The sequence below is a fragment of the Lelliottia sp. AC1 genome (assembly GCF_023278595.1).
Lineage (GTDB): Bacteria > Pseudomonadota > Gammaproteobacteria > Enterobacterales > Enterobacteriaceae > Enterobacter > Enterobacter nimipressuralis.
In genome coordinates this window covers 3028217-3143205 of the sequence record NZ_CP025699.1, presented here as the reverse complement: position 1 = coordinate 3143205, position 114989 = coordinate 3028217, and the positions used below count along the sequence as shown (strand labels likewise).

Genomic DNA, 114989 nt, shown 5'->3' with positions numbered 1-114989 from the left:
ATCGATGTCGTTTGTGCATACGCGTTGCCTGGCTCACTGTGTTTTCCTGGGTATACCCTTTTGGGCGATGGGACTATTAAGTCACAGCGGGAAGCAAGGGTCAATTCGGAGTGTGTAAAAAATCGTCAATGCAATGATTCGTTGATGTTATCGATATTAATTCAATAATTTACCAAGCTGATAGAAAACAGAAAACGGCCCGAGAAAATTGTAATAATTGGTTTTTTGAATCCATATTCTTGCGTTAGGTCAATTCTTGCGCGGCATTGATCACTAAAATCCTCCCTCCACGGTGTTTTCTCATGAAAATACTGTGCGTCAAAATGTCAGGTTGGATGCCTGTCTGAAATTACCCTATGGATGAAGGGGCTTAACCAGGCGCCTATGAACATTCTCTCTTTTTTACAGCAAAGCAAAGATCGCTGGTGGGCGCTCCCCCTTCTTTTGCCTGTTATTTTTCTGCCCCTGCTGAACGTTGCGAGCACTTATACCCAGTTAAACGGCGGAAGCATCGTACTCTATTACATGCCGTTGTCGTTTCTGCTCTCCGCAATGCTGTTTTTCGGCCTCGCAGCACTGCCGGGCATCATTCTTGCGCTGTTTTTACGTTATTACGACACGGTCAGCCTCTATGAGACCGTGGCGCTCATCTGCCATTTTATCGTTCCGCTCACCCTGAGCTGGGGCGGATATCGGGTTTTTGCTCCCCGGCGAAATATGGTGGCATACGGCAATACAAAGCTGATGGCGCAACGTATTTTCTGGCAGGTTTTGTGCCCGTCGACGCTATTTTTAGTGTTGTTCCAGTTTGCCGTTTACCTCGGCGTCTATGAAACCCGACAGAGCGTGGCCGGGCTAAATCCGCTGACCATTCGCACCCTGATCAATTTTCAGGGGCTGCTGGTCGGCGGATTGACGGGAGTGCCGTTCAGCTATCTGATGATTCGCGTGTTCCGCCATCCTCGTTATCTCAAAGCGCTCGTTTCACAGATCCGAACGCAGATTGATAAGAAAGTCACTGCGGCGGAGTTTGTTCTCTGGCTTGCCGCGCTGGCAGGCCTGCTTTCACTGCTGCTGGTACCCATGAGCGACAGCAGCTCAATTTTTAGCACTAACTACACGCTGTCGCTGATGATGCCGGTGATGCTGTGGGGCTCAATGCGGTTTGGCTATAAGCTGATGTCGATCATCTGGACGCCGGTGCTGATGGTCTCAATTCACTATTTTTACCACTATATTCCGCTCGGCCAGGGCTACGACATTCACCTGGCGATCACGTCGTCGAGTTATCTGGTCTTCTCTTTTGTGGTGATTTACATGGCAATGCTGGCTACGCGCCAGCGGGTGATCACGCGCCACGCCAGACGCCTGGCTTTTCTCGATCCGGTTGTGCACATGCCGAATCTGCGGGCGTTATCGCGTGCGTTGTCTAAATCACCCTGGTCAACGCTCTGTATGCTGCGCGTACCGGAACTTGAAGTTCTGAGCCGCAACTACGGTGTGCTGCTTCGAATTCAGTACAAACAGAAGCTGGCGGAGTGGCTTAAGAGTTTCCTGCAGCCCAATGAGTGCGTTTATCAGCTGTCCGGTTGCGATCTGGCGATACGGCTGAACACCGAGTCACACGTAGCGCGTATCGAAGCGCTCGACGAACTCATTAAACAGTTTCGTTTTATCTGGGACGGGGTGCCGCTGCAACCGCAGGTGGGTATCAGCTATTGTTGTGTCCGTTCGCCAGTGACCCATCTCTATTTGCTGCTGGGCGAGCTGAGCATCATTGCGGATTTCTCGCTCTTCACCAACCATCCTGAGAACCTAAAACAGCGCGGCGCGGCTAATCTACAGCGTAGCCTGCGGGATAAAGTGGCGATGATGAACCGTCTGCAACGGGCGCTTGAGCACAACGAATTTCAGCTCATGGCGCAACGGGTGCAGGGCGTTCGCGGCGATCACTACCACGAAATCCTGTTACGCATGACCGATGAAAATGGCGTACTCATTACGCCGGATAAATTCCTGCCCGTGGCGCAGGAGTTTGGCTTGTCATCGCGCGTCGATCTCTGGGTGCTGGAAAGTACTCTGAAGTTTATGTCGGCGCATCGCGGCAGGCTACCCGGCAAGCGTTTTGCCATTAATCTCATGTCCTCAACCATCTGCCGATCGCAATTCCCCATTGAGGTTCACCGTTTGCTGGAGAAATACGGCATCGAAGCCTGGCAGCTGATCTTTGAAATTACCGAGTGCAGCGGCTTTGGCAATGCGGATCTGGCGGATCAGATGGTCAAACAGCTGCAGAAGTTAGGGTGTCTGATTGCCATCGACGATTTTGGAACGGGCTACGCCAGCTATGCCCGGTTGAAAAGCGTTGATGCCGATATCCTGAAAATTGACGGCAGTTTTATTCGTAACATCGCTGACAACAGCCTGGACTATCAGATTGTGGCGTCGATTTGCCATCTGGCGCGGATGAAGAAAATGCTGGTGGTGGCCGAATATGTGGAAAGTGAAGCGATACGCAGCGCACTGAGCGCGCTAGGGATAGATTTTCTGCAGGGATATTTAATCGGTAAACCTGAGCCGCTGGAACAGCTGCTCGATTCTCAGGCGTCACCACTGGACGCCTGAGAACACAGGGTTACGCCGCCACGTCTGGCGACTGCTCTTCTTCGATTTTAAGCAACCAGCCGGTCACACCTTCCCAGTACTGCTGCTCTTTTTCCAGATCTAAAAGCACCAGCGCATTCTGGCTAAACCAGTCGTGCGGGAAACTCAGCGTCCAGTGATGGTCGTCGGTTTTCAGGGTAAGCGTTGGCGGCGTCGTCGTCGCCTGACGCTGGTTATTCAGCAAAACGCCTAAACGCAAAAGCTGAATGAGGGGCAGGAACTGCTTTTTCTTGAACAGCGTAAAGCGCGGCAGATCGTCCAGTTTGATTGCCTTACGGTGATAGCGCACCAGCGTCGCCATCATCGTTTGTTGCTCCTGATTGAAGCCCGGCAGATCGCTGTTTTGCAGAATATAAGCTGAGTGGCGATGCATGCCGCTGTGGTTAATATTCAGGCCTACTTCGTGCAGCATCGTCGCCCATTTCAACAGGGCAGCCAGCTGCGGATGCGCCAGCTTCGGGTTCTGCTCTTCCCACTGTTCGTAAATGTGGGTGGTGGTTTCCAGAACGCGCTTCGCTTGTTCACGGTCGATATTGTACTGATTCGCCAGGCTTTGCGCGGTACGGCTGCGAATATCCTGATGACGGAAGCGACCTTCCATTTCGTAAAGCACGCCTTCACGCAACGCCCCGTCGGACAGGCGCAGCTCGCGGATCGCCAGCGCATCGAAGACACCGCACAGAATCGCCAGCCCAGGGACGAAGACCGCCTTACGTTCGTCGGACAAGCCCGGCAGGCTCAGGGAGTCAAAACTTTTGTGTTTGAGCACTTCTTCCCGGAGTTTCTCCAGCCGTTCCGGAGTGATAATCCCGTCTTTTTCACCCATCGCCAGCAGCACTTCGTGTGCCGCTTTGATGCTACCGGACGCGCCGAGGGCAACATTCCAGCCCTGAATACGATACTGCCAGGCAAGCGATTCCAGTTTCTGAACGGCCGCCATGCGCGCGCGCTGGAAATTTTCACGGGTAATGGTGCCGCCAGGGAAATACATCTGCGCAAAGCTGACACAGCCCATACGGCGGCTTTCAACCAGTTTGGGTTCGAAGTCTTCGCCGATGACCAGCTCAGTCGACCCGCCGCCGATATCGATTACCAGTTTGCGGCCTTTTTCCGGTTGGGTATGTTCCACCCCCATAAAAATCAGACGCGCTTCCTCGTTACCCGAAATGATTTCAATCGGGTAGGGGATCACTTTTTCCGCGCGTTTGAGAAACTCTGGCGCATTCAATGCCTGACGCAGCGTGTGTGTTCCGACAATACACACGCTTGATGCGGAGAACCCTTGCAGGCGTTCGGCGAACAGCGACAGGCAGGCTAAACCGCGCTCCATCGCCTCTTCGCTGAGCATGTTTTTGTCGTCAAGACCATCGGCGAGATGAACGCGCTGCTTAAGGCGCCCGATGATCTGCATGGCGCCGTCGACCTCGCGGGCGATGACCATATGAAAGCTGTTAGAACCTAAATCGACCGCAGCAAATTCCTGCGGGCGTGGGGTCTTATCATTTATCGGCATAGGTTAATCAGGTTGCTCGAGTGATTTGATATAGTCGTAAATCGCCAGCTGTGAGCGCACTTTACGGCGATTGCCGCGCTGCACGTAGCGGTTACTCAGTTCTTTATCGATATAGCGAGCCTTAACGGTGTCACTCAGTTGCAGCTCAATAATATCGAGGATCCGCTGCTTCAGACGTGGGTCCAGCAGCGGCGTCGCGACTTCAATTCGGTAATCAATATTACGCGTCATCCAGTCCGCGGAAGAGAGATACACCTGTTTGTCGCCACCATTTTCAAAAATATAGATGCGATCGTGTTCCAGATAACGGTCAACGATGCTGGTCACGCGAATATTTTCGCTGATGCCTTCCAGTTCTGGAATCAGCGAGCACATGCCGCGAATCAGTAGATTCACCGGCACACCGGTGCTGGAGGCCGCATACAGCCGATCCACCAGGCCTTTGTCGACCAGGTTATTGAGTTTGAGGGTAATGCCCGACGGCTCGCCTTTTTGCGCGGCGGCAATCTCTTTGTCGATCATCGCGTAGAGCAGGCGGCGCGAGTTCTGCGGGGAGACCAGCAGATAGTCGAAGCTCACCGGACGATACGGGTTCTCGATAAAGTTAAACACCCGGCGCACTTCGTTGGTGATGCGCGCGTCGGCGGTCAGCAACGAGTAGTCCGTATACAGTCGCGCGGTTTTCTCGTTGAAGTTACCGGTCCCGATGTGGGCGTAGCGCACCACGTCATCACCTTCTTTACGGGAGATCAGGAACAGTTTGGCGTGAATTTTCAGCCCCGGCGCCGAGAAGATAACGTGCACACCGGCTTCCGTCAGACGGCGCGCCCAGTGAATGTTTGCCTCTTCGTCGAAACGCGCCTGCAGCTCAACGACCACCGTCACTTTTTTGCCGTTGTGCGCGGCGTGAATCATCGCATCGATAATGCGCGAGTCTTTTGCCACACGGTAGATGTTGATTTTAATCGCCAGCACGTTCGGATCGAACGATGCCTGACGCAATAGTTCCAGTACGTGTTCAAAGGTGTGGTACGGATAGTAAAGCAGCACGTCGCGCTCGCGAATGGCGTCGAATCCGTTACGGAACTTATCGAACCAGAGATGGCGCAGGCGCGGCAGCGGTTTGTTGACCAGATTGGCTTTGCCGACGTTCGGGAAGCTAATAAAGTCTTTAAAGTTGTGATAGCGTCCGCCTGGTACGATGGAGTCGTAGCGGGAGATGGTCAGCTTGTCGCGCAGCATTTCCACCATGGCGTCCGGCATATCGCGCTGATAAACAAAGCGCACCGGCTCGGCCGTCAAACGTTGCTTCAGACTGGAGGACATCAGCTCCATGAGGCTGGCTTCCATCTCGTGCACCAGATCGTACTCGGCATCACGGGTCATTTTCATGGAATAGGCGTTCAGCGCATCGTAATCGAAGAAGCCTTTGAAAATGTCGTCGAGGCAGTAGCGCAGGATGTTATCCAGCAGGATCATCGGCTTGCGTCTGCGCGGGGTTTCCGGCGGCAGGTTCACAAAGCGCGGCACTTTATCCGATGGGATCTCCAGCAGCGCGTAGCGAATGGAGTCGCCGCGAATAATCTCAACCGCCAGATAGGTGTAATCATCCTTCAGGAACTGCACCAAATCCGTTTCGCGATTGATAAGAATAGGGGTGATGTGCTGGCGCAGATAATGTTTGAAGTAGTGGCGCAGCCAGGTCTGTTGGTTGGCGGAGAGCTGACGTTCGTTAATCAGGAAGATTTGGTTACGCGCCATCTCCAGCAGCAGCTCGTTATACAAGCCGTCAAATTCCTGGTCGGCTTTCAGAACACGAGCCTGGATTTTACCCAGCAGATGGCGTGAATGGGAGTTCAGGCCTTGCTCTTCGCTGATGATGATCCGCCGCTTCAGTTCGGCAAAACGGACCTTATAAAATTCATCCAGGTTATTGGAATAAATACCCAGAAAACGCATCCGCTCAATCAGCGGATTACTTTTATCAGCCGCTTCCTGAAGCACGCGTTCATTGAATGCTAACCAGCTTAGCTCTTTTTCGATGTATAACTTTTCCTGACCCATTACAACTTACACTCCGTTTCAATCACGGGACGCAGCAAATCCGTCTCGATTCTATTATGGCGAGCTTTGACACGAGATGTCCAACTGTGCCAGAAAAGTATGACAGTTAATTTTTTTTCTGGGGGATTTTAAGGGGTTGGTGCGGATGAAGATGTGTCGGGCGGCGCGGCGCGTACCCGACTGACAAAAACGTCGGCCCTGCAAGCGCAGCGCCGCCGGGAAAAACAGATTACTCGTCGGCCGCATAGCCCTGAGAGGGCAGCTTAACGCCATCCAGCCAGGCGGCGTTGTCGCGCATCTCAAGGCGTCCATCGACAAACCAGCTCACCACTAACGGGTAAATGGCGTGCTCCTGCGACTGAACGCGTTCGGTGATGTCGTCTTCATCGTCGCCGTCAAACACCGGGATTTTTGCCTGCAGAATGACCGGCCCGCCGTCCAGCTCGTCGGTGACGAAATGTACGGAAGTCCCATGCTCCTCATCGCCATTTTCCAGCACCTGACGGTGGGTATGCAGGCCTGAATATTTCGGCAGAAGAGAAGGGTGGATGTTCAGCAGACGGCCAGAGTAGTGGGAAACAAACCCCGGGCTGAGGATACGCATATAGCCGGCCAGCACCACGACATCCGGCGCGTAGGCGTCGATCTCCTGCACCAGCTCCCGGTCGAAGGCTTCTCGACTGGCAAACTGAGAGGCTTCCAGCGCGTGCGCCGGGATATGGGCATCCCGCGCACGCTCAAGGCCGAACGCATCGGCCTTGTTGCTGAATACTGCGCGAATGGTGCCATTGATCTGTTTCTGTTTGCAGGCGTCGATAATGGCCTGCAAATTACTTCCGTTACCGGAAATGAGCACCACAATATTTTTCATTCAATGACCACGCGCTGTTCGGAATCAGAAGCTTTGATGATACCGATTTTCCACGCGTTTTCACCCTTCGCCTTCATCAGCTCAATGGCGTTGTCTGCTTCGCTGGCTGGCAGAGCAATCAGCATGCCGACGCCGCAGTTGAAGGTGCGATACATTTCGTGCTGGCTGACGTTACCTGCAGTTTGCAGCCAGTTGAACACGGCGGGCCACTGCCAGGAGGACGCGTCGATCACAGCCTGAGTATTGTCGGGCAGAACGCGCGGGATGTTTTCCCAGAAGCCGCCGCCGGTCAGGTGTGCAATGGCGTGCACGTCAACGTTCTCAATCAGCTCAAGAATGTTTTTCACGTAGATGCGGGTCGGAGCCAGCAGGTGATCGGCCAGCGGTTTGCCGTCGAGTTCCGTGGTTTCTGGATCGCAGCCGCTCACTTCGAGGATCTTACGCACCAGGGAATAACCGTTGGAGTGCGGGCCGCTGGAGCCGAGTGCAATCAGCACATCGCCATCGGTCACTTTGCTGCCGTCGATAATTTCTGATTTTTCTACCACGCCGACGCAGAAGCCTGCGACGTCGTAATCTTCACCGTGATACATCCCCGGCATTTCTGCCGTTTCGCCGCCGACCAGCGCACAGCCTGACTGCAAACAGCCTTCAGCGATACCGGTAATCACGCTGGATGCGGTATCCACGTCAAGTTTTCCGGTGGCGTAATAGTCGAGGAAGAAGAGGGGTTCAGCACCCTGCACCACAAGGTCGTTCACACACATGGCCACCAGGTCGATGCCGATGGTGTCGTGGCGTTTGAGATCCATCGCCAGACGCAGTTTTGTTCCCACGCCGTCAGTGCCAGAAACCAGAACAGGCTCACGATATTTTTGCGGCAGTGCGCACAGTGCGCCAAATCCACCCAGACCACCCATCACTTCAGGGCGGCGAGTCTTTTTGACCACACCTTTGATTCGGTCAACCAGCGCATTACCTGCGTCAATATCAACACCGGCATCTTTATAGCTGAGAGAAGTTTTGTTGGTCACGGCTTAAGTCCCCACGCGATTGCATTGCATAGTAAGAAAAATCGGCGCAATTCTAACAGTCCAGGCAAACGTTTGCGAGCCTATTCTGCGGTCATGAAAAGTCGCTGAAAATTTACACATTTATACATCGGGCGGCGACAAACTTGATACCGTTCACGAAAATGAAACCGGTTTCGGTAATGTGCTTGCAACCGCCAGGAGCATTGCACATGATTTCACTGAAACCGGTTTCTGTAATTGTTTTTGCAGAAAATAACGCAGAATGAGGGAAAAGGCATGCCAGGATTCAAAGAAGGTTTTCTGTGGGGCGGCGCGGTGGCGGCGCATCAGCTGGAAGGTGGCTGGAAAGAGGGCGGTAAAGGAATCAGCGTTGCGGACGTAATGACGGTCGGCGCGCACGGTGTCCCGCGTGAAATCACCCAGGGCGTGATTCAGGGTAAAAACTATCCGAACCACGAAGCCATCGATTTCTACCATCGCTACAAAGAAGACATCAAACTTTTCGCTGAACTGGGCTTTAAATGCTTCCGCACATCGATTGCCTGGACGCGTATTTTCCCCAAAGGCGATGAGCTGGAGCCGAACGAAGCCGGTCTGAAATTCTACGACGACCTGTTCGACGAGTGCCTGAAATATGGCATTGAGCCGGTGATTACTCTTTCGCACTTCGAAATGCCTTTCCATCTGGTGACCGAATACGGTGGCTGGCGCAATCGCAAGCTGATCGACATGTTTGTGCGTTTCGCGACCGTGGTATTCAAGCGTTACCAGCACAAAGTGAAGTACTGGATGACCTTCAACGAGATCAACAACCAGGCTAACTTCCACGAAGATTTTGCGCCATTTACCAACTCCGGCCTGAAGTACGAGCCGGGCGAAGATCGCGAGCCGGTGATGTTCCAGGCTGCGCACTATGAGCTGGTGGCCAGCGCTCTGGCGGTGAAAGCCGGGCGTGAGATCAATCCGTCTCTGCAAATTGGCTGCATGATTGCCATGTGCCCAATCTATCCGCTGAGCTGTGCGCCAAACGACATCATGATGGCGATGAACGCTATGCATCGTCGCTACTGGTTCACCGACGTGCACGTGCGCGGAAAATATCCGCAGCACCTGCTCAACTACTTTGAGCGTCGCGGTTTTGAACTGGATATTACCAAAGAAGATATTGCGGCACTGAAGCAGGGCTGTGTTGATTACATCGGTTTCAGCTATTACATGTCCTTCGCCACCAAAGCAACGCCGGACAACCCGCAGCTGGATTATGACGAAAGTAAAAGCCTGGTCTCCAACCCGTACGTTCAAAAATCCGACTGGGGCTGGCAGATTGACCCGGTGGGCCTGCGCTACTCCCTGAACTGGTTCTGGGATCACTATCAACTGCCACTGTTTATCGTCGAGAACGGCTTTGGCGCCATCGACGTGCAGGAGAGCGACGGCACGGTGAACGACCAGTACCGCATCGATTATCTCGATGCGCACATCCGTGAGATGAAAAAAGCGGTCGTTGAAGATGGCGTGGATCTGATGGGTTACACCCCGTGGGGCTGTATCGATCTGGTGTCGGCGGGCACGGGCGAAATGAAAAAACGCTACGGGTTTATCTTTGTCGATAAAGATAACGAAGGTAATGGCACCCTGAACCGCAGCAAGAAAAAATCATTCGACTGGTATCAGAAGGTTATCGCTACTAACGGCGCAGACCTGTAAGCGCAGTACCGCACGGTAACTATCCCCCGAAAAAGCCGGAGTCCCCTCCGGCTTTTTTTTCCTGTTTTATACTCTCTAACGCTCCCTAATCCACTTTGATTGATCAACGTCAAGCAAGATGGGTATGGCGAACCTGGAAAAAAGCGGTATAATCCGGCGATTTTTTTTGCGGTAGCCACCTCAGAGGAGAATGAGAATGAAGATTGTGGAAGTGAAACACCCACTCGTTAAACACAAGCTGGGCCTGATGCGTGAGCATGACATCAGCACGAAGCGTTTTCGCGAACTGGCCTCTGAAGTTGGAAGCTTACTGACTTACGAAGCAACGTCTGACCTGGAAACTGAAAAAGTGACCATCGAAGGCTGGAACGGCCCGGTCCAGGTTGAGCAGATCAAAGGCAAAAAAATTACCGTGGTGCCAATCCTGCGCGCAGGTCTGGGCATGATGGAAGGCGTGCTGGAGCACGTACCGAGCGCGCGCATCAGCGTTGTCGGTATCTACCGTAATGAAGAGACTCTCGAGCCGGTTCCGTATTTCCAGAAGCTGGTTTCCAATATCGACGAGCGTATGGCGCTGGTCGTTGACCCGATGCTCGCCACCGGCGGCTCGATGATCGCCACTATCGACCTGCTGAAAAACGCCGGCTGCAACAGCATTAAAGTGCTGGTGCTGGTTGCGGCACCAGAAGGTATCGCGGCGCTGGAAAAAGCGCATCCGGACGTAGAGCTGTATACCGCATCCATCGACCAGGGGCTGAACGAGCACGGGTACATCATCCCGGGGCTGGGCGATGCCGGCGATAAGATTTTTGGTACGAAATAATCGAATAACGAAAAAGAAGCCGACTTTGATAGTCGGCTTTTTTTTGAATAAAACACAAACAACTCACAATACTTAGAGGAAAACACTATGACGCGCCGTACTATCGGGGTGAGTGAAAGACCGCCGCTTTTGCAGACGATCCCGCTTAGTTTGCAGCATCTGTTTGCCATGTTTGGTGCGACCGTGCTGGTGCCAATCCTGTTTCACATTAACCCGGCTACCGTGCTGCTGTTCAACGGTGTCGGCACGCTGCTTTACCTTTTCATCTGTAAAGGCAAAATCCCGGCGTATCTGGGTTCCAGCTTTGCGTTTATCTCCCCGGTCCTGTTGCTGCTGCCATTAGGCTACGAAGTGGCGCTGGGCGGCTTTATCATGTGCGGTGCGCTGTTCTGCCTGGTGGCCTTCATTGTGAAGAAAGCCGGGACAGGCTGGCTGGATGTGATGTTCCCGCCTGCGGCGATGGGCGCAATCGTTGCCGTCATCGGTCTGGAGCTGGCGGGCGTGGCGGCCAATATGGCCGGGCTGCTGCCTGCGGACGGACAATCGCCTGAGTCTAAAACCATTATTATTTCGCTGGTGACCTTGGGCGTGACGGTGTTCGGCTCGGTGCTGTTCCGTGGTTTCCTGGCGATTATCCCGATTCTGATCGGGGTGCTGGCGGGCTATGCGCTCTCCTTTGCGATGGGAGTAGTGGACACCACTCCGATTGCCCAGGCGCATTGGTTTGCACTGCCAACCTTCTACACGCCGCGCTTTGAGTGGTTTGCGATCTTCACCATTTTGCCAGCGGCGCTGGTGGTGATTGCCGAACACGTTGGTCACCTGGTGGTGACGGCGAATATCGTCAAAAAAGATCTGATCCGCGACCCCGGTCTGCACCGTTCGATGTTTGCTAACGGCCTGTCGACCATGATTTCCGGCTTCTTCGGCTCCACGCCAAACACCACTTACGGCGAGAACATCGGCGTAATGGCGATCACACGCGTCTACAGCACCTGGGTGATCGGCGGGGCGGCGATCTTTGCGATTCTGCTCTCCTGCGTCGGAAAACTGGCGGCGGCGATCCAGATTATCCCGGTCCCGGTCATCGGCGGTGTCTCACTGCTGCTCTACGGCGTGATCGGCGCATCCGGTATTCGCGTGCTGATTGAATCCAAAGTGGATTACAACAAAACGCAGAACCTGATCCTGACCTCGGTGATCCTGATTATCGGCGTGAGCGGCGCGAAAGTGCACATCGGTGCCGCTGAGCTGAAAGGCATGGCGCTGGCCACCATCGTCGGCGTAGGCCTGAGCCTGATCTTCAAACTGATCTCTGTGCTGCGCCCGGAAGAAGAAGTTCTCGACGTCGCTGACAGCGAAAAAGCGTCTCATTGATCGTTAAACCGGGCGGGCGATCCGCCCGGTTCTCTCATTGCAGGTTCCGTGATAAACTCCCTCCCGATTTTATGTGAGACCTTGATCGAGGTATTTCTGAACGGACCGGCACAGCTCTCTCTGCCACTTTATCTTCCTGACGACGAAACTTTCGCGAGTTTCTGGCCGGGCGATAACCCCTCTTTACTGGCTGCACTGCAAAACGTGTTGCGCCAGGAGCACAGCGGATACATTTATATCTGGTCACGCGAAGGCGCGGGACGCAGCCATCTGCTGCACGCCGCCTGTGCGGAGCTTTCCCAGCGCGGTGACGCGGTAGGCTACGTGCCGCTGGATAAACGCACCTGGTTTGTCCCGGAAGTGCTCGACGGTATGGAACATCTTTCACTGGTTTGCATCGACAATATTGAATGCATTGCCGGAGATGAGCCGTGGGAAATGGCGATGTTTAATCTCTACAACCGCATTCTGGAATCGGGGAAAACCCGGTTGCTGATCACCGGCGATCGTCCTCCTCGCCAGCTGAATCTGGGATTGCCGGATCTGGCGTCTCGTCTCGACTGGGGACAAATCTACAAGCTGCAACCCTTGTCTGATGAAGACAAACTTCAGGCGCTACAGTTACGCTCGCGGCTACGTGGGTTTGAGCTGCCGGAAGACGTGGGGCGTTTCCTGCTAAAGCGGCTGGATCGGGAAATGCGCACTCTGTTTGATACGCTGGATCAGCTCGATCACGCCTCCATAACGGCCCAGCGCAAACTGACCATTCCGTTTGTGAAAGAGACGCTGAAACTCTAATTCGCCACCAGGCCTGCTGGCCCGGCGGCGCGTCGCCTGTACGGGCTTACAGTTCTATCTCTGCTAATAAATGCTCCACCAATAACGGAATCGGTCTTCCCGACGCCACGCTTCTTCCGCCTTCACGCCATAACGCCGTTCCGCTGATATCCAGATGCGCCCACGGAATCGTTGGCGGGCAAAAATGGTGTAATAACCATGCGGCTGACGCACTGATCGCCGCGTTATTAGTCGGCGTATTGCACAGATCGGCAATCGTGCTTTCGGTCTGTTTTTTCAGCCGCGCATCCAGCGGCAGAGACCACACCTCATCGCCGCTGCTGATCCCGGCGCGGGTCAGCTGCTCCCGCAGCGTTTCGTTTTGCGTCATCAATCCGCTCAGCTCATACCCCAGCGCTTTCACAACCGCACCCGTCAGCGTCGCCATATCGATAATGTAGTGCGCCTGCGGATGGCGCTGACTTGCCCAGGCGATAGCGTCGGCCAGTACCAGTCGTCCTTCGGCGTCGGTATTATTGATCTCCACCGTCAGGCCGTTACAGGCCCGCGCTACCGTCCCCGGCTGCATTGCGTCCGGGCCGATGGCGTTTTCCGCCAGCGCCAGCACGCCCATGATCCGCACGGGCAGGTTCAGCTCCGCCACCGTCAGCATCAGGCCCAGCACGTTGGCCGCGCCGCACATGTCGTACTTCATGGTGTACATGCCCGCGCCTTCCTTCAGCCACAGACCGCCCGTGTCAAAGGTAATGCCTTTGCCCACATAGCAGCGAACCGGACCGTCGCTGATGCCGTCGTAATGAATCGCCAGCAGGCGTGGCGGGCAGGTGGCGCCTTTTCCTACGGCATGGAGCAGCCCAAGACCTTGCCCGACGATCTGTTGTTCATCAAGCACCTCGCAGCGCAGGGCAGGGAAGGCGGCACACAGGGTCTGCGCCTCGTCGACCACGTACTGTGGCGTGCAGCGGTCGGATGGCGTGTCTGCCAGACGCCGTGCAGCCATCATCCCGTTGGCAACCGCCTGCTGTTGTTCGATGATGCTGGCTAACCGCTCTCGTTGCTCGGGCAGGCACAGGGCGGCAATGTGGCGAATCCGCACGGCGGAACCGTCCGTTTTCTTGAGCTGCAAATCGCTGAGGTTATGCGCCTGATTGAACAGGAAACGCAGCAACTGGCCCAGAACGGTGTCGTGAATATCGCAGAGATCAATCACCAGGCTTTCGCTGACGGGCGCGGCAAAAAGCGGGCGTAGCGCAGCCACTAAACCGTCGGTCAGGGAATCCTGCCACAGCGCTTCTGGCAGCAGAGTGATACGGGCAAAAGGGGCACAGCCGAAGCGTGTGTCTGCTACGCCTGTCTGTGCACGCATCTCATTGATCAGCGCCGTCTCCGGCAGCTGCGCACAGGCGTGGCGCGCCAGAAGATGGCTGTGTGGGCGGGCTTCGGCAAGGGAGGTAATCAGCTGGCAGGTAATCATGGTTGTTCCTCAATCGGCGCGCGAATGCGGGTGGCATAGGCCTGCATCCAGTCGTCATCCACGGCCTGATAGTGGGTTTTCTCACGCAGGCGTTCGGTGCGAAAAACGGTCAGGGGCTGCCGGGCGGTGGCGACCACAAAGGAGAAGGTTTTGATGTTGGTCGCCGCGCCAAATTCGCCTCGGTTATTCATACACACCACGGAAAGATCGCCCACGCGGCCAAAGCGTGACATTAGCTTGTCTTCGAGTTCAAAGACGACGGAATCTGCCGCCTGCTGGGGCGTCATGCCCTGCGCCATGCGGCGCACGATTTCGTAGCTGGTGCAGCCTTTCATCAGATCCTCGCCCACGCCCGTGGCGGTGGCGGCCCCCGTTTCGCTGTCGCAATAAAAACCGGAACCGATAATCGGCGAATCCCCGATGCGCCCGCGTTTTTTCATAAACAGGCCGCTGGTGGAGGTCGCGACACTCATGGAGCCTTGCTTATCCAGCCCGATAATGCCGACAGTATCGTGACCGTCGTACGGGCTGAGCCCCTTATCCAGCGTTTCACGACAGCGCTTGCGATAGTGCTGCATTGCCCGGTCGGTGAGCATGGTTTTGTCAGTAAAGCCCTGGCTTAACGCCCACTCGCGCGCTCCCTGGCCGACCAGCAGGCTGTTATAGCGCTGACGGCTCAAGGCCTGAGCCACCCGCACCGGGTTGGCAATATCCACCAGATTACCCACTGCGCCAAAGGCCAGCGTGTCGCCGTCCATATAGGCGGCGTCGAGTTCCACTTCGCCATTCTCCGTGGGCAGCCCGCCGTAGCCGACGGACTTGTAATACGGAAAGTCTTCAACGGCGGCAACGGCATCCACGACTGCCGATGCGACAGGCTTCCCCGCAGCCAGCGCAGACGCAGACTCCGTCACACCTTCCAGCGCCATTCGCCAGGTTGCGATAATTCCCCACATGGTTTACTCCTGTTTTGCCAGCGTGGTTTCGGTTGGCGTCGCGGTAGCGATTTCCGCAGCGCGGTACTGTTTGTCCAGAATGCGCATAAACGGCAGATAGAGCATCGCGCCGATCAGCAGGTTGAGCAGCTGCATCACGCTGCCGCTGAGATGCCCGGTGACGATAAAGCCGCTGATGACCGGCGGCAACGTCCAGGGAATAAACACCCCGGTGGTCACGGCGACCGCGCCGATTTTCATGGCCGCGTACTGCACGGTGACTAACACCAGCGGCACCAGGTTGAAGGGAATCAGCATGATCGGGTTCATGATCACCGGCAGTCCGAACAGAATCGGTTCGTTGATGTTGAACACCGATGCGCCCGCGCCGAGCCGCGCCACTTCCCGCATATTTTTACTGCGGGCAAAAATCAGCATCGCGATGACCAGCGACAGCGTGGCACCCGCGCCGCCCATCCAGATCATGTCGAAAAACTGCTCGGTAATAATGTGCGGCGGCGTCACGCCCGCCTGAATTGCGGCGATATTGTCGGTCTGATTCTCCATCCACAGCGGACGGATAATGCCGTTAATCATCGAACCGGAGTTAATGCCCACTGACCACAAAATGGTGATACTGAACACCGTCATCAGCGCGCCGAAATAGGAGGTGCCGTAGTGACGCACCGGCGTTGCGACCACGTCATAGATGAACTGATGGATGGTCTGATAGTGCGTGTTTTCAAACGCAATGCGGATTATCAGCACCAGAATCATCACCACCAGGGCGGGGATCAGCGCGGCGAACGACTCCTGCACTGCAGGCGGAACGCCCTCCGGCATTTTAATCACCAGATTTTTACGCTTCAGCCAGCAGAACAGCTCCGTCCATAACAGCGAGCCAATCATCGCCACGAACAGCCCTTTACTGCCAATCCACTCCACCGGTATCACGGTAATTCCGCCGTTTTCCGCTACTTTGATAAACGGCGTGAGGATCAGGAAACTGACCAGCGCCAGGATCCCACACGAGATGCGGTCTTCGTCGTAGTGCTCCGCCAGACGGAAGGCGACCAGGAAGCTGATAAACAGAGACATCGTCGAGAAAACAGCGTTAAACGGGATCTCGATAATAGCGCTCCAGCTTTCGCCAAAGGCCGACGACATAAACTGCTGATAGGTTTGATTCGGGAACGAGGAGATAACCAGCAGGATCGAGCCGACGATAATAAACGGCATGAATGAAACGTATGCACCACGAATGGCACCCAGATGACGCTGCTGAGCCGTTTTGGCTGCCAGCGGCATCAGTTTTGCTTCCATAAATCCCAGAACATTGTTCATTGTGAACTCCGTACAAGATCGCGTGACGTTGTTTATGTTATGTCTGAGGATTATCAGTGAAGCGTTGCGACCGAAAGGTGAATCAGGTCACAATGTAATCGCTTTATTAACATAAATCTCACAAGATTGGTTGTAAGAAATTTGACTGAGGCCTCGCGATGGAAATCAAACTGCACGCCAATGCCACCACGACACCGCGCACCCGTCGCTATCTTCAGCAGTCGGATAAGAGCGACAGGGAGCTGGCCCTGGAGCTGGGAATTTCAGTCACCACCGTCCGGCGCTGGCGCAAGCGTGAGCAGATATCCGACAACCACACGACGCCAAAGGTGATACACAAAGCAATGAGACAAGAGCAAGTTTCATTGATTAACGCCCTGCGTGACGCCACCGGTGCGCCGCTGGACGAACTGTTGCTGCTGGTGAATGAAGGGCTGGGGATTAGCGTTTCGCGAGCGACGCTGAACCGCTATCTGAAACCTGCTGCATCCTCACGTCAGGGCGCGCCACTGCAGGGCAAAAAAGCGCTGAAAGCCGGTCACCTACCGCAGCGGCTTGAACTGCACCATCTGCCGCTCTCATTGCATATGGACGACGGCGGGGAACAGCATCTGCTGTGGGCGCGGGAGCCGGTCAGCGGCTGGTGTTTTGCCAGGCTTTATGCGGGGATTTCACCGCAGCTGGTGGCAAACTGGGCAAGAGAGCTGCTGGAAGCCTGTCCGGCTGATATTCAATCTGTTGAGACTTTTGGCTTCGCCACATCGTTGAGCCTGGAGGGGATAGTGATAAAACACAGCCCGGCACAGCACAGCGCCGTACAGGTGGCGATCCCGCTGGGTGAAATCATTCCCCGGGTGAATGAGGAACCGGCAGGAGAGTTATTGATGCGAATCTGTGAATTCTATAATCAGGGCAAAGCGCAGAAGAAACTGGGGGACAGTACGCCGCAGGCCTTTCTTGAAGCGCTGCGGCGCACCCTTTAGTTGAGGATTTCGAGCACATCTTCCGGTGGGCGGCCAATGCGCGCTTCACCGTTAGCGACCACAATCGGGCGCTCAATCAGCTTTGGATTTTCAACCATCGCCTGAATCAGCGCATCTTCCGTGAGGTGGCTATCGTCCAGGTTTAAGGATTTATAGAGATCTTCTTTCCGGCGCATCAGCTCACGTGCGCTCGCCATGCCCAGCATGCTCAGAAGCTGGCGAAGAGTGGCGGCGTCCGGCGGCGTCTCCAGATAGAGCACCACGTCGGGATCAATGCCGTTCGCTTTCAGCAGGCTCAGGGTGTCGCGACTCTTGGAGCAGCGAGGGTTGTGATAAATTTTAACCTTGTCTGACATGACTTCTCCTTATTACATCTTTTCGTACGGCTTGAACCGTTGCTGCAGCGCGCGCAGCTGATCGATTCGGGCGTCGTAGCGCGCCTGCTGCAGACTGCCCAGTTTGACCTGAGAACTGGCGCTGCTTAACAGGGAAATCGACTGGTCCAGGCGCCCAACCAGGGCAAAGCCCTCGGCGCGCGCGGCTAACTCCTGGTCGCGGTTACCAAGCTGTCCTTCGGTTTGCGCCAGTAAATCCCAGCCGTTTTGATCGTCTTTATGGTCAAAGGTATAGCGATTCAGAATCGTTGCCGCCTCTTTCGGCTGACCGCCCTGTAAGTAAGCATTCGCCAGGTTGAGCTGCAACACCGGATTGGTGCGCAAATCTTTGGCGTTTTTCAGGCGATTAATCGCATCGGCGGTTTTCTTCTGGCCCAAATCGATGTCGGTTGAGAGATCCAGATACCACGCATTGTTAGGATCGGCCGCAAGCAGCGGCTGGAGCGCTTTGCGCGCCTCATCGTATTTGCTGGCCTCCATCGCCTGCAGGGCACGACCGTACTGGGCTGCATTCTGCTCACGCACGTTGCCTTTCGTCAGCGTATCGAGCAGGTCGCTCGTCAGCTGGTTGCGGCCAGAATTATACATGCCGAGGGTTCTGACCTTCGCCATGTAGAAATCCTGCGACGACTGAACGACGACCGGACGCATCTGATTGGCACGGTTACGCGCGTCTGAAAGACGGCTTTCTGGCAGGGGGTGGGTCAGCAGAATTTCCGGTGGGCGAGTGGAGTAGCGCGCCTGATCGAGCAATTTTTCGAGGAAGGTCGGCATCGCCTGCGGATCAAAACCAGAGCGCTGGAGCACCTGAATGCCGATGCGATCTGCTTCCTGTTCGTTCTGCTGGGTAAAGCTGATCATCCCCTGACGCGTCCCGGCGAGCGTCCCGGTCAGGGCGGCCATGCCGGCCTGCGGGCTGGCCATCGCCAGCAGGATCGAACCTAACGCGCCGACCCAGGTCAGCGGTGCATTTTTTTTCTGATCTTCCATGGCACGCGCCAGATGGCGCTGAGTGACGTGGGAGATTTCGTGCGCCATTACCGAGGCGAGCTGGCTTTCGTTGTCGGAATAACGGAATAACGCCGAATGCAGCACCACGTTACCGCCGAAGAAGGCGAAGGCGTTGATTTCGTCGTTATTAATTAAATAGAAGTGGAAGGGGGTTTTGACGGAGTCGGCGTGGGCCACAAGGCGCATGCCGAGGCCGTTGATATATTGCACCAGCAGCGGGTCATTAATCAGCGGCGCGCTGCCGCGAAGCTGACGCACGTAGTAATCACCCATCTGCATTTCTTGTCCGATGGAGAGCGTGCTTCCTGCTGAGGTACCCATATCCGGCAATGTATCGGACGTGTCAGCGAAAGCTGGCACCATTTTACCGACAGTCAGCGCGGCAATAAGCGTTGCAACCAGAGTTTTTTTCAACTGCCTGAACATAACCTCTGCCCTGTATTTTGGATGTACCCATTTGACCGAAGAACGTGCATATCGTTCACCTTCTGCTGCTCTGCGAGTGTAGCCGTGTTACGGCCTGAAGAAAATCCCAAACGCCCGCCTTTTGCGTTTCGTGACGCAGCGTCAAAAATGGAAAGTCTTTTGTGTGACAGTTAGATACAATTCGCCTCTCGCTCCAGCCATCAGATTCAGGGAAGGGTTGTATGCTCGAAATGTTAATGCAGTGGTATCGGCGCCGTTTCAGCGACCCCGAAGCTATTGCTTTGCTGGTTATTCTGGTCGCCGGGTTCGGTATTTTGTTCTTCTTCAGCGGGCTGCTGGCGCCGCTGCTCGTTGCCCTGGTACTGGCCTATCTTCTCGAATGGCCGACAGTGCGCCTTGAAAAAATCGGCTGCTCCCGCCGCTGGGCAACCAGCATTGTGCTGATCCTGTTCGTCGGCATTCTGTTGCTGATGTCGTTTGTGGTGATGCCGGTTGCCTGGCAGCAGGGGATCTACCTGATCCGCGATATGCCGGGGATGCTCAATAAACTTTCCGATTTTGCCGCCACGCTGCCACGCCGTTATCCGGCGCTGATGGATGCGGGCATTATTGATGCGATGGCGGAAAATATGCGCGCCCGCATCATGACGATGGGCGATTCGGTGGTGAAATATTCCCTCGCCTCGCTGGTGGGCCTGCTAACGCTGGCGGTCTATCTGGTGCTGGTGCCGCTGATGGTCTTCTTCCTCGTGAAGGACAAAGAGCAGATGCTCAACGCCGTGCGCCGTATTTTGCCGCGCAATCGCGGGCTGGCGGGGCAGGTGTGGAAAGAGATGAACCAGCAGATCACCAACTACATCCGCGGCAAAGTGCTGGAGATGATTGTAGTCGGCGTCGCAACCTGGATTGGGTTTGTGATCTTTGGTCTGAATTATTCGCTGCTGCTGGCGGTGCTGGTGGGCTTCTCGGTGCTGATCCCGTATATCGGCGCATTCGTGGTGACGATTCCGGTGGTCGGCGTGGCCCTGTTCCAGTTTGGTCTGGGTACAGAATTCTGGAGCTGTTTCGCAGTCTACCTGATTATTCAGGGGCTGGACGGCAACCTGCTGGTACCGGTGTTGTTCTCGGAGGCGGTGAATTTGCACCCGCTGGTGATCATCCTGTCGGTGGTGATTTTTGGGGGGCTGTGGGGCTTCTGGGGGGTGTTCTTTGCCATCCCTCTGGCGACGCTGATTAAAGCGGTCGTGCATGCGTGGCCGGATGTGCCTGCGGTGGAAGAATAAAAAAATCCCGGTTCATTGAACCGGGATTTTTCGTTTAATCAGGCGTTCGCTTTCAGCCAGTCGAGCACCACGTCGTGGTGGTTGCTGGTTTTGAAATCATCAAACACATGTTCAACTTTGCCATCGGCATCAATCAGGAAGCTGATGCGATGAATGCCGTCGTAGGTTTTGCCCATAAAGGTCTTCTCACCCCAGACGCCAAATTGCTCGCAAACCTGATGGTCTTCATCGGAGAGCAGCGTAAAGTTCAGCAGCTCTTTTTCAGCGAAGCGTGACAGTTTTTCTGACTTGTCGGTGCTGATTCCCAGCACGTCTACGCCGGCCTTTTTCAAATCATCCATGTTATCGCGTAAACCGCACGCCTGTACGGTACACCCTGGCGTCATGGCTTTCGGGTAGAAATAGACCAGAACACGCTGTCCCTGGAAGTCGGTCAAATTTACTTGCTCGCCGTCTTGATCGGGCAGGCTAAATTTCGGTGCGATGTCACCGGCTTTCAGTGGATTCATTACTCAACTCCATCCTGTTCGTGCTGCGAATAATTGACGACGTTTATACTGCCTTGTGCATTGAGTTCTGTACAGAGTGCTTTGAACGCTTGCTCAATATTTGACGCATCGTGCGAGGCAGGGCTGTGTGCCGTGATCTGAATAAATAATTTTGGCAGCGGTCCGGGCTGTGTGCGGGACACAAGCTCAGCGATGTTCATCTGGTGGCTGTCAAACAGTGCGGTGAAACGTTCGATTAAATGCGGGGAATCGGTGACTTCAACCTGCACCCAGACGGTCGCCGGCATGGCCGGGCGCGGGCGCGCAGTTGTGCGTTTCATCACGATCAGCAAATCCAGCTCCGCGCCTTTCAGCGGCAACGTGGATTCAATGAGCGTAATCGCGTTCCATGTCCCGGACAACAGCATGATAAACGTGAACTCGTCACCCAGCATCGCAAGGCGGCTGTCTTCGATATTACAGCCGCAACTGCTGACGTGGCGGGTGATGGTGTTCACAATACCGGCTCTGTCGGCACCCAGCGCAGTGATAACCAGGTAATGTTGTGATGAGGTTGTCAAACCTGTTCTTCCTTTGCGTGGTTAAGTCATCCTAAGGAAAGCATAAAAAAAACATGCATACAACAGCCTGGACGCCTTACGTCGCTTGCTTTTATTACAGTTCCAAACGTACCATTGAGAATCTTGTTTGCACAGAGGATGGCCCATGTTCACGGGAAGTATTGTTGCGCTTGTTACGCCGATGGATGAGAAAGGTAATGTCTGCCGGTCAAGCCTGAAAAAACTGATTGATTACCATGTCGCCAACGGGACGTCGGCGATCGTTTCCGTAGGGACTACCGGTGAATCTGCCACCCTGAGCCATGAAGAACACGGCGATGTGGTGATGATGACCGTCGAACTGGCTGACGGGCGTATCCCGGTTATCGCCGGAACGGGTGCAAATGCAACCGCCGAGGCCATCAGCCTGACCCAGCGTTTCAACAACAGCGGCATTGTCGGCTGCCTGACGGTGACCCCGTACTACAACCGCCCAACGCAGGAAGGTCTGTTCCAGCATTTCAAAGCCATCGCTGAACATACTGACTTGCCACAAATTCTGTATAATGTGCCGTCGCGTACTGGCTGCGATATGCTGCCGGAAACCGTAGGCCGTCTCTCGAAAGTTAAAAATATTATCGCAATTAAAGAGGCGACCGGGAACTTAAGCCGCGTTCACCAGATCAAAGAGCTGGTTTCAGACGACTTTATCCTGCTCAGTGGTGATGACGCGACCGCGCTGGACTTCATGCAGCTCGGTGGTCATGGCGTGATTTCCGTGACGTCTAACGTAGCCGCGCGCGATATGGCCGAAATGTGCAAACTGGCTGCGGCGGGTCATTTCGACGAAGCTCGCTTGATTAACCAGCGTCTGATGCCGCTGCACACAAAATTATTTGTCGAACCCAATCCGATCCCAGTGAAATGGGCATGTAAGGAGTTGGGACTTGTAGCGACCGACACGCTGCGTCTGCCGATGACCCCCATTACCGACCACGGTCGCGAAGTGGTCACCGGGGCGCTGAAGCATGCCGGTTTGCTGTAGAGTTTAGGGAGATTTGATGGCTTACTCAGTACAGAAGTCGCGCCTGGCGAAGGTTGCGGGTGTTTCGCTTGTTATGCTCCTCGCAGCCTGTAGTTCAGACTCGCGCTACAAGCGCCAGGTGAGCGGTGATGAATCCTATCTGGATGCAACGCCGCTTGCTGAACTTCATGCGCCAGCGGGTATGATCCTGCCGATTCAAAACGGCGATTACAACATTCCTGTCACTAACAGCAGTGGTGCAGTAGGCAAAGCGCTGGACATTCGTCCACCGGCACAGCCACTGGCGCTGGTGAGCGGTGCCCGCACCCAGTTTACGGGTGACACGGCTACGCTTCTGGTCGAAAACGGTCGTGGCAACACCCTGTGGCCGCAGGTGGTCAGCGTGATTCAGTCGAAGAACTACGCGATTGATAAGCGTGACGACGCCAGTCAGAGTCTGACGACCGACTGGATCGAATGGAACCGTCTGGATGAAGATCAGCAGTACCGTGGTCGTTATCAAGTCTCTGTCAAACCGCAGGGTTATCAGCAGGCCGTCACGGTCAAACTGCTGAACCTTGAGCAGGCTGGCAAGCCAGTGGCGGATGCGGCCTCGCTGCAGCGCTACAGCACTGAAATGCTGAACGTGATTGCTTCTGGTCTCGATAAAAACGCGACCGATGCAGCGAACTCCGCGCAGAGCCGCAATGGCGTGACCTTCGATGTGCAGAGCGCAGCGGATGACACCGGTCTGCCAATGCTGGTAGTGCGTGCACCGTTCCAGCAAACCTGGCAGCGTCTGCCAGCCGTGCTTGAAAAAGCCGGTATGAAAGTGACTGACAGCACCCGTTCAACGGGCAGCATCACGGCCACTTACAAACCGCTTTCTGATAGCGCATGGCAGGAACTGGGTGCCAGCGATCCTGGCCTCGCGTCCGGCGATTACAAAATTCAGGTCGGTGACCTCGATAACCGCAGCAGCTTGCAGTTCATCGATCCGAAAGGTCACACGCTGACTCAGTCGCAAAACGATGCGCTGGTCGCAGTCTTCCAGGCTGCATTCAGCAAATAAAAAAACAGGGCTGGTTAATCCAGCCCTTTTTATTTTCGTGCTACGCAAACGTGTGCGTGGCATAATATCCCGAGATTTTTGTACATATCATCACACCAGGAGTAATGAAGATGCAGAAGCAAGCTGAGTTGTATCGTGGCAAAGCGAAGACCGTATACAGCACCGAAAACCCGGATCTGTTGGTGCTCGAGTTCCGCAATGATACGTCAGCAGGGGATGGCGCACGCATTGAGCAGTTCGATCGTAAGGGCATGGTAAACAACAAGTTCAACCATTTCATTATGAGCAAACTCGCCGAAGCCGGTATCCCGACTCAGATGGAAGCGTTGCTGTCCGATACGGAGTGTCTGGTGAAAAAACTGGATATGGTCCCGGTCGAATGTGTGGTGCGTAACCGCGCGGCAGGCTCCCTGGTGAAACGTCTGGGTATTGAAGAAGGCATCGAACTGAACCCGCCATTGTTCGACCTGTTCCTGAAAAATGACGAAATGCACGATCCCATGGTCAATGAATCCTACTGCGAAACCTTCGGTTGGGTGAGCAAAGAGAACCTGGCGCGCATGCAGGAGCTGACTTACAAAGCCAACGACGTGCTGAAAAAGCTGTTTGATGACGCGGGCCTGATCCTGGTCGACTTCAAACTGGAGTTCGGTCTGTACAAAGGTGAAGTGGTGCTGGGTGATGAGTTCTCCCCGGACGGCAGTCGTCTGTGGGACAAAGAGACCCTGGATAAAATGGACAAAGACCGTTTCCGTCAGAGCCTGGGTGGCCTGATTGAAGCGTACGAAGCCGTCGCGCATCGTCTGGGCGTTAAACTCGATTAATTCCCTTACGGGCCAAAGGGTGGAAACATCCTTTGGCTTGTTACCATTGTTTCCTATGGTAATCCGTCCGTTAACCGCCTACGATCACTCTATTCATATTGAGAAAGTTTCGAGGTGGTTATGCGCTGGCAAGGGCGTCGTGAAAGTGACAATGTAGAAGACAGGCGCAGCAGTGGCGGCATGGGGCCGTCGATGGGCGGTGGCGGGATGCGACTTCCCGGCGGTAAAGGCGGCATTGTTCTGCTGATTATCGTGCTGGTGGCGGGCTACTACGGTGTCGATTTGACCGGTTTAATGACCGGAGAACCGGTTCCACAACAACAGCAATCTCAGCGCTCCATCAGTCCGAACGAAGATGAAGCCGCAAAATTCACCTCTGTCATTCTGGCGACCACTGAAGATACGTGGAGCCAGCAGTTTGAAAAAATGGGCCGCACCTACCAGCAGCCAAAACTGGTGATGTACCGTGGCGCGACGCGCACGGGATGCGGCACCGGTCAGTCTGTAATGGGGCCGTTCTATTGCCCGGCAGACAGCACCGTCTATATCGATCTCTCCTTCTATGACGACATGAAACGCAAACTTGGCGCTGACGGCGATTTTGCCCAGGGCTACGTGATTGCGCATGAAGTCGGTCACCACGTACAAAAACTGCTCGGCATCGAACCGAAAGTGCGTCAGCTGCAGCAAAACGCCTCCCAGACTGAAATCAACCGCTTGTCCGTGCGTATGGAACTGCAGGCCGACTGCTTCGCAGGCGTCTGGGGCCATAGCATGCAGCAGCAGGGCGTGCTGGAGTCGGGCGATCTGGAAGAGGCGCTCAACGCCGCACAGGCTATCGGCGACGACCGTCTGCAACAGCAAAGTCAGGGGCGCGTGGTGCCAGACAGCTTCACCCACGGCACTTCTGAAGAACGCTACACCTGGTTTAAACGTGGTTTTGCGAGTGGCGATCCGGCTCAGTGCAATACCTTTGGTAAAGCCATGTGATGTCGCGCGGCAGGGAAGAGGCGGTCTCCTGGTTTGAACAACTGGCCGCACAGCTACAGCAGGAAGGTCATCGCCGGTTGCTGGTGCTAAGCGGTAGCGATACGTGGTCGCAGACACACGCATTGATGCTTCGCGACGCGCTTTCCGGCGACTGGCTGTGGGTCGGAAACGACGCGCCCATTGAGCCGCACTGCGCGCGGCAGGCGTTAAAAAATCTGCTCGGGCGCGAGTATCGTCACGCGATTTTCGATGCCCGTTGCGGTTTTGATGTCGCAGCCTTTGCGGCGCTGAGCGGCACATTACGCGCGGGCAGCCTGCTGGTGTTACTTACGCCTCCCTTCGCCGTCTGGCCCGGTCAAACCGACAGTGATTCGCTTCGCTGGAGCGACAGCGAAACCCCCATCGCGACGCCGCATTTTGTTCACCATTTTTGTCGGGTGGTGAGCGCCGATCCCGATGCGCTGATCTGGCATGAACACCAGCCCTTACCTGATTTCCCCTTGCCTTCGGCACCCGACTGGCAGCCTGCCAGCGGCGAGCCGCAGCGCGAACAGGCTGACATTCTGGCGGCACTAACTGAGATGGAAACCGGCGTAGCGGTGGTGACGGCACCGCGCGGGCGGGGGAAATCCGCGCTCGCAGGGATGCTGTTACGCCGCATTTCGGGGCGGGCTATCGTCACTGCGCCTGCGAAAGGGGCAACAGACGTCATCGCCCGCTTCGCGGAAAATCACTATCACTTTATGGCACCGGATGCGTTGCTTGCCTCAGACCAGCAGGCCGACTGGCTGGTGGTTGATGAAGCCGCCGCCATTCCCGGGCCGCTGCTGGAACAGCTGGTGTCGCGTTTCCCGCGTGTATTACTCACGACGACCGTGCAGGGTTACGAAGGTACGGGACGCGGCTTTTTACTCAAATTCTGCGCGCGTTTTAGCGGCCTGCTCTCTTTCACGCTCTCGGCCCCCATTCGCTGGGCGGCTGGCTGCCCCCTTGAGCGCGTGATAGCGGATGCGTTGTTATTTGATGACGACGTTGTGGACGCGATACCCGGCGGCACACCCGAGATCATCTCCCTGGAACAAAACGCCTGGGAGAGCCAGCCGCAGCTTGCCGCTGATATCTACCGGCTCTTGTGCTCAGCGCACTACCGCACCTCACCCCTGGATTTGCGCCGGATGATGGACGCGCCGGGCCAGCATTTTGCCGTCGCCCGCGCCGGGAAAGCGCTGGCAGGGGCGCTATGGCTGGTAGACGAGGGTGGGTTAACGCCAGCGTTGAGCCAGGCCGTGTGGGCAGGCTACCGACGTCCGCGCGGCAATCTGGTGGCGCAATCTCTTGCAGCACACGGCGGATCACCGCTGGCGGCGACGCTTGTCGGGCGGCGCGTCACCCGCGTAGCGGTCCATCCGGCGCGTCAGCGCGAGGGCATCGGCCAGGCGCTGACGGGCAGCGCAGGTGCGCACCGACAGCAGGATTATCACTCCGTCAGCTTTGGCTATACCGATGAGCTGTGGCGCTTCTGGCAGCGCTGCGGCTTTGTGCTGGTGCGTATGGGCAGTCATCGCGAGGCCAGCAGCGGCTGCTTCACGGCGATGGCGCTGCGGCCCATCAGCGAGGCGGGGCAGGCGCTGTGCGCACAGGAACATCAGCGCCTGTGCCGCGATGCGCGGATTATTGAACGCTGGAACGGCGAAAAGATCCCGGTAGACGATCGCTGGGAGACTACCCTTAATGATGATGACTGGCTGGAGTTAAGCGGTTTCGCCTTTGCCCATCGTCCTCTCTCGACGTCTGCAGCAGCGCTCACGCGCCTGTTGCTGGCGGTACCTTTACCGCTGGAGGCCCTGCGCGGCAGGCTGGGAGAGGGCAAAGAGGACGCGCAGCTGTGCGCCGAGCTGGCACTTCACGGACGTAAGACGTTACTCATACGACAGCGCCAGGAGGCCGCGCAGGCCCTTGAATCGCTTGATCGCTGCCGCTGCGAGCGGCTCAAAAGTGACGTTTTGCAATGGCAATTTTTTCAATGACTTCTTCAATGAAGGGGCATGGTCATTACCCCGCAGAGGCGTAAAATCCTGACTATCAATTAAGGAGACTGCCATGAAACATGACCATTTTGTTGTCCAAAGTCCTTCTGCCCCAGCGCAACAACTGCTGCTGCTGTTTCATGGCGTCGGTGATAATGCCATGAATATGGGGCAAATCGGCAGCTGGTTTGCGCCGATTTTCCCCGACGCACTCATCGTCAGCATTGGCGGCGTAGAGCCTTGTGGCCCACAGGGGCGTCAGTGGTTTTCCGTGCAGGGCGTGACGGAAGAGAATCGTCAGGCACGCATCGATGCCATCATGCCGACCTTTATCGACACCGTACGCTACTGGCAACAGCAGAGCGGTGTAAGTGCCGGAGCAACCGCGCTGATTGGTTTCTCGCAGGGGGCGATTATGTCGCTGGAGAGCGTGAAAGCACAGCCCGGACTGGTCTCGCGTGTGATTGCCTTTAACGGCCGCTTTGCGACTTTGCCACAGAGCGCCACGACAGCAACCACCATCCACCTGATTCACGGCGGTGAAGACCGCGTGATTGAGTTGTCCCATGCGGTGGCGGCTCAGGAAGCGCTGATTCGTGAAGGGGGAGATGTGACGCTGGATATTGTTGATGAACTGGGTCACGCCATTGACGATCGCAGTATGCAGTTCGCGCTGGATCACCTGCGCTTTACCGTGCCGAAGCACTATTTCGACGAAGCGTTAAGCGGCAGCAAGCCAAACGACGACGATATTGTCGAGTTTATGTAAGTTCAAACCCCTCTCCCGTGGGAGAGGGGTTTTTGAAGCTATTTCTTCTGGTCTTTCTTCGGCCAGTTGTCGTCATCGTCCCACTTATCGTTAAAATCACGATGCGGGGGAAGCTCAGGTTTGTTGGCGAGGAACTTCTTATGGTCCACGCGCTTCAGATCTTTGATTACGTTCAGCAGCACGCCTACCAGAAACACCAACACCAGAATCCACCAATATTTAGCCAGCCAGTCCATTCGCTATTCCTTCTCAGAGCAGTCGTCAGGCGACGAGTTGCTCCATAATACGTTGATACATACGAGCCAGTAGCTGCAAATCAGCCGCGTTCACGCATTCATTGATTTTATGAATGGTGGCGTTTACTGGGCCCAGTTCGACAACCTGCGCACCCATGCGGGCGATAAAGCGTCCGTCTGAAGTGCCACCGGTCGTCAGGAGCTGCGGTTTGATCTCATTATAGTGCGCGATAGCGTTTACCACCGCATCCACCAGCTTGCCGCGCTGGGTCAGGAACGGTTGGCCGGAAAGCCACCAGTCCAGGGTGTAGCGCAGTTCGTATTTATCCAGCAGAGCAATCACGCGGGATTTGATCATCTCGTCGGTCAGTTCCGTGCTAAAGCGGAAGTTGAACTGCACGAAAAGATCGCCCGGAATAACGTTGTTGCTGCCGGTGCCCGCCTGAACGTTGGCGATCTGCATGCTGGTCGGCGGGAAGAATTCATTGCCTTTATCCCACTCGATCCCCACCAGCTCGCTCAGCATTGGCGCCGCGCGATGTACCGGGTTATCAGCGAGATGCGGGTAGGCCACGTGGCCCTGCACGCCGTGGATGGTCAGGTTGCAGGTCAGTGAGCCGCGACGGCCATTTTTCACCACGTCACCGACCACTTCCGTGCTCGACGGCTCGCCCACCAGGCAATAATCCAGGCGTTCGCGGCGTTCCATCAGCGCTTCGACCACTTTCACCGTGCCATTTTTGGCGCTGGCTTCTTCGTCGGAGGTGATCAGAAACGCGAGACGATTTTTGTGGTTCGGGTGCTGGGCGACAAAGCGTTCGGCGGCCACGACCATCGCAGCCAGCGAGCCTTTCATGTCAGCAGCGCCGCGGCCAAACAGCATGCCATCGCGGATGGTGGGTTCGAAAGGAGGATTGATCCAGCGATCGGCGTCACCCGCAGGGACGATATCGGTGTGTCCGGCAAAAGCCAGCGTTTCGCCCTGGCCGCGCCATGCCCAGAAGTTCTGAGTGTCGCCAAAATCCATACGCTCAACGGTAAAACCAATGGCGCGCAGGCGCTCAATCATTAATGCCTGACAACCTGCATCGTCCGGGCTAAGGGAGGGACGGCGAATAAGCTGCTGAGTCAGCTCAATGACCGGGCATGACATAGACTACACCTCAAATATAAGTCTGATAACTGGATTCACTAAAACCCAGCAGCATAGGCTGCCCAGGCGCACAGAGCAATGGGCGTTTGATGATCGCAGGCATTTCGAGCATTAATTTCGCTGCGCTGTCGGCGTCAGTGATGGTATTGCGTACTGATTCATCGAGTTTTCGCCAGGTGGTCCCGCGGGTATTCAGCAGCGCTTCCCAGCCCAGTTCAGCGATGGCGCTATGCAGAAATTCCGCATCCAGGCCATCTGCGCGATAGTCATGAAAGCGATAATCAACGTGGTTTGCCTCGAGGAAGCGGCGTGCTTTTTTGATGGTGTCGCAATTTTTAATGCCGTACATCACAATCATCGTGAATCCTTTTGTCTTTATTAATAACAAATGTTCAATTTTTTCGACTTTAAATTGTTCAGAGAAATATAACACATTCAGCTTATCGTTAATTCTGCTATGCCGATTAATTCAACGTACAACTGTTCGCTGAATAGTGTTTCATTTTTTACGCATAAAAGTCCAGCCGCGTAAAATTTCTTTTAAAGTCAGTCCAGAATAAGATTATCACCCGCTCGTATGGTTGTTTCTAAATATTGCTATTGGTCACATAAAATTAAAGTTAATCGCGCCATATTTGTCTCAGGGCCAGCACAGGAGCGGGGGACACAATCGTAACCATTGATTAAATTATCTTCACAATGACGATATATTCTCATAGAATACGCATAATAATAAGAGAGGTTGTTATGATTGAACGTGAACTGGGGAACTGGAAAGATTTTATCGAAGACATGCTTCGTAAATGATCTTCAGGAAGAACTGCAAGAGCACTTAATTTAGTTATAAAAATGATGTGATAGGTATCAAACAAATCACACGTTAAAAAGGCGGCTATCAAAGCCGCCTTTTTTATTGCCTGATTACTCCGGCTTTTCTTTTAACGGGAAGCGCTGGCGCACCAGCACAAAGAACAGCGGCACGAAGTAAATGGCGAGAATAGTCGCGGAGATCATACCCCCCATTACGCCGGTCCCGACCGCGTGCTGGCTGCTCGAACCTGCGCCGGAACTGGTGGCCATCGGCAGGACGCCAAACACGAACGCCAGCGAGGTCATCAGGATTGGGCGCAGACGCTGACGGCAGGCGTGCAGCGTGGACGACAGCAGATCGTGGCCCTTCGAATTCATCTCATTGGCAAACTCAACGATCAGAATGGCGTTCTTCGCCGACAAGCCGATCACCGTCAACAGCCCCACCTGGAAGTAGACATCGTTCTCAAGCCCTCGCATCCAGGTGGCGAGCAGCGCGCCAATCACACCCAACGGTACCACCAGCATCACTGAGAACGGCACCGACCAGCTCTCATACAGAGCGGCCAGACACAGGAAGACGACCAGCAGTGAGACGGCATACAGGGCAGGGGCCTGTGCGCCAGACAGCCGTTCCTGATAGGACATGGCCGTCCACTCCAGGCCAAAACCAGCCGGTAGCTGCTGCACCAGTTTTTCCATGGTGTCCATTGCGGTACCGGTACTGACGCCCGGCGCGGCTTCGCCGACGATTTCGAGCGCCGAATAGCCGTTGTAACGCTCCAGTCGTGGAGAGCCGCTCTCCCAGTGAGAGGTGGCAAAGGCGGAGAAGGGCACCATGCCGCCGGAATTGTTACGCACATACCAGAGATTAATGTCGTCCGGCAGCATACGATAGGGCGCGGCGGCCTGAACGTAGACCTTCTTCACGCGGCCCCGGTCCATAAAGTCGTTCACATAGCTGGAGCCCCACGCGGTTTGCAGCGTGTCGTTGATATCATCAATAGATACGCCCAGCGCCTGCGCCTTGCGCTGATCGATATCAATCTGCAGCTGCGGGCTGTCATCCAGACCGTTGTGACGCACGCGGGTAAGCGATTTATCTTTCCCCGCCAGTTCGAGCAGCTGGTCGCGCGCGGCCATCAGCGCATCGTGTCCGACTCCGGCGTGATCCTGTAATTCCATATCAAAGCCAGCCGAACTGCCGAGGCCGCTGATTGCCGCCGGACTGCTGGCGAAAACGCGCGCTTCTTTGATGTGGCTAAAGGCTTTGGTGGCGCGCTCGATAATGGCGAAAGAGGAGCCGGTCGTGCTGTCGCGTTCGTCCCAGTTTTTCAGGCGCACGAACATACGGGCGACGTTCTGCCCGTTCCCGCCGGGGCCGGAACCGACCGTGGAGAACACCGACACAATATTGTCTTTCTCTTTGGTGAAGAAATAGGATTCGACGTTCTCAACCACCTTCAGCGTCTGCTGCTGGGTGGCCCCGCTCGGGAGCTGCACGGAGGTGATAAACATTCCCCGATCTTCCAGCGGCAGGAACGAAGTTGGCAGGCGCAGGAATAAGAAGACCATCCCGCCGAGCAGCAGAACGTAAATCAGCATCCAGCGCAGGCTGCGGTGCAGGATTTTCCCCACGCCCGCTTCGTATCGCGCTGCATTGCGGTTGAACATCCGGTTAAACCAGCCGAAGAACCCTTTTTGCCCGTGCTGTTCTCCCTTGTGTAACGGTTTGAGCAAGGTTGCGCAGAGGGCAGGGGTCAGGATCATCGCCACCAGCACCGACAGCACCATCGCCGAGACGATTGTTATCGAGAACTGGCGGTAAATTGCGCCAGTGGTGCCGCCAAAGAAGGCCATCGGCACAAAGACAGCGGAGAGCACCATCGCGATGCCGACCAGTGCCCCCTGTATTTGTCCCATCGATTTGCGCGTCGCTTCCCGCGGCGACAGCCCCTCTTCGCTCATGATGCGCTCGACGTTCTCCACCACCACGATGGCATCGTCCACCAGCAGGCCGATCGCCAGCACCATCGCAAACATGGTCAGGGTGTTGATGCTGTAACCAAAGGCATAGAGCACGGCAAAGGTGCCGAGCAGCACGACGGGAACGGCGATGGTCGGGATGAGCGTGGCGCGGAAGTTTTGCAGGAACAGGTACATCACGAGGAACACCAGCGCGATAGCTTCGAGCAGCGTTTTCACCACGTCCTCAATCGAGGCTTTCACGAAAGAGGTGGTTTCATAGGCAACTTTGTATTCCAGCCCATGCGGGAAATACTGGGACAGCTCATCCAGGCGGTCGATGACCAGCTTCGCGGTCGCCATTTCGTTCGCGCCGGAGGCCAGTTTTACCCCGATACCCGACGCCTGATTGCCGTTAAACCGGCTCAGGTAGTCGTACTTTTCGGCGCCCATTTCGACGGTGGCGACGTCGCCGAGCCGCACTTCGGAACCGTCCTGATTCACGCGCAGGGTGATATCGCGGAACTGCTGCGGCGTCTGGAGCAGGGATTGCGAGTTGATGGTGGCGTTCAGCGCCTGTTTATCCACCGACGGCGTACCGCCCAGTTGCCCGACGGCGATTTGCGCGTTCTGGGATTTGATGGCGTTAGTCACATCGGTGGCGGTCATCTGCACGCTGTTCAGCTTCGCCGGGTCCAGCCAGATGCGCATGGAATACTGTGAGCCATAGGCGTCGATATCGCCGACGCCGTTGATACGGCTTAAGGGGTCCTGAATATTACTGGCAACGTAGTCCGAGATATCCTGCTTATCCATCGAGCCGTCGGTCGACACGAAGGCGATGGTCAGGATGTTGGAATCCCCGGTTTTACGCACCGTCACGCCCTGGTTCTGCACCGCCTGCGGCAGCTTACGCATCGCCGACTGCAGCTGGTTTTGCACCTGCTGCACCGCTTCATCGGGATCGGAACCGGCGGTAAAGCTTAACGTCACCGTCGCCTGGCCAGTCGCGCTGCTCTGGGACGACATGTACATCAGGTTATCCAGCCCGGTCATGTTCTGTTCAATCACCTGAGTGACCGTATTTTCCAGCGTTTGCGCCGATGCGCCCGGGTAGTTCGCGGTAATACGCACGTTCGGCGGAGCCAGGTCGGGGTATTGCTCCACAGGTAAAGACAAAATAGCGAGAGTGCCCGTCAGACATAAAATAATTGCCAGCACCCAGGCAAAAATGGGGCGATCAATGAAAAAATTCGCCATTAAAGTAAGACCTCGTAAGCTTGCATCGTTATTGTTTATTGCCCGCTTAACTCTAGCGGCAAGGCGGATGCCAAACGTGGAGAAAAAAAGGAGATAGTGTAAATTATCATGCGCATTTACAGCGCCTTGTTAACTTTCCGCCCTGTCGATTATTACCTGGTGGCGTCGCATCGGCATGACGGTTTCCGGCAATTTACCGTTATTTACCCGCTTCAGGTTCCGGCGTGCGAAAACGAATACACACCTGCGTCCCGCCATTTTGCGGCTGCGAGAAGCCGAGCGTGCCGCCCAGTCGCTCCGCACGTTCGCGCATAATGTTCAGGCCGTAATGCCCAGGCGGTTCGCTGGCGTCGCCGATCCCAATGCCATTATCCCGAATATAGACCGTGTGCTCGCCATCCGGTGCGGTCACGCAACTGACCGTAATCACCGTCGCGTCGGCATGTTTGATGGCGTTCAGCACCGCTTCACGCACGATCTGCAGCAGATGAACCTGCTTTTGCGCATCCAGCGCCAGGGACGAGAGACGACAGTCCAGCTCCAGTTTCGCACTGGTCTGGCTTTGCAGCCCTTCGAGTGCCTCTTGCAAAGCCGCGGGAAGATTGGAGTGGTTCAGCGTCAGGCGGAAGGTGGTCAACAGCTCGCGGAGCTGGCGCCAGGCGTTATTCAGCTCGCGCGAGAAGTCGGTGATGATGGTTTGCGCCGGGACGTTATCGTCCGGCACCGCACGCTTGAGCAGCGCCAGCTGAATGCGCAGGTAGGAGAGCACCTGCGCCAGCGAGTCGTGCAATTCGCGGGCAATGGTGGCGCGCTCTTCCATCAGCAGCAACTGCTGGAAATGCTTTTGCGCCTGATTGAAATAGAGCCCGCGCCCAAGCATCGTCGCCACGTTTTTCATCAGCGGCTCAGGCACGATGTTCTCGCTCTGCCAGCGCAGCTCACCGAAGCGCGTCTCCTGCATAACTACCGGCAGGGTGAAGGTCTGCAGTTCCGCTTTTTTCACCCCTTCACACAGCTGCCAGTTGTCGCTGGCCTGCAGTTCCAGATAGCTCATTCCCGTATATTCCTGAACCATCTGGATGATATGGCGGAAACTATGGGGGTCTATCTGGCTGGTATTCAGCGCCTGAGAGCACTTGAACAGCATTTCGAGCTGCTGATGGGCTTCGTTCAGGTGCCGGGTCTTCTCTTCGACGGTAATTTCCAGCGAGCGATAGTGTTTATGTAGCTCGGCGGACATATGGTTGAAGGTGCGCGAGAGCAGCCCCAGCTCGTTGGGCAGGTGCGTGTCCTCGGCCTGAATGTCGAAATTCCCCTGTTCCATTTTCTGGCTGGCGAACACCAGATGATTGAGCGGTGCGACCACCTCCCGGCGGATCCCGCGCAGGGTCATTACCACCAGCAGCAAAATCCCCACGCCGCCCGCCAGGGAAATGGCGACCACCAGCTGCATTTTATGTTCTGCATAGTGCTGAAGAGCCAGCACGAAGGTGTCTATACGCTCCACATATTGCTGAATATGGTCCTGATACCAGGTTTTATCTCCCGCTTCGAGATGGCTGTCCATCTCGGCCCACGCCAGCTGCAGCTGCTGATATCCCGTTTTCACTGACGCCGGTACAAACCAGCGATCGAGTTCTTGCAGGACGGGCAAGTTCAGGGTGTTTTGCCAGTGGAGACGGTGGGCGGAAAAATCAGCGCTGTTGCGCTCCAGATCGTAGCCGAGCCGGTAACTCTGCATGCGTAAAGAGCCTGCAATATTAATGGCTTCGGCATCGCGCAGACTGCTGGCAAGCGTCATCAACGCAATGCCGCTGGTCAGAACGGAGAGCAAAATAATGGAGATGAAAGCCCGGGCCAGGCTTCCTGATACAGGACGTTTAACGATCACAACTCGGCTTCCTGAATGTAACTGAAACGCAATTTCACCTGCGATGAAATAAATTGATCTGCCGCAGGGATGTCGTCATTAGTCCCATAACTTGGGCAAATGACCATTGCCTGGGACTATCGGGGTCGTCAATATTCTTATAAAAAATAGGGTTAATGCTACCAGAACAGGTGCCTTTATGAATCGTTTTATTATGGCCGATAACCTGCAATGTATTGGCTGTCACGCCTGCGAAGTCGCCTGCGTGATGGCGCACAATCATGAACAACATGTTTTAAGCCAGCGCCAGTTTATCCCGCGCATTACGGTGCTGAAAGAGGGTAAACGGCGCAGCGCGGTCACTTGTCATCACTGCGAAAACGCCCCCTGCGCGCAAAGCTGCCCCAATGGGGCGATTGCTAAAAGCCACGACAGCGTACAGGTGAATCAGCAAAAATGCATTGGTTGCAAAGCCTGTGTGGTCGCCTGTCCGTTTGGCACGATGGAGATCGTAGTCACACCCGTGTCCGACGGACAGGTCAAAGCCACGGCGCACAAATGCGATTTGTGCCACGACAGGCCGCAGGGCCCGGCGTGCGTGGAGAATTGTCCGGCAGATGCCCTGACGCTGGTGACGCCAGACGTGCTGCATCGTCTGGCGAAAGCCCGCCGTTTGCGCGCTGCCTGCCAGGAGGCTCAGCCGTGGCACAGCGAGGCAACGCCGGTTGCGTCACCGCACACCAAAATCCAGCAAATGCAGGCCCTCACGGCGCGCGGCGAGCCGGATAAGCTCAGCCCGCAGGCGCGTGCAGACAATTTCGATGAAATCTATCTGCCGTTTCGCGCAGAGCAGGCGCACCGCGAAGCGGCACGCTGCCTGAAATGCGGAGAGCACTCCATCTGCGAATGGACCTGTCCGTTGCACAACCACATTCCGCAGTGGATCGAGCGCGTAAAAGCCGGGGATATCGACGCGGCGGTGGAACTGTCCCATCAGACCAACTGTTTGCCGGAAATCACCGGACGCGTCTGTCCGCAGGACCGATTGTGCGAAGGGGCCTGCACGGTACGTGATGAATCCGGCGCGGTAACCATTGGTAATATCGAACGCTACATCTCTGACCAGGCGCTGGCGGCAGGCTGGCGGCCCGATTTGACCGGCGTCGCCTCCGTCGATAAGCGTATTGCGATTGTTGGCGCAGGCCCGGCGGGGCTGGCCTGTGCCGACGTGCTGATCCGCCACGGCGTGAGCGTCACGGTCTATGACCGGCACCCGGAGATCGGCGGATTACTCACCTTTGGCATTCCGGCGTTCAAACTGGATAAATCCCTGCTGGCACGGCGACGGGAGATTTTCACCGCCATGGGAATACAGTTCGAACTCAACTGTGAAGTGGGTAAAGACCTGCCGATGTCTCAGCTGCTCGGCGAATACGACGCGGTGTTTGTCGGCGTGGGAACCTATCGCTCGATGAAAGCGGGCATTCCGCACGAAGATGCGCCGGGAGTGTACGACGCCTTACCTTTCCTGGTGGCGAATACCCGCCATCTGATGGGGCTGGCGGCCTCAGCGTCCGAACCCTTTATCGATGTCGCCGGATTAAACGTGGTGGTACTCGGCGGCGGGGATACGGCGATGGACTGTGTGCGCACCGCGCTGCGCCATCAGGCGGCAAAAGTAACCTGCGCCTATCGTCGGGATGAGGCCAACATGCCTGGCTCGAAAAAAGAGGTCAAGAACGCCAAAGAGGAGGGGGCGCACTTTGAATTCAACGTGCAGCCCGTCGAACTGGTTCTGGATGCGTCGGGCAAGGTGAACGGCATTCGCCTGCTGCGCACCCGGCTTGGTGAACCGGATGCGCAGGGGCGGCGGCGTCCGGTGCCTGTCGAGGGGAGCGAGTTTGTGATGCCTGCTGATGCGGTGATCATGGCGTTTGGCTTTAACCCGCACTCGATGCCGTGGCTACAGGCGCAGGGGGTGAACGTCGACGACTGGGGGCGCATCGTGGCGAGTGTGGACAGCCCCTATCGCTACCAGACCAGCCATCCGCAGATTTTTGCCGGCGGTGACGCGGTGCGCGGTGCTGATCTGGTGGTTACGGCAATGGCCGAAGGGCGTCACGCCGCACAAGGGATGATGGACTGGCTGCAAATCAGACGGCCAAATTCCCACTAATCAGCGGGGCGACAAAGCGGGCTTCTCGGCGTACTATGAATCACTCATTACGTCCTGGAGCCCGTATGAGCCTGAAAATTGAGATCATCAAAGATAAAATCCTCTCAGAAAATTATTTTGTCCTGCGCAACATTACCTACGATTTAACTCACCACGGTGAAGTGGTCCGCCACAAGCGCGAAGTCTACGATCGCGGCAACGGTGCCACCATCCTGTTATACAGTCGTGAAAAGCAAACCGTCGTGCTGATCCGCCAGTTCCGCATCGCGACCTGGGTGAATGGCAACCCGGACGGACGCCTGATTGAAACCTGCGCCGGGCTGCTGGATAACGACGAACCCGAAGTCTGTATCCGCAAGGAAGCCATCGAAGAAACGGGCTTTGAAGTGGGAGACGTCACGAAGCTTTTTGAGCTGTACATGTCCCCCGGCGGCGTGACGGAGCTTATCCACTTCTTTATCGCCGAATACACCGACGCACAGCGCAGCAACGCGGGCGGCGGCGTTGAGGACGAAGCCATCGACGTGCTGGAAATTCCTTATACGCAGGCGCTGGAAATGGTAAAAAACGGTGAAATTCGCGATGGTAAGGCGTTGATACTGCTCCAGTATTTACAGCTGTCTGGCCTAATGTCTTGATTAATAAACTATCGCTAAATCATAATCCAGATAAATCTATCCGATAAATCCGATTGAGCAACCCCGGACAGAACACGAAGATACAGCCAGTTTTCGAGTTTCTGCTTCCGGGATTGTGCCTTCCATGCGTCACAGCATTCTTCTTTTTTTACTCCTCAGCATACTGCCTCTGCCACTGGTTTGGGCGGCGCCTGCACAGCAGTCGTTTTCTGACTGGCAGGTCACCTGCAACAACCAGAACTTTTGCGTCGCGCGCAATACCGGTGAGCATCAGGGGCTGGTGATGACGCTAAGCCGCAGCGCGGGGGCCAAAACGGATGCCAATCTGCGGATTGATCTGGGGGGGCTGGAAACGTCGCCGGTGAAAGAAGCGCCCATCGCGCCGCGTCTGCTGCTGGACGGTGCGCCGTTGTCGCTGGATGCGCAGCGCTGGAAGCTGTCGCCGTGGCATCTGGTGACCGATGATACTGCGACTATCGCCGCCTTTCTGAAAACCATACAGGAAGGGGAGGCGCTGACGCTTAAAGGCGGAAAACAGATTGTCTCTCTGGCCGGGCTGAAGGCGGCGTTATTGTTTATTGATTCCCAGCAAAAACGTGTGGGAAGCGAAACTGCGTGGATTAAAAAGGGCGACGAACCGCCGCTGAGCGTGCCACCGGCTCCGGCGCTGAAAGAGGTCGCGGTGGTCAATCCGACGCCGACGCCCCTGACGCATGAAGAGCTGAACGATCTGCTGGATTACGGCAGCTGGCGCATGAACAACAGCCAGTGTTCGCTCGACCCTAACCGTCGCGAAGTGCGGGTGATGGCCTTAACGGATGACAAAGCGTTGCTGATGATAAGCTGCGAAGCGGGGGCCTACAACACGGTGGATCTGGCGTGGCTGGTGTCGCGTAAAAAGCCGTTTGCCGCCCGAACCGTGCGGCTGCGCCTGCCGTTTGTCTCGTCGAGCGAGAGCAGCGAGATGGAGCTGATGAATGCCCGCTTTGATGAGAAAACGCGTGAACTGACGACCCTGGCGTTAGGGCGTGGCATGGGCGACTGCGGTATCCAGACCCGCTGGCGTTTTGACGGCCAGCGTTTTCGTCTGGTACGGTATGCCGAAGAGCCGAGCTGCGATAACTGGCATGGGCCAGATGCCTGGCCCACGTTGTGGATTACGCGCTAACCTGCTCGGTACGGTCTTACTGTCGTGCAGCAGCGCGCACTTCAGTGCGAACTACAGCACGCCGAGCGCCTTCTCGACCACGTTCTCAACCGTAAAGCCAAAGTACGGGAACAGCTTATCCGCCGGTGCCGATTCACCGTACCCCGTCATCCCGACGATAGCCCCTTTCAGGCCGACATATTTGTACCAGTAGTCGGCAATCCCCGCCTCCACGGCCACGCGCGCGGCGACGTTTGAAGGGAGCACGGATTCCCGGTAGGCCTCATCCTGCGCATCAAAAATATCCGTCGAAGGCAGAGACACCACGCGAACGGCGTGTCCTTCGGCGGTAAGCTTCTCCGCCGCTTTCACCGTGATTTCAATTTCCGAACCTGTCGCAATCAAAATCACATCCGGCTTACCGCCGCTGTCTTTCAGGATGTAACCCCCACGGGCGATATTTTTTACCTGCTCCGGCGTACGCTCGATCTGCGCCAGATTCTGACGCGACAGGATCAGCGCCGTCGGCCCGGTGTGGCGCTCCACCGCCAGCTTCCAGCCGACAGCCGCTTCGACCTGATCGCAAGGCCGCCAGGTGCTGAAGTTTGGCGTCAGGCGCAGGCTGGCGAGCTGTTCAACCGCCTGGTGCGTCGGACCGTCTTCCCCCAGTCCGATGGAGTCGTGGGTGTAGACCATAATCTGCCGCGCTTTCATCAGCGCCGCCATACGCGCCGCATTACGGGCATACTCGACGAACATCAGGAAGGTGGCGGTGTAAGGGACAAATCCGCCGTGATGGGCGATACCATTCGCGATGGCCGTCATCCCGAACTCGCGCACGCCGTAGTGGATGTAGTTTCCGGAGATATCCTCTTTCAGGGAGGTCGAGCCGGACCAGATCGTCAGGTTACTTGGGGCCAAGTCCGCCGAGCCGCCCAGCAGCTCCGGCAGGATCGGGCCGATGACGTTAAGGGTATTTTGCGACGCTTTACGGGTGGCGATTTTCGCCGGATTGGCCTGGAGATCGTCAATCAGCGCCTGAGTTTTCGCTTCCCACTCGTCCGGCAGGCCGCCGCTCATGCGTCGTGAGAACTCAGCCGCCAAATCAGGATGCGCCTTTTTGTAAGCGCTGAATTTTTCATTCCACGCCTGCTGGGCTTTTTCGCCGTCCTCGCGTGCGTCCCAGGCTTTGTAAATCTCTTTCGGGATCTCAAAGGCCGGGTATTTCCAGCCCAGTTTCTGCCGCGTCAGCGCCACTTCCTCTTCACCCAGCGCCGCGCCGTGCGCCTCCTCTTTGCCCGCTTTGTTAGGGGAACCGAAGCCAATCACCGTACGGCAGATAATCAGCGACGGTTTGTCCTTCACGCTCTGGGCTTCAAGAATCGCTTTCTTGATTGCTTCCGGGTCGTGGCCGTCGATTTCATGCACCACATGCCAGTGATAGGCCTCGAAGCGTTTTGCCGTATCGTCGGTGAACCAGCCTTCGGTCTCCCCGTCGATGGAAATGCCGTTGTGATCGTAAAAACCGATCAGTTTGCCAAGCCCAAGCGTCCCCGCCAGCGAGCAGACCTCGTGGGAAATCCCCTCCATCAGACAGCCGTCGCCCATAAATACGTAGGTGAAGTGATCGACAATCTCATGATCCGGCTGGTTGAACTGCGCGCCCAGCGTACGTTCGCCAATCGCCAGCCCGACGGCGTTCGCCAGCCCCTGGCCGAGGGGACCGGTGGTGGTTTCCACGCCCGGCGTATAGCCCAGCTCCGGGTGGCCTGGCGTTTTAGAGTGCAGCTGACGGAAGTTTTTCAGCTCTTCGAGCGGCAGGTCGTAGCCGGAAAGGTGCAGCAGGCTATACAACAGCATCGAGGCGTGACCGTTAGAGAGAATAAAGCGGTCGCGGTCATACCAGGTTGGGTCCGTCGGGTTGTGTTTCAGGAAGTCATTCCACAGCACTTCGGCGATATCGGCCATGCCCATCGGCGCGCCGGGGTGGCCAGAATTGGCTTTTTGTACCGCATCCATGCTGAGGGCGCGAATGGCATTGGCTAGCTCTTTACGGGACATAATTCACTCCATGGCATGATTACAGTTTGGCGGCGAGAAGATCTTCCAGTTTGCGCTGGTCAACGGCGAAAAGGCGGATGCCTTCGGCCAGTTTATCCACGGCCATCGCGTCCTGATTATGTTCCCAGCGGAACTCGGCTTCGGTGAGCGGCTTCGGTTTTGGCAGGACGGTTGAGGTCGGGATGAGCTTACGCACCACCGGTTCTTCTTTTTCCTGCAGATCTTTCAGCAGATTAGGGGAGATGGTCAGACGGTCGCAGCCTGCCAGCGCCAGGATCTGCTCGGTGCGACGGAAGCTGGCCCCCATCACGATGGTTTCATAGCGGTGCTGTTTGAAGTAATCGTAGATATTACGCACCGATTTCACGCCCGGATCCTCTTCCACCACGTACGGGTCCATCGGCTGTTTCGCCTGATACCAGTCGTATATACGGCCAACAAACGGCGAGACGAGGAACACGCCCGCTTCGGCGCAGGCACGTGCCTGGGCAAAGGAGAACAGCAGCGTCAGGTTGCAGTTGATCCCCTCTTTTTCCAGCACTTCGGCGGCGCGAATGCCCTCCCAGGTGGAGGCGAGTTTAATCAGAATGCGCGATTTATCGATATCCTGCTCCTGGTACAGCTCAACCAGGCGGCGCGCTTTGGCGATGCTCTTTTCTTTGTCAAACGACAGGCGTGCGTCCACTTCCGTCGAGACGCGTCCAGGGATGCTTTTCAGAATTTCCGCACCGATATTGACCGCCAGTTTGTCGCTGGCCTCCGCCACTTTCTGCTCCTGAGTTTTGCCGCGCTGTTTGCCGTAGTCGATGGCGTCATCGATCAGGTGGCTAAAGTGCGCAAGGCCGGCCGCCTTCAGCAGCAGTGACGGGTTGGTGGTCGCATCTTCCGGTTGATAGTGGCGGATGGACTCGATATCGCCGCTGTCGGCGACCACCGTGGTGAATTGTTTGATGCCGTCTAATTGATTCATGGAAATGACTCCTTAGAAATAACAGAGTTAAGCGAGTGCGTTCGTTCACACTTCTGCGAAATACATGACGTACTTAACAAAAAAGCATAGCAGACGGGGGAGGCATTGCTTTCGGGAGTGGGTAACATGGTTGTTATAAATTGATAACAAATTTTGCCCTGCGATGGTGAGAGTTTGGCTGCCTTCAAAGTTTGAACCGTCCGCAGGGGCGATACTATGCGCCACTCCAGGGTGAGCATCAGGAACGTGAGTACGCCACCCTTTTTGATCGATACGTGAAAGGAACAATAAGATGGATGATCAGTTAAGACAGAGTGCCCTCGATTTTCATCAATTCCCTGTACCGGGCAAAATCCAGGTTTCCCCCACTAAGCCACTCGCCACGCAGCGCGATCTGGCGCTGGCCTATTCACCCGGCGTTGCCGCGCCTTGCCTTGAGATCGAAAAAGATCCGTTAGCGGCCTACAAATACACCGCTCGCGGCAACCTGGTGGCGGTCATTTCCAACGGCACCGCGGTGCTCGGGCTGGGCAATATCGGGGCGCTGGCCGGTAAGCCGGTGATGGAAGGGAAGGGCGTACTGTTCAAGAAATTCGCCGGTATCGACGTGTTTGATATTGAAGTGGATGAGCTGGACCCGGACAAATTTATTAACGTTGTGGCCGCGCTGGAGCCTACCTTTGGCGGCATCAACCTTGAAGACATCAAAGCGCCGGAATGTTTCTACATTGAGCAGAAACTGCGTGAACGTATGAACATTCCCGTGTTCCACGATGACCAGCACGGTACGGCGATCATTAGTACGGCGGCCATTTTGAACGGACTGCGCGTGGTCGAGAAAAATCTCTCTGATGTGCGCATGGTTGTTTCCGGCGCGGGTGCGGCAGCGATTGCCTGTATGAACCTGCTGGTGGCGCTGGGCATGCAGAAACATAACATCGTGGTCTGTGATTCGAAAGGCGTTATCTATAAAGATCGCGAGCCGAACATGGCGGAAACCAAAGCCGCCTACGCGGTGGTGGATGACGGCAAACGCACGCTGGACGATGTAATTGAAGGGGCGGATATCTTCCTCGGCTGCTCTGGCCCGAAAGTGCTGACCCCGGAAATGGTCACGAAAATGGCGCGTGCGCCTATGATCCTGGCGCTGGCAAACCCGGAGCCGGAAATCCTGCCGCCGCTGGCGAAATCCGTGCGTGAAGACGCCATTATCTGTACTGGCCGTTCCGACTATCCAAACCAGGTCAACAACGTGCTGTGCTTCCCGTTCATCTTCCGCGGTGCGCTGGACGTGGGTGCCACGGCGATAAACGAAGAGATGAAGCTCGCGGCTGTCCATGCGATTGCGGAGCTGGCCCATGCGGAGCAGAGCGAAGTGGTGGCCTCGGCGTATGGCGATCAGGATCTGAGCTTCGGCCCGGACTACATCATTCCGAAACCGTTCGACCCGCGTTTAATCGTCAAAATCGCCCCGGCCGTTGCCAAAGCGGCGATGGATTCCGGCGTGGCGACGCGCCCGATTGAGGACTTCGACGCTTATATCGATAAGCTGACCGAGTTTGTCTACAAAACGAACCTGTTCATGAAGCCGATCTTCTCGCAGGCGCGCGCCGACGCTAAACGCGTGGTGCTGGCCGAAGGCGAAGAGGCGCGTGTGCTGCATGCGACGCAGGAGCTGATCACCTTGGGGCTGGCGAAACCGATTCTGATTGGTCGTCCGAGCGTGATCGAAATGCGCATCCAGAAACTCGGTCTGCAGATCAAACCGGGTGTCGATTTTGAGATCGTGAACAACGAATCGGATCCGCGCTTCAAAGAGTACTGGAGCGAGTACTACAGCATTATGAAGCGCCGGGGGATCACTCAGGAGCAGGCGCAGCGCGCGGTGATCAGCAACACCACGGTGATCGGTGCGATCATGGTTCATCGTGGTGAAGCTGACGCCCTGATCTGCGGGACGATTGGCGATTATCACGAGCACTTCAGCGTGGTGCAGGAGATCTTTGGCTATCGCGACGGCGTGCATACGGCGGGGGCGATGAATGCGCTGCTGCTGCCAAGCGGTAACACCTTTATTGCCGACACCTACGTCAACGACGATCCGACGCCGGAAGAGCTGGCGGAAATCACCGTGATGGCGGCGGAAACCGTCCGTCGTTTTGGTATCGAACCGAAAGTGGCGCTGCTGTCGCACTCTAACTTTGGTTCATCCAAATCTGCGGCGGCCTGCAAAATGCGCCAGACGCTGGAGCTGGTGCGTGAACGCGCGCCAGAGCTGATGATTGATGGTGAGATGCACGGCGATGCCGCGCTGGTTGAGAGTATCCGTAACGAGCGGATGCCGGACAGCCCACTGAAAGGCTCGGCGAACGTGCTGATTATGCCGAACGTGGAAGCGGCGCGTATCAGCTATAACCTGCTGCGTGTTTCCAGTTCTGAAGGGGTGACCGTGGGGCCGGTACTGATGGGCGTCGCAAAACCGGTACATGTGTTAACGCAGATTGCGTCCGTGCGTCGTATCGTCAACATGGTTGCGCTGGCGGTAGTCGAAGCACAGACGCAGCCGCTGTAAGCGCGGCGTCGTCTGTGCTGTCGGGTATTAAACCCACTCGCGGACTTTCAGAAACTCACTCAAGGCAGCCTCCGGGCTGCCTTCTTTTGGCTCGAAATTATACTCCCAGCGCACCAGCGGCGGCATCGACATCAGAATCGACTCCGTGCGCCCGCCGGTTTGTAGTCCAAACAGCGTGCCGCGATCCCACACCAGGTTGAACTCCACGTAACGCCCGCGACGATAAAGCTGGAACTCACGCTCGCGCACGCCGTAATCCGTCCCTTTGCGCCGTTCGACAATCGGCAGGTAGGCGTCCGTATAGCCTTCGCCAACCGCCTGCATAAAGCTGAACGCCGTATCAAAATCGGGCGCATTCAAATCGTCGAAGAATAATCCGCCAATCCCGCGCTGTTCGTTCCGGTGCTTGAGATAGAAATAGTCGTCGCACCACTTCTTGTACTTCGGATAAACCTCTTCGCCAAAGGGCTGACAAATATCGCGCGCAGTGCGGTGCCAGTGAACGGCGTCCTCTTCAAAGCCGTAGTAGGGCGTTAAATCGAAGCCGCCGCCAAACCACCACACCGGATCGGCACCCGGTTTCTCGGCGATGAAAAAGCGCACGTTGGCGTGGCTGGTGGGCACAAACGGGCTGTGCGGATGAACGACCAATGAGACGCCCATGGCTTCAAAACTGCGTCCGGCCAGCTCCGGGCGATGCGCGGTGGCTGAGGCCGGCATGGCGTCACCGTGAACGTGAGAGAAGTTAACGCCTGCCTGCTCAAACACGCCGCCGTTACGCAGCACGCGGCTGCGCCCGCCGCCGCCAGCCTCGCGCTGCCAGTTGTCTTCCTGAAATTCGCCCCCGTCGACGGCGGCCAGTTTCTGGCAAATCTGATCCTGCAGTTGCAGCAGAAACGCTTTGACCTGCTGAGAGTTCGGTTTCATTTACGTCTCGTCGAATGCGCTTTTTGATTATCAAACCAGTTGAAGTAACTGATCACTCCGGAGGCGATGGCGTTGGCGATCTTCTGGCGAAACGCGGTGGTGCCGAGCAGACGCTCTTCTTCCGGGTTCGTGATGAACGATGTCTCGACCAGCACGGACGGAATTGATGGTGATTTCAGTACCACAAACGCCGCCTGTTCCGTGCCTTTACTGTGCAGGCGATGCACCGGTTTGATCTTCTTTAGAATATGCGACCCGAGCGTCAGGCTGTTTTTGATGGTGTCGGTCTGAACCAGATCGAACAATACCTGCTGCAGGAGATGGTCTTTATCGGTGGTTTTTTTGCCCGCCACTTCATCCGCGCGGTTCTCGCGATCGGATAAGTATTTCGCCATGGCGCTACTCGCACCGCGGTTGGAGAGGGCAAACACCGACGCACCCGCGGCGCTCGGGTTGGTAAATCCATCGGCGTGAATCGACATAAACAGATCCGCGCCGTGCTGGTGGGCGATCTCTACGCGGTCATACAGCGGGATAAAGGTATCGCCGCTGCGCGTCAGACGCGCGTCAATGCCGTTACTGCGCAGAATCGAGCGCACGTTTTTGGCGATCGCCAGCACCACATGTTTCTCTTTCGAGCCGTTGCGACCAATTGCGCCGGTGTCGATTCCGCCGTGTCCCGGATCGAGCATCACCACCCGTTTTGCCCCGGCTTTTTTTACCTTGGGCTTACTGTGTCCATTGCTGGTTTTCAGGGTGCTATCGTCTTTAGCCTGTGCCTGTGCGATGCCTGTTAACGTCAAGGCCGCCAGCCCCGCTTTGAGAACCTGACGACGCGATGTGAGTGTTTTTAAAGGTTTGAATGTGCTCATGCGGCCTGAATTGTAAAAAATTGGGGGTCCTGGTGTTATATCGTATCGCGTTTAGCGTGACGACAGTCCTTGTTGAGAATTGTTTTACTTTTCATTTCAATACGTGACAGAGTGACATTATGCCAAATTTTCGCACATTTTTCGCCGCTTATTGGCTATTGGCGGCGTTCGCGCCATAATCACTGTTTTTAAACCCAAAAAGGCGGTTAATACCATGGAGATACGCGTTTTTCGCCAGGAAGATTTCGAAGAGGTGATTACCCTTTGGGAACGCTGCGATCTGTTGCGTCCGTGGAACGATCCGGAAATGGATATCGAGCGTAAGGTCAATCACGACGTCAGCCTGTTCCTGGTCGCCGAAGTCAACGGTGAAGTGGTGGGGACGGTGATGGGCGGCTACGACGGCCACCGCGGCTCGGCCTATTACCTCGGCGTTCACCCGGAATATCGGGGTCGCGGCATCGCCAACGCGCTGCTCAACCGCCTGGAAAAGAAACTGATTGCCCGCGGCTGCCCTAAGATTCAGATCATGGTGCGCGAAGATAATGATGTGGTGTTGGGGATGTACGAGCGTCTTGGATATGAGCACGCTGATGTCCTGAATTTAGGGAAGCGCCTGATCGAAGATGAAGAATACTGAGTTTCACCCGGCCCACTATGACAGTCAGGGCCGCGTCAAATTGCCCTTTTTATTCTGGTGTGTGCTGCTGCTTCAGGCGCGAACCTGGGTTTTGTTCGTGGTGGCGGGGGCGTCCCGCGATCAGGGAAGTACGCTGCTGAATCTGTTTTATCCCGATCGCGATAACTTCTGGCTCGGGCTGTTGCCCGGCGTCCCGGCGGTGCTGGCCTTTTTACTCAGCGGACGGCGACAGCTTTTTCCGCGCATCTGGTACAGCCTGCGCTGGCTGTTGATTCTCGCCCAGGTGGTGCTGCTGTGCTGGCAGCCGTTGCTGTGGTTTTACGGCGAGCCTCTCGGCGGAATCGGTATTGCGCTGGTCGTGGCGGATATTGTCGCGCTGCTGTGGCTGCTGACGCACCCGCGTCTGCGCGCCAGTTTCACGATAGAAAAAGATTAAAGGCACTTTTTATCGATGCCGGACTCCAACAAGCGTTGAATTAACAAGAAAGGACGTTTCAATGAAATCGCTGCGTTTAGTTTTATGCGCTTTGCCGCTGGTGTTAACCGGATGTTCAACGCTATCGTCAATCTCCTCCATTAACTGGTCGGCGGCCTATCCGTGGAACTGGTTTGGCTCCTCATTCGAAGTGACTGAGAAGGGCGTCGGAAATATTAACGCGACAACGCCGCTGAATCAGGAAGCGATTGAATCCGCCTTAAGCAGTGATTACCGCCTGCGTAGCGGCATGAAAACGGAGAATGGTGCCATTGTGCACTACTTCGAAGCGCTGAAAGACGACAAGCTGGCGCTGATTATCAATGGCGATAAAGGCACCGTAAATCGTGTTGAAGTGCTGGACCGCGATGTGGAGACTGACAGCGGCGTGAAAGTCGGTACGCCATTTAGCGAGCTGTATCAGAAAGCATTCGGCAACTGTGAAAGCGCGGTTGCGGATGAGAAAGTCGCGGTGGAGTGTAAAGCCAAAGACAGCCAGCATATTCGCTATCTCTTCACCGGCGAGTGGAGCGGCCCGGAAGGGTTGATGCCTGCGGACGACACCCTCAAAAACTGGACCGTGAGCAAAATTATCTGGCAGCAGTAATTTGCGCCTGAACAAACCGCCTCGCTGAAATCCAGGTATAATAGCCGCCATCAATGCCACGAACGCGTGGCATCTTTTTTTTCAGGAGGAGCGATGTCTCAGGTTCAGAGTGGCATTTTGCCAGAACATTGCCGCGCGGCGATTTGGATTGAAGCCAATGTTAACGGGGATGTGGATGCCCTGCGTGCGGCCAGCAAAGTATTTGTCGATAAACTGGCCACCTTCCAGGCCAAATTCCCGGATGCGCACCTCGGCGCGGTGGTCGCCTTTGGCAATGACGTCTGGCGTCAGCTGAGCGGCGGCGAAGGCGCTGAAGAGCTGAAAGACTTTATCCCTTACGGGAAAGGTCTGGCACCGGCCACCCAGTACGACGTGCTGATCCATATTTTGTCTCTGCGTCATGACGTCAATTTCTCCGTGGCGCAGGCGGCAGTGGAAGCCTTTGGCGACAGCATCAAGGTGCAGGAAGAGATACATGGTTTCCGCTGGGTAGAAGAGCGCGATCTGAGCGGTTTCGTTGATGGTACCGAAAACCCGGCGGGCGAAGAGACGCGTCGCGAGGTGGCGGTAATCAAAGACGGCGTGGACGCAGGCGGCAGCTACGTGTTTGTGCAGCGCTGGGAACATAACCTCAAGCAGCTTAACCGCATGAGTGTTCACGACCAGGAGATGATGATTGGCCGTACCAAAGAGGCCAACGACGAGATCGACGGCGATGCCCGCCCGGTAACGTCTCACCTGACCCGTGTCGATCTGAAAGAAGACGGTAAAGGGCTGAAGATTGTGCGCCAGAGCCTGCCGTACGGAACGGCGAGCGGCACTCACGGCCTGTACTTCTGCGCCTACTGCGCGCGTCTGTACAATATCGAGCAGCAGCTTCTGAGCATGTTTGGGGACACCGATGGCAAGCGCGACGCGATGCTGCGCTTCACCAAACCGGTGACCGGCGGCTACTACTTCGCACCATCCGTTGAGCGTCTGCTGGCTCTGTAATGCTATAGGCCGGGTAAGCGCATGCGCCACCCGGCACTCACCCCCGCCCCTTATTCCCTTTTCTGCTGGTAAATCACCAAACGGTATATAAAACCGTTACTCCTTTCGTACTCGTTATAAATATTATGGCTATAAGAAAGAGCCATCCCATCAGGCTATTTTAGTTGTCAGTTTGGGCCTGGGCAGCGCTCAGAATCCTCACGCACACCGTGTATGCTCCGGTTCTTCCGCGCTGTCCATGCCCAACTGACTGCAACAATCACGCCTGATGGGATAGATCTACGTCATCACATTGAGAAGGGTGCGCAATGGCCGTTACTGTACTGAAAAAAGGATATCTGGCGCTGGCAGCTTCGCTGTTGCTGGTCGCGCAGGCGCAGGCGACTGAGCTGCTTAACAGTTCCTATGATGTCTCCCGCGAACTGTTTGCCGCCCTGAACCCGCCGTTTGAACAACAGTGGGCGAAAGAAAACAACGGCGACAAGCTGACCATCAAGCAATCTCACGCTGGCTCTTCCAAGCAGGCGCTGGCGATTTTGCAGGGTCTGAAAGCCGATGTGGTGACCTACAACCAGATTACTGATGTGCAGATCCTGCATGACAAAGGCAACCTGATCCCGGCGGACTGGCAGAGCCGTCTGCCGAATAACAGCTCGCCGTTCTACTCGACCATGGCGTTCCTGGTGCGTAAGGGCAACCCGAAAAACATCCATGACTGGAACGATCTGGTGCGTTCAGACGTGAAGCTGATCTTCCCGAATCCAAAAACCTCCGGTAACGCGCGCTATACCTATCTGGCGGCCTGGGGTGCAGCCGACAAAGCGGACGGCGGCGATAAAGCCAAAAACGAGCAGTTTATGACTCAGTTCCTGAGAAACGTGGAAGTGTTCGATACCGGCGGTCGCGGTGCGACCACCACCTTCGTGGAACGCGGGCTGGGCGATGTGTTGATAAGCTTCGAATCGGAAGTGAATAACATCCGTAAACAGTACGAAGCGCAGGGCTTCGAAGTGGTGGTGCCGAAGGTCAATATCTTTGCTGAATTCCCGGTCGCGTGGGTGGACAAGAACGTCAAAGCCAACGGTACGGAGAAAGCGGCGAAGGCGTACCTGAACTATCTCTATAGCCCGCAGGCGCAAACCATCATCACCGACTATTACTATCGCGTGGCGAATCCGGATGTGATGAACAAGCTGAAAGACAAATTCCCGCAGACCGATCTGTTCCGCGTGGAAGACCAGTTTGGCTCCTGGCCTGAGGTGATGAAAACCCACTTCACCACCGGTGGTGAGCTGGACAAACTGTTGGCGGCGGGGCGTAAGTGATGTTTGCAGTCTCCTCCAGACGTGTGCTGCCCGGCTTTACCTTAAGCCTAGGGACCAGCCTGCTGTTCGTCTGTCTGATTTTGCTGTTGCCGTTAAGTGCGCTGGTGATGCAGCTCTCTGAGATGAGCTGGGCCCAGTACTGGGAAGTGATCACTAATCCGCAGGTTGTGGCGGCATATAAGGTCACGCTGCTGTCGGCGTTTGTGGCATCGATTTTCAACGGCGTATTCGGCCTGCTGATGGCGTGGATCTTAACTCGCTATCGTTTCCCCGGCCGCACGCTGCTGGACGCGCTGATGGATTTACCCTTCGCGCTGCCGACGGCGGTGGCGGGTTTGACCCTCGCGTCGCTGTTTTCGGTGAACGGTTTTTACGGCCAGTGGCTGGCGCAGTTTGACATCAAAGTGACCTATACCTGGCTTGGGATCGCGGTGGCGATGGCCTTTACCAGTATTCCGTTCGTGGTGCGTACCGTGCAGCCGGTTCTGGAAGAGCTTGGCCCGGAATATGAAGAGGCCGCGGAAACCCTCGGCGCGACGCGTATTCAGAGCTTCTGCAAAGTGGTGTTACCGGAGCTTTCTCCGGCGCTGCTGGCAGGCGTGGCGCTTTCGTTCACCCGCAGCCTCGGCGAATTTGGCGCAGTGATTTTCATCGCGGGCAACATCGCGTGGAAAACCGAAGTGACCTCGCTGATGATTTTTGTTCGCTTGCAGGAGTTTGACTATCCGGCGGCGAGCGCGATTGCCTCGGTGATCCTGGCCGCATCGCTGCTGCTGTTGTTCTCGATTAACACTCTGCAAAGTCGCTTTGGTCGGCGTGTGGTAGGTCACTGATGGCGGAAGTTACACAATTGAAGCGCTACGACGCTCCCCGCATTAACTGGGGAAAATGGTTCCTGATTGGCACCGGCGTGCTGGTGTCGGCTTTTATTCTCGTTGTCCCGATGGTTTACATCTTCGTGCAGGCGTTCAGCAAAGGGATTATGCCCGCGCTGCAGAACCTGGCTGACCCGGACATGCTGCACGCGATCTGGCTGACGGTGATGATCGCCCTGATTACCGTGCCGGTGAATCTGGTGTTCGGGATTTTGCTGGCGTGGCTGGTGACGCGGTTTAACTTCCCTGGCCGCCAGCTCCTGCTGACGCTGCTGGATATTCCCTTTGCCGTATCGCCGGTGGTTGCCGGTCTGATCTACCTTCTGTTCTACGGCTCTAACGGTCCGTTGGGCGGCTGGCTGGACGAGCACAACCTGCAAATCATGTTCGCCTGGCCGGGCATGGTGCTGGTGACGATTTTTGTGACCTGTCCGTTCGTGGTGCGTGAGCTGGTGCCGGTGATGTTGAGTCAGGGCAGCCACGAAGATGAAGCGGCGATCCTGCTGGGCGCGTCCGGCTGGCAGATGTTCAAGCGCGTGACGCTGCCGAACATCCGCTGGGCGTTGCTGTACGGCGTGGTGCTGACCAACGCGCGTGCGATTGGTGAATTTGGCGCGGTGTCGGTGGTTTCCGGCTCGATTCGCGGTGAAACCCTGTCGCTGCCGCTACAGATTGAATTGCTGGAGCAGGACTATAACACCGTCGGTTCCTTTACCGCCGCAGCCCTGCTGACGCTGATGGCTATTTTGACCTTGTTTTTAAAGAGTGTGGTGCAGTGGCGTTTAGAGAATCAAGAGAAACGCCTGCAGCAGGAGGGAAATCATGAGCATTGAGATTGCCAATATTAAGAAGTCTTTCGGCCGCACCCAGGTGCTGAACGATATCTCGCTGGATATCCCTTCCGGACAGATGGTGGCGCTGCTTGGGCCGTCCGGCTCCGGTAAAACCACGCTGCTGCGTATTATTGCCGGTCTTGAGCATCAGACCAGCGGCCATATTCGCTTCCACGGAACCGATGTCAGCCGCCTGCATGCTCGCGATCGTAAAGTCGGTTTTGTGTTCCAGCATTACGCCCTGTTCCGCCATATGACGGTGTTCGATAACATCGCCTTTGGCCTGACCGTGCTGCCGCGTCGCGAGCGTCCGAATGCCGCGACTATCAAAGCGAAAGTGACCAAACTGCTGGAGATGGTGCAGCTGGCCCATCTCGCCGACCGTTATCCGGCACAGCTTTCCGGTGGGCAGAAACAGCGCGTGGCGCTGGCTCGTGCTCTGGCGGTTGAGCCGCAGATCCTGCTGCTCGACGAACCTTTTGGCGCGCTGGACGCGCAGGTGCGTAAAGAGCTGCGTCGCTGGCTGCGTCAGCTTCACGAGGAGCTGAAATTTACCAGCGTCTTTGTGACGCACGACCAGGAAGAGGCGATGGAAGTGGCCGATCGCGTGGTGGTGATGAGCCAGGGGAATATCGAACAAGTTGATGAGCCGGAACAGCTGTGGCGTGAGCCTGCGACCCGTTTCGTTCTGGAGTTTATGGGCGAAGTGAACCGCATGCAGGGCACCATTCGCGGTGGGCAGTTCCACGTCGGCGCCCACCGCTGGCCGCTGGGTTACACGCCTGCCCATCAGGGACCGGTCGATCTGTTCTTGCGCCCGTGGGAAGTGGACGTCAGTCGCCGCACCAGCCTCGATTCTCCATTGCCGGTGCAGGTGCTTGAGGCTAGCCCTAAAGGGCATTATACACAATTAGTGGTACAACCCCTGGGCTGGTATACCGAGCCATTGACGGTGGTAATGCGTGACGAAGAGGCGCCATCGCGGGGCGATCGCCTGTTTGTCGGCCTGCAGCATGCGCGTATCTATCACGGCAACGAGCGTATCGAGTCGCGCGAGGATCTTGCTCTGGCGGAGTCAGCCTGATAGGTTAAAGTGACGTGGTATTTGCCGGGTGGCGCTGCGCTTACCCGGCCTACAAAACGATCCCTGTAGGCCCGGTAAGCAAAAGCGCCACCGGGCTTTTTATTGGACAGAATTCGTGAACACATTAGAACAAACCATCGGCAACACCCCTCTGGTTAAGCTGCAACGCATGAACCCCGATAATGGCAGCGAAATCTGGGTCAAACTGGAGGGGAATAATCCTGCCGGTTCCGTTAAAGATCGCGCGGCATTGTCGATGATTGTTGAGGCGGAAAAGCGCGGGGAGATTAAGCCCGGCGACGTGCTGATTGAAGCGACCAGCGGTAACACCGGCATTGCGCTGGCGATGATTGCGGCGCTGAAAGGCTATCACATGAAATTGCTGATGCCGGACAACATGAGCCAGGAGCGGCGTGCCGCAATGCGCGCGTATGGCGCTGAGCTGATCCTCGTCACCAAAGAGCAGGGGATGGAAGGGGCACGCGATCTGGCCCTCGACATGGCCCAGCGCGGCGAAGGCACATTGCTGGACCAGTTTAATAATCCCGATAACCCTTACGCGCACTACACCACTACCGGGCCGGAAATCTGGCGCCAGAGCGAAGGGCGCATCAGCCACTTCGTCTCCAGTATGGGCACCACGGGCACCATTACCGGCGTCTCCCGTTTTCTGCGCGAGCAGGAAAAACGGGTCACCATTGTGGGCCTGCAGCCGGAAGAGGGGAGCAGCATTCCGGGGATCCGCCGCTGGCCAGCGGAGTACATGCCGGGGATTTTTAATGCCCAGCTTGTGGACCAGGTGCTGGATATTCATCAGCGTGAAGCGGAAAATACCATGCGTGAACTGGCGGTGCGGGAAGGTATCTTCTGCGGCGTCAGTTCGGGTGGCGCGGTAGCCGGAGCATTACGCGTGGCGCAGGCCTGTCCGGGCGCGGTTGTGGTGGCGATTATTTGCGACCGTGGTGACCGTTATCTGTCTACTGGCGTCTTTGGTGAAGAGAGTTATTCGCAGGGGGCGGGGATTTAAGCGTCATGGAGATGATTTTATTTCGGGATAAAACCCGTGCGCAGCAGACGGATATCGTCGCGGTGCAGTCGCAGGTGGTTTATGGCAGCGTGGGCAACAGCATTGCGGTGCCTAATATCAGACAACATCAGCTGACCGTGACAGCCGTTCCGACGGTGCTGTTCAGCAATACCCCGCATTACGACACCTTTTACGGCGGCGTGATCCCCGACGACTGGTTCAGCGGCTATCTGAAAGCCCTCGAAGAGCGCGATGTGTTGCGCGAGCTGAAAGCGGTGACCACGGGTTATATGGGCAGTGCCAGCCAGATTGCCATTCTGGCTGAGTGGCTGGTGGCCATCAAAGAAAAACACCCTGATTTGTTCGTGCTGGTCGATCCGGTCATTGGTGATATCGACAGCGGGATCTACGTGAAACCCGAAATTCCGCAAGCCTATCGCGAGCATTTACTGCCGCTGGCGCAGGGTATTACGCCGAACGTTTTTGAGCTTGAAGTGTTGAGCGGTCAGCCGTGCCGGACGCCGGAAAGCGCAATTACTGCCGCACAAAGTCTGCTGTCTGACTCACTGAAGTGGGTGGCGATTACCAGTGCGCCGGTGGAATCTGATCCTGAAAATATTCACGTGGTGCTGGTGACGAAGGACGGTGTGACGGTGACGAATCATCCGCGCGTCGCAACCGACCTGAAAGGAACCGGGGATCTGTTCTGCTCTGAGCTGGTAAGCGGCATTGTGCAGGGCAGGGACGTCGCTGAAGCGATACGCCGTGCGGGCGACCGTGTGACAGAGGTGATGAAGTACACCCAGGAAAAAGGCTTTGATGAGCTAATCCTCCCCGCATAAACAAAAATGGCGCCCGAAGGCGCCATTTTTCTGTGCGGCAAGAATTACTTCTTGATGCGGATGACCGGAGTTTCACCCACGGTAACGCTGCCAGACAGTTTGATCAGTTCTTTGATTTCGTCCATGTTGGAGATAACAACCGGAGTCAGGGTAGACTTGGCTTTCTCTTCCAGCAGCGCCAGGTCGAATTCGATGACCGGATCGCCTACTTTCACACGCTGGCCTTCTTCAGCGATACGCTTGAAGCCTTCGCCTTTCAGCTCAACGGTGTCGATACCGAAGTGTACGAACAGTTCGATACCGCTATCAGATTCGATAGAGAACGCATGGTTGGTTTCAAAAATTTTACCGATGGTGCCGTCAACTGGCGCAACCATTTTGTTACCAGTTGGTTTGATAGCAATACCATCACCAACGATTTTTTCGGCAAAAACTACATCCGGCACGTCTTCGATATTGACGATTTCGCCAGACAACGGAGCAATAATCTCAATAGTTCCGGTGTCTTTCTTATCATCAGAAACCAGAGATTTCAGTTTATCGAACAAACCCATGATCTTCTCCTAAGCAGTAATTTGGGCCGCATCTCGTGGATTAGCAGATTGTTTTTTCTTCAATGAACTTGTTAACCAGCGTCATTAACTCGTCCGTTGTCGGTTGAGCAAGAGCCTGCTCTGCTAACACCTTCGCATCTTCGAAGTTCGTGTTACGGATAATCTTCTTAATGCGCGGGATGGAAATGGCGCTCATAGAGAATTCGTCCAGACCCATACCCAGCAACAGAAGTGTAGCACGTTCGTCGCCTGCAAGCTCACCACACATGCCAGTCCATTTACCTTCAGCATGAGAAGCATCAATAACTTGCTTGATTAGCGTGAGTACGGACGGTGACATTGGCTGGTAGAGATGTGAAATCATATCATTACCACGGTCAACTGCCAGGGTGTACTGCGTTAAATCATTGGTGCCGATACTAAAGAAGTCGACTTCTTTGGCCAAATGACGAGCAATCGTTGCTGCCGCTGGTGTTTCCACCATCACGCCCACTTCGATGGTTTCGTCAAAGGCTTTACCTTCGTCGCGCAGTTCCTGTTTGTAGATTTCGATCTCTTTCTTCAGTGCACGCACTTCTTCAACAGAGATGATCATTGGGAACATGATGCGCAGTTTACCGAAAGCGGAAGCACGCAGAATCGCACGAACCTGATCGCGAAGGATCTCTTTACGGTCCATGGCGATACGCACTGCACGCCAGCCCAGGAATGGGTTTTCTTCTTTCGGGAAGTTCATGTACGGCAGCTCTTTGTCGCCACCGATATCCATGGTACGCACGATAACAGCCTGAGAGCCGCATGCTTCGGCAACCGCTTTGTATGCCGCAAACTGCTCTTCTTCAGTAGGCAATGCGTCACGGTCCATGAACAGGAATTCTGTACGGTACAGACCAACACCTTCCGCGCCGTTGCGCTCAGCGCCATCAACGTCACGTACGGTACCGATGTTCGCGCACACTTCAACCTGATGTCCGTCCAGCGTGATGGCTGGCAGATCTTTCAGTTTAGCCAGTTCCGCTTTCTCAGTAGCAACTTGCTCCTGAACGGCACGCAGCTTTTCGATCTCTTCGTTGGTTGGGTTGACGTAAACCAGATTATTTACGGCATCCAGAATCAGATAGTCGTCGTTTTTCACCTGAGAGGTGACGCTACCAGTACCCACGATGGCAGGCAGTTCCAGAGAACGCGCCATGATAGAGGTGTGGGAGGTACGGCCACCGGCGTCGGTGATGAAACCCAGCACCTTGTTCAGGTTCAGCTGTGCGGTTTCAGACGGCGTCAAATCAGCGGCAACCAGGATAACTTCGTCCTGAATGGCGCTAAGGTCGATGATCGCCAGACCCAGGATGTTGCGCAGCAGGCGCTTACCGATGTCACGTACGTCAGCCGCACGTTCTTTCAGGTATTCATCATCCAGTTCTTCGAGGGCAGTCGCCTGACCTTCGATAATTTCATGTGCAGCCGCGTCGGCCGTCATGCCCTTATCTTTAATCAGGGCTATGATTTCCTGCTCCAGCTCCTCATCTTCGAGCAGCATGATATGCCCTTCGAAGATGGCTTCTTTTTCTTCACCGAAAGTTTCGCCAGCTTTAGTTTTGATCGCTTCCAGTTGCGCTGATGCCTTGGCACGACCGCTCAGAAAACGCTCAACTTCCTGATCAACCTTGTCGGCAGAAATTTTTTTCCGGTCGATGACGATCTCGTCTTCTTTCAGCAGAAGTGCTTTGCCGAAAGCGATACCCGGGGATGCTAAAATGCCTGAAATCATAACCCTACCTTACTTGTGACTGATATTGAAAAGAACCCGTAACTTACTCGAGCTCAGCCATCAGTTTTACCAGATGCTCAACTGCTTTCTGCTCGTCTTCGCCTTCTGCGGAGATGGTCACGACGGTACCCTGAGTCAGGCCCAGAGTCTGCAGCTTGAACAGGCTTTTCGCGCTAGCGCTTTTGCCGTTGGAGGTCACAGTGATCTCAGAAGTGAAGCCTTTAGCTTCTTTAACAAACTGAGCAGCAGGGCGGGTGTGCAGACCGTTCGGAGCGGTAATGGTAACTTCTTGCTGGAACATTGTATTTCCCCAACTTATAGGTTTAGTGTTGTGGAACTAAAGTCTAGCCTGGAGGCTTAACTTTAGCCTGTCTTGTTAGCGCTGACGTTTCGCTCGTCATTAAACATTATGCAGTGAAAGCGAGACTTGAACCAAATCATAAAATCGATTCAGCTTCTGTATTTCCCACATTGATTAATTTCGCGCTTCAAAATAATTGTCAGGTTAAATACCAGACCCGACGGGGTGAATCAATGCCAGGAGGAGTAAAAGTTTGACGCAGGCCACAAAAAAGCACCCGTTTGGGTGCTTTTTTACGCGTTATTAACATGCTGGCATTACTGTTGCAGTTCTTTTTCTGTGAACAGATCGGCAAACAATGCAGTGCTTAAATAACGCTCACCCGAGGACGGTAGAATAACCACAATAGTCTTATTGGTAAAGGTTTCATCTTCCTGAAGCTTCAGGGCAGCAGCGACTGCCGCGCCGGAGGAGATACCGGCCAGAATACCTTCTTCGTCCATCAGGCGACGCGCCGTGGAGATCGCCTCTTCGTTGGTGATCGCAACGACTTTATCGATAAGCTTCAGATCCAGGTTACCCGGGATAAAGCCCGCGCCGATACCCTGAATTTTATGTGGACCGGGTTTGATCTCTTCGCCGGCCAGCGCCTGGGCGATAACCGGGGAGTCCGTTGGCTCAACGGCAACGGTGATCAGATCCTTTTTGCCTTTTGTGCCTTTAATATAGCGGCTCACGCCGGTCAGCGTACCGCCGGTACCCACGCCTGAGATAAAGACGTCAACCTGGCCGTCCGTATCCTCCCAGATTTCCGGACCGGTGGTTTTCTCGTGGATTTCCGGGTTTGCCGGGTTGCTGAACTGCTGCAGCAGCAGGTATTTCGCCGGATCGCTGGCGACGATTTCTTCCGCTTTCTGAATGGCACCTTTCATGCCTTTCGCGCCTTCGGTCAGCACCAGATTCGCGCCCAGCGCTTTCAGCAGCTTGCGGCGTTCGATGCTCATGGTTTCTGGCATTGTCAGGGTCAGTTTGTAACCGCGGGCAGCGGCGACGTAGGCCAGAGCGATCCCTGTGTTGCCGCTGGTCGGTTCAACCAGTTCGACGCCAGGCTTCAGAACACCGCGTTTTTCGGCATCCCAAATCATGTTTGCACCGATACGGCATTTTACGCTGAAGCTCGGGTTACGTGATTCTACCTTCGCCAGAATGCGTCCATTACCGATACGGTTCAGTCGAACCAGGGGCGTATGACCGATAGTCAGCGAGTTGTCTTCGTAAATCTTACTCATGGCCTGTCCTTAACTGTATGAAATTGGGATACCGTCCCAGCATACCTGTTGGATAAGTATGGGGAAGTAAGGAAATCGCATATCTATATGCTGCAAGGAAATAATGGCTATCAGTATGGAATAAGGATGGCATAAGCCACCCTTTGTTTACACAGTTTTGCATTACTTCCATAACGCGTGCTTAGCACGATAGCAATCTACCCACATCGCCGTGGCGCCGCAGACCGCGACGGGCATGATGAACAGGTTCAGGACAGGGATCATGGTGAAGAGACTGGTCAGGGCACCAAACTGCATATTGGTGACTTTTTGCGTGCGCAGGGCCGTGCGCATCTCTTTGAATGGCACTTTGTGGTTATCAAACGGGTAGTCGCAATACTGGATAGCCAGCATCCACGCGCTAAACAGGAACCACAGCACAGGCGCCACGGTCTGGCCAATTCCGGGGATAAAGTAAAGGATGAGCAGGACAATAGCGCGCGGCAGATACCAGGCAAACTTCTGCCATTCACGTTTCATGATACGCGGTACGTCTTTCATGATGCCAAGCACACCGGTGTCTGGCGGCGTCGCGCCCGTCAGACGTGCTTCGAGCTGCTCCGCCAGCAGCCCGTTAAACGGCGCGGCTATCCAGTTGGCGATGGTCGAGAAGAAATAGCCAAAAACCAGCAGCACGGAGAGGACCACAATCGGCCACAGCAGATAGCTTAGCCACTGTAGCCAGTCAGGCACGTGGCTCATGATAGAGGGAACCCAGCTTTCGAGTTGGGTAAACAGCCACCAGAAAGCGCCGCCCATCAGCAAAATGTTGATCAGTAGAGGCAGAATCACAAAGCGGCGGATCCCAGGCAGGGTGACCAGCTTCCATCCCTGAGAAAAATAGCCGATACCGCTGCGCGGAGTCGTTGTTGATGTCGAAACCATAACCAGGCTGTACTCCTTTTTTCACAACCAGTGGAATTACACGCCTATATTATCGGGTTGTGGACCAATAACCAGTTCGGAAATGTTCGAAAAAACAGCAAAAAGCACGATTTCGTTCATCTTTATGCTTTGAATGCTCTGCACGCACTTGCACTTGACGTAATCGGCAAATACTCTTAGTGAGTAAATGTTTGCCGTGGTGGCAAGGTGTTAGAACAACAGAGAATATAATGATGCAGGATTTGCGTCTGATATTAATCATTGTTGGCGCGATCGCCATACTCGCTTTACTGGTACATGGTTTCTGGACCAGCCGTAAAGAACGCTCCTCGATGTTTCGCGATCGCCCACTGAAGCGCATGAAGTCCAGTCGTCACGACGATGATGGCGATGACGTCATTGACGATAACGACGACGAAGGCGTGGGTGAAGTGCGCGTTCATCGCGTTAATACTGCTGCGCCTGCCGCAGGCCATGGGGAGCATGAAGCACCTCGTCAGCCTCCGCAGCATCAGTATCAGCCGCCGTACGCGTCAGCTCAGCCGCGCCAGCCCGCGCCACAGCCTGTGGAAGAGCCGGTGCGTCAGCCGCAACCGCAAGCGCCTGTACAGCAACCCGTGCAGCAGCCGGTGCAGCCTCAGCCCGTTTCGCAACCCGTGCAACCGCCGCGTCCTGCTCAGCCGCTGACGCCAGAAATGCCGCCGCAGACTGTTCATACTCCACCTGCGCCGCAGCCAGAACCGGAGCCGTTTGTTGAACCGGAACCGGTGATCGAAGAAGCGCCAGTGGTCGAAAAACCGCAGCGTAAGGAAACGGTCATCATTATGAACGTGGCCGCGCATCACGGAACTCAGCTCAATGGCGACGTGCTGCTCAACAGCATCCAGCAGGCGGGCTTCAAGTTTGGTGACATGAACATTTTCCACCGTCATCTTAGCCCGGACGGAAGTGGCCCTGCGCTGTTCAGTCTGGCGAATATGGTTAATCCGGGGACCTTTGATCCGGAAATGACCGGTGATTTCACCACGCCGGGCATCACAATCTTTATGCAGGTGCCGTCCTACGGGGACGAACTGCAAAACTTTAAGCTGATGCTTCAATCCGCCCAGCATATCGCCGATGAAGTCGGTGGCGTGGTACTCGACGACCAGCGTCGAATGATGACGCCGCAGAAACTGCGCGAATATCAGGATCGCATCCGCGAAGTAAAGGAAGCTAACGCGTAATCTCTGCGTTCTCTTCCACGTCTCCTCAACCCCCGCCTGTCGGGGGTTTTTCTCATTGATGGTGCGCTATGGACTCAATCGAACAAAAAATTACTCACCTAAGAACCACACTTCGCCATCATGAATACCTGTATCACGTGATGGATGCACCGGAGGTTCCGGATGCGGAGTATGACCGCCTGATGCGCGAACTGCGCGAGCTGGAAACAGAATATCCCGATCTCATCACCCCTGATTCACCGACGCAGCGCGTCGGCGCCGCTCCGCTGGCCTCTTTCAGCCAGGTTCGCCATGAAGTGCCGATGCTGTCGCTGGATAACGTCTTCGACGAAGAGAGCTTTCTCGCGTTTAACAAGCGTGTTCAGGACCGCCTGAAAAGCGCCGACGTTTTGACCTGGTGCTGCGAGCTGAAGCTCGACGGCCTGGCGGTGAGCATTCTGTATGAGAACGGCATTCTGGTGCGGGCCGCTACGCGCGGCGATGGCACCACGGGTGAGGACATCACCACTAACGTACGTACTATCCGCGCCATTCCGTTAAAGCTGCGCGGCGATAACATCCCGGCGCGTCTTGAAGTGCGCGGTGAAGTGTTCCTCCCGCAGGCGGGCTTTGAGAAGATTAACGATGAAGCGCGCCGCACCGGTGGCAAAGTCTTTGCTAACCCGCGTAATGCAGCTGCTGGCTCAATTCGCCAGCTAGATCCGCGCATCACGGCGAAGCGACCGCTGACGTTCTTCTGCTACGGCGTAGGGATTCTTGAAGGCGGCGAGCTGCCTGATACCCATCTGGGCCGTCTGCTGCAGTTTAAAGAGTGGGGCCTGCCGGTCAGCAATCGCGTGCAGCTCTGCGACTCACCGGAAGCGGTGCTGGCGTTTTATCGTCAGGTCGAAGAAGACCGCCCGACGCTGGGGTTTGATATCGATGGCGTGGTCATCAAAGTGAACTCGCTGGCGCTTCAGGAACAATTAGGTTTTGTGGCGCGAGCGCCGCGCTGGGCGGTGGCGTTTAAATTCCCTGCTCAGGAGCAGATGACCTTCGTGCGCGACGTTGAGTTCCAGGTCGGGCGTACGGGTGCGATTACGCCGGTTGCACGTCTGGAGCCGGTTCAGGTTGCGGGCGTACTGGTGAGTAATGCCACCTTACATAATGCCGACGAGATCGCGCGTCTGGGTCTTCGAATTGGCGATAAAGTGGTGATTCGCCGCGCGGGGGATGTGATCCCGCAGGTGGTTAACGTCGTTGAGTCTGAGCGCCCTGACGACACGCGCGCCATCGAATTCCCGGCCCACTGCCCGGTATGCGGTTCTGACGTCGAACGCGTGGAAGGTGAGGCGGTCACGCGCTGCACCGGCGGGTTAATTTGTGGGGCGCAGCGCAAAGAAGCGCTCAAGCATTTCGTCTCGCGCAGAGCGATGGACGTGGACGGGATGGGCGATAAGATTATTGATCAACTGGTCGAGAAAGAGTACGTCCACACGCCTGCGGATCTGTTCCGCCTGACGGCGGGCAAGCTGACCGGGCTGGATCGCATGGGGCCAAAATCGGCGCAAAACGTGGTCAATGCGCTGGAAAAAGCCAAAGAGACGACCTTCGCACGTTTCCTGTACGCGCTGGGTATCCGTGAAGTTGGTGAAGCGACAGCCGCCGGGCTGGCAGCCCATTTTGGCACCCTGGAGCAGCTTGAGAAAGCCTCGATTGAGGAGCTGCAAAAAGTGCCGGACGTGGGTATCGTTGTTGCGACGCATGTCTTTAACTTCTTTGCGGAAGAGAGCAACCGTGAGGTGATTGGCAAGCTGCTGGAGGAGGGCATTCACTGGCCTGCCCCGGTGGTGGTTAACGCCGACGAAATCGACAGCCCCTTTGCGGGCAAAACCGTGGTACTCACCGGCAGTTTGAGTCAACTCTCCCGTGACGACGCCAAAGCGCGTCTGGTAGCGTTAGGAGCAAAAGTGGCGGGCAGCGTGTCGAAGAAAACGGATCTGGTGATTGCAGGCGAGGCGGCTGGCTCCAAGCTTGCGAAAGCACAAGAGCTGGGCATTGACGTCATTGACGAAGCGGAAATGCTGCGCCTGTTAGGAGAGTAACGTGGAGAAAGAACAGCTCATCGACATCGCTAACACCGAAATGCCGTTCGGGAAATACAAAGGCCGTCGATTGATTGATGTGCCGGAAGAGTATTTGCTGTGGTTCGCGCGGAAAGATGAATTTCCGGCAGGGCGACTGGGTGAGCTAATGGCGATTACGCTGCTCATCAAAACCGAAGGGCTGAGCCATCTGGTTCAGCCCCTCAAACGTCCTTAAGCTTTCGCGGCGCGGGTCTCTTCCTGCGCCAGCTTTTCCGTCTGGCGCTTGTAACGGCGCGCCATCACCGCGCAGACCATCAGCTGGATCTGGTGGAAAATCATCAGCGGCAGCACCATCATCCCAATCACTGACGTCGGGAAGAGAATATTCGCCATCGGAATGCCGTTGGCGAGACTCTTCTTCGAGCCGCAGAACACAATGGTAATTTCATCCGCCTTATTGAAGCCAAACTTGCGGGCGGCAAAAGTATTCACCGCAATCACAATCGCCAGCAGAACGATGCTCACGAGCGCAATGAACAGAAGTGAGCCGATGCCAACTTTATGCCAGATGCCGTTCACCACGGCTTCGCCAAAGGCGGAGTAGACCACTAACAGGATGGAGGTCTGGTCGGTTTTGCCAATCCACTTTTTGTTTCTGGCGACGAAATCCCCCGTCCACGGGCGAGAAAGGTGTCCCAGCACGAACGGCAGCAGCAGTTGCAGACAGATTTTCCCGACCTGCTCGAGATTACCCTCAGCGCCGTGCATGTTCATCAGCAGGCCCACCAGCAGCGGCGACACAAAAATCCCCAACAGACTCGACGCAGAGGCGGAACAGACCGCCGCGGCGACGTTACCGCCTGCCAGCGAGGTAAATGCGATAGCTGACTGTACGGTCGCGGGGAGAATGCACAGATACAGGAAGCCAGTATAGAGAGCCGGATCGACGTTGACCGGCGCCCACCAGGCGAAAAGCACGCCCAGTACCGGGAACAAGATGAAGGTGCTGCACATCACCCACAGGTGCAGCCGCCAGTGGCTTCCCCCGGCGATAATGGCCTCACGAGACAGCTTTGCGCCGTGCATAAAAAAGAGCAGGGCGATGGCCGCAGTGGTCAGGCCTTCAATGAAGGGAACAAAACTGCCGCGTGCCGGGAAGAAAGAGGCCAGCAGAACGACAGCAATCAGCGTGAGGGTAAAGGGATCGAGAACACGAAACAGTTTCATAAATGCTCCTGAAATCAGATTTCGCTATTGTGCTTTGTTCCCTTTGAGAAATAAAATCGATTTATTGCATCCATTCATGAATTAAACAGATGAATTACTCTTTGCGTCAGCTTCGCGTTTTTGTCACCGTCGCTCAGGCTCGCAGCTTTAGCCGCGCCGGAGAGATGATCGGCCTGAGTCAGTCGGCGGTTAGCCACAGTGTGAAAGAGCTGGAATCACAGACGGGTGTGCGCCTGCTTGATCGCACCACCCGCGAAGTGGTGCTCACCGAGGCGGGGCAACAGCTGGCTGCGCGTCTGGAACGGTTGCTGGATGAGCTAAACAGCACCTTGCGCGATGTGGGCAGAGTGGGGCAGCAACTTTCCGGGACGGTGCGCGTCGCCGCCAGTCAGACCATTTCAGCGCATCTGATCCCGCAATGTATCGCTGAAAGTAACCGTCGCTATCCCGATATCGATTTTGTACTTCACGACAGGCCGCAGCAGTGGGTTCTGGAGAGTATCAGGCAAGGCGACGTCGATTTTGGGATTGTGATCGATCCCGGTCCGGTGACGGATCTGGAGTGCGAAGTGGTGCTGTCAGAGCCGTTTTTACTGCTGTGTCGCGACGATGACCCGCTGGCCGCGATGGAAAAAGTGACGTGGCAGGCGTTACAGGGGGCAAATCTGGTATTGCAGGATTATGCATCAGGGAGCCGTCCGCTGATTGACGCGGCGCTGGCACAGCAGCGGGTGAATGCGACGATCGTTCAGGAGATTGGTCATCCCGCCACGCTCTTTCCGATGGTTGAGGCCGGGATTGGGATCAGCGTGTTACCTGCGCTGGCCTTACCGCTGCCGCAGGGCAGTCGCTTAGTCGTAAAGCGTTTCACGCCCTGTATTGAACGTAAGCTGATGCTGGTGCGACGAAAAAATCGCTCACTCTCTGGTGCGGCTCATGCGCTTTGGGAGGTGGTACGTATGCAGGCACAGCGGTTAATGGAGGCCCGCATACGCGATCCGTTATTTAACGCGCCGAACGATTAGACGTAGATATCGATCTGATGCTCTGCGGAAGGTGAGTTTACGCCTTCTGCTCTGGCCTGTTTTTGCTCTTGTTTTTTCTGGCTTTCTTCGGCCTGCTCACGCTGTAACTGCGCCAGCTGAGCCTGTAGCATTTTGATTTGCGACTGAAGAAGCTCCTGCTGCTTTTTCTTGTCTTCGGTACTGCCGCTGCCGTTCGCAACATCCTTCAGCTGCTGAGTCAGCTTAGTGATTTGCGATGTCAGACGGCTGATTTGCGATGCGATATCGCTGCTGCCGGAGCTACCGCCGCCGCTGCTTGTGCTGCCTGTCTGCACTGATGGAGTTGATGCCTGGATTGTTGTCATTTTAAATCCTCTCGCCATAAAACAAGCATATCGGCATAAAAATCCATAGCTTGAGGGAACCTGCCAGATCTGGGAGGGGAGATGCGCCTGAAATAGGGCAAGTATCTTAAGCGGAGCGCCAGCGGATAATCGACTTTGGGGTCATGAATTGCGCATAGCAAAAAGGCGCCTTTAGGGCGCCTTTCTACATTGGTGGGTCGTGCAGGATTCGAACCTGCGACCAATTGATTAAAAGTCAACTGCTCTACCAACTGAGCTAACGACCCGAATGGTGGGTGATGACGGGCTCGAACCGCCGACCCCCTCCGTGTAAAGGAGGTGCTCTACCAACTGAGCTAATCACCCATTTCGGTACTACTAAAACAAGATTTAAGAATGGTGGGCGATGACGGGCTCGAACCGCCGACCCCCTCCGTGTAAAGGAGATGCTCTACCAACTGAGCTAATCGCCCAATCTTAAATTCTTATCTACACTGCGGTATCTACGTAAAGTAGATGGTGGGTGATGACGGGCTCGAACCGCCGACCCCCTCCGTGTAAAGGAGGTGCTCTACCAACTGAGCTAATCACCCCCGCTGTGTGGAGTCGCATTATAGGGAGAGTTGAAAATGAGTCAACGCCTTTTCTAAAGATTTTGTTTGTTCGTCGTAAAATTAAACAAACGGATCACAAAATGTCCCGCGCAGCATGATTTCTAAACAAATTTCGCAAACCTGCATGTCAATCAGGCAACATCATTGAGGAATCGCCCCACAGTGATAGAATATTGCCCATTGTTTTTTTCCCAGCATTTGCCGGTCGTCGGCATCTTTATAACGTAAGGCCATTTCATGAAAATCAAAACTCGCTTCGCGCCCAGCCCGACAGGCTATCTGCACGTCGGTGGTGCCCGTACTGCTCTTTATTCCTGGCTTTTTGCACGTAACCACGGCGGTGAGTTCGTGCTGCGTATTGAAGACACCGATCTCGAGCGTTCCACACCGGAAGCTATTGAAGCCATCATGGATGGCATGAACTGGCTGAACCTGGAGTGGGATGAAGGCCCGTATTTCCAGACGAAACGTTTTGATCGCTATAACGCCGTCATTGATGAAATGCTGGTCGCAGGCACCGCGTATAAATGTTACTGCTCCAAAGAGCGTCTGGAAGCGCTGCGTGAAGAGCAAATGGCGAACGGCGATAAGCCTCGCTACGACGGCCGCTGCCGCCACAGCCATGAGCATCATGCTGCTGATGAGCCATGCGTAGTGCGTTTTGCTAACCCGCAGGAAGGCTCTGTGATCTTTGACGATCAGATCCGTGGCCCGATTGAGTTCAGCAACCAGGAGCTGGACGATCTGATTATTCGTCGTACCGACGGCTCACCGACCTACAACTTCTGCGTTGTAGTGGATGACTGGGATATGGAAATCACTCACGTTATCCGTGGTGAAGACCATATCAACAACACGCCACGTCAGATCAACATCCTGAAAGCGCTGAATGCGCCTGTGCCGGTTTATGCGCACGTGTCGATGATTAACGGTGACGACGGTAAAAAACTGTCCAAACGTCACGGTGCCGTGAGCGTGATGCAGTACCGTGATGACGGCTATTTGCCAGAAGCACTGCTGAACTACCTGGTGCGTCTGGGCTGGTCCAGCGGCGATCAGGAGATCTTCAGCCGTGAAGAGATGATCAAGCTGTTCTCCCTGAATGCCGTGAGCAAATCTGCCAGTGCGTTTAACACTGATAAACTGCTGTGGCTGAACCACCACTACATCAACACCATGCCAGCCGAGTACGTTGCGACCTATTTGCAGTGGCACATTGAGCAGGCAAACATTGATACCCGTACCGGTCCGGAACTGGCGGATCTGGTCAAACTGCTGGGTGAGCGCTGCAAAACCCTGAAAGAGATTGCGGAAAGCTGCCGTTATTTCTACGAAGAGTTTGACGAGTTTGATGCTGACGCCGCGAAAAAACACCTGCGTCCGGTTGCGCGTCAGCCGCTCGAAGTGGTGCGCGATAAGCTGGCGGCACTGACCGACTGGACCGCAGAAAACGTTCATCATGCGATTCAGGCAACGGCCGATGAGCTGGAAGTGGGCATGGGTAAAGTCGGTATGCCACTGCGTGTAGCAGTGACCGGCGCGGGTCAGTCACCGGGCCTGGACGTTACTGTCCACGCGATTGGCAAAACCCGCAGCGTTGCGCGTATTAACAAAGCCCTGGGCTTTATTGCTGAGCGCGAAAGCCAGCAGTAATCACCCCGCTACAAACGAGCGGCAAAACGGCAGGTTATCCTGCCGTTTTTTTATGCCTGCTCTTCAGCAATACCGAGCCGGGTAAGGAATCCCTGAATACCTTCACGTGCCAGCAATACAGCGAGCCTCTCTTGTTCGAGTGGCGTCATGTTTTCAAGGGGAGCCGTCACCTGACGTAACAGGCTGGTCGTTTTCACCTCGCCATACTCAACGGACGCTTCAGCGAGCTGATAAATAGCCTGGCGGCTACGCATCGCAGGGAGACTGATAAGGTGTTCACGCACGCGGGAATCGATATGGATGAGCCTGGCCCGGCCGCCTTTCACGCCGTTCAGCGCTTCCGTTTTCCATCCTTGTTTACGTATCCAGCGGTTTACTGTTTGTTTGGCGACCCCGAGGCTATCAGCCAGCTCTTCCGTGGTCATCTTGCTCCGTAATCTTTTCATATCAACTCTGGTCGCGTATCCCTAAACGTTGTAGCAATCCGGTAATCCCATCCCGCAGTAGTAAAGTGTTTAGCTGCTTTTGCTCATCCGGTGTCATTTCATTGGCCAGGGTCAGCAGGAGAGAAGTGAGCGAACTCGTGTCGGACACGTTTTCAGCGGGCTGAGAGTCCTCAGTAATGCGAGATGCGCTGCGGATAAACTCGCGCACCTTTTCATTAACGTGGACCAGACGCGCTTTACCGCCCTGAACACCTGGCTTTGGTGATGTTTTCCAACCCTCTTTTCGTACCCATTTATTGATGGTCTGTCGGCTATAACCAGTGAGCCGGGATAACTCCTCTGGCGTCATTCGTTCCTTGATCATGCAATTACCTGAATATTAGTAGGGTTAATGAGTGCTTCATGTTATAGCACCCTTTTATTCGAAAACGTGACAGGTTTAACTACTGGCTGCGAGCAGCTTCGCAATGTGATTCATTTGCCTGATTTTTCGACGATTGAAAGGGAAGGGCTGATTTTGCCGTTGACACTCTGCGGTGGAATTCATATTATGCCGCCCGTCAACACGACAGCTTTACGTTGGGGCTATAGCTCAGCTGGGAGAGCGCTTGCATGGCATGCAAGAGGTCAGCGGTTCGATCCCGCTTAGCTCCACCAAATTCTTATCCAGGAGAGTTTGGAACGTAAAGAACTGTGGGGCTATAGCTCAGCTGGGAGAGCGCTTGCATGGCATGCAAGAGGTCAGCGGTTCGATCCCGCTTAGCTCCACCAAAATTCAGACCCTCGCCGAAAGGCGGGGGTTTTTTTATGCGTTTGTTATCAACTCCTGCCTTTTTTGTTGCCACACGTGTATGTTTACCTCTCAGACCTTTATCGAAATCAATAAATCGGAGCATTTAAACCCGGAAACTTGATTCGCTCAATTAATAAACTTACCATTCATTCAGCCAATTATTCGCCTGGGAAATAGCGCCTTGCTAAGAATGAAAAGTCACCTACGTAATAATTTACAATTATTTATGCTAGCGCAAATCTTGTGCCTGGTGATTGTTCCTTTTTCTCGCTACATTTCCCCGAAAACCTTTCTGGATGGCCATTACGTCTATTTAGCCTGGCTGCCGTTGAGCGTGATGCTGGCAGTGATCTTCTTGTTTGGCCGTCACGCTATTCTTCCCATTATTTTCAGTTTTGCGTTAACGAATCTTTATCAGTTCCAGTTAACCATACTTCAGCAGGTCGTTATCCTCTTCTGTCAGACGGCGTCGGTGTTTGCAGCGTGCGGCGTGGTGCGCGTCCTGCTGGGCAGGCGCTGGCGATTCGGGCTACCTAACCAGCATATCGGGATACGCATTTTCTGGCTGGGATTCGCCATTCCCCTCGGCATAAAAGTGTCGATGTACTTAGCCGGTTATTTCTTTGATTTTCCTCTTTCCATTTCAAACTTCTTTGGCGATGGGACACCAATTTATAACATTGTGGATATACAGAGCCTGTTTTGTGCCAGCCTGATATTTACGATGATGTTCTATTACCCCTTAAGAATGATAATTAATCCCCGCTATGCCCATACCTTCTGGTTACGCAGCATTAAGCCGTATCTTATTCAAAATAATCCCGTATTTGCATTACTCTGGCTGATGAGTTTGTCGCTGGTGATGCTGATCTTGTGCGCGCCAATTGAAGAAAACTATATCTCCGGGTATCTGGTCCCCCTCATATTTATTCTTTTTACCGTCGCGATTAGTCGGATGAGCTACGCGCTTGTTTCCCTGAGCTGGGCAATTTCCGTTTTCTTGCTGCTGACCTATAACAAAAACTTTCTTAATGGCGTGCAGAACGGCTACGCGCTGGCATTTGTCCTGTCGGTCCTGATCTCTTTCGCAATTTGTTTGATGTACATGTCGCGAATCTATCACCGCAGTGAGTGGCTGAAGCAAGGCTGGCACGAAAGGGCGCTAACCGATCCGCTCACAGGTTTAGCCAATATGCGCGCCCTGGAAGACTATTTGCAGCACTATCCGGATGCCAAAATCTGCTGTCTGCGTATGGGAAATCTGGGGTTTCTTAGCCGCCATTACGGGATGTTGATGCGCATCTACTGTAAGCGAGCCATTACCTCGTCAGTTCAGCCGTTACTGCAGACGAACGAAAAATTCTTCCAGCTGCCGGGCAGTGAATTGATTCTGGTGCTGTCAGGCCCGGACACCGGAGAGCGTCTCCAGCACATCGTCGATCGGCTGAACAGCCGCAAGATTTACTGGAACAACACCGGGCTGGACATCGAGTTTGGTGCAGCCTGGGGAGAGCTGGAAGGGCAGGAGGGCGAAAACCTTCACCATACGCTTGGGCAACTGAGCTGGCTCTCAGAGCAATCCTGCGTTACTCACAGAGTGCTGGCGCTGACGAATAGCGTTGAGAGGGTTTCAGGGCAAACAACGGAGCGCGTCTTAATGTTGAGCCGGGTAAAACGGGCGCTGGAGGAGGGGGGGGTGCGTCTGTATGCTCAGCCCATCCAGAATGCTGTGGGTGAGGGCTACCACGAAATTCTCACCCGACTGGAGAGCGACGGCGAAATCATTACCCCCGATCGTTTCATCCCGCTGATTGCCCAGTTCAACCTGAGTCATCGTTTTGACCTCTGCGTGGTGGAAAAGGTGCTGATCTGGCTGAGCACCCATGCCACACCGCCAAACAGTGCCCGTTTTTCTGTCAATCTGATGCCGATGACGCTCAATCAAAAAGACGTCGCCGCCGAAATCATTGCCCTGTTTGAGCGCTACGCCATCGCGCCGCAGGCGGTCATTCTGGAGGTCACGGAAGAGCAGGCCTTCTCGGATTCAGAATCCAGCATCCAGAATATCCAGCAGATGCGCGAGTATGGTTTTAAAATTGCGATTGATGATTTCGGGACGGGGTACGCTAACTACGAACGGTTAAAACGCCTGCAGGCTGACATCATCAAAATCGACGGATGTTTCGTAAAAGATATTTGTACTGACAGCATGGATGCGACGATTGTGGCGTCGATTTGCAATCTGGCGAAGACCAAATCCCTGTATGTGGTGGCCGAATTTGTTGAAACACCGGCGCAGCGACAGCTGTTGCTTGAGATCGGGGTCGATTATCTGCAGGGATATTTGATTGGGAAACCGCAGCCGCTTGCCGAACTGGAGGCGTAAAAAAGCCGGGGGCAAAAACCCCCGGCTTTTTTATTTCTGATTACAGTACCAGTGCAGCGATAGACGCAGACAGTACGCTCACCAGCGTTGAACCGTAAACCAGTTTCAGGCCGAAGCGAGAAACCACGTTACCTTGCTCTTCGTTCAGACCTTTAATCGCACCAGCGATGATGCCGATGGATGAGAAGTTAGCGAAGGAAACCAGGAACACAGACAGAATGCCTTCCGCGCGCGGAGAGAGCGTGCTGGCAATTTTCTGCAGATCCATCATGGCAACGAATTCGTTGGAAACCAGTTTGGTGGCCATGATACTGCCCACCTGCAGCGCTTCGTGAGCCGGAACACCCATCACCCATGCAACAGGGTAGAAGATGTAGCCCAGAATGCCCTGGAAGGAGATACCCAGCACAGCGGCGAACAGGGCGTTCAATGCAGCGATCAGGGCGATGAAGCCGATCAGCATCGCGGCCACGATAATCGCCACTTTGAAGCCTGCCAGAATGTATTCGCCCAGCATTTCGAAGAAGCTCTGGCCTTCGTGCAGGTTAGACATCTGGATATTTTCTTCGCTGGCGTCAACGCGGTACGGGTTGATCAGCGACAGCACGATAAAGGTGCTGAACATGTTCAGAACCAGCGCAGCCACCACGTATTTTGGTTCCAGCATTGTCATGTATGCACCCACGATAGACATGGATACAGTAGACATTGCGGTAGCCGCCATGGTGTACATGCGGTTGCGAGACATTTTGCCGAGGATATCTTTATACGCGATAAAGTTCTCGGACTGACCCAGAATCAGGGAGCTGACTGCGTTGAAAGATTCCAGTTTACCCATGCCGTTGACTTTGGATAACAGGAAACCGATCGCGCGAATCACAACCGGCAGAACGCGGATGTGCTGCAGGATACCGATCAGCGCAGAGATAAAGACGATTGGGCAAAGCACTTTCAGGAAGAAGAACGCCAGGCCTTGATCGTTCATGCTGCCGAAGACAAAGTTCGTCCCTTCGTTAGCAAATCCGAGCAGTTTTTCGAACATTTCGGAGAAGCCTTTCACGAAGCCCAGGCCTACGTTGGAGTTCAGGAAGAACCACGCAAGTAAAACTTCAATGACGAGCAGCTGTACAACATAACGAATACGAATGTTTTTGCGGTCTGTGCTGACCAGCAATGCAAGTGCAGTAACGACAACAAGTGCCAGGACAAAATGAAGGACGCGGTCCATATTTGCTCCAAATATGAGGCAGGTTTAATTTCCGTGCACATTCTATGTAACAAGTACAAAGAAAACGAGATCAAGACCACACTATAGTTACATCCTGTGACGAGTCTCAAAAATAGTGATCAACCATACATTTCCGTTATGTTATGTAAATGAGTGAAAAGTTACGTTTGTGTGCTACGCTTCACAAATGACTGTGCGATTTCACGCTCTGTGAGATCGTTTCATTGCATCCGCCCCACCTATCGTTCAGAGCTATCAGAGAAATCACTATAAATCATCTAAATGATCTTGATAATCATTCTCATTTTGATAGCATGAAACATAGCAAAGGCTATATTTCCAGAGGCAGAAATGACAAACAGTCGCGTAGAGGGTAGCAGTGGCAGAGCAGCGCGCAAGCTGAGGTTTGCGTTAATGGGACCTGCGTTCATCGCTGCCATTGGCTATATCGATCCGGGTAATTTTGCGACCAACATTCAGGCCGGGGCGAGCTTTGGCTACAAATTACTGTGGGTGGTGGTCTGGGCAAACCTGATGGCGATGCTCATTCAGGTGCTCTCCGCAAAACTGGGGATCGCGACGGGGAAAAACCTCGCTGAACAGATCCGCGATCACTATCCGCGTCCGGTGGTGTGGTTTTACTGGGTGCAGGCCGAAATTATCGCCATGGCCACCGATCTGGCGGAATTTATCGGCGCGGCCATCGGCTTTAAACTGATATTGGGCGTGTCGCTACTCCAGGGGGCGGTGCTCACCGGGATCGCCACTTTCCTGATTTTAATGCTTCAGCGCCGTGGTCAAAAACCGCTTGAGCTGGTGATTGGCGGCTTGCTGCTGTTTGTTGCCGCGGCCTATATTGTCGAGCTGATCTTCTCCCAGCCAAATCTGGCGCAGCTGGGTAAAGGCATGATTATTCCTACTCTGCCGACGTCAGAAGCGGTCTTCCTCGCGGCAGGCGTACTGGGTGCGACCATTATGCCGCACGTGATTTATCTGCACTCCTCGCTGACGCAGCACGCCCACGAGGGCTCACGCCGGGAGCGTTATTCGGCAACCAAATGGGATGTCGGTATTGCGATGACCATCGCCGGGTTTGTGAATCTGGCGATGATGGCGACGGCAGCAGCGGCTTTCCATTTCAGTGGCCACACAGGTATCGCCGATCTCGACCAGGCTTATCTGACGCTCGAACCACTTCTCAGCCACGCGGCGGCGACTATTTTTGGTCTGAGCCTGGTTGCAGCGGGCCTCTCGTCAACGGTGGTCGGGACGCTGGCAGGGCAGGTGGTCATGCAGGGGTTTGTGCGTTTCCATATTCCCCTGTGGGTGCGCCGCTCCGTGACGATGATGCCGTCGTTTATTGTGATCCTGATGGGGCTGGACCCGACGCGCATTCTGGTGATGAGCCAGGTGCTGCTGAGCTTCGGTATCGCGCTGGCGCTGGTGCCGCTGCTGATCTTTACCAGTAACCAGACGTTAATGGGCGATCTGGTGAATACCCGGCTGGTCAAACGTATCGGGTGGGTTATCGTGGTGCTGGTGGTGGCCCTGAACCTGTGGTTGCTGATTGGGACCGCGCTGGGGCTATAAATTATCAGAGATGAAAAAAGGAGCCAGTTGGCTCCTTTTTGTATTGAGTGATGTGTACTTAGTGATGGTGACCACCGTGTCCGTGGCCGCGTCCATGACCCGGTCGGCCACGACGATCGTCCCGGTCGCTCCAGCCTTCGCGGTAGCCGCGTTCATAGGCTTTGCGGTTGTCCCAGCCACGGTGACGGCCATTATCATGCCTCCACCAGCGGTCTTTTCGCCATTCATAGTTGCGGTGCCAGTAATCACGGTCGCGCCAGCCACCGCCGTCCCAGTAGTTACCATAATTGTCACGATCGCCAATTTGTAATTTTACTGATGGCAACAGGGTGATTTCGCCCGCATTAGCGACCAGCGGTGCTGAAGCCATTAATACAGCTGCAAGAATCAGTGACCTGAACATTCTCTTCTCCTTCACGATCGGGGCCGTAGACGGCCTGTTAACGCAATATTACGGGGCCGTAAAGCCCCGTTTAATCGCCTCAACTCCTAATTCATGGAGGGGAGCACTTTTTGCTAAAAACGGTTCTATTTTGACCGGCTCAGGATCGCGTCAATTGTATTCAGCTCGTCAGCGGTAAAGTGGAGATTTTTCAGCGTGCCAACCGCATCTTCGATTTGCGCCGTTTTGCTGGCACCAATCAGTACCGTGGTAACGGCGTCATGGCGTAGCACCCAGGCGAGCGCCATCTGCGAGAGTTTTTGGCCCCGGCTTTCGGCCAACGCGTTCAGCTCGCGAACCTGGCTGATTTTCTCTTCGGTGATCTGCTCCGGGTTCAGGAACCGGCTGCCGCTGGCGGCGCGTGAATCCGCTGGAATACCATTCAGATAACGGTCCGTCAGTTGCCCCCCGGCCAGCGGAGAGAACGGAATACAGCCGACCCCTTTTTCCTGCAGTACGGACAACAGCCCTTGTTCAGGCGCACGCTCAAACATCGAGTATTTAGGCTGGTGGATCAGGCACGGCGTGCCGAGATCGTCCAGGATCTCAATCGCCTGTCGCGCCAGTTCTGCCGGATAATTCGATAAGCCGACGTACAGCGCTTTTCCCTGTCGCACGACGTGGTCGAGGGCTCTCATCGTCTCTCGTAGCGGTGTTTCCGGGTCCGGACGGTGGTGATAGAAAATATCCACGTATTCCAGCCCCGTACGTTTCAGGCTCTGATCGAGGCTGGCAATCAGGTATTTACGCGAGCCCCAGTCACCGTAGGGACCGTCCCACATGGTGTATCCCGCTTTTGTCGAGATGATCAATTCGTCGCGGTAAGGCTGAAAATCCTCCCGAAAAATGCGACCAAAGTTTGATTCTGCGGAGCCGGGAGGTGGGCCATAGTTATTGGCCAGATCGAAGTGGGTAATGCCAAGCTCAAAGGCCCGCTGTAAAAGTTGACGACTGGTGTCAATTAAGGTGGTATCGCCAAAGTTATGCCATAAGCCGAGTGAAATGGCGGGCAGCTTCAGACCGCTCTGGCCGCAACGACGATACTGCATTGACTGATAACGCATTTTATCCGCATCAAAAACCATGCTCAGACCCTCTTACCGGAAATAATCCATCAGTGTATACGTTTACACTCACGCGCAGTAAATCAGATTACACCGCCATTTTCCGTAAAACATTCTTTCCAGTGCCTTCTTACTGCCATTCCTGGACAGTCATCACGCTTCTTTAATACTCAAAGTGAGGTCAACGTCAGAAGGACACCTGTTATGCGAACCCCCTATTGCGTCGCCGATTACCTGCTGGAACGACTAAAACACTGCGGCGCTGAACATCTGTTCGGCGTGCCAGGCGACTACAATTTGCAGTTTCTCGACCATGTTATCGACAGCCCCGACATCCGCTGGGTGGGCTGTGCCAACGAATTAAACGCCGCCTATGCCGCCGATGGCTATGCTCGCTGCAAGGGCTTTTCCGCACTGCTCACCACCTTTGGCGTGGGGGAGTTAAGCGCCATGAATGGCGTTGCCGGCAGCTTTGCGGAGTATGTGCCGGTACTGCATATCGTGGGCGCGCCGGGGAGTGCCGCCCAGCAAAAAGGTGAATTGCTGCACCACACGCTGGGCGACGGAGAGTTCCGCCATTTCTATCGGATGAGTGAGCCGGTGACCGTGGCGCAGGCCATTCTCACGGAGCAAAACGCCTGCTATGAAATCGATCGCGTGTTGTCGATCATGCTGCGGGAACGTCGCCCGGGGTATCTGATGTTGCCTGCTGACGTGGCAAAAAAACCGGCCACACCGCCTGTAAACGCTCTCACCGAGCGCACTTCTCACGCCGATAGCGCCTGTCTTAAAGCCTTCCGCGATGCGGCGGAAGCACGCATCGCTGGCAGCAAACGTACCGCATTGCTGGCCGATTTCCTGGTACTGCGTTACGGCCTGAAAGCGCCGCTGCAGAAATGGGTGAATGACACCCCGATGGCCCACGCCACCATGCTGATGGGCAAAGGGATCTTTGACGAACGTCAGCCCGGTTTTTACGGCACCTACAGCGGCTCGGCGAGCGCGGAGGGGGTGAGAGAGGCGATTGAAGAGGCCGAGACTATCATCTGCGTCGGCACGCGTTTCACTGATACGCTGACAGCCGGATTTACCCACAATCTTCCTGCGGCCCGCACTATCGAAGTTCAGCCGCACGCCGCCCGCGTGGGTGAGAGATGGTTCACCGGGATTCCGATGAGCAAAGCGGTCGAGATCTTATCCGCGCTGTGTAAACAGCACGTCAAAGATCACGCCGCGCCGTCTCGCCAGGCGCCGCTCGAACATCACTATCATGAGGGCACGCTCACGCAGGATAATTTCTGGCACACGCTGCAAACCTTCATTCGCCCCGGCGACATTATTCTCGCCGACCAGGGCACCTCCGCGTTCGGTGCGGCAGCGCTGCGCTTGCCTACAGATGTAAACTTTATCGTTCAGCCGCTGTGGGGGTCGATTGGTTACACGCTGGCGGCTGCTTTCGGCGCGCAAACGGCGTGTCCGGACCGGCGGGTGATCGTTCTGACCGGCGACGGCGCGGCGCAGCTGACCATTCAGGAGATGGGTTCGATGCTACGGGATAATCAGCATCCGGTGATTCTGGTGCTCAACAACGAAGGCTACACCGTTGAGCGGGCGATCCACGGGCCGAAACAGCGCTATAACGATATCGCGCTGTGGAACTGGACGCAGCTCCCGCAAGCCCTGAGCCAGAATGGTCAGGCTGAGTGCTGGCGGGTGAGCGAAACGGTCCAGCTGGCGGAGATCCTTGAGAAGGTCGCGCACAGCGAAAAATTGTCGCTGATCGAAGTGATGCTGCCCAAAGAGGATATTCCTCCGCTGTTAAGCGCCATCACTCAGGCACTGGAGGCGCGAAATAACGCCTGACTATTTCTTGGGCCGCCAGGCCATCAGCATCGGTTTGCCCGCCAGCAGGAGCCAGGCGGGCAACATTACAATGCAAAGCAACGGCAGCAGATTGGTATCCGGCACCACGACCACCGCCATAAACAGGCTTAGCCAGGCATCGCGCGTGACTACCAGTACAAACCCCAGAATCGAGCAGGAAACGGTAATTGCCGCCGGAACTGCATCGACGTGCTCATGCAGCATCAGGCCCAATGCCACGGCGATAAACACCGCCGGGAAGATCCTCCCACCGCGAAAGCCGCACGCGGCGGCCACGACCACCGCAGCCAGTTTCACCACAGCAAACAGGAAATAATCTGACACGCTAAACACCTGGCTGAACGCCATCTGCTGCATCTCGTCCAGCCCCTTAAACAGGGTAATCGGCCCGCCAATAGCCCCCAGAATGCCCAGCAAAAATCCGCCTACGCCCAGAATCAGCACCGGATGTTTCAGCTTGTGCACCAGCAGGTGCAGACGCGGCAGGCACCAGACGGCGACCATACCCAGCGCGATGGCGATGGCGGCAACAATCGCGCCGCTGAAAATATCGGCCAGCTGCATGTGTCCGTAGTGGGGGATGGGCAGCGAAAAGTGAGGCTGGAAGAACAGGCTGGTGGTCAGTGCCCCGGCAGCAGCGGCCATCAGTGGGGCGAAAAGGCGATCCCACAGCGGCACGTCGTTATCAGAACTCAGGGTTTGAGAAAAAATCAGTGCGGCGGCGACGGGGGTGCCAAACAACGCGCCGATGGTTCCCGCTGACGCCAGTATGGTCCAGTCCAGCGCGCCGACGCGCGGCAGGATGCGTGCGCCGAGGTACACCGCAAGGGCGATATTCACCGCCATGATCGGATGCTCTGGCCCGAGGCTCACGCCGCCCGCGAGGCCAATCACCAGCGCAAGAATCAGGCCCGGCAGTGCCATCGGATTGACCGGCGCACCGATCAGCGGCTCCAGCGCCGGATCGGGACCGGCATGTCCTGGACTAAAGCGAATCACCAGACCGACGGCCAGCCCGGTCAGGGTTAACATCAGGATGATCCACGCCGGAGAACTCACATCAACACCCAGCTGCCCCGGAAGCGTAGACCACAATAACGTCTGCAGCACCGAGGCGATTTTCATCACCACGATTAACACCAGACTCGACGCAATACCAATAATCAGCGCAGGTATTGCTAACAGCAGCATGGTTCTGGCGCGCGGATGGAGCATGATGATTTCCTTGTACAAAAATAATTAGCATGACTTTGCACAATCAGGTTGACGGCAATAGTGCAAAAGGTGCTGAAACGGTAAAGTTATTCTGTGACGAAGATCGATAATCCTGGGCCACTCGCCTTCAGGCCGTTGTTGTTATCACGCCTTGAACTTACAGTGTTCCAAAGATTTATTCTGACTTTAGCGGAGCAGTAGAAGAATGACAAAATATGCTTTAGTAGGCGATGTGGGCGGCACCAATGCCCGGCTGGCGCTATGCGATATTAATACCGGTGAAATCTCTCAGGCAAAGGCCTATTCAGGGCTGGATTATCCAAGCCTCGAAGCGGTAGTTCGCGTCTATCTGGATGAGCGTCAGGTCAGCGTCGAGGATGGCTGTATCGCCATTGCCTGCCCGATTACCGGTGACTGGGTGGCGATGACCAACCACACCTGGGCCTTTTCCATTGCCGAGATGAAAAAGAATCTCGGTTTCGCCCATCTGGAAATTATTAACGATTTTACGGCCGTTTCTATGGCGATCCCGATGCTCAAGCCTGAACATCTGATTCAGTTCGGCGGGGCCGAGCCGGTCGAAGGTAAGCCGATTGCCGTTTACGGTGCGGGTACCGGGCTGGGCGTTTCGCACCTGGTTCACGTCGATAAACGCTGGGTGAGCCTGCCGGGCGAGGGCGGTCACGTTGACTTTGCGCCAAACAGCGAAGAAGAGGGCATTATTTTGCAGGAGCTGCGCGCCGAGCTGGGGCACGTTTCCGCCGAACGTGTGCTTTCCGGTCCTGGGTTGGTTTATCTTTATCGTGCGATTGTGAAATCCGATGGGCGTCTGCCTGAAAACCTGCAGCCGAAAGATGTCACCGAGCGCGCGCTGGCCGATAGCTGCACCGACTGTCGTCGTGCGCTGTCGCTGTTCTGCGTGATCATGGGGCGCTTTGGCGGCAACCTGGCGCTGAATCTCGGCACCTTCGGCGGCGTCTATATCGCCGGTGGAATAGTGCCGCGCTTCCTCGAGTTCTTTAAAGCGTCTGGTTTCCGCGGCGGTTTTGAAGACAAAGGGCGTTTCAAGTCTTACGTGCAGGATATCCCCGTTTTCCTGATCGTGCATGACAACCCAGGCCTGCTGGGTTCCGGCGCGCATCTGCGTCAAACGCTGGGGCAGTATCTCTGATTACCTCTCGCCGCCCTCTTCTTTCTGGAGAGGGCGTTAAAAATGCATTAATTGCCTGAACTCTTTCACCTTGCTGCGACTCACCGGCACCTGAAAATCCAGATCCTTCAGCCGTAAAATATAGGTATTGTTAAACCAGGGTTCGATTTCGCGGATCTTATTGAGATTGACGCAGAACGAACGGTGACAGCGGAAAAAGTGCGAGGCGGGGAGTTTGGCGCAAAACTCGGTGATATTCATCGGCATGACAAATGAATCCCGGCGGGTATAAACGAACGTCATCTTTTCATGCGCTTCCGCATAATAAATATCATCCATCGGCGTGACGATAATCCGCTCATCCTTGATGAGATTCAGGGTGTCATTTTCGCGCGTGGCGGCGGGCGCAGGGCTGACTGCCGGGCTGTTCTGCTGCTGCCAGGCCAGCTCCAGTTTTTGCAGCATGCTGACAATGCGCGACTCCTGATAGGGTTTCAGAATGTAGTCGAACGCTTCCAGCTCAAAGGCCTCAACGGCATGCTCTTTCCACGCGGTGACAAACACAATAAACGGCTTATGGGCGAACTGATTGATATTTTGCGCCAGCAGTACGCCGTCCAGCGACGGAATATTGATATCCAGAAAAATGGCATCGACGCGGTTATGCTGCAAAAACTTCAGCACGTCCAGCCCATCCTCAAAGGTGCCCACGATCTCCATCTGGCTGTGTTCTTTGATCAGCCAGCTTAATTCCTGTTGGGCGAGGATCTCATCTTCCACAATGATGACTTTCATCGGTCACTCCGTTTAAGGCAACAACAGCGTCTGGGTATGAACGGGAAGCCGTTCATTAGGGACGTAAAAAGCGATTTCCGTGCCAGGCTCCAGGCGACGGATATGCAGCCCTTCGCCGTAAAGTAATTTTACGCGGTGATGCACATTCAGCAGACCAATTTTATTGCCTGGCATTTCGTTCGATTCCACGCGCGCAATCACGTTGGGATCGATGCCGTGGCCGGTATCGCGCACCGCCACCCGCACGCGATTCCCGCACTCTTCCACGCTAATGGTCACCACGCCTTTGCCTTTACACGGCTGGATGCCGTGAACTATCGCGTTCTCCACCAGCGGCTGGATCAGCAGGCTTGGGATCACGCAGTGCACCTCTTCATCGATATCGTAAATAACCGTGAGCTTATCGCCAAAGCGCGCCTGCTCAATCGCGATGTAATCTTTAATCTGGTACAGCTCTTTTTTGATGTCGATCTGCTCATCGTCTTTCAGCTCGATGTTGTAGCGCAGATAGCGCGACAAATTAAAAATCAGCTGACGGGCGGTGTCCGGATTCATGCGAATCGACGAAGAGATGGCGTTCAGGGCGTTAAACAGAAAATGGGGATTGATCTTACTTTGCAGCGCGCGCAGCTCTGCCTTATTTGCCATTTCCCGCAGCTGCTCAGCGCGCGACACTTCCAATTGAGTGGAGATAATCTGCGACAGGCCAATCGCCATCTCCTGTAAGGAAGAGGTGATCTGGTGCGCGTGGCAGTAATAAATTTTCAGCGTGCCGGTCACCACGCCTTTCTCCCACAGTGGAATAACCAGCATGGAGTGAATTTCAGGCGTCCGGTGTGCCTCATCATTGTTTTTAATGATGATTTTACCGTTATTGAGCGCCTGACGCGTGGTCGGGCTGATGGTATCGTCATTATCGCGGTAGTTATCTTCTCCCACGCCGACATAGGCCAGAACGTGGTCGATATTGGTGATGGCGACCGCATCCGCGTGGATATCGCGGCGAATAATATCGCAGACCTGTCGCAGCGACTCCGCGTTGACATGGCGGAACAGCGGCAGCGTTTTATTGGCAATATCGAGCGCCAGCTTTGCCTGGCGTGCGGCGCTGGCCTCTTTTTCCCCCTCGACGCTCTGCACCAGCAGTACGATAAAGCCAATACAGACGCTGCCGAGAATCATCGGAATGCCGATTTTGGAGACGATATCCAGCCCCAGCTCAACCGTGGGCGCCCAGGCCACCACGAGGATCATGGTGAGGGTTTCGCACAGCATCCCGGCGGCGATCCCCGCTCGCCAGTGCTGTTTTTTCGGGATCTTACGGTTGATCCAGCCGGACAACGCGCCTGCGATAATGCTGGTGATAAAGCAGGGGATTGCCGTGACGCCGCCGATATCAATCAGATAGCGGTGCGTACCGGCAATAATGCCGGTGATAATTCCTACCCACGGGCCAAACAGAATGCCGCCCGACATGACGGCGATAATGCGCACGTTGACCAGCGAACCTTCCACCCGCACGCCGGACCAGGTGCTGAACAGGGCAAACATAGAGAAGATCGCCGTGACGGCCAGCAGCTCTTTCGGTGAGTGAGCGGATTTGTGCAGAAGCTCGCGAAAGAGCCGGATGCGGATCAGGAAGAAGAGACAAATCAGCATTAATGCCGCGCGATCGAAGACCGCCAGCAGCATATTGAATATTTCGTGCACAAGTGAACCTGGGAAAACGGGAAAAATCTATGATAGGAAACCTTGCGCACAATGACCAGACATCCCTCTGATTTCTCAAATGGGGAAAAGCCCTCCATTTCAAAGGGGATTGCACTTTTTTGCCTGGATACGTCGCGGGTTAGCCATCAGCGGCAGGCTGTTTGTAACTCCATTGATATCATTGAGTTAAAAAATGGTATCGCCAACACGGTTTTGTTGAATCGACTTCCGCTTTTAGCCGAAAAACCCTTCCTGTTTTAAGGGACGCATTATTTTTTCACTCCCCTCTCGACAGCCGGATTTGAATCAGGCTATTTTCTAAGCACGCCACATTCGTGGCAGCGTCGCTCGGACGGTCCGGGCGCTAACGTGAATCTGAGGAATCTATGGCTGAATTCAGTCCTGAACGCCGTTTTACGCGTATCGATCGTCTCCCCCCTTATGTTTTTAATATCACTGCTGAACTGAAAATGGCTGCGCGTCGGCGCGGCGAAGACATTATCGATTTCAGCATGGGTAACCCTGACGGGCCAACGCCGCCGCACATCGTTGAAAAACTGTGCACCGTGGCGCAGCGCCCGGATACACACGGCTATTCCACCTCTCGCGGGATTCCGCGTTTGCGTCGGGCAATCTCCCGCTGGTATCAGGATCGCTATCATGTGGATATCGATCCAGAAAGCGAAGCCATCGTTACCATTGGTTCGAAAGAGGGGCTGGCGCACCTGATGCTGGCGACGCTCGATCACGGTGATACGGTGCTGGTGCCCAACCCGAGCTATCCAATCCATATTTATGGTGCAGTGATCGCAGGGGCACAGGTTCGCTCCGTGCCGCTGGTGGAGGGCGTCGACTTTTTCAACGAACTGGAACGCGCGATTCGTGAGAGCTACCCGAAACCGAAAATGATGATCCTCGGATTCCCGTCGAACCCAACGGCGCAGTGCGTCGAGCTGGAGTTCTTCGAGAAAGTGGTCGCGCTGGCGAAGCGCTATGATGTGCTGGTGGTGCACGATCTGGCATACGCCGATATCGTCTTTGACGGCTGGAAAGCGCCATCCATAATGCAGGTGCCGGGTGCGCGCGACGTGGCAGTGGAGTTCTTCACCCTGTCAAAAAGCTACAACATGGCAGGCTGGCGTATCGGCTTTATGGTTGGCAATAAAACGCTGGTCAACGCGCTGGCACGTATCAAAAGCTATCATGACTACGGCACCTTTACGCCGTTGCAGGTTGCGGCGATTGCTGCCCTGGAAGGCGATCAGCAGTGCGTGCATGACATCGCCGCGCAGTACAAACGCCGCCGCGATGTGCTGGTGAAAGGCCTGCACGAAGCGGGCTGGATGGTCGAGGTGCCGAAAGCCTCTATGTACGTATGGGCCAAAATCCCCGAGCACTATGCAGCAATGGGGTCGCTGGAGTTTGCCAAAAAGATGCTGCAGGATGCCAAAGTCTGCGTCTCGCCGGGCATTGGTTTCGGTGACTATGGCGATACCCACGTTCGCTTCGCACTTATCGAAAACAGCGACCGCATTCGTCAGGCGGTGAGAGGCATTAAAAGCATGTTCCGCGCCGACGGGTTATTGCCGGTGGAAAAGAAGAGTTCGACTGAATCTGACTAGTCGAATTTTGCATAAAAAAACAGGAGCCAATGGCTCCTGTTTTTTTAACTGTATTTTCTTCGCTCAGATCATCAGGGCAAAGGTTCCGGCCCACACTAAAACAATCACCGAAATGCCCATAAAGAAATATTTCACGTTCATCGCTCCGCGCATCAATAGATACGCCATAAAAAAACAGAGTCCAACTGAGTATAGAGAGCTGAAATCAGACCAGGCCGGAAATAAGAATTATCCCGCTACGTCGATGACACCAGCCCAGAATTCTGTGCGTTCCTATTGCCAGACGGCGCTAATGTACGCCTAAATATGGGGGGTGACAAGAGGCATTTTTTTGTATCATTTCCGTAACTTACGAGTGTCGTGGAACGGCGACAGTATAATTTCGCAGCGTAATAAAACAGGTTGAGCGAAGGTGAGAATGGAAAGTAACGGCGGGTGATTACAGGTGACTGAAAAGGTTAGTTTCTTAGGGAAACTAACCTGATAAAGAGACTAGATATAGAGCGAGGTTTCGCCGACAGGGCGGGTCTTAAAGCGGCGATGCACCCACAGATACTGCTCCGGCGCGCGCATGATTTCGCTTTCGATCACTTTATTAATGTACGTCGCGGCTTCGCGCTCATCCTGTGGGTAATTATGCAGCTCAGGAGAGATAAACAGACGATAGCCAGACTTATCGGCTTTTCTGACCATGGTCACCGTCAGCATCGGCGCACCAGAAAGACGCGAGATAACGAATGTCCCGTTCGTGGTGGCGACATCTTTCACCGCGAAGAACGGGGCGAAACTGCTGCCTTTACGCCCATAATCCTGATCGGGCGCGAACCATACCGCTTCTCCTTTCTTCAGGGCATTCACCAGCCCACGCAGGTTGTTGCGGCTTATCATCGCTTTGTTCGAGCGCATACGGCCACGCGTCTGTACCCATTCCATCAGCAGATTGTTATGCGGGCGATAGGTCGCCATCATGGGCTGGCAAAGACCCATCACGCGGCCACCCAGTTCCAGCGACATAAAATGCACGCCGATCACCATGACGCCACGATTTTGTGCCTGAACCTGTTTCAGGTTTTCCAGCCCTTCAACGTCGAACCATTTACGCACGCGCTCGTCCGGCCAGAACCAGGCCATACCGGTTTCCAGCAGCGCCATTCCGATGGATTTGAAGTTTTCGGCGATCAGCTTCTCGCGCTGTTCGACACTGTAATCAGGAAAACAAAGTTCAAGGTTTCTGCGGGCAATAGACTCCCGACGCTTCAGAAAAACACGGGAAGCGCTGCCTAAACTTGAGCCAAGAATTTGTATAGCGGGGTAGGGCAATTGAACGAGCACCCAAAGCAGGCCAAGGCCAAACCATGTGAGCCAGTAACGTGGGTGTAAAAATGCACTTTCGAATTTGCATTGAGACAAAGTAGTGAACCTATGTGAAGCCAGAGAAGGTAGCGCAAACATTGCGTTACAACGTGCTGATTTAGACCGTAGTTTTGGGTTATCGTTGCAGACCTTACCCAACTTTACGGCGCTGCCAGACCACTTCCGGTACAAGGCGGGCTGCGTAGATTAGCACCCTTATACGCGCTTTTCTATGACTTGTTTTTACTGGAAAAAGGCCGAATCAGGAATCGTTTCAGTTAAGTGTATCTCATGGGGGAAAAGCCGTGGCGGTGGATATTTCATGGGTGGAGCGTGCATTGATCTGGGCAGGAAAGTGTCCCCTGCAGGAATCGAACCTGCAACTAGCCCTTAGGAGGGGCTCGTTATATCCATTTAACTAAGGGGACGAAGCGGCACGAGTATAGCCTCATTTACACAGGGCGTTAAGCGCGATACCGCCTGACTGCTTAAAGTGTCGCCATTTAGTCGATTTTTTTTGGATTCTCGTCCTTGTTTTGTCGGGCTTTTTCCTTTTCCTTCAGCTCGGCCTTACGCTTGTTGGACATGTCGTTGCGGATTTGCGCATGGCTCAACAGGGCGAAAATAAAGGTCCCCCCGCAGATATTTCCTGCCAGTGTCGGCAGCGCGAACGGCCAGAAGAAATCACTCCAGTGCTGGGTGCCGTTAAACACCAGATACAGCACCTCCACCGTCCCAACGACGATGTGGGTGGTATCGCCCAGCGCGATAAGCCAGGTCATCAAGATGATTACCACGATTTTGGCCGCACCCGCAGAGGGGAACATCCAGACCATAGTGGCAATGATCCAGCCTGAGATAATGGCGTTGGCGAACATCTCAGCCGGAGTATTTTTCATCACGTCCATACCGATTTTAATGAATGCGTCCCGGGTGGGTTCATCAAATATCGGCATATATTCGAACGCCCAGGCTGCCACGCCTGTTCCGATAATATTCCCCAGCAGGACCACGCCCCACAGGCGCATCAGAAGGCCAAAATTTCCCCACGTCGGTTTTTGCATCACCGGCAACACCGCCGTCACGGTGTTTTCCGTGAACAGCTGCTGACGCGCCATAATGACGATGACAAAACCAAAGGTGTAACCAAGGTTTTCAAGCAGGAATCCACCCGGAACTCCCTCCAGCTGAACGTGAAAGATTCCTTTTGCGAGCAGGGAGGCCCCCATCGATAATCCGGCGGCGATGGCTGACCAGAACAGTGCCATCGCATCGCGCTCAAGCTCTTTTTCACCGTCCTGACGGATATGCTCGTGGATAGCCATCGCCCGTGAGGGGAGATGGTCTTCATCGACTTCGATTTTGCCACCCCGCTGTTTTTCTTCACTTTCCACTTCCAGCTCATCAGTATGTTTATCAATTTTTTCTGCGTTTAGTTCATCCATCTGGGGCGTCTCGCTTCGTTGTCATTACCATAATCGTAGCGGTTTTCCGGATAATGCCCGTGGGGAAGCTCTTATTTTTCCGGCAATGGCAATAAAGGCGATACATCACCTTCAGACACAGGATAAAATTGCCGACGAAAAGAAATGATAAAGCAGGCTATGCTGAGATCAGAGTGATGGCAGATGGTTGCCTGTCACTGTGTGCGTGGACATCCCGAAACGTGCTGTTACAATCACTTGCACGACTATTCATAGAGCGCCAGGCGCTCTGTCGCGGATGGCAGTCAACGATAGCCATACTAACAGGGAGAAATATATGAAATTTCGGCTGTCGGCGCTTGCGCTGGGCACGACGTTGCTCGTGGGCTGTGCCAGCTCTGGAGAGCAAACGGGGCGCTCCGATCCTTTAGAAGGATTCAACCGATCCATGTATAGCTTTAACTACAACGTGCTGGACCCGTATCTGGTCCGCCCGGTTGCTGTGGCATGGCGTGATTACGTTCCGCAACCTGCTCGTAATGGTTTGAGCAATTTCACCAGTAACCTGGAAGAACCCGCTGTGATGGTGAACTTCTTCCTGCAGGGCGACCCGTATCAGGGGATGGTGCACTTCACTCGTTTCTTCCTGAACAGCTTGTTGGGGATGGGGGGCTTTATTGATGTGGCGGGAATGGCCAATCCGAAGCTGCAGCGTGAACAGCCGCACCGTTTTGGTAGCACGCTGGGCAGTTATGGCGTGGGCTATGGTCCGTATATGCATCTGCCATTCTACGGCAGCTTTACCGTTCGTGACGACGGTGGCGATATGGTCGATACCCTCTATCCGGTGCTCTCTTGGCTGACCTGGCCGCTGTCCATTGGTAAATGGACCGTGGAAGGGATTGAGACGCGCGCTCAGTTGCTGGATTCCGACGGCCTGCTGCGACAGTCTTCCGATCCGTACATTATGGTGCGTGAAGCCTACTTCCAGAATCACGACTTTATTGCCAACGGCGGTAAGCTGAAACCGGAAGACAATCCAAACGCCAAAGCTATCGAGAATGAACTTTCAGAGATAGATAAAGAATAAAAAAAGGTGAGCAAATGCTCACCTTTTTTAATGCCGACGCGATTAGAACGCGTAGTTGAAGTTGGTACCGAACAGCCAGGCTTTACCTTCAGATTTAAAGGTGTACGCAGCAGGGCCTTCACCCTCGGTGAAGCTGACGTTCTGACCGTGCATATAAGAAGCACCCACATCGATAGACGCATCGTCGTTAAACGCATAAGTCATACCGGCGCTCAGCCACAGACGGTCCTGATCCGGGATAGAAATGGAGCGTTTGTCCGCCGGAACCGGGCTGTCATCGAACGCGATACCGGTACGGAAGGTCCAGTTCTTATCGTAGTAGTAGGTCGTACCCAGCGCGATACGATATGCATCTTTGAAGCTTTCATCTTTATAGAACAGCGTCTGACCGTCGTTGCCGGTGGCTTTCAGCTCCTGGAACTGACTCCAGCTGGTGTAGGTCAGGCTGTAGTGGACAGCCCACTGCGGTGCCACGCGGTTATAACCAGACACTTCCCACATTTCTGGCAGGTTCAGCGTCAGCGCGCCGCTCTGGGTTCTGCCGCCGGTGCCCGCTGGCAGACCGGTCAGGCCCATGCTGGCGAAGATGTTGCTCAGGTTCGGGTCAATGGAGCTTTTATAGTCGCCGTCAAAGTCGATTTTCACTTCAGAGCGGTAGGTCAGACCCCAACGGTTGTTTTTATCCAGTTCATAAAGGATACCGGCGTTCCAGCCGAAGCCCCACTCGTCACCCTTAAGGTAGGCAATCTGGTCGTCCGGGGAGTTAATACCGTCCAGCATGGATGGAGGCACCATCCCCTGCAGTTGGCCTGCCAGCAGTGGACCGAGTGAACCCGCATAGCGCTCGATTTTGGCTTTCGCGTAAACCGCATCAAAGCCCACACCGAAGCTCCAGTTGCTGTCCAGACGATACGCGCCGCTCAGGTTGAGGTTGATGGTCTGCAGGTCAGTCTTACCGCCATAAATGCCGGCCGCGTAGCTGTCGTTAAACTCTGTTGCCAGACCATAGTTGGATGTGACGGATGCGCCCCAGCCAAATTGATCGTTGATTGGCATAACAAAGTGCATGTTAGGTACCCACGCCACGGGCGCGATGTTGTCCTGGTTAGCACTCTGTCCGGTTAAATTGGATTTCCCGGTAACGTTCACATCAGGATCGATATAAACGGCACCCATTGAGAAGGTCGGGCGATCAAACATAGTGATCAGCGCCGGGTTACGGCTCACGTTGCCTGCGTCATCGGCAATCGCACCTTCCCCAGAATATGCACGGCCAAGGCCAGAGGAAGAAAATTCGTTAAGCTGGAAGCCCGCTGACCAGGCGGAGGTTGATACGATTGCCACTGCGACTGCCAGCGCAGTCTTTTTGAACAGGGTTTTCTGGCTCATGACCATAACCTCATTGAGTTATTTTTATGCAATATATGTTACATAGAGTAACAGGAGCGCGAAGTGTAGGGTCTGCGGTAACACTTAGAAATCAGACCAGTGGCGAGAGTATAGGTCGGACCAGATGGGATGTTGCAAGTATGTTTCTGAAGTTTTTCAAAGATGTTTTTTGAAACGAGATCTCTGTGGCAAAAATGCGACCACCGGCACTCAGCAGAAAGGGTGATTTTTGCGTTAGATCATTTTTTAGTGTGATAACGGTCACTTATCCCCGTTTGCGCCATTAACGGCTGGAGAGACCCACGGCCAGGGCGTAAAATATCAGCAACGTGTTTATCTCGCGCTGTGCGCGAATGCAGAGGAACTTGAGCTATGAGTAAATGCAGTGCTGATGAAACCCCGGTTTGCTGCTGTATGGATGTCGGTACCATTATGGATAACACCGATTGCACCGCGTCTTACAGCCGCGTATTTAGCAAACGTTCGGATGCAGAAGAAACCTTAGCCGCGCTCACCAAACGCGCGCGCGACGTGGAATCCGATCCCTGTGAAATCAAATCCACCTTCACGGAAGTGGACGGTGGCGTGAAGCTTGATATCGATTTCATCTTTGCGTGTGAAGCTGAAACCCTGATTTTCCAGCTCGGTCTACGTTAATTTCTCCGTAAAGTTGCCGGGTGATTTTTTACTTACCCGACCTACAGTTTCGTAGTCCGGGTAAGGCAAAGACGCGACCCGCAAAAAATACCTCAAATGCCCCTGTGACCCAGGGGCATTTTCTTTTCTTCTCTGTGTCTTAGCTCGCACTTTTTCGCTTCCCCGATTGGCTCTATGTAAAAAAATGGTTAAAACTGTTATCAGGTCAGACCACTTTGCGCTTATGTCATTTACAGGGGACTTTTATGAGTCAGGCACTACCGCTCGTCACCCGCCAGGGTGACCGCATTGCCATTGTCAGCGGATTACGTACTCCGTTTGCACGTCAGGCGACGGCATTTCACGGAATACCGGCTGTCGATCTGGGGAAAATGGTAGTGGGGGAGATGCTGGCTCGCAGCGAAATACCCCCAGAGGTCATCGAACAACTGGTTTTTGGCCAGGTCGTCCAGATGCCGGAAGCACCCAATATCGCCCGCGAAATCGTGCTTGGGACGGGAATGAACGTCCATACCGATGCCTACAGCGTCAGTCGCGCCTGTGCGACCAGCTTCCAGGCCGTCGCTAACGTAGCGGAAAGCCTGATGACCGGCACCATTCGCGCCGGTATTGCAGGCGGGGCCGACTCCTCTTCCGTTCTGCCGATTGGCGTCAGTAAAAAGCTGGCCCGTGTGCTGGTGGACGTCAACAAAGCCCGCACTATGGGGCAGCGTCTCAAACTTTTCTCCCGCCTGCGTCTGCGCGATCTGGCGCCGGTGCCGCCAGCGGTCGCGGAATATTCTACCGGCCTGCGAATGGGCGATACCGCAGAGCAAATGGCGAAAACCTACGGCATTACCCGCGAACAGCAAGATGCCCTGGCGCATCGCTCGCATCAGCGTGCCGCACTGGCGTGGTCCGAGGGAAAACTGGCGGATGAAGTGATGACGGCCTATATCCCGCCGTATCGCGAACCGCTCAGTGAAGATAACAATATTCGTGGCAGTTCGACGCTGGCTGATTATGCAAAATTACGTCCGGCGTTTGACCGCAAGCACGGCACCGTTACGGCGGCGAACAGCACGCCTTTAACCGATGGTGCGGCGGCAGTGATCCTGATGACCGAGTCGCGGGCAAAAGAGCTGGGGCTGGTGCCGCTGGGCTACCTGCGTAGCTACGCCTTTACCGCTATCGATGTCTGGCAGGATATGCTACTGGGGCCGGCCTGGTCCACGCCGCTGGCGCTTGAGCGCGCCGGATTAACGCTGTCTGATTTAACTCTTATCGATATGCATGAGGCTTTTGCCGCGCAGACGCTTGCCAATCTGCAGCTGCTGGCCAGCGAACGCTTTGCCCGCGATGTGCTGGGCCGCGCGCATGCCACGGGCGAAGTGGACGAGAGCAAATTTAACGTGCTGGGCGGATCTATCGCATACGGCCATCCGTTTGCTGCCACCGGCGCACGCATGATTACGCAAACGCTGCATGAGCTTCGCCGTCGCGGCGGAGGTTTTGGTCTGGTCACCGCCTGTGCGGCGGGTGGTCTGGGCGCGGCGATGGTTCTGGAGGCTGAATAATGGAAACCACTTCCGCTTTTGACCTGAAGGTCCGGCTGGACAATATTGCCGTCGTCACCATCGATGTGCCGGGCGAAAAGATGAATACCCTGAAGGCCGAATTCGGCGTTCAGGTGCGCGCGATCCTAAGGCAAATCCGCGAAAACAAAGACATTCGCGGGCTGATTTTTATCTCAGCCAAACCCGATAACTTCATCGCCGGTGCAGATATCAACATGATCGCCCGCGCCAGCAGCGCGCAGGAAGCGGAAGAGCTGGCCCGACAGGGGCAGCAGATCATGGCCGAGATCCACGCATTACCGATCCCGGTGATCGCGGCGATCCACGGCGCCTGCCTGGGCGGCGGCCTGGAGCTGGCGCTGGCGTGTCACAGCCGTATTTGTACAGATGATGCGAAAACCGTACTCGGTCTGCCGGAAGTGCAGCTTGGTCTGCTGCCGGGGTCCGGTGGCACCCAGCGTTTACCGCGTCTGATTGGCGTGAGTACCGCGCTGGAAATGATACTCACCGGTAAACAGCTTCGGCCACGTCAGGCGCTGAAAGCCGGGCTGGTGGACGAAGTGGTTCCCCATTCCATTCTGCTGGACGCGGCCGTTGAGCTGGCATTAAAAGGGCGGCAGACGAGCCGTCATCTGCCGGTTCGCGAGCGTATTCTCGCCGGCCCGCTCGGGCGCGCGCTGCTGTTTAATGTGGTCGGTAAGAAAACGGAACAGAAAACCAAAGGCAACTACCCGGCGACCAAACGCATTCTCGAGGTGATTGAAACCGGCCTGGCACAAGGGAGCAGCAGCGGTTATGCGGCTGAGGCCAAAGCCTTTGGCGAACTGGCGATGACGCCCCAGTCGCAGGCACTGCGCAGCATCTTTTTTGCCAGTACCGACGTAAAAAAAGATCCCGGCAGCGAGGCGTCACCGGCGCCGCTGGCCTCTGTAGGCGTTTTGGGCGGGGGATTGATGGGCGGTGGCATTGCGTTCGTCACGGCCAGCAAAGGTAAATTGCCGGTACGAATCAAAGACATCAACGCAAAGGGCATTAATCACGCGCTGCAATACAGCTGGCAGCTCCTTGATCAGAAGGTTAAACGCCGCCATATCAAAGCCAGTGAACGCGACAGAGAGCTGGCGCTGATTTCAGGCACCACCGACTACAGCGGTTTTCACCATCGTGACCTGGTAATTGAAGCCGTATTTGAAGACCTGGCGCTGAAACAGCAGATGGTCGCCGACGTGGAACAGCACTGCGCGCCGCACACCATTTTTGCCTCGAATACGTCGTCGCTGCCGATTGGCGATATCGCCGCACGTGCCGCGCGACCGGAGCAGGTAATCGGTTTGCACTTCTTTAGCCCGGTAGAAAAAATGCCGCTGGTGGAGGTCATACCTCACGCTTCGACGAACGCTCAAACGGTGGCCACGGTGGTGAAGCTCGCCAAACGGCAGGGCAAAACACCGATTGTGGTGGCCGACAAGGCCGGTTTTTACGTTAACCGCATTCTCGCGCCCTACATTAATGAGGCGATGCGCCTGCTGACGGAAGGCGAGAAAATCGAACACATTGACAATGCGCTGGTCAAGTTTGGTTTTCCAGTTGGCCCAATCCAACTTTTGGATGAGGTTGGAATTGATACAGGCACTAAAATTATACCTGTGCTGGAAGCTGCTTATGGAGAACGTTTTAGCCCGCCTGCAAACATTGTTTCTACGATCTTGAATGATGATCGCAAAGGCAGAAAAAATGGACGGGGCTTCTATCTTTACGCAGTTAAAGGGCGTAAAAGCAAGAAACAGGTCGACCCCTCGGTCTATGGGCTTATTCACGCCAGCGGCCAGGGGAAGTTGTCAGCACAGCAATGCGCTGAGCGCTGCGTCATGATGATGCTCAACGAAGCGGCTCGTTGTTTTGACGAGCAGGTCGTTAAAAGTGCGCGAGACGGCGATATTGGTGCCGTGTTTGGTATCGGTTTTCCACCTTTCCTGGGTGGCCCGTTCCGCTATATGGATAGTCTTGGCGCGGGTGAAGTGGTGGCAATATTGCAGCGTCTGGCTTCGCTTTATGGTCCACGGTTTACGCCGTGTGAACAATTAATGCGCATGGCAGAAAATAACCTGCACTTTTGGCCAGCAGAGGAAACTGACCCCGTAACTTAAGGTCAAACAAGAGTATATCTGACGGTGAATGAACCTGTTTTGGCTATTTTGTAAACAGATATTGACTATACTTACGCCATTAAGGTAAAAAACAGCGTTTCATTCATCAGATGGATCAGGCACAATGCCCGGCCATCGGGTTTTCTACCTTTTTGATCTTTTCGCGGGTAGTGAACGCCGGTGATCCTGGTTAACAAAAGCGGTGCAATATGCAAGTTTTTATCATGCGTCACGGCGACGCGGCACTCGATGCTGCCAGTGACTCTGTTCGTCCTTTGACGACCTGTGGTTGTGACGAATCCCGTCAAATGGCGACCTGGCTCAAAGGCCAAAAAGTGGATATCGATCGTGTGCTGGTGAGTCCGTTCCTGCGGGCCGAACAGACGCTGGATGTGGTAGGGGAGTGTATGAACCTGCCGAAGAGCGTCGATGTTCTTCCCGAGCTTACACCCTGCGGGGATGTGGGTCTCGTCAGCGCGTATCTTCAGGCGCTGTGCAATGAAGGTGTCTCTTCCGCACTGGTGATTTCCCATCTGCCGCTGGTCGGCTACCTGGTGTCTGAACTGTGCCCTGGCGAAACGCCTCCGATGTTCACCACCTCCGCGATTGCCAACGTCACCCTCGACGATGCGGGCAAAGGGGTATTCAACTGGCAAATGAGTCCGTGCAACCTGAAGATGGCAAAAGCTATCTGACGTGACGAATGATCTGGCGGGTAGCCTGTGCCACCCGCCTGCCTGTCAGGGCAGCTCCGGTGGCTGCCACTCTTCTACTTCAATCAACACCAACAGCGCGGCATCTCCGCCGTACTCTTTTGGCGCCTGATGAAAAGCCATCACATGTGGATGCTGAGCCAGCCATAACGGCGTTTGCTGTTTGAGAATATGCTTTCCATGGCCGTGCATCACACAGGTGCAGAATACGTGCTCGCGACGACACGCGGCAATGAGCGCGCCCAGCTCCTGTTTCGCCTGCATTTGCGTCAGGCCATGCAGATCGAGAAACAGCTCCGGCGAATAATCTCCGCGACGTAACTTTTTCAGCTCAAAATGGCTGACATCTTCCCGCACATATTTCACTGCCCCCTGCGTGTTCAGCAGCGGCTGAAATTCGTCTGAAAAATAGTGGCTGTTATCCGCCTGTTCCTGCAGCAGCCGTTTGACCGGCACTTCGGTCACTTTTTTGCGGATCGGGCGGTGGACAATGGTGTCCTGGGTGATTTTGCGCGTCCCGCTCATGAGCTGGCGAAACAGCGTTTGATCCTCCTCGCTAAGCGGCATTTTCTTTTTCATTAGTCCGTCTCATCTCTTATTTCCCTTAGTTTACCTGAGGGAGGCGCAAGCAAAACGCATTTTTTCACCTCTCCCACGCCGTCCCGATGCTGATTTATCGCTGTCTTCATGGCAAACTAGCCGCCGAAAATTATGCAAGCATGCCCTGGAGAGAATAATGGATAAAATATTTGTCGATGAAGCAGTAAACGAACTGCATACCATTCAGGACATGTTGCGTTGGTCCGTCAGTCGTTTTAGCGCCGCCAACATCTGGTACGGCCACGGAACGGACAACCCGTGGGATGAGGCGGTTCAGCTGGTGCTGCCATCCCTGTATCTGCCGCTGGATATCCCTGAAGATATGCGCACCGCGCGTCTGACCTCCAGCGAAAAACACCGTATCGTTGAGCGCGTGATTCGCCGCGTCAACGAGCGTATCCCGGTCGCCTATCTCACCAATAAAGCCTGGTTCTGCGGTCACGAATTTTACGTAGATGAACGTGTGCTGGTGCCGCGCTCGCCGATTGGCGAACTGATCAACAACCACTTTGCAGGCCTGATCGACCACCAACCGCAGCACATTCTGGATATGTGTACGGGCAGCGGCTGTATCGCGATTGCCTGCGCCTATGCCTTCCCGGAAGCGGAAGTGGATGCAGTTGATATCTCCGCCGACGCGCTGGCCGTTACCGAACACAACATCGAAGAGCACGGTTTGATTCACCACGTGACGCCAATCCGCTCCGACCTGTTCCGCGACCTGCCAAAACTGCAATACGATTTGATTGTCACCAATCCGCCGTACGTGGATGCAGAAGACATGTCCGATCTGCCGAACGAATATCGCCACGAGCCGGAACTCGGTCTGGCCTCAGGTTCTGACGGCCTGAAACTGACGCGCCGCATTCTGGCTTGCGCGCCGGATTATCTGACTGACGACGGTATTCTGATTTGTGAAGTCGGTAACAGCATGGTACATCTGATGGAGCAGTATCCGGACGTGCCGTTCACCTGGCTTGAATTCGACAACGGTGGTGAAGGCGTCTTCATGCTGACCAAAGCGCAGCTCATCGCCGCGCGTGAACACTTCAGCATTTACAAAGATTAATCCAACGGGCTTCGGCCCGTTTCACATTGCTCAAACACAGAACAACGACAACGGAGCCGTGATGGCAGGAAACAGTATTGGACAATTATTCCGTGTAACGACTTTCGGCGAATCACACGGTCTGGCGCTGGGTTGCATCGTCGACGGCGTGCCCCCTGGTATCGAACTGACCGAAGCGGATTTACAGCACGATCTCGATCGCCGCCGTCCAGGCACCTCGCGCTACACCACGCAGCGTCGCGAGCCGGACCAGGTCAAAATTCTCTCCGGTGTCTTTGAAGGCCGCACTACTGGCACCAGCATTGGTCTGCTGATTGAAAATACCGATCAGCGCTCGCAGGACTACGGCGCCATTAAAGATGTTTTCCGCCCCGGTCATGCCGATTACACCTACGAACAAAAATACGGTTTTCGCGACTATCGCGGCGGCGGACGCTCATCGGCGCGTGAAACAGCCATGCGCGTGGCGGCGGGCGCTATCGCTAAAAAATATCTGGCTCAAAAATTTGGCATCGTGATTCGCGGCTGCCTGACCCAGATGGGCGACATTCCGCTGGCGATCAAAGACTGGGATCTGGTTGAACAGAATCCGTTCTTCTGCGCGGATGCCGACAAAATTGACGCACTGGACGAACTGATGCGCGGCCTGAAAAAAGAGGGCGACTCCATCGGCGCGAAAGTGACCGTCGTGGCTGACGGCGTTCCGCCGGGCCTGGGTGAGCCGGTCTTCGATCGCCTGGATGCAGATATCGCCCACGCAATGATGAGCATCAATGCGGTGAAAGGCGTGGAAATTGGCGATGGTTTTGACGTGGTGGCGCTGCGCGGCAGCCAGAACCGCGATGAAATCACGAAAGACGGTTTCCAGAGCAATCATGCGGGCGGCATTCTGGGCGGCATCAGCAGTGGTCAGCAGATTGTGGCCAACATCGCACTGAAACCGACCTCCAGCATTACCGTACCGGGGCGCACCATTAACCGCTTCGGCGAAGAAGTTGAGATGATCACCAAAGGGCGTCACGATCCTTGTGTGGGTATCCGTGCGGTGCCGATCGCTGAAGCGATGCTGGCGATTGTGCTAATGGATCATTTCCTGCGCCAGCGCGCGCAGAATGCAGACGTGACGACCACCATTCCACGCTGGTAAACATGAAAAAAACCGCTATTGCTCTGTTGGCTCTGCTTGCCAGCGGAGCCAGTCTGGCAGCCACGCCGTGGCAAAAAATCACCCACCCGATCGCGGGCAGCGCCCAGTCGATCGGCGCGTTTGCTAACGGCTGTATCGTTGGTGCGCAGGATCTGCCGCTGCAATCCGACACCTATCAGGTGATGCGTACCGACCAGCGTCGCTACTTTGGTCATCCGGATCTGGTGCTGTTTATCCAGCGTCTGGGCAATCAGGTGCATAACCTGGGGCTGGGGACGATGTTAATCGGCGATATGGGGATGCCAGCGGGCGGTCGCTTCAATGGCGGACACGCCAGCCATCAGTCCGGTCTGGATGTGGATATTTTCCTGCAACTGCCGAAAACCCGCTGGAGTTCGGCGCAGCTGCTTAAACCCCAGGCGCTGGATCTCGTCGCCCGTGACGGCAAAAGCGTGGTGCCGTCTCTGTGGTCGCCAGATGTCTCCAGCATGATTAAGCTGGCGGCAAAAGATAACGATGTGACGCGTATCTTCGTCAATCCGGCGATCAAGCAGCAGCTCTGTCTGGACGCCGGAACGGATCGTGACTGGCTGCGTAAAGTGCGCCCGTGGTTCCAGCATCGCGCGCATATGCACGTGCGTCTGCGCTGCCCGGCCAACAGCCTCGAATGTGAAGATCAGCCGTTACCGCCGCCGGGAGATGGCTGCGGGGCAGAACTCCAGAGCTGGTTTGAGCCAGCAAAACCTGGAACCACCAAGCCTGAGAAGAAGACACCGCCTCCGTTGCCGCCTTCCTGCCAGGCGCTACTGGATGAGCATGTACTTTAATGGATAATTTCGTCGATCTGTTTATGGTGTCACCGCTGCTGCTGGCGGTGCTGTTTTTTGTTGCGATGCTGGCGGGATTTATCGATGCGCTGGCGGGTGGAGGCGGTCTGCTGACAGTGCCTGCGCTGCTGGCGGCGGGTATGAGCCCGGCCCAGGCGCTGGCGACCAATAAGCTACAGGCCTGCGGCGGCTCGCTCTCTGCCTCCATCTACTTTATTCGCCGTAAAGTGGTCAGTCTTGCCGACCAAAAGCTCAATATTCTGATGACCTTTATCGGCTCCACCAGCGGCGCGCTGCTGGTGCAGCACGTGCAATCGGATATTTTGCGCCAGATTTTGCCGATCCTCGTGATCTGCATTGGTCTCTACTTTTTGCTGATGCCAAAATTAGGGGAAGAGGATCGTCAGCGCCGTCTGCACGGTCTGCCGTTTGCCCTGATTGCGGGCGGCTGCGTCGGTTTTTACGATGGCTTCTTCGGGCCGGGTGCCGGTTCTTTTTATGCCCTGGCGTTTGTGACGCTGGCCGGTTTTAACCTCGCTAAATCCACCGCCCACGCAAAAGTGCTCAACGCCACCTCAAACCTGGGCGGTCTGCTGCTGTTTATCATTGGCGGGAAAGTGATTTGGGCGACTGGCTTTGTGATGATGGTCGGGCAGTTTTTAGGCGCGCGCGTCGGCTCGCGTCTGGTATTGAGCAAAGGGCAAAAACTGATTCGTCCGATGATTGTGATTGTGTCGGCGGTGATGAGTGCCAAACTACTTTATGACAGCCACGGACAGGAGATCCTCCACTGGTTGGGGATGAACTCATGAACAGTACGCATAAATATGAACAGCTGATTGAGATTTTCGACGGCTGTTTTGCGGATGATTTTAATACCCGTCTGATTAAAGGCGACGACGAACCGATCTATCTTCCTGCTGATGCAGATGTGCCATACAACCGAATCGTGTTTGCTCACGGGTTTTATGCCAGCGGTCTGCACGAGATTTCCCACTGGTGTATTGCCGGGAAAGCGCGCCGCGAACTGGTCGATTTCGGTTACTGGTACTGCCCGGACGGGCGAGATGCCACGACGCAAGGGCAGTTTGAAGATGTGGAAGTCAAACCGCAGGCCTTCGACTGGCTATTTTGCGTGGCGGCAGGTTTTCCGTTCAACGTCAGCTGCGACAATCTCGAAGGCGATTGCGAGCCGGATCGTATTACCTTCCAGCGCCGCGTTCACGCGCAGGTGATGGAATATCTTGAGAAAGGCATCCCGGAGCGACCGGCGCGTTTTATCAAGGCACTACAGAATTATTACCACACGCCGGCAATAACGGCGGAATGCTTCCCGTGGCCGGAAGATCTCAACTGAGGAAAAAAGATGATCGCAGAATTTGAATCACGCATCCTGGCGTTAATTGATGACATGGTGGAACACGCCAGTGACGATGAACTGTTTGCCAGCGGTTATCTGCGTGGTCACCTGACGCTTGCTGTTGCCGAGCTGGAAGCGGGCGACGATCACTCACCTGAAGCGGTCCACGCTGAAGTGAGCCGTGGTCTTGAAAAAGCTATTCAGGCGGGCGAGCTTTCTCCACGCGACCAGTCACTGGTGCTGGGGATGTGGGACAATCTGTTCCAGCAGGCTAATCTGAAGTAGTGGCTTTTTGCCCGGTAGCGCTGCGCTTACCGGGCCTCCAAACCTTATCCTACCTTTTTACCCTTCAGTAATTTTCGCACCCACAGCCGATTTGGGTTCAATCCTGCAAGCGTAACACCGTCCATCGGGATCGGCTCATCGCTCATCTGCGACGCCAGAATTTCAGCGGCCAGCGGCGCAGTACACAATCCCCGCGACCCGAGCGCACCGAGCATAAACAGGTTCGGATAGACGGGAGAACGCGCGGCATTCTCTTTGGACTCTGCCAGATCCTGATAGGCCGCAAGCGTCGCGTCGTAGTCCGGCACATTGCCAATCATCGGCAGGTGATCGCGGGTGGCGCACCGCACGCCGCAGCGCGCGTCGCTGCCGCTCACGTCCACCTCTTTCGCCCATTCAGCCTCAGGGAAGCAGTCGATCAAGCGCTGGCGGTTTTGCTGCTGATCCGCTTCGCTGTAGCGAATGTCCGCTTCGCCGCGATGATAGCTGGCTCCGATGCAGTGATGACCGTTGGTCGGGTTTTGCGGCGTCAGATAGCCGTCGTAGCACAAGACCTGACGGAGCTTGCCGAGCTGAGCTGTCGTGGGAATATGGCTCACCTGGCCGCCAACCGGATAGACCGGCAGATTTTCTGTTTGCGGGAAATCGCTGATGCGATGGCCGTTGGTCAGCACCACTCCGGCGTGTCGGGCCTGTGCACCATGGGCAAAACGCAGCTGCCAGTCGCCGTCGATGCGATCCAGGGATTCAAGCTGATGTTCATAATGCACGGTCAGCCCTTGCGACTGGGCCAGCGCAATGACCGCTGCCGTAAGCTGCGCCGGGCAGAGCCAGCCGCCTTGCGGATAGTGAATGCCACCGCAGCCCGTCTCCAGGCCACTTAACGCCTGCACCTGCTCGGCGTCTACGGCTTCTGCGATGTGCGCCGGTAATTCCAGACTCAGCATCTGGTCGATCTTGCGCTGGCTTTTTTCGTCCCAGCCGAGCTGTGTGACGCCGCACCAGGCGTGGTCAAAGGTGACTGGCAGGCTGTCGTAAAGACGCCGGGCAAAGGTAAAGGCGGCCGGGAAAAACTGGCTAAGTGCCGGATCGTGGGCGGTCAGCAGAGGATACAGCGCGCCCTGGCGATTGCCGGAGGCACCCGTGGCGGGGGCGGTATCAGCGCAGTACAACGTCACCTGCCAGCCGCGCTGGAGCAGGGCGAGTGACAGCAGTGCGCTGGCAATACCCCCGCCAATAATCGCCGTTTCACGTTTTTCCGCACCGCTGCGGGCAAACCAGGGAGTGCGTTCAGGCAGGGCAATATCCTGCTCCATCACGCCTGTCAGCATCTCTCGCTTGCGGCCAAATCCTTTGGTTTTGTACATAGTGAAACCGGCGTCCTGCAATCCACGGCGTACGAATCCGGCGGAGGTGAAAGTCGCGAGCGTAGCGCCAGGACGCGCCAGACGCGACATCGCCGCGAACAGATGCGGGCTCCACATGTCCGGGTTTTTCGCGGGAGCAAAGCCATCCAAAAACCAGGCGTCGACTTTTTGATTCAGAGAATCGTCGAGTTTGTCCGTTAGTGCGTTGATATCCCCGAGCCACAAATCCAGTGTCACTTGACCGCCGTCTAACACCAAACGATGACAGCCGCCAATCGGCTGTGGCCACTGGGCCTGCAGCTGTTCGGCCCAGACGCGAAGTTCCGGCCAGTGCTGATTGGCCAGGGTCAGGTCGTGGGCGGTAAGGGGGAATTTCTCGAAACTGATGAAATGTAATCTTTGTAGCGTAGCGTCAGGGTGCGCCGCACGGAACTGAACAAACGCCTGCCAGAGGGTGAGGAAGTTTAATCCGGTGCCAAAACCGCTCTCCGCCACCACAAACTGGCTACGCGGATGGACAGGGAAACGCGCGTTGAGCTGGTTTCCGTCGAGGAAAACATAACGGGTTTCTTCCAGTCCGTTATCATTAGAGAAGTAGACATCGTCGAAATCTCGGGAAACAGGTGTACCCTCAGCGTTGAACTCAAGGTTGGCGGGTTGTATGGCGTTTTGTTTCACGTAAGTTACTCGTCTGACAGGCAGTGGCAGGATCTTAGCGATGTGTGTTCGATGGTGCAAATTTCCACAGAAATTGGCTGATCGGACTTGTTCAGCGTACAAGTGTACGCTATTGTGCGACTCGAAACTTAATATAGTATGACTTACAGAGGTATTGAATGAAACGTGCAGTGATTACTGGCCTGGGCATCGTTTCCAGCATCGGTAACAACCAGCAGGAAGTCCTGGAATCTCTGCGTGAAGGACGCTCGGGGATCACTTTCTCTCAAGAATTCAAAGATTCTGGTATGCGTAGCCACGTGTGGGGTAACGTCAAACTGGACACCACCGGTCTGATTGACCGCAAAGTGGTCCGTTTCATGAATGATGCCTCTATCTACGCTTACCTCTCAATGCAGCAGGCTGTAGAAGATGCTGGATTGAAAGAAGACGTTTATCAGAACAACCCACGCGTGGGCCTGATCGCAGGTTCCGGTGGTTCTTCTAAATCTCAGGTGTTCGGCGCAGACGCAATGCGTAGCCCGCGCGGCCTGAAAGCGGTCGGTCCTTACGTTGTGACCAAAGCGATGGCGTCAGCGGTGTCTGCGTGCCTCGCGACCCCCTTCAAAATCCACGGTGTGAACTACTCCATCAGCTCCGCATGTGCGACCTCCGCACACTGTATCGGCAGCGCGGTTGAGCAGATCCAGTTGGGTAAACAAGACATCGTATTTGCTGGCGGCGGCGAAGAGCTGTGCTGGGAAATGGCGTGTGAATTCGACGCGATGGGCGCACTGTCCACCAAATACAACGAAACGCCAGAAAAAGCGTCCCGTACCTATGATGCGAACCGTGACGGTTTCATCATTGCAGGCGGCGGCGGTATGGTTGTGGTTGAAGAGCTGGAACACGCTCTGGCACGTGGCGCGCACATCTACGCTGAAGTTGTGGGCTACGGTGCGACTTCCGATGGCGCAGACATGGTTGCTCCATCAGGCGAAGGCGCAGTGCGCTGCATGAAGCTGGCGATGAACGGCGTTGATACCCCAATCGATTACCTGAACTCCCACGGTACCTCGACTCCGGTCGGCGACGTGAAAGAGCTGGGTGCAATTCGTGAAGTCTTTGGCGATAACAGCCCGGCGATCTCCGCGACGAAAGCGATGACCGGTCACTCTCTGGGCGCCGCTGGCGTGCAGGAAGCTATCTACTCTCTGCTGATGCTGGAACATGGCTTTATCGCCCCAAGCATTAACGTTGAAGAGCTGGACGAGCAGGCTGCTGGCCTGAACATCGTGACCAAGCCGACTGAGCAAGCGCTGACGACGGTGATGTCCAACAGCTTCGGCTTCGGCGGCACCAACGCCACCCTGGTAATGCGTAAGCTGAAAGCGTAAGTTTTCCGTTGATGAAAAAAAGGAGCCTGATGGCTCCTTTTTTTATGCGTTGACAATTGATTGACTGAAAAGGCAAACTTCGGCTTCAACATTATCACTTTGATAATGCGTAAGCGTTTAACGTCAACCAACGCACCTTAATCCTGATCCTCAGGTAGAGGGGGCGTGGCATTTCCCCGCCTTACTCTTCATTTTCGGAGTAATGCATGACCGCAGTAACCCAAGCAGAAAAAACCTCTTCAGCGAATGTCTCGCTGTTTCGCATCGCCTTCGCGGTGTTTCTTACCTATATGACCGTCGGTCTGCCGCTGCCGGTAATCCCCTTGTTTGTACATCAGGAGCTGGGCTACGGCAATACCCTGGTGGGCGTCGCCGTGGGGATTCAATTCCTGGCGACCGTATTAACCCGTGGCTATGCGGGACGCCTGGCCGATCAGCATGGCGCAAAACGTTCCGCGTTACAGGGCATGTTCGCCTGCGGGCTGGCGGGTGGGGCATGGCTGCTGGCCGCGCTGCTGCCGGTGGACGCCATCTATAAATTCGCACTGCTGATTGTCGGGCGCTTAATTCTCGGTTTTGGCGAAAGCCAGCTGCTGACCGGGACGCTCACCTGGGGTATGGGGCTGGTCGGGCCGACGCGTTCCGGAAAAGTGATGTCCTGGAACGGGATGGCGATCTACGGCGCACTGGCCGCAGGCGCGCCGCTGGGGCTGCTGATCCACAGCCATTTCGGTTTCGCCGTGCTGGCGGGGACGACCATGGTGCTGCCGCTGGTGGCGTGGGCCTTTAACGGCACGGTGCGTAAAGTGCCAGCTCATAAAGGCGATCGCCCGTCGCTGTGGAGCGTGGTCGGTCAAATCTGGAAGCCGGGCCTCGGTCTGGCGCTGCAGGGCGTTGGATTTGCCGTGATTGGTACCTTTGTCTCGCTCTACTTCATGAGCCGGGGCTGGGCAATGGCCGGTTTCACCCTAACCGCATTCGGTGGGGCCTTTGTGCTGATGCGCGTGCTGTTCGGCTGGATGCCGGACCGTTTTGGTGGCGTAAAAGTGGCAGTAGTTTCGCTAATGATTGAGACCCTCGGCCTGCTGCTGTTGTGGCAGGCACCGGTGGCGTGGATTGCGTTGCTGGGCGCGGCGTTAACCGGCTGCGGCTGCTCGCTCATCTTCCCGGCGCTCGGCGTCGAGGTGGTGAAACGCGTGGCACCGCAGGTTCGTGGAACTGCACTTGGCGGCTATGCGGCATTCCAGGATATCTCGTACGGTATCACCGGCCCGCTGGCAGGGGTACTGGCGACGTCGTTCGGCTATCCGTCGGTGTTTCTGGCAGGGGCCGTCTCGGCAGTGGTGGGGATAGTAGTAACGGTTATCGCATTCCGGAAGCAGTAAACGTCATTGACGGGTAACCCGACCGGCAAAGTCCGTAATTTAGCAGGTCGGGTGGCAGATGCTTCGGCTCAGGCAACCAGCCAGAACAACGCCAGCGCCACCATCAGCGCGATAAACATCAGGCCGGGGCGGGCAGACATCGATTTTATGGTGTCCACCACCGGGGCGAACAGCGGGCTGTAGATTGGCTGAATATTGCGCGCTTCTGGCACACCGCCGTCACGTTCGGCGCGGCGGATAAAGATCTGGTTCAGTAAATCCTGAATCTGGGCGGGGGTCAGTACCGTCTGCGGCGTAACCTGCCAGTTCTGCTGCGCATATTCACGCACCGCTTCAAATTCTCGTGATTCCAGCGGCTGTTTAAGCGCCGCCTGCAGGGTATGCAGCGTGGGCGCGCTTTGGGTACTCAACGTCTGACGCGCCTGAAGCCAGGTCACCAGATGGGTAAACTGTTTCGCCGGGATCAGCTCACCGGCTTTCACGCCGGAAAGTTCCAGCATGGATTGCCAGATAAGCTTGTTTGACTCGCCCGTGGCAGCAGCCAGCCGGGTGACCATCTGCTTGAGAGTATTATGCTCAGCAGGCTGCAGAGGGCGCTCCGTCGCCGGGCGTTGCTGCGGCTGCGGAATAGAGAGCTGATTGCTCTGTAACAGCGTGAGCACCGTTCTCAACTGGTCCGGTGTGAGCTGGCTCAGGGCCGTCTGACCAAACTGCTGGCGGATAAAATCACTCACCGCCTGACGATTATTCCCCTGGCCTAACAGTTCGGTGAGCTGTGACACCATCTGGCGGGTGGTGTGATTTTGCTGCGCGGTATTCAGGCGCAGATTCAGGTTTTGCTCGGCGGCAGGGAAGTGACGCGATAACAGCGGCGTGTCGTTTTTCAGCCCCAAATCATGTTTCACTCCCGCCCACACCTCCGCGTTCTGTTGCGACGTAAGCGCAACCAGGCGGGTGATCAGTCGCTCCAGCACCGTGCGCTGCTGCGTCGATAACGGCTGTTCGCCGATGGCGGAAGGTGTTACTGGGCCTTCACCGGGAGGGCGCGGCGGCGTACCTGAAATGGGCTGCATCGTCAAAATCCTTAAAGTCATTACTCACCGTAAACCAGGCAAAGCGTTCGGGTATGCCTGGTGGCGAGATTATGGCACACTTGGCCGGTTAACTTCCTCTCAAACAGGTACTCTGTCGTGAAAATCCTCGTTGATGAAAATATGCCTTACGCCCGTGAGCTGTTTAGCCGCCTGGGCGACGTTAAGGCCGTTCCCGGTCGTCCCATTCCCCTTGAAGAACTCACCGATGCTGACGCCCTGATGGTGCGCTCGGTCACCAAAGTGAATGAGGCGCTGCTGTCGGGTAAAAACGTCAAATTTGTAGGGACAGCGACGGCGGGAACCGATCACGTAGACGATGCCTGGCTGGCACAGGCCGGTATCGGATTCTCGGCCGCGCCGGGCTGCAACGCTATCGCCGTGGTGGAATACGTTTTCTCTTCACTGTTGATGCTGGGCGAGCGCGACGGCTTTGCGCTGAAAGATCGCACGGTGGGTATTGTTGGCGTCGGTAACGTCGGCGGGCGGTTGCAAAAACGTCTGGAAGCCCTCGGTATCCGCACCTTGCTGTGCGATCCCCCACGCGCCGATCGCGGTGATGAAGGCGACTTCCGCGCGCTGGATGAACTGGTCGAGCAGGCGGATGTGATCACCTTCCATACGCCGCTGTTTAAAGACGGACCGTACAAATCCCTGCATCTGGCCGATGAGGCGTTAATTCGCCGCCTGAAGCCTGGCACTATTCTGATAAATGCCTGCCGTGGCCCGGTGGTGGATAACACTGCGCTGCTGAAATGTCTGGAAGAGGGGCAGGATCTGAGCGTGGTGCTGGATGTCTGGGAGCCGGAGCCGGATCTCAACGTGGCGCTGCTGAATCGCGTGGATGTCGCTACCGCGCACATCGCGGGCTATACGCTTGAAGGCAAAGCGCGCGGGACGACGCAGGTATTTGAAGCCTATAGCGCTTTTATCGGCCAGGCGCAGCAGGTGGCGCTGGATACACTGCTGCCTGCGCCGGAATTTGGCCGCATTACGCTGCACGGTCCGCTTGATGAGTCTTCGCTAAAAAGGCTGGTGCATTTAGTGTATGATGTGCGCCGCGATGACGCGCTGCTGCGAAAAGTGGCCGGCATTCCGGGTGAATTCGACCGGCTTCGCAAGAATTATCTTGAGCGCCGTGAGTGGTCCTCCCTGTATGTCATCTGTGACGACGCCGATGCGGCGGCGTTGCTGAATAAACTGGGTTTTACTGCCACGCATAACCCGGCGCGTTAATGTTTTCCTCATGCTCTCTGCCGGATAATCTGGCAGGGACGCTGTTTCATTTCTGGAGTAAACCACCATGTCTGAAGGCTGGAATATTGCCGTACTGGGTGCCACTGGCGCTGTGGGCGAAGCCCTGCTCGAAACACTTGCGGAGCGTCAGTTCCCGGTGGGAGAAATCTATGCTCTGGCACGCGCCGAAAGCGCGGGCACCTCTCTGCGCTACGAAGGTAAAACCGTTCGCGCGCAGGACGTAGCTGAATTTGACTGGACGCAGGTGCAACTGGCGTTCTTTGCGGCAGGCGTTGAAGCCTCGGCGACTTACGCTGAAGAAGCGGCGAACGCTGGTTGCCTGGTGATCGACCTGAGCGGTCTGTTTGCCCTCGAGCCTGACGTGCCGCTGGTGGTGCCGGACGTGAACCCGTTCGTGCTGGCCGACTACCGCAACCGCAACATTATTGCTGTCCCTGACAGCCTGACCAGCCAACTGCTGACGGCACTGAAACCGCTGATCGACGACGGTGGTCTGTCGCGCATTAGCGTAACCAGTCTGCTTTCTGTTTCCGCGCAGGGCAAAAAAGCGGTCGACGCGCTGGCAGGGCAGAGCGCGAAACTGCTGAACGGTATCCCGGTGGACGATGACGACTTCTTCGGTCGCCAGTTGGCTTTCAACCTGATGCCAATGCTTGCCGATCGTGATGGCAGCGTGCGCGAAGAGCGTCGTATTGTCGACGAAACCCGCAAAATTTTGCAGGACGACGGCCTGATGATCTCTGCCAGCTGCGTGCGTTCCCCGGTCTTCTACGGGCACGCGCAGATGGTGAGCTTTGAGGCTCTGCGCCCGCTGGCGGCGGAAGAGGCGCGCTATGCGTTTGAGCGCGGCGAAGATATCTCCCTCAGCGAAGAGACAGAGTTCCCGACCCAGGTGGGCGATGCGACGGGTAACGCGCGTCTCTCCATCGGTTGCGTGCGTAACGACTACGGGATGCCTGAACAGGTGCAGTTCTGGTCTGTGGCGGACAACGTCCGTTTCGGCGGCGCGCTGATGGCGGTTAAAATCGCTGAGAAGCTGGTGCAGGAGTATCTGTAAGGATGTCTGAAGTGGAGCAAAAGCCAGTCCATAGAATTGCCCTCGGAATAGAATACGACGGCAGCAAATATTATGGCTGGCAGCGTCAGAATGAAGTGCGCAGCGTTCAGGAAAAGCTGGAAAAAGCGCTCTCTCAGGTGGCGAACGAACCGATCAACGTGCTGTGTGCCGGTCGTACCGATGCGGGCGTTCACGGCACGGGCCAGGTGGTGCATTTCGAAACCACTGCGGTGCGTAAAGACGCGGCCTGGACGCTCGGCGTAAATGCGAATTTGCCTGGTGACATCGCGGTGCGTTGGGTCAAAGATGTGCCCGATGATTTTCACGCGCGCTTTAGTGCCACGGCGCGTCGCTACCGTTACATCATCTACAACCAGCGTCTGCGTCCGGCGGTGTTAAGCCAGGGCGTGACCCATTTTTATGAGCCGCTGGATGCAGAGCGTATGCACCGTGCCGCGCAGCAGTTGCTCGGCGAAAATGACTTTACCTCGTTTCGTGCGGTTCAGTGCCAGTCGCGCACCCCGTGGCGAAACGTGATGCACATTAACGTCAGTCGTTATGGCGCGTATGTGGTGGTGGACATCAAAGCAAATGCCTTTGTACATCATATGGTGCGGAATATCGTTGGCAGCCTGATGGAAGTAGGCGCCGGACACCAGCCGGAGAGCTGGATTGCAGAACTGCTGGCAGCGAAGGACAGAACGCTTGCGGCAGCAACGGCGAAAGCGGAAGGGCTGTATCTGGTCTCGGTGGATTATCCGGATCGGTTTGACCTTCCAAAACCGCCAATGGGCCCGCTGTTTTTAGCGGACTAACGCAGTTGCAATTAAGGCTTAGACAATATGGACTTAATACGATTTCTCATTGATTTCATCCTGCATATCGATGTTCATCTGGCGGAGCTGGTCGCGCAGTACGGCGTCTGGGTGTATGCCATTCTGTTTCTGATTTTGTTCTGTGAAACCGGCCTGGTCGTCACGCCGTTTTTGCCGGGCGATTCGCTGCTGTTTGTCGCGGGCGCGCTCTCTGCGCTGCCGACCAACGATCTCAACGTTCACCTGATGGTGTTGCTGATGATTATTGCGGCTATCGTCGGCGATGCGGTGAACTACACTATTGGGCGGGTATTCGGTGAACGGCTTTTCAGTAATCCGAACTCGAAGATTTTCCGTCGCAGCTATTTAGATAAAACGCACGCGTTCTACGAACGTCATGGTGGCAAAACCATCATTCTGGCGCGTTTTGTGCCGATCGTCCGCACCTTTGCACCGTTTGTGGCAGGTATGGGGCATATGTCCTATCGTCATTTCGCGGCGTATAACGTAATTGGCGCGCTGCTGTGGGTGCTGCTGTTTACCTACGCGGGCTACCTGTTTGGCGATCTGCCTATTGTGCAGGAAAATCTTAAGTTACTGATTGTTGCCATTATTGTGCTCTCAGTCTTGCCGGGGGTGATCGAAATTATTCGTCACAAACGCGCGGCGGCTAAGCAAGCGAAATAAAGACGCATTTGCGGTTCGACCACTTTTTTATCCAAAGTTTCGGGCTGTTATGTTTTAATGTGCAACATTCATGGTCTGTTTGCGGCAAAAATGGCATTATGCGCCGCTTACAGCAAAACTGGCATACGACCAGGTTCAGGCAGAAAGGTTATCAATGAGCTGGATTGAACGAATTAAAAGCAACATAGCCCCAACCCGTAAGGCGAGTATTCCTGAAGGGGTGTGGACCAAGTGTGACAGCTGCGGCCAGGTCCTGTACCGCGCTGAGCTGGAACGCAATCTTGAGGTTTGCCCGAAGTGTGACCACCACATGCGTATGTCGGCGCGTAATCGCCTGCATAGCGTGCTGGACGAAGGTTCGCTTGTGGAACTGGGTAGCGAACTTGAGCCAAAAGATGTGCTGAAGTTCCGTGACTCCAAAAAATACAAAGATCGACTGGCTTCTGCTCAGAAAGAGACCGGCGAGAAAGACGCGCTGGTGGTGATGAAAGGCACTCTGCACGAGATGCCGGTTGTCGCTGTGGCCTTTGAGTTCTCCTTTATGGGCGGCTCAATGGGTTCTGTCGTCGGCGCGCGGTTCATCCGTGCCGTTGAACAGGCGCTGGAAGACAACTGCCCGCTGATCTGCTTCTCCGCCTCCGGTGGTGCACGTATGCAGGAAGCGCTGATGTCCCTGATGCAGATGGCGAAAACCTCTGCGGCCCTGGGCAAAATGCAGGAGCGCGGTCTGCCGTATATCTCCGTGCTGACCGACCCAACCATGGGTGGCGTCTCTGCGAGCTTTGCGATGCTGGGCGATCTGAACATCGCTGAACCGAAAGCGCTGATCGGCTTTGCCGGCCCACGCGTTATCGAACAGACCGTTCGTGAAAAACTGCCGCCGGGCTTCCAGCGCAGTGAGTTCCTTATTGAAAAAGGCGCTATCGACATGATCGTTCGCCGTCCAGAAATGCGCCTGAAACTGGCGAGCATCCTGGCGAAGCTGATGAATCTGCCGTCGCCAAGCCCGGACGAGCCGCGTGAAGGCGTGGTTGTGCCGGATCAGGAACCCGAAGCCTGATAACTCAAAAAGGGCAGGGCCAGACGGCGCTGCCCTTTTCACTTATTTGATACACAAGCCAGCAGAGTAGTATCAGGGCGTCGCCAACGCAGAGACCGCTTAAAGGCCGAAGTGTATACACAAATGAAAGTGCGTATCATGGAAAAAAATACTCTTCCCCAAGCCACGTCACCCCTGGTCACGTGGCTTTCTTATCTGGAAAATCTGCACAGTAAAACCATCGATATGGGCCTCGATCGCGTGAGCGAGGTGGGTGCGCGTCTTGATGTCCTCAAGCCCGCGCCCTTCGTGTTCACCGTAGCGGGAACGAATGGCAAAGGCACTACCTGCCGCACGCTGGAGTCCATGCTGATGGCCGCCGGTTATAAGGTGGGTGTTTACAGTTCGCCGCATCTGGTCCGCTACACCGAACGCGTGCGTGTGCAGAATAGCGAACTGCCGGAATCCGCCCACACAGCCTCTTTCGCACAAATCGAAGCGGCGCGCGGCGAGATTTCGCTCTCCTATTTTGAATACGGCACGCTGTCCGCCCTGTGGCTGTTTAAGCAGGCGCAGCTGGATGTGGTGATCCTCGAAGTCGGTTTAGGTGGGCGCTTAGATGCGACTAACATGGTTGATGCCGATGTCGCGGTGGTGACCAGTATCGCACTCGACCATACGGACTGGCTGGGACCGGACCGCGAAAGCATTGGCCGCGAAAAAGCGGGTGTTTTCCGCGCCAACAAACCTGCCGTAGTCGGTGAACCGGATATGCCGCACACTATCGCCGACGTGGCGAAGGAGAAGGGCGCACAGCTGATGCGTCGTGGCGTTGACTGGCAATATGACGTAACGGGCGACAGCTGGCGTTTTCGCGACGCGCAGGGCGAGCTGGACAATCTGCCGCTGCCACAGGTGCCGCAACCGAACGCGGCGACCGCACTGGCGGCTATCCGCGCCAGTGGTCTGGCGGTGAGCGAACAGGCGATACGAGACGGCATTCAGAACGCGCTTTTGCCGGGACGTTTTCAGATTGTCAGCGAATCACCGCGTTTGATTCTGGATGTGGCGCATAATCCCCATGCAGCCGCCTATCTTGCTGAGCGCCTCAAATCCCTGCCAAAAACAGGGCGCGTACTTGCTGTTATCGGTATGCTTCACGATAAAGATATTGCGGGCACACTGGCCTGCATGGAGACTGTGGTCGATTGCTGGTATTGTGCTCCCCTGGAAGGGCCTCGAGGCGCGTCGGCTGAGCAGCTGATGGAACATCTCGCGAAGGGCGAAGCTTATGAAAACGTGGCGCTGGCATGGCGCGCCGCGATGGCGGATGCTAAACCTGAAGATACCGTGCTGGTGTGTGGATCATTCCACACGGTGGCACATGTCATGGAAGTAATGGAGGCGGGGAGAACCGGTGGCAAGTAAGTTTCAGAACCGTTTAACAGGAACCATTGTGCTGGTTGCGCTGGGAGTGATTCTCCTCCCGGGACTGCTCGACGGGCAGAAAAAACATTATCAGGATGAGTTTGCCGCGATCCCGCTGGTGCCAAAACCCGGCGATCGCGACGAGCCAGACATGCTGCCTGCGGCCACGCAGGCGCTGCCCGCTCAGCCTCCTGAAGGGGCAGCAGAAGAGGTGCGCGCCGGTGATGCGGCGGCGCCGTCGCTCGATCCTTCTCGTCTGGTGGCGAGTAACGCCGGTGAGCTGGACCCGGTTCCAGAACCCGTTGCACAACCAAAGCCTGCCGTGAAACCGGCAGAAAAACCGCAGCCGAAACCGCAGCGCGATAAAGCCAGCGAGCAGATCGCCGCCGCGACGGAAGCGCCACCGGAAAAACCGGTTCAGGAAGAGAAGCCTGCGCCAACCGGTAAAGCGTATGTGGTGCAGCTTGGTGCGCTAAAAAATGCCGATAAAGTCAATGAAGTGGTCGGTAAACTCCGCGGTGCCGGATATCGGGTTTACACTTCACCTTCCACCCCGGTGCAGGGTAAAATTACCCGCATTCTGGTGGGGCCGGATGCGTCGAAAGATAAGCTGAAAGGCTCGCTCGGCGAGCTGAAGCAGATTTCCGGGCTGAGCGGTGTGGTGATGAGTTATAGCGCGAACTGACGTGCGCGCATACCCCTCGTCCCACCGGGTGAGGGGATTGCTCCATACGGTCTTGAGGGCCGGGATGAGAGGCGGGAATTCGTCCAAAGAGGCGCAATAACCCAGCGGCGTTGAACATTTTTTCAGCGCCTTTTTTATTTACGCGCGGGAAGGAAATCCCTACGCAAACGTTTTCTTTTTCTGTTAGAATTCGCCCCGAACTGGATGACAGGGCGTTTAATCGTGGGACACATATGGTCTGGATTGATTACGCCATCATTGCGGTGATAGGTTTTTCCTGTCTGGTTAGCCTGATCCGTGGCTTTGTTCGTGAAGCGTTATCGCTGGTGACATGGGGTTGTGCTTTCTTTGTCGCCAGTCATTACTACACTTACCTGTCTGTCTGGTTCACGGGCTTTGAAGATGAACTGGTCCGAAATGGAATCGCCATCGCGGTGCTGTTTATCGCGACGCTAATCGTCGGCGCTATCGTGAACTACGTGATAGGTCAGCTGGTCGAGAAAACCGGTCTGTCAGGAACAGACAGGGTGCTGGGGATCTGTTTTGGTGCGCTGCGAGGCGCGCTGATCGTGGCTGCGATACTGTTCTTCCTTGATACCTTTACCGGGTTTTCAAAAAGCGAAGACTGGAGCAAGTCCCAGCTGATTCCACAGTTCAGCTTCATCATCAGATGGTTCTTTGACTATCTGCAAAGCTCGTCGAGTTTCTTGCCCAAAGTGTAAAACGCTTTGAGATGTGGCTTAACGAGGAAAAGACGAATGTGCGGTATTGTCGGTATCGCCGGTTTCATGCCGGTAAACCAGTCTATTTATGACGCGTTGTCGGTGCTCCAGCACCGTGGCCAGGATGCAGCAGGCATCATCACCATTGATGCCAACAACTGTTTCCGTTTACGCAAAGCGAATGGCCTGGTCAACGATGTATTTGAAGCCCGCCATATGCAGCGCCTGCAAGGCAATATGGGGATTGGCCACGTTCGTTATCCTACTGCTGGCAGTTCCAGCGCCTCTGAAGCACAGCCGTTCTACGTCAACTCACCGTATGGCATCACGCTTGCCCACAATGGCAACCTGACCAACGCGCATGAGCTGCGTAAAAAGCTCTTCGAAGAGAAGCGTCGCCACATTAACACCACCTCTGATTCTGAAATCCTGCTCAATATCTTTGCCAGCGAGCTGGATAACTTCCGCCATTATCCGCTGGAAGCAGACAACATTTTTGCCGCCATTGCCGCGACAAACCGCCAGATCCGTGGCGCGTATGCTTGCGTGGCGATGATTATCGGCCACGGTATGGTGGCATTCCGCGACCCTAACGGCATCCGTCCGCTGGTGCTGGGTAAGCGTGATTTGGGTGATGGCCGTACCGAGTATATGGTCGCCTCCGAGAGCGTGGCGC

General features: G+C 55.4%; 103 protein-coding genes and 7 tRNA genes (2 of these 110 running past the window's edge). 62 read left to right on the top strand and 48 right to left on the bottom strand.

The features are described 5' to 3' along the window. On the bottom strand, positions 1 to 19 hold the start of the coding sequence (locus C0560_RS14880; RefSeq protein ID WP_248858892.1) for a YfgG family protein. Its footprint begins 152 nt before the window's first position; the window shows 19 of its 171 coding nt (coding positions 1–19); its start codon is at positions 17 to 19; its stop codon lies beyond the left edge, outside the window. Positions 20 to 384: 365 nt separating this feature from the next. Here C0560_RS14880 and C0560_RS14875 point away from each other — a divergent pair, with 365 nt between their 5' ends. Then, the gene (locus tag C0560_RS14875) at positions 385 to 2625 is read left to right on the top strand and encodes an EAL domain-containing protein (RefSeq protein ID WP_248858890.1); all 2241 of its coding nucleotides are present in this window, start codon (positions 385 to 387) and stop codon (positions 2623 to 2625) included. 10 nt (positions 2626 to 2635) lie between these two features. Here the strand turns inward: C0560_RS14875 and ppx are convergent, their stop codons facing one another. From ppx to purM, 4 genes are all read right to left on the bottom strand, one after another. Then, the gene (gene ppx, locus C0560_RS14870) at positions 2636 to 4177 is read right to left on the bottom strand and encodes an exopolyphosphatase (protein WP_248858888.1); all 1542 of its coding nucleotides are present in this window, start codon (positions 4175 to 4177) and stop codon (positions 2636 to 2638) included. Between the two features lie 3 nt (positions 4178 to 4180). Continuing rightward, complete coding sequence (ppk1, locus tag C0560_RS14865) at positions 4181 to 6241, bottom strand: polyphosphate kinase 1 (RefSeq protein ID WP_100779335.1); 2061 nt, start codon at positions 6239 to 6241, stop codon at positions 4181 to 4183. 229 nt (positions 6242 to 6470) lie between these two features. After that, complete coding sequence (gene purN / locus C0560_RS14860) at positions 6471 to 7112, bottom strand: phosphoribosylglycinamide formyltransferase (RefSeq protein WP_248858886.1); 642 nt, start codon at positions 7110 to 7112, stop codon at positions 6471 to 6473. Then, the gene (gene purM, locus C0560_RS14855) at positions 7109 to 8146 is read right to left on the bottom strand and encodes a phosphoribosylformylglycinamidine cyclo-ligase (protein WP_102104968.1); all 1038 of its coding nucleotides are present in this window, start codon (positions 8144 to 8146) and stop codon (positions 7109 to 7111) included. Before purM ends, purN begins: the two co-directional genes overlap by 4 nt. Positions 8147 to 8422: 276 nt before the next feature. Here purM and C0560_RS14850 point away from each other — a divergent pair, with 276 nt between their 5' ends. The 4 genes from C0560_RS14850 (at position 8423) to C0560_RS14835 (ending at position 12851) form a co-directional block, all read left to right on the top strand. Beyond that, a complete protein-coding gene (locus C0560_RS14850) occupies positions 8423 to 9853 on the top strand; it encodes a 6-phospho-beta-glucosidase (RefSeq protein WP_248858884.1) in 1431 nt (476 codons plus the stop codon). A 196-nt stretch (positions 9854 to 10049) separates the two neighbouring features. Next, positions 10050 to 10676, top strand: coding sequence for a uracil phosphoribosyltransferase (gene upp / locus C0560_RS14845; RefSeq protein ID WP_023308769.1), 627 nt, complete (start codon positions 10050 to 10052; stop codon positions 10674 to 10676). A gap of 87 nt (positions 10677 to 10763) precedes the next feature. After that, positions 10764 to 12053 (top strand): uracil permease, encoded by a 1290-nt coding sequence (uraA, locus tag C0560_RS14840; protein ID WP_248858881.1) that lies wholly within the window; start codon positions 10764 to 10766, stop codon positions 12051 to 12053. 96 nt (positions 12054 to 12149) lie between these two features. Beyond that, a complete protein-coding gene (locus tag C0560_RS14835) occupies positions 12150 to 12851 on the top strand; it encodes a DnaA inactivator Hda (protein ID WP_213015986.1) in 702 nt (233 codons plus the stop codon). Between the two features lie 46 nt (positions 12852 to 12897). On the opposite strand, the gene C0560_RS14830 is transcribed toward C0560_RS14835, so the two are convergent. From C0560_RS14830 to celB, 3 genes are read right to left on the bottom strand one after another with little or no spacing between them, the layout of a single operon-like run. Then, positions 12898 to 14325, bottom strand: a complete 1428-nt coding sequence (locus C0560_RS14830; RefSeq protein WP_248858878.1) for a M17 family metallopeptidase — start codon at positions 14323 to 14325, stop codon at positions 12898 to 12900. Further along, positions 14322 to 15281 (bottom strand): N(4)-(beta-N-acetylglucosaminyl)-L-asparaginase, encoded by a 960-nt coding sequence (locus C0560_RS14825; protein ID WP_194513942.1) that lies wholly within the window; start codon positions 15279 to 15281, stop codon positions 14322 to 14324. Before C0560_RS14825 ends, C0560_RS14830 begins: the two co-directional genes overlap by 4 nt. A gap of 3 nt (positions 15282 to 15284) precedes the next feature. Then, the gene (gene celB / locus C0560_RS14820) at positions 15285 to 16604 is read right to left on the bottom strand and encodes a PTS cellobiose transporter subunit IIC (protein WP_248858875.1); all 1320 of its coding nucleotides are present in this window, start codon (positions 16602 to 16604) and stop codon (positions 15285 to 15287) included. A 158-nt stretch (positions 16605 to 16762) separates the two neighbouring features. Between celB and C0560_RS14815 the strand changes: the two genes are divergently transcribed. Then, entirely contained in the window at positions 16763 to 17587 is an 825-nt protein-coding gene (locus C0560_RS14815) for an XRE family transcriptional regulator (protein WP_181826645.1), read from the top strand. Here the strand turns inward: C0560_RS14815 and arsC are convergent. Continuing rightward, on the bottom strand, positions 17584 to 17943 hold the full coding sequence (gene arsC, locus C0560_RS14810) for an arsenate reductase (glutaredoxin) (RefSeq protein ID WP_107703142.1): 360 nt from the start codon (positions 17941 to 17943) through the stop codon (positions 17584 to 17586). The two genes, C0560_RS14815 and arsC, sit on opposite strands and share 4 nt — an antisense overlap. Before the next feature lie 12 nt (positions 17944 to 17955). Next, positions 17956 to 19419, bottom strand: coding sequence for a beta-barrel assembly-enhancing protease (gene bepA / locus C0560_RS14805; protein ID WP_248858872.1), 1464 nt, complete (start codon positions 19417 to 19419; stop codon positions 17956 to 17958). Between the two features lie 221 nt (positions 19420 to 19640). Here bepA and C0560_RS14800 point away from each other — a divergent pair, with 221 nt between their 5' ends. Continuing rightward, positions 19641 to 20702 (top strand): AI-2E family transporter, encoded by a 1062-nt coding sequence (locus tag C0560_RS14800; RefSeq protein WP_100779346.1) that lies wholly within the window; start codon positions 19641 to 19643, stop codon positions 20700 to 20702. Between the two features lie 38 nt (positions 20703 to 20740). Here the strand turns inward: C0560_RS14800 and bcp are convergent, their stop codons facing one another. Continuing rightward, positions 20741 to 21211 carry a thioredoxin-dependent thiol peroxidase gene (bcp, locus tag C0560_RS14795; RefSeq protein ID WP_100779347.1) on the bottom strand — a complete coding sequence of 157 codons (471 nt, stop codon included), beginning with the start codon at positions 21209 to 21211 and terminating at the stop codon, positions 20741 to 20743. Continuing rightward, positions 21211 to 21771, bottom strand: coding sequence for a glycine cleavage system transcriptional repressor (locus tag C0560_RS14790; protein ID WP_100779348.1), 561 nt, complete (start codon positions 21769 to 21771; stop codon positions 21211 to 21213). Before C0560_RS14790 ends, bcp begins: the two co-directional genes overlap by 1 nt. Positions 21772 to 21916: 145 nt before the next feature. On the opposite strand from C0560_RS14790, the gene dapA reads away from it, so the two are divergent. The 6 genes from dapA (at position 21917) to ypfH (ending at position 28456) form a co-directional block, all read left to right on the top strand. Continuing rightward, a complete protein-coding gene (gene dapA, locus C0560_RS14785; RefSeq protein WP_100779349.1) occupies positions 21917 to 22795 on the top strand; it encodes a 4-hydroxy-tetrahydrodipicolinate synthase in 879 nt (292 codons plus the stop codon). Between the two features lie 16 nt (positions 22796 to 22811). Continuing rightward, positions 22812 to 23846 carry an outer membrane protein assembly factor BamC gene (gene bamC / locus C0560_RS14780; RefSeq protein WP_100779350.1) on the top strand — a complete coding sequence of 345 codons (1035 nt, stop codon included), beginning with the start codon at positions 22812 to 22814 and terminating at the stop codon, positions 23844 to 23846. 110 nt (positions 23847 to 23956) lie between these two features. Beyond that, positions 23957 to 24670: a phosphoribosylaminoimidazolesuccinocarboxamide synthase gene (gene purC / locus C0560_RS14775; protein WP_095282862.1), complete on the top strand. Its 714-nt coding sequence runs from the start codon at positions 23957 to 23959 to the stop codon at positions 24668 to 24670. Between the two features lie 120 nt (positions 24671 to 24790). Then, positions 24791 to 25660 carry a neutral zinc metallopeptidase gene (locus C0560_RS14770; RefSeq protein WP_100779351.1) on the top strand — a complete coding sequence of 290 codons (870 nt, stop codon included), beginning with the start codon at positions 24791 to 24793 and terminating at the stop codon, positions 25658 to 25660. Continuing rightward, positions 25660 to 27687: a tRNA(Met) cytidine acetyltransferase TmcA gene (locus C0560_RS14765; RefSeq protein WP_248858869.1), complete on the top strand. Its 2028-nt coding sequence runs from the start codon at positions 25660 to 25662 to the stop codon at positions 27685 to 27687. Before C0560_RS14770 ends, C0560_RS14765 begins: the two co-directional genes overlap by 1 nt. 73 nt (positions 27688 to 27760) lie before the next feature. Next, positions 27761 to 28456, top strand: a complete 696-nt coding sequence (gene ypfH / locus C0560_RS14760) for an esterase (protein WP_248858866.1) — start codon at positions 27761 to 27763, stop codon at positions 28454 to 28456. A 38-nt stretch (positions 28457 to 28494) separates the two neighbouring features. Here the strand turns inward: ypfH and C0560_RS14755 are convergent, their stop codons facing one another. The 3 genes from C0560_RS14755 to C0560_RS14745 are packed head-to-tail and all read right to left on the bottom strand — an operon-like array spanning position 28495 to position 30203. Further along, on the bottom strand, positions 28495 to 28692 hold the full coding sequence (locus C0560_RS14755; RefSeq protein WP_059179411.1) for a YpfN family protein: 198 nt from the start codon (positions 28690 to 28692) through the stop codon (positions 28495 to 28497). Between the two features lie 25 nt (positions 28693 to 28717). Continuing rightward, complete coding sequence (gene dapE, locus C0560_RS14750; protein WP_107703144.1) at positions 28718 to 29845, bottom strand: succinyl-diaminopimelate desuccinylase; 1128 nt, start codon at positions 29843 to 29845, stop codon at positions 28718 to 28720. Positions 29846 to 29855: 10 nt separating this feature from the next. After that, entirely contained in the window at positions 29856 to 30203 is a 348-nt protein-coding gene (locus C0560_RS14745; RefSeq protein WP_107703145.1) for an ArsC family reductase, read from the bottom strand. Positions 30204 to 30592: 389 nt separating this feature from the next. Here C0560_RS14745 and ypfM point away from each other — a divergent pair, with 389 nt between their 5' ends. Continuing rightward, positions 30593 to 30652, top strand: coding sequence for a protein YpfM (ypfM, locus tag C0560_RS14740; protein WP_100780840.1), 60 nt, complete (start codon positions 30593 to 30595; stop codon positions 30650 to 30652). Positions 30653 to 30766: 114 nt separating this feature from the next. Here ypfM and acrD read toward each other — a convergent pair whose 3' ends face one another. Both acrD and narQ read right to left on the bottom strand, forming a co-directional pair. Next, entirely contained in the window at positions 30767 to 33880 is a 3114-nt protein-coding gene (gene acrD, locus C0560_RS14735) for a multidrug efflux RND transporter permease AcrD (RefSeq protein ID WP_100779356.1), read from the bottom strand. Between the two features lie 199 nt (positions 33881 to 34079). Further along, positions 34080 to 35771 carry a nitrate/nitrite two-component system sensor histidine kinase NarQ gene (gene narQ / locus C0560_RS14730; RefSeq protein WP_248858863.1) on the bottom strand — a complete coding sequence of 564 codons (1692 nt, stop codon included), beginning with the start codon at positions 35769 to 35771 and terminating at the stop codon, positions 34080 to 34082. A gap of 178 nt (positions 35772 to 35949) precedes the next feature. On the opposite strand from narQ, the gene aegA reads away from it, so the two are divergent. From aegA to C0560_RS14715, 3 genes are all read left to right on the top strand, one after another. Beyond that, positions 35950 to 37926, top strand: coding sequence for a formate-dependent uric acid utilization protein AegA (gene aegA / locus C0560_RS14725; RefSeq protein WP_248858860.1), 1977 nt, complete (start codon positions 35950 to 35952; stop codon positions 37924 to 37926). A 65-nt stretch (positions 37927 to 37991) separates the two neighbouring features. Next, entirely contained in the window at positions 37992 to 38564 is a 573-nt protein-coding gene (gene nudK, locus C0560_RS14720; protein ID WP_181826641.1) for a GDP-mannose pyrophosphatase NudK, read from the top strand. 124 nt (positions 38565 to 38688) lie between these two features. Then, on the top strand, positions 38689 to 39732 hold the full coding sequence (locus C0560_RS14715; protein ID WP_102104953.1) for a DUF1176 domain-containing protein: 1044 nt from the start codon (positions 38689 to 38691) through the stop codon (positions 39730 to 39732). 51 nt (positions 39733 to 39783) lie between these two features. Here the strand turns inward: C0560_RS14715 and tkt are convergent, their stop codons facing one another. Continuing rightward, positions 39784 to 41772: a transketolase gene (gene tkt / locus C0560_RS14710; protein ID WP_248858858.1), complete on the bottom strand. Its 1989-nt coding sequence runs from the start codon at positions 41770 to 41772 to the stop codon at positions 39784 to 39786. A gap of 19 nt (positions 41773 to 41791) precedes the next feature. Beyond that, entirely contained in the window at positions 41792 to 42742 is a 951-nt protein-coding gene (tal, locus tag C0560_RS14705; RefSeq protein WP_100779362.1) for a transaldolase, read from the bottom strand. 292 nt (positions 42743 to 43034) lie between these two features. On the opposite strand from tal, the gene maeB reads away from it, so the two are divergent. Further along, positions 43035 to 45314 carry an NADP-dependent oxaloacetate-decarboxylating malate dehydrogenase gene (gene maeB / locus C0560_RS14700; protein WP_102104951.1) on the top strand — a complete coding sequence of 760 codons (2280 nt, stop codon included), beginning with the start codon at positions 43035 to 43037 and terminating at the stop codon, positions 45312 to 45314. 27 nt (positions 45315 to 45341) lie between these two features. On the opposite strand, the gene hemF is transcribed toward maeB, so the two are convergent. Both hemF and amiA read right to left on the bottom strand, forming a co-directional pair. Then, on the bottom strand, positions 45342 to 46241 hold the full coding sequence (gene hemF, locus C0560_RS14695; protein ID WP_100779365.1) for an oxygen-dependent coproporphyrinogen oxidase: 900 nt from the start codon (positions 46239 to 46241) through the stop codon (positions 45342 to 45344). Further along, positions 46238 to 47113: an N-acetylmuramoyl-L-alanine amidase AmiA gene (amiA, locus tag C0560_RS14690; protein WP_102104949.1), complete on the bottom strand. Its 876-nt coding sequence runs from the start codon at positions 47111 to 47113 to the stop codon at positions 46238 to 46240. The genes hemF and amiA overlap by 4 nt, the downstream gene beginning before the upstream one ends. A 214-nt stretch (positions 47114 to 47327) precedes the next feature. On the opposite strand from amiA, the gene C0560_RS14685 reads away from it, so the two are divergent. The 10 genes from C0560_RS14685 to pdxK all read left to right on the top strand — a co-directional run bounded on the left by C0560_RS14685 (position 47328) and on the right by pdxK (position 55814). After that, on the top strand, positions 47328 to 47753 hold the full coding sequence (locus C0560_RS14685; RefSeq protein WP_047624910.1) for a GNAT family acetyltransferase: 426 nt from the start codon (positions 47328 to 47330) through the stop codon (positions 47751 to 47753). Then, the gene (locus C0560_RS14680; RefSeq protein ID WP_102104948.1) at positions 47740 to 48189 is read left to right on the top strand and encodes a DUF2919 domain-containing protein; all 450 of its coding nucleotides are present in this window, start codon (positions 47740 to 47742) and stop codon (positions 48187 to 48189) included. Before C0560_RS14685 ends, C0560_RS14680 begins: the two co-directional genes overlap by 14 nt. 61 nt (positions 48190 to 48250) lie before the next feature. Next, on the top strand, positions 48251 to 48835 hold the full coding sequence (locus C0560_RS14675) for an RpoE-regulated lipoprotein (protein ID WP_123427134.1): 585 nt from the start codon (positions 48251 to 48253) through the stop codon (positions 48833 to 48835). Positions 48836 to 48928: 93 nt separating this feature from the next. Continuing rightward, a complete protein-coding gene (locus tag C0560_RS14670; protein ID WP_248858856.1) occupies positions 48929 to 49828 on the top strand; it encodes a Dyp-type peroxidase in 900 nt (299 codons plus the stop codon). Between the two features lie 308 nt (positions 49829 to 50136). After that, on the top strand, positions 50137 to 51153 hold the full coding sequence (locus C0560_RS14665; protein WP_248858854.1) for a sulfate ABC transporter substrate-binding protein: 1017 nt from the start codon (positions 50137 to 50139) through the stop codon (positions 51151 to 51153). Beyond that, positions 51153 to 51986, top strand: coding sequence for a sulfate/thiosulfate ABC transporter permease CysT (gene cysT / locus C0560_RS14660; protein ID WP_100779371.1), 834 nt, complete (start codon positions 51153 to 51155; stop codon positions 51984 to 51986). The genes C0560_RS14665 and cysT overlap by 1 nt, the downstream gene beginning before the upstream one ends. Next, positions 51986 to 52861 (top strand): sulfate/thiosulfate ABC transporter permease CysW, encoded by an 876-nt coding sequence (gene cysW / locus C0560_RS14655; protein ID WP_100779372.1) that lies wholly within the window; start codon positions 51986 to 51988, stop codon positions 52859 to 52861. The genes cysT and cysW overlap by 1 nt, the downstream gene beginning before the upstream one ends. Further along, positions 52851 to 53945, top strand: coding sequence for a sulfate/thiosulfate ABC transporter ATP-binding protein CysA (cysA, locus tag C0560_RS14650; protein ID WP_100779373.1), 1095 nt, complete (start codon positions 52851 to 52853; stop codon positions 53943 to 53945). Before cysW ends, cysA begins: the two co-directional genes overlap by 11 nt. Positions 53946 to 54060: 115 nt before the next feature. After that, positions 54061 to 54972, top strand: coding sequence for a cysteine synthase CysM (gene cysM / locus C0560_RS14645; protein ID WP_248858851.1), 912 nt, complete (start codon positions 54061 to 54063; stop codon positions 54970 to 54972). 5 nt (positions 54973 to 54977) lie between these two features. Beyond that, the gene (pdxK, locus tag C0560_RS14640; RefSeq protein WP_123427138.1) at positions 54978 to 55814 is read left to right on the top strand and encodes a pyridoxine/pyridoxal/pyridoxamine kinase; all 837 of its coding nucleotides are present in this window, start codon (positions 54978 to 54980) and stop codon (positions 55812 to 55814) included. A gap of 44 nt (positions 55815 to 55858) precedes the next feature. On the opposite strand, the gene crr is transcribed toward pdxK, so the two are convergent. From crr to cysZ, 5 genes are all read right to left on the bottom strand, one after another. Beyond that, on the bottom strand, positions 55859 to 56368 hold the full coding sequence (crr, locus tag C0560_RS14635; protein ID WP_049841435.1) for a PTS glucose transporter subunit IIA: 510 nt from the start codon (positions 56366 to 56368) through the stop codon (positions 55859 to 55861). 40 nt (positions 56369 to 56408) lie between these two features. After that, on the bottom strand, positions 56409 to 58136 hold the full coding sequence (gene ptsI / locus C0560_RS14630; RefSeq protein ID WP_100779376.1) for a phosphoenolpyruvate-protein phosphotransferase PtsI: 1728 nt from the start codon (positions 58134 to 58136) through the stop codon (positions 56409 to 56411). A gap of 43 nt (positions 58137 to 58179) precedes the next feature. Then, complete coding sequence (ptsH, locus tag C0560_RS14625; RefSeq protein ID WP_000487600.1) at positions 58180 to 58437, bottom strand: phosphocarrier protein Hpr; 258 nt, start codon at positions 58435 to 58437, stop codon at positions 58180 to 58182. A gap of 317 nt (positions 58438 to 58754) precedes the next feature. Further along, a complete protein-coding gene (cysK, locus tag C0560_RS14620; RefSeq protein ID WP_102104941.1) occupies positions 58755 to 59726 on the bottom strand; it encodes a cysteine synthase A in 972 nt (323 codons plus the stop codon). 162 nt (positions 59727 to 59888) lie between these two features. After that, positions 59889 to 60650 carry a sulfate transporter CysZ gene (cysZ, locus tag C0560_RS14615; RefSeq protein WP_100779378.1) on the bottom strand — a complete coding sequence of 254 codons (762 nt, stop codon included), beginning with the start codon at positions 60648 to 60650 and terminating at the stop codon, positions 59889 to 59891. A gap of 230 nt (positions 60651 to 60880) precedes the next feature. Here cysZ and zipA point away from each other — a divergent pair, with 230 nt between their 5' ends. The 3 genes from zipA (at position 60881) to C0560_RS14600 (ending at position 64177) form a co-directional block, all read left to right on the top strand. After that, positions 60881 to 61876, top strand: a complete 996-nt coding sequence (zipA, locus tag C0560_RS14610; protein WP_100779379.1) for a cell division protein ZipA — start codon at positions 60881 to 60883, stop codon at positions 61874 to 61876. 68 nt (positions 61877 to 61944) lie between these two features. Continuing rightward, positions 61945 to 63960: an NAD-dependent DNA ligase LigA gene (ligA, locus tag C0560_RS14605; RefSeq protein ID WP_248858849.1), complete on the top strand. Its 2016-nt coding sequence runs from the start codon at positions 61945 to 61947 to the stop codon at positions 63958 to 63960. A 1-nt stretch (position 63961) separates the two neighbouring features. Beyond that, positions 63962 to 64177, top strand: a complete 216-nt coding sequence (locus tag C0560_RS14600; protein WP_100779381.1) for a DUF3820 family protein — start codon at positions 63962 to 63964, stop codon at positions 64175 to 64177. On the opposite strand, the gene C0560_RS14595 is transcribed toward C0560_RS14600, so the two are convergent. After that, complete coding sequence (locus C0560_RS14595; RefSeq protein WP_100779382.1) at positions 64174 to 65169, bottom strand: bile acid:sodium symporter family protein; 996 nt, start codon at positions 65167 to 65169, stop codon at positions 64174 to 64176. The two genes, C0560_RS14600 and C0560_RS14595, sit on opposite strands and share 4 nt — an antisense overlap. Positions 65170 to 65258: 89 nt before the next feature. Between C0560_RS14595 and C0560_RS14590 the strand changes: the two genes are divergently transcribed. After that, entirely contained in the window at positions 65259 to 66194 is a 936-nt protein-coding gene (locus C0560_RS14590; protein WP_123427147.1) for a LysR family transcriptional regulator, read from the top strand. Here the strand turns inward: C0560_RS14590 and C0560_RS14585 are convergent. The 5 genes from C0560_RS14585 to C0560_RS14565 all read right to left on the bottom strand — a co-directional run bounded on the left by C0560_RS14585 (position 66191) and on the right by C0560_RS14565 (position 67110). Continuing rightward, positions 66191 to 66538: a FlxA-like family protein gene (locus C0560_RS14585; protein WP_100779384.1), complete on the bottom strand. Its 348-nt coding sequence runs from the start codon at positions 66536 to 66538 to the stop codon at positions 66191 to 66193. The genes C0560_RS14590 and C0560_RS14585 overlap by 4 nt on opposite strands. 190 nt (positions 66539 to 66728) lie before the next feature. Continuing rightward, a tRNA-Lys gene (locus C0560_RS14580) sits at positions 66729 to 66804 on the bottom strand. Between the two features lie 3 nt (positions 66805 to 66807). Next, positions 66808 to 66883: transfer RNA gene (locus tag C0560_RS14575), tRNA-Val, on the bottom strand. Positions 66884 to 66914: 31 nt separating this feature from the next. After that, positions 66915 to 66990: transfer RNA gene (locus tag C0560_RS14570), tRNA-Val, on the bottom strand. Between the two features lie 44 nt (positions 66991 to 67034). Beyond that, a tRNA-Val gene (locus C0560_RS14565) sits at positions 67035 to 67110 on the bottom strand. Positions 67111 to 67368: 258 nt separating this feature from the next. On the opposite strand from C0560_RS14565, the gene gltX reads away from it, so the two are divergent. Further along, entirely contained in the window at positions 67369 to 68784 is a 1416-nt protein-coding gene (gltX, locus tag C0560_RS14560; RefSeq protein ID WP_107703161.1) for a glutamate--tRNA ligase, read from the top strand. Positions 68785 to 68834: 50 nt separating this feature from the next. Here the strand turns inward: gltX and C0560_RS14555 are convergent, their stop codons facing one another. Then, on the bottom strand, positions 68835 to 69230 hold the full coding sequence (locus C0560_RS14555; protein ID WP_248858846.1) for a YfeC-like transcriptional regulator: 396 nt from the start codon (positions 69228 to 69230) through the stop codon (positions 68835 to 68837). A gap of 1 nt (position 69231) precedes the next feature. Continuing rightward, positions 69232 to 69594: a YfeC-like transcriptional regulator gene (locus C0560_RS14550; protein ID WP_248858843.1), complete on the bottom strand. Its 363-nt coding sequence runs from the start codon at positions 69592 to 69594 to the stop codon at positions 69232 to 69234. A 217-nt stretch (positions 69595 to 69811) separates the two neighbouring features. On the opposite strand from C0560_RS14550, the gene C0560_RS14545 reads away from it, so the two are divergent. The 3 genes from C0560_RS14545 to C0560_RS14535 all read left to right on the top strand — a co-directional run bounded on the left by C0560_RS14545 (position 69812) and on the right by C0560_RS14535 (position 72409). Then, a tRNA-Ala gene (locus C0560_RS14545) sits at positions 69812 to 69887 on the top strand. Between the two features lie 38 nt (positions 69888 to 69925). Beyond that, a tRNA-Ala gene (locus tag C0560_RS14540) sits at positions 69926 to 70001 on the top strand. 212 nt (positions 70002 to 70213) lie between these two features. Further along, positions 70214 to 72409 carry an EAL domain-containing protein gene (locus C0560_RS14535; RefSeq protein WP_371923350.1) on the top strand — a complete coding sequence of 732 codons (2196 nt, stop codon included), beginning with the start codon at positions 70214 to 70216 and terminating at the stop codon, positions 72407 to 72409. 40 nt (positions 72410 to 72449) lie between these two features. On the opposite strand, the gene nupC is transcribed toward C0560_RS14535, so the two are convergent. Further along, positions 72450 to 73637 (bottom strand): nucleoside permease NupC, encoded by a 1188-nt coding sequence (nupC, locus tag C0560_RS14530; RefSeq protein ID WP_100779389.1) that lies wholly within the window; start codon positions 73635 to 73637, stop codon positions 72450 to 72452. A gap of 351 nt (positions 73638 to 73988) precedes the next feature. Between nupC and C0560_RS14525 the strand changes: the two genes are divergently transcribed. Further along, the gene (locus tag C0560_RS14525) at positions 73989 to 75227 is read left to right on the top strand and encodes an Nramp family divalent metal transporter (RefSeq protein WP_100779390.1); all 1239 of its coding nucleotides are present in this window, start codon (positions 73989 to 73991) and stop codon (positions 75225 to 75227) included. A gap of 58 nt (positions 75228 to 75285) precedes the next feature. Here C0560_RS14525 and ypeC read toward each other — a convergent pair whose 3' ends face one another. Then, entirely contained in the window at positions 75286 to 75630 is a 345-nt protein-coding gene (ypeC, locus tag C0560_RS14520) for a DUF2502 domain-containing protein YpeC (RefSeq protein WP_100779391.1), read from the bottom strand. A gap of 125 nt (positions 75631 to 75755) precedes the next feature. Next, on the bottom strand, positions 75756 to 76754 hold the full coding sequence (gene mgrA, locus C0560_RS14515) for an L-glyceraldehyde 3-phosphate reductase (protein WP_248858837.1): 999 nt from the start codon (positions 76752 to 76754) through the stop codon (positions 75756 to 75758). Positions 76755 to 76937: 183 nt separating this feature from the next. On the opposite strand from mgrA, the gene ipdC reads away from it, so the two are divergent. Next, a complete protein-coding gene (gene ipdC, locus C0560_RS14510; protein WP_123427156.1) occupies positions 76938 to 78596 on the top strand; it encodes an indolepyruvate decarboxylase in 1659 nt (552 codons plus the stop codon). Here the strand turns inward: ipdC and C0560_RS14505 are convergent, their stop codons facing one another. Further along, positions 78597 to 79832 carry an ion channel protein gene (locus C0560_RS14505; RefSeq protein WP_100779395.1) on the bottom strand — a complete coding sequence of 412 codons (1236 nt, stop codon included), beginning with the start codon at positions 79830 to 79832 and terminating at the stop codon, positions 78597 to 78599. Between the two features lie 205 nt (positions 79833 to 80037). Between C0560_RS14505 and glk the strand changes: the two genes are divergently transcribed. Further along, positions 80038 to 81003, top strand: coding sequence for a glucokinase (gene glk, locus C0560_RS14500; protein ID WP_100779396.1), 966 nt, complete (start codon positions 80038 to 80040; stop codon positions 81001 to 81003). A gap of 36 nt (positions 81004 to 81039) precedes the next feature. Here glk and C0560_RS14495 read toward each other — a convergent pair whose 3' ends face one another. Beyond that, entirely contained in the window at positions 81040 to 81777 is a 738-nt protein-coding gene (locus C0560_RS14495) for a LytTR family DNA-binding domain-containing protein (RefSeq protein WP_100779397.1), read from the bottom strand. Between the two features lie 12 nt (positions 81778 to 81789). Next, positions 81790 to 83487, bottom strand: coding sequence for a sensor histidine kinase (locus C0560_RS14490; protein ID WP_231276614.1), 1698 nt, complete (start codon positions 83485 to 83487; stop codon positions 81790 to 81792). Positions 83488 to 83873: 386 nt separating this feature from the next. Between C0560_RS14490 and alaC the strand changes: the two genes are divergently transcribed. Beyond that, positions 83874 to 85109 (top strand): alanine transaminase, encoded by a 1236-nt coding sequence (gene alaC / locus C0560_RS14485; RefSeq protein ID WP_100779399.1) that lies wholly within the window; start codon positions 83874 to 83876, stop codon positions 85107 to 85109. A gap of 63 nt (positions 85110 to 85172) precedes the next feature. Here alaC and ypdK read toward each other — a convergent pair whose 3' ends face one another. The 4 genes from ypdK to C0560_RS14465 form a co-directional block, all read right to left on the bottom strand. Beyond that, positions 85173 to 85244 (bottom strand): membrane protein YpdK, encoded by a 72-nt coding sequence (gene ypdK, locus C0560_RS14480; protein ID WP_099458937.1) that lies wholly within the window; start codon positions 85242 to 85244, stop codon positions 85173 to 85175. A gap of 357 nt (positions 85245 to 85601) precedes the next feature. Continuing rightward, entirely contained in the window at positions 85602 to 86561 is a 960-nt protein-coding gene (gene lpxP, locus C0560_RS14475; RefSeq protein ID WP_100779400.1) for a kdo(2)-lipid IV(A) palmitoleoyltransferase, read from the bottom strand. 257 nt (positions 86562 to 86818) lie between these two features. Next, positions 86819 to 86890 (bottom strand) — tRNA-Arg (locus C0560_RS14470). A 75-nt stretch (positions 86891 to 86965) separates the two neighbouring features. After that, positions 86966 to 87907 (bottom strand): formate/nitrite transporter family protein, encoded by a 942-nt coding sequence (locus C0560_RS14465; RefSeq protein ID WP_100779401.1) that lies wholly within the window; start codon positions 87905 to 87907, stop codon positions 86966 to 86968. A gap of 316 nt (positions 87908 to 88223) precedes the next feature. On the opposite strand from C0560_RS14465, the gene mlaA reads away from it, so the two are divergent. Next, complete coding sequence (mlaA, locus tag C0560_RS14460; RefSeq protein ID WP_100779402.1) at positions 88224 to 88976, top strand: phospholipid-binding lipoprotein MlaA; 753 nt, start codon at positions 88224 to 88226, stop codon at positions 88974 to 88976. A gap of 42 nt (positions 88977 to 89018) precedes the next feature. Here mlaA and fadL read toward each other — a convergent pair whose 3' ends face one another. Next, on the bottom strand, positions 89019 to 90365 hold the full coding sequence (gene fadL / locus C0560_RS14455) for a long-chain fatty acid transporter FadL (protein WP_100779403.1): 1347 nt from the start codon (positions 90363 to 90365) through the stop codon (positions 89019 to 89021). A 372-nt stretch (positions 90366 to 90737) separates the two neighbouring features. Between fadL and C0560_RS14450 the strand changes: the two genes are divergently transcribed. The 4 genes from C0560_RS14450 (at position 90738) to sixA (ending at position 95420) form a co-directional block, all read left to right on the top strand. Next, positions 90738 to 91022: a YfcZ/YiiS family protein gene (locus C0560_RS14450; RefSeq protein ID WP_100779404.1), complete on the top strand. Its 285-nt coding sequence runs from the start codon at positions 90738 to 90740 to the stop codon at positions 91020 to 91022. A 245-nt stretch (positions 91023 to 91267) separates the two neighbouring features. Continuing rightward, entirely contained in the window at positions 91268 to 92578 is a 1311-nt protein-coding gene (fadI, locus tag C0560_RS14445) for an acetyl-CoA C-acyltransferase FadI (protein ID WP_100779405.1), read from the top strand. After that, positions 92578 to 94725 (top strand): fatty acid oxidation complex subunit alpha FadJ, encoded by a 2148-nt coding sequence (gene fadJ / locus C0560_RS14440; RefSeq protein WP_123427164.1) that lies wholly within the window; start codon positions 92578 to 92580, stop codon positions 94723 to 94725. The genes fadI and fadJ overlap by 1 nt, the downstream gene beginning before the upstream one ends. 209 nt (positions 94726 to 94934) lie before the next feature. Beyond that, positions 94935 to 95420 carry a phosphohistidine phosphatase SixA gene (gene sixA, locus C0560_RS14435; RefSeq protein WP_100779407.1) on the top strand — a complete coding sequence of 162 codons (486 nt, stop codon included), beginning with the start codon at positions 94935 to 94937 and terminating at the stop codon, positions 95418 to 95420. A 45-nt stretch (positions 95421 to 95465) separates the two neighbouring features. Here sixA and smrB read toward each other — a convergent pair whose 3' ends face one another. Beyond that, the gene (gene smrB, locus C0560_RS14430; RefSeq protein WP_095282796.1) at positions 95466 to 96017 is read right to left on the bottom strand and encodes an endonuclease SmrB; all 552 of its coding nucleotides are present in this window, start codon (positions 96015 to 96017) and stop codon (positions 95466 to 95468) included. Positions 96018 to 96174: 157 nt separating this feature from the next. Between smrB and prmB the strand changes: the two genes are divergently transcribed. From prmB to C0560_RS14400, 6 genes are all read left to right on the top strand, one after another. Further along, the gene (gene prmB / locus C0560_RS14425; RefSeq protein WP_102104928.1) at positions 96175 to 97107 is read left to right on the top strand and encodes a 50S ribosomal protein L3 N(5)-glutamine methyltransferase; all 933 of its coding nucleotides are present in this window, start codon (positions 96175 to 96177) and stop codon (positions 97105 to 97107) included. A 61-nt stretch (positions 97108 to 97168) separates the two neighbouring features. Continuing rightward, positions 97169 to 98254 carry a chorismate synthase gene (gene aroC / locus C0560_RS14420; protein ID WP_248858833.1) on the top strand — a complete coding sequence of 362 codons (1086 nt, stop codon included), beginning with the start codon at positions 97169 to 97171 and terminating at the stop codon, positions 98252 to 98254. A 2-nt stretch (positions 98255 to 98256) separates the two neighbouring features. Beyond that, positions 98257 to 99081, top strand: coding sequence for a penicillin-insensitive murein endopeptidase (gene mepA, locus C0560_RS14415; RefSeq protein WP_100779410.1), 825 nt, complete (start codon positions 98257 to 98259; stop codon positions 99079 to 99081). Next, positions 99081 to 99893 (top strand): sulfite exporter TauE/SafE family protein, encoded by an 813-nt coding sequence (locus C0560_RS14410; protein ID WP_129035536.1) that lies wholly within the window; start codon positions 99081 to 99083, stop codon positions 99891 to 99893. Before mepA ends, C0560_RS14410 begins: the two co-directional genes overlap by 1 nt. Beyond that, positions 99890 to 100438, top strand: a complete 549-nt coding sequence (locus C0560_RS14405) for an elongation factor P hydroxylase (protein ID WP_248858831.1) — start codon at positions 99890 to 99892, stop codon at positions 100436 to 100438. Before C0560_RS14410 ends, C0560_RS14405 begins: the two co-directional genes overlap by 4 nt. A gap of 9 nt (positions 100439 to 100447) precedes the next feature. After that, complete coding sequence (locus C0560_RS14400; protein WP_100779413.1) at positions 100448 to 100726, top strand: YfcL family protein; 279 nt, start codon at positions 100448 to 100450, stop codon at positions 100724 to 100726. Positions 100727 to 100770: 44 nt separating this feature from the next. On the opposite strand, the gene mnmC is transcribed toward C0560_RS14400, so the two are convergent. Next, entirely contained in the window at positions 100771 to 102771 is a 2001-nt protein-coding gene (gene mnmC / locus C0560_RS14395) for a bifunctional tRNA (5-methylaminomethyl-2-thiouridine)(34)-methyltransferase MnmD/FAD-dependent 5-carboxymethylaminomethyl-2-thiouridine(34) oxidoreductase MnmC (RefSeq protein ID WP_248858828.1), read from the bottom strand. 158 nt (positions 102772 to 102929) lie between these two features. Between mnmC and fabB the strand changes: the two genes are divergently transcribed. Next, positions 102930 to 104147, top strand: a complete 1218-nt coding sequence (fabB, locus tag C0560_RS14390) for a beta-ketoacyl-ACP synthase I (protein WP_100779415.1) — start codon at positions 102930 to 102932, stop codon at positions 104145 to 104147. A 206-nt stretch (positions 104148 to 104353) separates the two neighbouring features. Next, positions 104354 to 105532 (top strand): MFS transporter, encoded by a 1179-nt coding sequence (locus C0560_RS14385; RefSeq protein ID WP_129035534.1) that lies wholly within the window; start codon positions 104354 to 104356, stop codon positions 105530 to 105532. A 68-nt stretch (positions 105533 to 105600) separates the two neighbouring features. Here C0560_RS14385 and flk read toward each other — a convergent pair whose 3' ends face one another. Beyond that, positions 105601 to 106605 carry a flagella biosynthesis regulator Flk gene (gene flk / locus C0560_RS14380; RefSeq protein WP_248858826.1) on the bottom strand — a complete coding sequence of 335 codons (1005 nt, stop codon included), beginning with the start codon at positions 106603 to 106605 and terminating at the stop codon, positions 105601 to 105603. A gap of 117 nt (positions 106606 to 106722) precedes the next feature. On the opposite strand from flk, the gene pdxB reads away from it, so the two are divergent. From pdxB to purF, 9 genes are all read left to right on the top strand, one after another. Next, positions 106723 to 107859, top strand: a complete 1137-nt coding sequence (gene pdxB, locus C0560_RS14375; protein WP_194513060.1) for a 4-phosphoerythronate dehydrogenase PdxB — start codon at positions 106723 to 106725, stop codon at positions 107857 to 107859. Between the two features lie 67 nt (positions 107860 to 107926). Continuing rightward, positions 107927 to 108937 carry an aspartate-semialdehyde dehydrogenase gene (locus C0560_RS14370; protein ID WP_107703175.1) on the top strand — a complete coding sequence of 337 codons (1011 nt, stop codon included), beginning with the start codon at positions 107927 to 107929 and terminating at the stop codon, positions 108935 to 108937. Positions 108938 to 108939: 2 nt separating this feature from the next. Further along, positions 108940 to 109752 carry a tRNA pseudouridine(38-40) synthase TruA gene (truA, locus tag C0560_RS14365; RefSeq protein ID WP_107703176.1) on the top strand — a complete coding sequence of 271 codons (813 nt, stop codon included), beginning with the start codon at positions 108940 to 108942 and terminating at the stop codon, positions 109750 to 109752. A gap of 27 nt (positions 109753 to 109779) precedes the next feature. Continuing rightward, positions 109780 to 110439, top strand: a complete 660-nt coding sequence (locus C0560_RS14360; RefSeq protein WP_102104918.1) for a DedA family protein — start codon at positions 109780 to 109782, stop codon at positions 110437 to 110439. Positions 110440 to 110593: 154 nt separating this feature from the next. Further along, positions 110594 to 111499: an acetyl-CoA carboxylase, carboxyltransferase subunit beta gene (accD, locus tag C0560_RS14355; protein WP_100779422.1), complete on the top strand. Its 906-nt coding sequence runs from the start codon at positions 110594 to 110596 to the stop codon at positions 111497 to 111499. 138 nt (positions 111500 to 111637) lie between these two features. Then, a complete protein-coding gene (gene folC, locus C0560_RS14350) occupies positions 111638 to 112906 on the top strand; it encodes a bifunctional tetrahydrofolate synthase/dihydrofolate synthase (RefSeq protein WP_107704243.1) in 1269 nt (422 codons plus the stop codon). Further along, the gene (gene dedD, locus C0560_RS14345; protein ID WP_100779423.1) at positions 112896 to 113591 is read left to right on the top strand and encodes a cell division protein DedD; all 696 of its coding nucleotides are present in this window, start codon (positions 112896 to 112898) and stop codon (positions 113589 to 113591) included. Before folC ends, dedD begins: the two co-directional genes overlap by 11 nt. Positions 113592 to 113824: 233 nt before the next feature. After that, positions 113825 to 114313 (top strand): colicin V production protein, encoded by a 489-nt coding sequence (cvpA, locus tag C0560_RS14340; RefSeq protein WP_100779424.1) that lies wholly within the window; start codon positions 113825 to 113827, stop codon positions 114311 to 114313. A gap of 36 nt (positions 114314 to 114349) precedes the next feature. Further along, positions 114350 to 114989, top strand: the 5' end (the start) of a protein-coding gene (gene purF, locus C0560_RS14335) for an amidophosphoribosyltransferase (protein WP_100779425.1). 878 nt of this gene lie beyond the right edge of the window; 640 of the gene's 1518 nt are visible here — the first part of the coding sequence; the start codon lies at positions 114350 to 114352; its stop codon lies beyond the right edge, outside the window.

Coding starts and splice junctions, on each gene's coding strand:
- C0560_RS14875 (WP_248858890.1), top strand. CDS start 385: ATGAACATTCTCTCTTTTTTACAGCAAAGCAAAGATCGCTGGTGGGCG.
- ppx (WP_248858888.1), bottom strand. CDS start 4,177: ATGCCGATAAATGATAAGACCCCACGCCCGCAGGAATTTGCTGCGGTC.
- ppk1 (WP_100779335.1), bottom strand. CDS start 6,241: ATGGGTCAGGAAAAGTTATACATCGAAAAAGAGCTAAGCTGGTTAGCA.
- purN (WP_248858886.1), bottom strand. CDS start 7,112: ATGAAAAATATTGTGGTGCTCATTTCCGGTAACGGAAGTAATTTGCAG.
- C0560_RS14850 (WP_248858884.1), top strand. CDS start 8,423: ATGCCAGGATTCAAAGAAGGTTTTCTGTGGGGCGGCGCGGTGGCGGCG.
- upp (WP_023308769.1), top strand. CDS start 10,050: ATGAAGATTGTGGAAGTGAAACACCCACTCGTTAAACACAAGCTGGGC.
- uraA (WP_248858881.1), top strand. CDS start 10,764: ATGACGCGCCGTACTATCGGGGTGAGTGAAAGACCGCCGCTTTTGCAG.
- C0560_RS14830 (WP_248858878.1), bottom strand. CDS start 14,325: ATGATTACCTGCCAGCTGATTACCTCCCTTGCCGAAGCCCGCCCACAC.
- C0560_RS14825 (WP_194513942.1), bottom strand. CDS start 15,281: ATGTGGGGAATTATCGCAACCTGGCGAATGGCGCTGGAAGGTGTGACG.
- celB (WP_248858875.1), bottom strand. CDS start 16,604: ATGAACAATGTTCTGGGATTTATGGAAGCAAAACTGATGCCGCTGGCA.
- C0560_RS14815 (WP_181826645.1), top strand. CDS start 16,763: ATGGAAATCAAACTGCACGCCAATGCCACCACGACACCGCGCACCCGT.
- arsC (WP_107703142.1), bottom strand. CDS start 17,943: ATGTCAGACAAGGTTAAAATTTATCACAACCCTCGCTGCTCCAAGAGT.
- bepA (WP_248858872.1), bottom strand. CDS start 19,419: ATGTTCAGGCAGTTGAAAAAAACTCTGGTTGCAACGCTTATTGCCGCG.
- C0560_RS14800 (WP_100779346.1), top strand. CDS start 19,641: ATGCTCGAAATGTTAATGCAGTGGTATCGGCGCCGTTTCAGCGACCCC.
- bcp (WP_100779347.1), bottom strand. CDS start 21,211: ATGAATCCACTGAAAGCCGGTGACATCGCACCGAAATTTAGCCTGCCC.
- dapA (WP_100779349.1), top strand. CDS start 21,917: ATGTTCACGGGAAGTATTGTTGCGCTTGTTACGCCGATGGATGAGAAA.
- bamC (WP_100779350.1), top strand. CDS start 22,812: ATGGCTTACTCAGTACAGAAGTCGCGCCTGGCGAAGGTTGCGGGTGTT.
- purC (WP_095282862.1), top strand. CDS start 23,957: ATGCAGAAGCAAGCTGAGTTGTATCGTGGCAAAGCGAAGACCGTATAC.
- C0560_RS14770 (WP_100779351.1), top strand. CDS start 24,791: ATGCGCTGGCAAGGGCGTCGTGAAAGTGACAATGTAGAAGACAGGCGC.
- C0560_RS14765 (WP_248858869.1), top strand. CDS start 25,660: ATGTCGCGCGGCAGGGAAGAGGCGGTCTCCTGGTTTGAACAACTGGCC.
- ypfH (WP_248858866.1), top strand. CDS start 27,761: ATGAAACATGACCATTTTGTTGTCCAAAGTCCTTCTGCCCCAGCGCAA.
- C0560_RS14755 (WP_059179411.1), bottom strand. CDS start 28,692: ATGGACTGGCTGGCTAAATATTGGTGGATTCTGGTGTTGGTGTTTCTG.
- dapE (WP_107703144.1), bottom strand. CDS start 29,845: ATGTCATGCCCGGTCATTGAGCTGACTCAGCAGCTTATTCGCCGTCCC.
- C0560_RS14745 (WP_107703145.1), bottom strand. CDS start 30,203: ATGATTGTGATGTACGGCATTAAAAATTGCGACACCATCAAAAAAGCA.
- acrD (WP_100779356.1), bottom strand. CDS start 33,880: ATGGCGAATTTTTTCATTGATCGCCCCATTTTTGCCTGGGTGCTGGCA.
- aegA (WP_248858860.1), top strand. CDS start 35,950: ATGAATCGTTTTATTATGGCCGATAACCTGCAATGTATTGGCTGTCAC.
- nudK (WP_181826641.1), top strand. CDS start 37,992: ATGAGCCTGAAAATTGAGATCATCAAAGATAAAATCCTCTCAGAAAAT.
- C0560_RS14715 (WP_102104953.1), top strand. CDS start 38,689: ATGCGTCACAGCATTCTTCTTTTTTTACTCCTCAGCATACTGCCTCTG.
- tkt (WP_248858858.1), bottom strand. CDS start 41,772: ATGTCCCGTAAAGAGCTAGCCAATGCCATTCGCGCCCTCAGCATGGAT.
- tal (WP_100779362.1), bottom strand. CDS start 42,742: ATGAATCAATTAGACGGCATCAAACAATTCACCACGGTGGTCGCCGAC.
- maeB (WP_102104951.1), top strand. CDS start 43,035: ATGGATGATCAGTTAAGACAGAGTGCCCTCGATTTTCATCAATTCCCT.
- hemF (WP_100779365.1), bottom strand. CDS start 46,241: ATGAAACCGAACTCTCAGCAGGTCAAAGCGTTTCTGCTGCAACTGCAG.
- amiA (WP_102104949.1), bottom strand. CDS start 47,113: ATGAGCACATTCAAACCTTTAAAAACACTCACATCGCGTCGTCAGGTT.
- C0560_RS14685 (WP_047624910.1), top strand. CDS start 47,328: ATGGAGATACGCGTTTTTCGCCAGGAAGATTTCGAAGAGGTGATTACC.
- C0560_RS14680 (WP_102104948.1), top strand. CDS start 47,740: ATGAAGAATACTGAGTTTCACCCGGCCCACTATGACAGTCAGGGCCGC.
- C0560_RS14675 (WP_123427134.1), top strand. CDS start 48,251: ATGAAATCGCTGCGTTTAGTTTTATGCGCTTTGCCGCTGGTGTTAACC.
- C0560_RS14670 (WP_248858856.1), top strand. CDS start 48,929: ATGTCTCAGGTTCAGAGTGGCATTTTGCCAGAACATTGCCGCGCGGCG.
- C0560_RS14665 (WP_248858854.1), top strand. CDS start 50,137: ATGGCCGTTACTGTACTGAAAAAAGGATATCTGGCGCTGGCAGCTTCG.
- cysT (WP_100779371.1), top strand. CDS start 51,153: ATGTTTGCAGTCTCCTCCAGACGTGTGCTGCCCGGCTTTACCTTAAGC.
- cysW (WP_100779372.1), top strand. CDS start 51,986: ATGGCGGAAGTTACACAATTGAAGCGCTACGACGCTCCCCGCATTAAC.
- cysA (WP_100779373.1), top strand. CDS start 52,851: ATGAGCATTGAGATTGCCAATATTAAGAAGTCTTTCGGCCGCACCCAG.
- pdxK (WP_123427138.1), top strand. CDS start 54,978: ATGGAGATGATTTTATTTCGGGATAAAACCCGTGCGCAGCAGACGGAT.
- crr (WP_049841435.1), bottom strand. CDS start 56,368: ATGGGTTTGTTCGATAAACTGAAATCTCTGGTTTCTGATGATAAGAAA.
- ptsI (WP_100779376.1), bottom strand. CDS start 58,136: ATGATTTCAGGCATTTTAGCATCCCCGGGTATCGCTTTCGGCAAAGCA.
- ptsH (WP_000487600.1), bottom strand. CDS start 58,437: ATGTTCCAGCAAGAAGTTACCATTACCGCTCCGAACGGTCTGCACACC.
- cysK (WP_102104941.1), bottom strand. CDS start 59,726: ATGAGTAAGATTTACGAAGACAACTCGCTGACTATCGGTCATACGCCC.
- cysZ (WP_100779378.1), bottom strand. CDS start 60,650: ATGGTTTCGACATCAACAACGACTCCGCGCAGCGGTATCGGCTATTTT.
- zipA (WP_100779379.1), top strand. CDS start 60,881: ATGATGCAGGATTTGCGTCTGATATTAATCATTGTTGGCGCGATCGCC.
- ligA (WP_248858849.1), top strand. CDS start 61,945: ATGGACTCAATCGAACAAAAAATTACTCACCTAAGAACCACACTTCGC.
- C0560_RS14595 (WP_100779382.1), bottom strand. CDS start 65,169: ATGAAACTGTTTCGTGTTCTCGATCCCTTTACCCTCACGCTGATTGCT.
- C0560_RS14590 (WP_123427147.1), top strand. CDS start 65,259: ATGAATTACTCTTTGCGTCAGCTTCGCGTTTTTGTCACCGTCGCTCAG.
- C0560_RS14585 (WP_100779384.1), bottom strand. CDS start 66,538: ATGACAACAATCCAGGCATCAACTCCATCAGTGCAGACAGGCAGCACA.
- gltX (WP_107703161.1), top strand. CDS start 67,369: ATGAAAATCAAAACTCGCTTCGCGCCCAGCCCGACAGGCTATCTGCAC.
- C0560_RS14555 (WP_248858846.1), bottom strand. CDS start 69,230: ATGAAAAGATTACGGAGCAAGATGACCACGGAAGAGCTGGCTGATAGC.
- C0560_RS14550 (WP_248858843.1), bottom strand. CDS start 69,594: ATGATCAAGGAACGAATGACGCCAGAGGAGTTATCCCGGCTCACTGGT.
- C0560_RS14535 (WP_371923350.1), top strand. CDS start 70,214: ATGAAAAGTCACCTACGTAATAATTTACAATTATTTATGCTAGCGCAA.
- nupC (WP_100779389.1), bottom strand. CDS start 73,637: ATGGACCGCGTCCTTCATTTTGTCCTGGCACTTGTTGTCGTTACTGCA.
- C0560_RS14525 (WP_100779390.1), top strand. CDS start 73,989: ATGACAAACAGTCGCGTAGAGGGTAGCAGTGGCAGAGCAGCGCGCAAG.
- ypeC (WP_100779391.1), bottom strand. CDS start 75,630: ATGTTCAGGTCACTGATTCTTGCAGCTGTATTAATGGCTTCAGCACCG.
- mgrA (WP_248858837.1), bottom strand. CDS start 76,754: ATGGTTTTTGATGCGGATAAAATGCGTTATCAGTCAATGCAGTATCGT.
- ipdC (WP_123427156.1), top strand. CDS start 76,938: ATGCGAACCCCCTATTGCGTCGCCGATTACCTGCTGGAACGACTAAAA.
- C0560_RS14505 (WP_100779395.1), bottom strand. CDS start 79,832: ATGCTCCATCCGCGCGCCAGAACCATGCTGCTGTTAGCAATACCTGCG.
- glk (WP_100779396.1), top strand. CDS start 80,038: ATGACAAAATATGCTTTAGTAGGCGATGTGGGCGGCACCAATGCCCGG.
- C0560_RS14495 (WP_100779397.1), bottom strand. CDS start 81,777: ATGAAAGTCATCATTGTGGAAGATGAGATCCTCGCCCAACAGGAATTA.
- alaC (WP_100779399.1), top strand. CDS start 83,874: ATGGCTGAATTCAGTCCTGAACGCCGTTTTACGCGTATCGATCGTCTC.
- lpxP (WP_100779400.1), bottom strand. CDS start 86,561: ATGTTTGCGCTACCTTCTCTGGCTTCACATAGGTTCACTACTTTGTCT.
- C0560_RS14465 (WP_100779401.1), bottom strand. CDS start 87,907: ATGGATGAACTAAACGCAGAAAAAATTGATAAACATACTGATGAGCTG.
- mlaA (WP_100779402.1), top strand. CDS start 88,224: ATGAAATTTCGGCTGTCGGCGCTTGCGCTGGGCACGACGTTGCTCGTG.
- fadL (WP_100779403.1), bottom strand. CDS start 90,365: ATGAGCCAGAAAACCCTGTTCAAAAAGACTGCGCTGGCAGTCGCAGTG.
- C0560_RS14450 (WP_100779404.1), top strand. CDS start 90,738: ATGAGTAAATGCAGTGCTGATGAAACCCCGGTTTGCTGCTGTATGGAT.
- fadI (WP_100779405.1), top strand. CDS start 91,268: ATGAGTCAGGCACTACCGCTCGTCACCCGCCAGGGTGACCGCATTGCC.
- fadJ (WP_123427164.1), top strand. CDS start 92,578: ATGGAAACCACTTCCGCTTTTGACCTGAAGGTCCGGCTGGACAATATT.
- sixA (WP_100779407.1), top strand. CDS start 94,935: ATGCAAGTTTTTATCATGCGTCACGGCGACGCGGCACTCGATGCTGCC.
- smrB (WP_095282796.1), bottom strand. CDS start 96,017: ATGAAAAAGAAAATGCCGCTTAGCGAGGAGGATCAAACGCTGTTTCGC.
- prmB (WP_102104928.1), top strand. CDS start 96,175: ATGGATAAAATATTTGTCGATGAAGCAGTAAACGAACTGCATACCATT.
- aroC (WP_248858833.1), top strand. CDS start 97,169: ATGGCAGGAAACAGTATTGGACAATTATTCCGTGTAACGACTTTCGGC.
- mepA (WP_100779410.1), top strand. CDS start 98,257: ATGAAAAAAACCGCTATTGCTCTGTTGGCTCTGCTTGCCAGCGGAGCC.
- C0560_RS14410 (WP_129035536.1), top strand. CDS start 99,081: ATGGATAATTTCGTCGATCTGTTTATGGTGTCACCGCTGCTGCTGGCG.
- C0560_RS14405 (WP_248858831.1), top strand. CDS start 99,890: ATGAACAGTACGCATAAATATGAACAGCTGATTGAGATTTTCGACGGC.
- C0560_RS14400 (WP_100779413.1), top strand. CDS start 100,448: ATGATCGCAGAATTTGAATCACGCATCCTGGCGTTAATTGATGACATG.
- fabB (WP_100779415.1), top strand. CDS start 102,930: ATGAAACGTGCAGTGATTACTGGCCTGGGCATCGTTTCCAGCATCGGT.
- C0560_RS14385 (WP_129035534.1), top strand. CDS start 104,354: ATGACCGCAGTAACCCAAGCAGAAAAAACCTCTTCAGCGAATGTCTCG.
- flk (WP_248858826.1), bottom strand. CDS start 106,605: ATGCAGCCCATTTCAGGTACGCCGCCGCGCCCTCCCGGTGAAGGCCCA.
- C0560_RS14370 (WP_107703175.1), top strand. CDS start 107,927: ATGTCTGAAGGCTGGAATATTGCCGTACTGGGTGCCACTGGCGCTGTG.
- truA (WP_107703176.1), top strand. CDS start 108,940: ATGTCTGAAGTGGAGCAAAAGCCAGTCCATAGAATTGCCCTCGGAATA.
- C0560_RS14360 (WP_102104918.1), top strand. CDS start 109,780: ATGGACTTAATACGATTTCTCATTGATTTCATCCTGCATATCGATGTT.
- accD (WP_100779422.1), top strand. CDS start 110,594: ATGAGCTGGATTGAACGAATTAAAAGCAACATAGCCCCAACCCGTAAG.
- folC (WP_107704243.1), top strand. CDS start 111,638: ATGGAAAAAAATACTCTTCCCCAAGCCACGTCACCCCTGGTCACGTGG.
- cvpA (WP_100779424.1), top strand. CDS start 113,825: ATGGTCTGGATTGATTACGCCATCATTGCGGTGATAGGTTTTTCCTGT.